The organism is Streptomyces sp. NPDC001663, assembly GCF_042893105.1.
In the GTDB taxonomy this organism is placed as follows: Bacteria; Actinomycetota; Actinomycetes; order Streptomycetales; family Streptomycetaceae; genus Streptomyces.
The window spans coordinates 510992-624051 of sequence record NZ_JBIAUR010000003.1; the positions used below are offsets into that span (position 1 = coordinate 510992).

106 protein-coding genes (2 of these 106 running past the window's edge) are annotated in these 113060 nt (G+C 70.3%); 50 read left to right on the top strand and 56 right to left on the bottom strand.

The features are described from left to right. The 4 genes from ACFY1L_RS12865 to ACFY1L_RS12880 form a co-directional block, all read left to right on the top strand. Positions 1-463, top strand: the final stretch of a protein-coding gene (locus tag ACFY1L_RS12865) for an anti-sigma factor RsbA family regulatory protein (RefSeq protein WP_388822421.1). The gene continues 494 nt to the left of window position 1, outside the view; only the last 463 of its 957 coding nucleotides appear in the window; the start codon falls outside the window, past its left edge; the stop codon is at positions 461-463. Between the two features lie 84 nt (positions 464-547). Further along, positions 548-1225 carry a response regulator transcription factor gene (locus ACFY1L_RS12870; protein WP_388822424.1) on the top strand — a complete coding sequence of 226 codons (678 nt, stop codon included), beginning with the start codon at positions 548-550 and terminating at the stop codon, positions 1223-1225. Further along, positions 1215-2447, top strand: a complete 1233-nt coding sequence (locus ACFY1L_RS12875; RefSeq protein ID WP_388822427.1) for a sensor histidine kinase — start codon at positions 1215-1217, stop codon at positions 2445-2447. The genes ACFY1L_RS12870 and ACFY1L_RS12875 overlap by 11 nt, the downstream gene beginning before the upstream one ends. 132 nt (positions 2448-2579) lie before the next feature. Continuing rightward, the gene (locus ACFY1L_RS12880; protein WP_388822429.1) at positions 2580-3908 is read left to right on the top strand and encodes a hypothetical protein; all 1329 of its coding nucleotides are present in this window, start codon (positions 2580-2582) and stop codon (positions 3906-3908) included. 22 nt (positions 3909-3930) lie between these two features. Here the strand turns inward: ACFY1L_RS12880 and ACFY1L_RS12885 are convergent, their stop codons facing one another. Next, positions 3931-4968, bottom strand: a complete 1038-nt coding sequence (locus ACFY1L_RS12885) for a rod shape-determining protein (RefSeq protein WP_388822432.1) — start codon at positions 4966-4968, stop codon at positions 3931-3933. 348 nt (positions 4969-5316) lie between these two features. On the opposite strand from ACFY1L_RS12885, the gene ACFY1L_RS12890 reads away from it, so the two are divergent. Continuing rightward, positions 5317-8928: a S8 family serine peptidase gene (locus ACFY1L_RS12890; protein WP_388822434.1), complete on the top strand. Its 3612-nt coding sequence runs from the start codon at positions 5317-5319 to the stop codon at positions 8926-8928. On the opposite strand, the gene ACFY1L_RS12895 is transcribed toward ACFY1L_RS12890, so the two are convergent. Together ACFY1L_RS12895 and ACFY1L_RS12900 are read right to left on the bottom strand one after the other, a co-directional pair. Beyond that, the gene (locus tag ACFY1L_RS12895; RefSeq protein ID WP_388822437.1) at positions 8929-10377 is read right to left on the bottom strand and encodes a carboxyl transferase domain-containing protein; all 1449 of its coding nucleotides are present in this window, start codon (positions 10375-10377) and stop codon (positions 8929-8931) included. After that, positions 10370-11821: an acyl-CoA synthetase gene (locus ACFY1L_RS12900; protein ID WP_388822440.1), complete on the bottom strand. Its 1452-nt coding sequence runs from the start codon at positions 11819-11821 to the stop codon at positions 10370-10372. Before ACFY1L_RS12900 ends, ACFY1L_RS12895 begins: the two co-directional genes overlap by 8 nt. 157 nt (positions 11822-11978) lie before the next feature. On the opposite strand from ACFY1L_RS12900, the gene ACFY1L_RS12905 reads away from it, so the two are divergent. After that, a complete protein-coding gene (locus tag ACFY1L_RS12905; protein ID WP_388822443.1) occupies positions 11979-14342 on the top strand; it encodes a glycosyltransferase in 2364 nt (787 codons plus the stop codon). Then, positions 14339-15556, top strand: a complete 1218-nt coding sequence (locus ACFY1L_RS12910) for an acyltransferase family protein (RefSeq protein ID WP_388822446.1) — start codon at positions 14339-14341, stop codon at positions 15554-15556. Before ACFY1L_RS12905 ends, ACFY1L_RS12910 begins: the two co-directional genes overlap by 4 nt. A 15-nt stretch (positions 15557-15571) precedes the next feature. On the opposite strand, the gene ACFY1L_RS12915 is transcribed toward ACFY1L_RS12910, so the two are convergent. Further along, complete coding sequence (locus tag ACFY1L_RS12915) at positions 15572-16618, bottom strand: MerR family transcriptional regulator (RefSeq protein WP_388822916.1); 1047 nt, start codon at positions 16616-16618, stop codon at positions 15572-15574. 147 nt (positions 16619-16765) lie between these two features. Between ACFY1L_RS12915 and ACFY1L_RS12920 the strand changes: the two genes are divergently transcribed. Then, complete coding sequence (locus tag ACFY1L_RS12920) at positions 16766-17635, top strand: RimK family alpha-L-glutamate ligase (RefSeq protein ID WP_388822448.1); 870 nt, start codon at positions 16766-16768, stop codon at positions 17633-17635. Here the strand turns inward: ACFY1L_RS12920 and ACFY1L_RS12925 are convergent. Next, on the bottom strand, positions 17619-18272 hold the full coding sequence (locus ACFY1L_RS12925; protein ID WP_388822451.1) for a TetR/AcrR family transcriptional regulator C-terminal domain-containing protein: 654 nt from the start codon (positions 18270-18272) through the stop codon (positions 17619-17621). The genes ACFY1L_RS12920 and ACFY1L_RS12925 overlap by 17 nt on opposite strands. Positions 18273-18382: 110 nt before the next feature. On the opposite strand from ACFY1L_RS12925, the gene ACFY1L_RS12930 reads away from it, so the two are divergent. Beyond that, positions 18383-19852, top strand: a complete 1470-nt coding sequence (locus ACFY1L_RS12930; RefSeq protein ID WP_388822454.1) for an FAD-dependent monooxygenase — start codon at positions 18383-18385, stop codon at positions 19850-19852. Here the strand turns inward: ACFY1L_RS12930 and ACFY1L_RS12935 are convergent. From ACFY1L_RS12935 to ACFY1L_RS12980, 10 genes are all read right to left on the bottom strand, one after another. Beyond that, positions 19842-20477, bottom strand: coding sequence for a hypothetical protein (locus ACFY1L_RS12935; protein WP_388822457.1), 636 nt, complete (start codon positions 20475-20477; stop codon positions 19842-19844). The two genes, ACFY1L_RS12930 and ACFY1L_RS12935, sit on opposite strands and share 11 nt — an antisense overlap. Beyond that, entirely contained in the window at positions 20443-21273 is an 831-nt protein-coding gene (locus tag ACFY1L_RS12940; protein ID WP_388822459.1) for an FkbM family methyltransferase, read from the bottom strand. Before ACFY1L_RS12940 ends, ACFY1L_RS12935 begins: the two co-directional genes overlap by 35 nt. Continuing rightward, complete coding sequence (locus ACFY1L_RS12945; protein WP_388822462.1) at positions 21270-21494, bottom strand: Trm112 family protein; 225 nt, start codon at positions 21492-21494, stop codon at positions 21270-21272. The genes ACFY1L_RS12940 and ACFY1L_RS12945 overlap by 4 nt, the downstream gene beginning before the upstream one ends. Further along, on the bottom strand, positions 21491-22399 hold the full coding sequence (locus ACFY1L_RS12950; RefSeq protein WP_388822918.1) for a hypothetical protein: 909 nt from the start codon (positions 22397-22399) through the stop codon (positions 21491-21493). The genes ACFY1L_RS12945 and ACFY1L_RS12950 overlap by 4 nt, the downstream gene beginning before the upstream one ends. Positions 22400-22424: 25 nt before the next feature. Next, positions 22425-23159 carry a methyltransferase domain-containing protein gene (locus ACFY1L_RS12955; RefSeq protein WP_388822465.1) on the bottom strand — a complete coding sequence of 245 codons (735 nt, stop codon included), beginning with the start codon at positions 23157-23159 and terminating at the stop codon, positions 22425-22427. Then, on the bottom strand, positions 23156-24556 hold the full coding sequence (locus ACFY1L_RS12960; protein ID WP_388822468.1) for a condensation protein: 1401 nt from the start codon (positions 24554-24556) through the stop codon (positions 23156-23158). Before ACFY1L_RS12960 ends, ACFY1L_RS12955 begins: the two co-directional genes overlap by 4 nt. Positions 24557-24561: 5 nt before the next feature. Beyond that, positions 24562-28986, bottom strand: coding sequence for an alpha-(1->3)-arabinofuranosyltransferase family protein (locus tag ACFY1L_RS12965; protein WP_388822471.1), 4425 nt, complete (start codon positions 28984-28986; stop codon positions 24562-24564). Next, positions 28983-29717, bottom strand: a complete 735-nt coding sequence (locus tag ACFY1L_RS12970) for a class I SAM-dependent methyltransferase (protein WP_388822473.1) — start codon at positions 29715-29717, stop codon at positions 28983-28985. The genes ACFY1L_RS12965 and ACFY1L_RS12970 overlap by 4 nt, the downstream gene beginning before the upstream one ends. Beyond that, positions 29714-30868 (bottom strand): glycosyltransferase family 4 protein, encoded by a 1155-nt coding sequence (locus ACFY1L_RS12975; RefSeq protein ID WP_388822476.1) that lies wholly within the window; start codon positions 30866-30868, stop codon positions 29714-29716. The genes ACFY1L_RS12970 and ACFY1L_RS12975 overlap by 4 nt, the downstream gene beginning before the upstream one ends. Positions 30869-31062: 194 nt before the next feature. After that, the gene (locus ACFY1L_RS12980; protein WP_388822479.1) at positions 31063-32040 is read right to left on the bottom strand and encodes a DUF3068 domain-containing protein; all 978 of its coding nucleotides are present in this window, start codon (positions 32038-32040) and stop codon (positions 31063-31065) included. Positions 32041-32390: 350 nt separating this feature from the next. On the opposite strand from ACFY1L_RS12980, the gene ACFY1L_RS12985 reads away from it, so the two are divergent. Together ACFY1L_RS12985 and ACFY1L_RS12990 are read left to right on the top strand one after the other, a co-directional pair. Continuing rightward, a complete protein-coding gene (locus ACFY1L_RS12985; protein ID WP_361262392.1) occupies positions 32391-32543 on the top strand; it encodes a hypothetical protein in 153 nt (50 codons plus the stop codon). A gap of 2 nt (positions 32544-32545) precedes the next feature. Beyond that, a complete protein-coding gene (locus tag ACFY1L_RS12990) occupies positions 32546-33793 on the top strand; it encodes a PucR family transcriptional regulator (RefSeq protein WP_388822482.1) in 1248 nt (415 codons plus the stop codon). On the opposite strand, the gene ACFY1L_RS12995 is transcribed toward ACFY1L_RS12990, so the two are convergent. The 3 genes from ACFY1L_RS12995 to ACFY1L_RS13005 form a co-directional block, all read right to left on the bottom strand. Next, entirely contained in the window at positions 33781-34632 is an 852-nt protein-coding gene (locus tag ACFY1L_RS12995; protein ID WP_388822485.1) for a hypothetical protein, read from the bottom strand. The genes ACFY1L_RS12990 and ACFY1L_RS12995 overlap by 13 nt on opposite strands. Positions 34633-34705: 73 nt before the next feature. Further along, a complete protein-coding gene (locus tag ACFY1L_RS13000) occupies positions 34706-35743 on the bottom strand; it encodes an NAD-dependent epimerase/dehydratase family protein (RefSeq protein WP_388822488.1) in 1038 nt (345 codons plus the stop codon). A gap of 36 nt (positions 35744-35779) precedes the next feature. After that, positions 35780-37831, bottom strand: coding sequence for a TerD family protein (locus ACFY1L_RS13005; protein ID WP_388822920.1), 2052 nt, complete (start codon positions 37829-37831; stop codon positions 35780-35782). A gap of 246 nt (positions 37832-38077) precedes the next feature. Between ACFY1L_RS13005 and ACFY1L_RS13010 the strand changes: the two genes are divergently transcribed. Together ACFY1L_RS13010 and ACFY1L_RS13015 are read left to right on the top strand one after the other, a co-directional pair. Continuing rightward, a complete protein-coding gene (locus ACFY1L_RS13010; RefSeq protein WP_388822491.1) occupies positions 38078-38851 on the top strand; it encodes an IclR family transcriptional regulator in 774 nt (257 codons plus the stop codon). Then, positions 38848-39693, top strand: a complete 846-nt coding sequence (locus tag ACFY1L_RS13015; RefSeq protein ID WP_388822494.1) for an SMP-30/gluconolactonase/LRE family protein — start codon at positions 38848-38850, stop codon at positions 39691-39693. The genes ACFY1L_RS13010 and ACFY1L_RS13015 overlap by 4 nt, the downstream gene beginning before the upstream one ends. Here ACFY1L_RS13015 and ACFY1L_RS13020 read toward each other — a convergent pair. Further along, entirely contained in the window at positions 39587-40930 is a 1344-nt protein-coding gene (locus ACFY1L_RS13020; protein ID WP_388822497.1) for a DUF6545 domain-containing protein, read from the bottom strand. The genes ACFY1L_RS13015 and ACFY1L_RS13020 overlap by 107 nt on opposite strands. Next, a complete protein-coding gene (locus ACFY1L_RS13025) occupies positions 40927-41523 on the bottom strand; it encodes a toxin-antitoxin system, toxin component family protein (protein ID WP_388822500.1) in 597 nt (198 codons plus the stop codon). Before ACFY1L_RS13025 ends, ACFY1L_RS13020 begins: the two co-directional genes overlap by 4 nt. A gap of 219 nt (positions 41524-41742) precedes the next feature. Between ACFY1L_RS13025 and ACFY1L_RS13030 the strand changes: the two genes are divergently transcribed. Genes ACFY1L_RS13030 through ACFY1L_RS13050 form a run of 5 tightly spaced genes read left to right on the top strand, consistent with a single transcriptional unit; the run spans position 41743 to position 47408 of the window. After that, on the top strand, positions 41743-43092 hold the full coding sequence (locus tag ACFY1L_RS13030; RefSeq protein ID WP_388822502.1) for an extracellular solute-binding protein: 1350 nt from the start codon (positions 41743-41745) through the stop codon (positions 43090-43092). Then, a complete protein-coding gene (locus ACFY1L_RS13035) occupies positions 43089-44027 on the top strand; it encodes a carbohydrate ABC transporter permease (RefSeq protein WP_388822505.1) in 939 nt (312 codons plus the stop codon). Before ACFY1L_RS13030 ends, ACFY1L_RS13035 begins: the two co-directional genes overlap by 4 nt. After that, positions 44024-44896 carry a carbohydrate ABC transporter permease gene (locus ACFY1L_RS13040; RefSeq protein WP_388822508.1) on the top strand — a complete coding sequence of 291 codons (873 nt, stop codon included), beginning with the start codon at positions 44024-44026 and terminating at the stop codon, positions 44894-44896. The genes ACFY1L_RS13035 and ACFY1L_RS13040 overlap by 4 nt, the downstream gene beginning before the upstream one ends. Before the next feature lie 23 nt (positions 44897-44919). Continuing rightward, a complete protein-coding gene (locus ACFY1L_RS13045) occupies positions 44920-45864 on the top strand; it encodes an arabinan endo-1,5-alpha-L-arabinosidase (protein ID WP_388822922.1) in 945 nt (314 codons plus the stop codon). A gap of 23 nt (positions 45865-45887) precedes the next feature. Next, positions 45888-47408, top strand: coding sequence for an alpha-N-arabinofuranosidase (locus ACFY1L_RS13050; protein WP_388822511.1), 1521 nt, complete (start codon positions 45888-45890; stop codon positions 47406-47408). Between the two features lie 6 nt (positions 47409-47414). On the opposite strand, the gene ACFY1L_RS13055 is transcribed toward ACFY1L_RS13050, so the two are convergent. Together ACFY1L_RS13055 and ACFY1L_RS13060 are read right to left on the bottom strand one after the other, a co-directional pair. Then, the gene (locus ACFY1L_RS13055) at positions 47415-48401 is read right to left on the bottom strand and encodes a hypothetical protein (RefSeq protein ID WP_388822514.1); all 987 of its coding nucleotides are present in this window, start codon (positions 48399-48401) and stop codon (positions 47415-47417) included. 212 nt (positions 48402-48613) lie between these two features. Next, the gene (locus ACFY1L_RS13060; RefSeq protein WP_388822517.1) at positions 48614-51556 is read right to left on the bottom strand and encodes a beta-galactosidase; all 2943 of its coding nucleotides are present in this window, start codon (positions 51554-51556) and stop codon (positions 48614-48616) included. A 78-nt stretch (positions 51557-51634) separates the two neighbouring features. Between ACFY1L_RS13060 and ACFY1L_RS13065 the strand changes: the two genes are divergently transcribed. Beyond that, positions 51635-52093 (top strand): RrF2 family transcriptional regulator, encoded by a 459-nt coding sequence (locus ACFY1L_RS13065; protein ID WP_388822520.1) that lies wholly within the window; start codon positions 51635-51637, stop codon positions 52091-52093. Positions 52094-52096: 3 nt separating this feature from the next. Here the strand turns inward: ACFY1L_RS13065 and ACFY1L_RS13070 are convergent, their stop codons facing one another. Further along, positions 52097-52585: a DUF3515 family protein gene (locus ACFY1L_RS13070; RefSeq protein WP_388822522.1), complete on the bottom strand. Its 489-nt coding sequence runs from the start codon at positions 52583-52585 to the stop codon at positions 52097-52099. Positions 52586-52782: 197 nt separating this feature from the next. Between ACFY1L_RS13070 and ACFY1L_RS13075 the strand changes: the two genes are divergently transcribed. The 3 genes from ACFY1L_RS13075 (at position 52783) to ACFY1L_RS13085 (ending at position 54839) form a co-directional block, all read left to right on the top strand. After that, the gene (locus tag ACFY1L_RS13075; protein WP_388822525.1) at positions 52783-53247 is read left to right on the top strand and encodes a hypothetical protein; all 465 of its coding nucleotides are present in this window, start codon (positions 52783-52785) and stop codon (positions 53245-53247) included. Next, positions 53244-53801, top strand: a complete 558-nt coding sequence (locus tag ACFY1L_RS13080) for a TlpA family protein disulfide reductase (protein WP_388822527.1) — start codon at positions 53244-53246, stop codon at positions 53799-53801. The genes ACFY1L_RS13075 and ACFY1L_RS13080 overlap by 4 nt, the downstream gene beginning before the upstream one ends. Positions 53802-53927: 126 nt before the next feature. Continuing rightward, the gene (locus tag ACFY1L_RS13085; RefSeq protein ID WP_388822529.1) at positions 53928-54839 is read left to right on the top strand and encodes a sulfite exporter TauE/SafE family protein; all 912 of its coding nucleotides are present in this window, start codon (positions 53928-53930) and stop codon (positions 54837-54839) included. Here ACFY1L_RS13085 and ACFY1L_RS13090 read toward each other — a convergent pair whose 3' ends face one another. Beyond that, entirely contained in the window at positions 54840-55667 is an 828-nt protein-coding gene (locus ACFY1L_RS13090) for an intradiol ring-cleavage dioxygenase (protein WP_388822533.1), read from the bottom strand. A gap of 281 nt (positions 55668-55948) precedes the next feature. On the opposite strand from ACFY1L_RS13090, the gene ACFY1L_RS13095 reads away from it, so the two are divergent. Then, complete coding sequence (locus ACFY1L_RS13095; RefSeq protein WP_388822536.1) at positions 55949-56599, top strand: DUF4360 domain-containing protein; 651 nt, start codon at positions 55949-55951, stop codon at positions 56597-56599. Positions 56600-56650: 51 nt separating this feature from the next. Here ACFY1L_RS13095 and ACFY1L_RS13100 read toward each other — a convergent pair whose 3' ends face one another. Further along, the gene (locus ACFY1L_RS13100) at positions 56651-57421 is read right to left on the bottom strand and encodes an intradiol ring-cleavage dioxygenase (protein WP_388822539.1); all 771 of its coding nucleotides are present in this window, start codon (positions 57419-57421) and stop codon (positions 56651-56653) included. A 288-nt stretch (positions 57422-57709) separates the two neighbouring features. On the opposite strand from ACFY1L_RS13100, the gene ACFY1L_RS13105 reads away from it, so the two are divergent. Further along, positions 57710-58201: a hypothetical protein gene (locus ACFY1L_RS13105; protein WP_388822542.1), complete on the top strand. Its 492-nt coding sequence runs from the start codon at positions 57710-57712 to the stop codon at positions 58199-58201. Then, the gene (locus ACFY1L_RS13110) at positions 58180-58392 is read left to right on the top strand and encodes a hypothetical protein (RefSeq protein WP_388822545.1); all 213 of its coding nucleotides are present in this window, start codon (positions 58180-58182) and stop codon (positions 58390-58392) included. The genes ACFY1L_RS13105 and ACFY1L_RS13110 overlap by 22 nt, the downstream gene beginning before the upstream one ends. Positions 58393-58436: 44 nt before the next feature. Here the strand turns inward: ACFY1L_RS13110 and ACFY1L_RS13115 are convergent, their stop codons facing one another. Together ACFY1L_RS13115 and ACFY1L_RS13120 are read right to left on the bottom strand one after the other, a co-directional pair. Further along, positions 58437-58634 carry a DUF397 domain-containing protein gene (locus tag ACFY1L_RS13115; protein ID WP_388822548.1) on the bottom strand — a complete coding sequence of 66 codons (198 nt, stop codon included), beginning with the start codon at positions 58632-58634 and terminating at the stop codon, positions 58437-58439. After that, positions 58631-59470: a Scr1 family TA system antitoxin-like transcriptional regulator gene (locus ACFY1L_RS13120; protein ID WP_388822551.1), complete on the bottom strand. Its 840-nt coding sequence runs from the start codon at positions 59468-59470 to the stop codon at positions 58631-58633. Before ACFY1L_RS13120 ends, ACFY1L_RS13115 begins: the two co-directional genes overlap by 4 nt. A 127-nt stretch (positions 59471-59597) precedes the next feature. Between ACFY1L_RS13120 and ACFY1L_RS13125 the strand changes: the two genes are divergently transcribed. From ACFY1L_RS13125 to ACFY1L_RS13135, 3 genes are all read left to right on the top strand, one after another. Continuing rightward, entirely contained in the window at positions 59598-60071 is a 474-nt protein-coding gene (locus ACFY1L_RS13125; protein ID WP_388822555.1) for an ATP-binding protein, read from the top strand. Positions 60072-60140: 69 nt separating this feature from the next. Then, the gene (locus tag ACFY1L_RS13130; protein ID WP_388822558.1) at positions 60141-61442 is read left to right on the top strand and encodes a DUF3500 domain-containing protein; all 1302 of its coding nucleotides are present in this window, start codon (positions 60141-60143) and stop codon (positions 61440-61442) included. Between the two features lie 121 nt (positions 61443-61563). Continuing rightward, the gene (locus tag ACFY1L_RS13135) at positions 61564-62532 is read left to right on the top strand and encodes an arabinan endo-1,5-alpha-L-arabinosidase (protein WP_388822561.1); all 969 of its coding nucleotides are present in this window, start codon (positions 61564-61566) and stop codon (positions 62530-62532) included. 97 nt (positions 62533-62629) lie between these two features. Here ACFY1L_RS13135 and ACFY1L_RS13140 read toward each other — a convergent pair whose 3' ends face one another. From ACFY1L_RS13140 to ACFY1L_RS13175, 8 genes are all read right to left on the bottom strand, one after another. After that, positions 62630-64228 carry a pyridoxal phosphate-dependent aminotransferase gene (locus tag ACFY1L_RS13140; protein ID WP_388822564.1) on the bottom strand — a complete coding sequence of 533 codons (1599 nt, stop codon included), beginning with the start codon at positions 64226-64228 and terminating at the stop codon, positions 62630-62632. A 208-nt stretch (positions 64229-64436) separates the two neighbouring features. Then, the gene (locus ACFY1L_RS13145) at positions 64437-65591 is read right to left on the bottom strand and encodes an aldose epimerase family protein (RefSeq protein WP_388822567.1); all 1155 of its coding nucleotides are present in this window, start codon (positions 65589-65591) and stop codon (positions 64437-64439) included. 58 nt (positions 65592-65649) lie between these two features. Then, positions 65650-66894 carry a multiple monosaccharide ABC transporter permease gene (gene mmsB / locus ACFY1L_RS13150; protein WP_388822569.1) on the bottom strand — a complete coding sequence of 415 codons (1245 nt, stop codon included), beginning with the start codon at positions 66892-66894 and terminating at the stop codon, positions 65650-65652. After that, entirely contained in the window at positions 66891-68441 is a 1551-nt protein-coding gene (gene mmsA / locus ACFY1L_RS13155; protein WP_388822572.1) for a multiple monosaccharide ABC transporter ATP-binding protein, read from the bottom strand. Before mmsA ends, mmsB begins: the two co-directional genes overlap by 4 nt. A gap of 52 nt (positions 68442-68493) precedes the next feature. Next, positions 68494-69600, bottom strand: a complete 1107-nt coding sequence (gene chvE / locus ACFY1L_RS13160) for a multiple monosaccharide ABC transporter substrate-binding protein (protein ID WP_388822575.1) — start codon at positions 69598-69600, stop codon at positions 68494-68496. Between the two features lie 117 nt (positions 69601-69717). Then, a complete protein-coding gene (locus ACFY1L_RS13165) occupies positions 69718-70698 on the bottom strand; it encodes a hypothetical protein (protein WP_388822578.1) in 981 nt (326 codons plus the stop codon). Positions 70699-70809: 111 nt separating this feature from the next. After that, complete coding sequence (locus ACFY1L_RS13170) at positions 70810-71814, bottom strand: zinc-binding dehydrogenase (RefSeq protein WP_388822581.1); 1005 nt, start codon at positions 71812-71814, stop codon at positions 70810-70812. Beyond that, positions 71811-72968, bottom strand: coding sequence for a mandelate racemase/muconate lactonizing enzyme family protein (locus ACFY1L_RS13175; protein ID WP_361262291.1), 1158 nt, complete (start codon positions 72966-72968; stop codon positions 71811-71813). The genes ACFY1L_RS13170 and ACFY1L_RS13175 overlap by 4 nt, the downstream gene beginning before the upstream one ends. 313 nt (positions 72969-73281) lie before the next feature. Here ACFY1L_RS13175 and ACFY1L_RS13180 point away from each other — a divergent pair, with 313 nt between their 5' ends. After that, positions 73282-74103, top strand: a complete 822-nt coding sequence (locus ACFY1L_RS13180; protein WP_388822584.1) for a hypothetical protein — start codon at positions 73282-73284, stop codon at positions 74101-74103. A 32-nt stretch (positions 74104-74135) separates the two neighbouring features. Here ACFY1L_RS13180 and ACFY1L_RS13185 read toward each other — a convergent pair whose 3' ends face one another. Continuing rightward, entirely contained in the window at positions 74136-74573 is a 438-nt protein-coding gene (locus ACFY1L_RS13185) for a MarR family winged helix-turn-helix transcriptional regulator (protein ID WP_388822587.1), read from the bottom strand. A 99-nt stretch (positions 74574-74672) separates the two neighbouring features. Here ACFY1L_RS13185 and ACFY1L_RS13190 point away from each other — a divergent pair, with 99 nt between their 5' ends. Continuing rightward, entirely contained in the window at positions 74673-75671 is a 999-nt protein-coding gene (locus ACFY1L_RS13190) for an NADP-dependent oxidoreductase (protein WP_388822590.1), read from the top strand. A 108-nt stretch (positions 75672-75779) separates the two neighbouring features. Further along, positions 75780-76199 (top strand): organic hydroperoxide resistance protein, encoded by a 420-nt coding sequence (locus tag ACFY1L_RS13195; RefSeq protein WP_388822593.1) that lies wholly within the window; start codon positions 75780-75782, stop codon positions 76197-76199. 267 nt (positions 76200-76466) lie between these two features. On the opposite strand, the gene ACFY1L_RS13200 is transcribed toward ACFY1L_RS13195, so the two are convergent. Then, positions 76467-77633: a serine hydrolase domain-containing protein gene (locus ACFY1L_RS13200; protein WP_388822595.1), complete on the bottom strand. Its 1167-nt coding sequence runs from the start codon at positions 77631-77633 to the stop codon at positions 76467-76469. Between the two features lie 230 nt (positions 77634-77863). Between ACFY1L_RS13200 and ACFY1L_RS13205 the strand changes: the two genes are divergently transcribed. After that, complete coding sequence (locus ACFY1L_RS13205) at positions 77864-78727, top strand: hypothetical protein (RefSeq protein ID WP_388822598.1); 864 nt, start codon at positions 77864-77866, stop codon at positions 78725-78727. Positions 78728-78774: 47 nt separating this feature from the next. After that, entirely contained in the window at positions 78775-79572 is a 798-nt protein-coding gene (locus ACFY1L_RS13210) for an EI24 domain-containing protein (RefSeq protein ID WP_388822601.1), read from the top strand. Here the strand turns inward: ACFY1L_RS13210 and ACFY1L_RS13215 are convergent. The 3 genes from ACFY1L_RS13215 to ACFY1L_RS13225 all read right to left on the bottom strand — a co-directional run bounded on the left by ACFY1L_RS13215 (position 79562) and on the right by ACFY1L_RS13225 (position 82146). After that, positions 79562-80815: a pyroglutamyl peptidase gene (locus ACFY1L_RS13215; RefSeq protein WP_388822604.1), complete on the bottom strand. Its 1254-nt coding sequence runs from the start codon at positions 80813-80815 to the stop codon at positions 79562-79564. The genes ACFY1L_RS13210 and ACFY1L_RS13215 overlap by 11 nt on opposite strands. 95 nt (positions 80816-80910) lie before the next feature. Next, complete coding sequence (locus tag ACFY1L_RS13220; protein WP_388822606.1) at positions 80911-81159, bottom strand: hypothetical protein; 249 nt, start codon at positions 81157-81159, stop codon at positions 80911-80913. Between the two features lie 51 nt (positions 81160-81210). Next, positions 81211-82146, bottom strand: coding sequence for a LysR family transcriptional regulator (locus ACFY1L_RS13225; RefSeq protein ID WP_388822609.1), 936 nt, complete (start codon positions 82144-82146; stop codon positions 81211-81213). Between the two features lie 49 nt (positions 82147-82195). Between ACFY1L_RS13225 and ACFY1L_RS13230 the strand changes: the two genes are divergently transcribed. After that, positions 82196-82585, top strand: a complete 390-nt coding sequence (locus ACFY1L_RS13230) for a RidA family protein (protein WP_388822612.1) — start codon at positions 82196-82198, stop codon at positions 82583-82585. Between the two features lie 11 nt (positions 82586-82596). Further along, positions 82597-82935, top strand: coding sequence for a YrdB family protein (locus tag ACFY1L_RS13235; RefSeq protein ID WP_388822615.1), 339 nt, complete (start codon positions 82597-82599; stop codon positions 82933-82935). A gap of 15 nt (positions 82936-82950) precedes the next feature. On the opposite strand, the gene ACFY1L_RS13240 is transcribed toward ACFY1L_RS13235, so the two are convergent. Beyond that, the gene (locus ACFY1L_RS13240) at positions 82951-83523 is read right to left on the bottom strand and encodes a TetR/AcrR family transcriptional regulator (protein ID WP_388822618.1); all 573 of its coding nucleotides are present in this window, start codon (positions 83521-83523) and stop codon (positions 82951-82953) included. A 126-nt stretch (positions 83524-83649) separates the two neighbouring features. Between ACFY1L_RS13240 and ACFY1L_RS13245 the strand changes: the two genes are divergently transcribed. Further along, positions 83650-86094: a beta-glucosidase gene (locus ACFY1L_RS13245; RefSeq protein ID WP_388822621.1), complete on the top strand. Its 2445-nt coding sequence runs from the start codon at positions 83650-83652 to the stop codon at positions 86092-86094. A gap of 85 nt (positions 86095-86179) precedes the next feature. Here ACFY1L_RS13245 and ACFY1L_RS13250 read toward each other — a convergent pair whose 3' ends face one another. Further along, on the bottom strand, positions 86180-87154 hold the full coding sequence (locus ACFY1L_RS13250; protein ID WP_388822624.1) for an aldose epimerase family protein: 975 nt from the start codon (positions 87152-87154) through the stop codon (positions 86180-86182). A gap of 15 nt (positions 87155-87169) precedes the next feature. Beyond that, entirely contained in the window at positions 87170-88063 is an 894-nt protein-coding gene (locus ACFY1L_RS13255; RefSeq protein ID WP_388822924.1) for an SGNH/GDSL hydrolase family protein, read from the bottom strand. 280 nt (positions 88064-88343) lie between these two features. Here ACFY1L_RS13255 and ACFY1L_RS13260 point away from each other — a divergent pair, with 280 nt between their 5' ends. Beyond that, positions 88344-88838, top strand: coding sequence for a DUF3145 domain-containing protein (locus ACFY1L_RS13260; protein ID WP_361262242.1), 495 nt, complete (start codon positions 88344-88346; stop codon positions 88836-88838). 65 nt (positions 88839-88903) lie between these two features. Here the strand turns inward: ACFY1L_RS13260 and fabF are convergent, their stop codons facing one another. The 5 genes from fabF to ACFY1L_RS13285 form a co-directional block, all read right to left on the bottom strand. Further along, positions 88904-90175, bottom strand: a complete 1272-nt coding sequence (gene fabF, locus ACFY1L_RS13265) for a beta-ketoacyl-ACP synthase II (protein WP_388822627.1) — start codon at positions 90173-90175, stop codon at positions 88904-88906. A 94-nt stretch (positions 90176-90269) separates the two neighbouring features. Further along, the gene (locus ACFY1L_RS13270; protein ID WP_030931809.1) at positions 90270-90518 is read right to left on the bottom strand and encodes an acyl carrier protein; all 249 of its coding nucleotides are present in this window, start codon (positions 90516-90518) and stop codon (positions 90270-90272) included. 106 nt (positions 90519-90624) lie between these two features. Continuing rightward, complete coding sequence (locus ACFY1L_RS13275) at positions 90625-91626, bottom strand: ketoacyl-ACP synthase III (protein ID WP_388822630.1); 1002 nt, start codon at positions 91624-91626, stop codon at positions 90625-90627. A 20-nt stretch (positions 91627-91646) separates the two neighbouring features. Beyond that, positions 91647-92564 carry an ACP S-malonyltransferase gene (locus ACFY1L_RS13280; RefSeq protein WP_388822632.1) on the bottom strand — a complete coding sequence of 306 codons (918 nt, stop codon included), beginning with the start codon at positions 92562-92564 and terminating at the stop codon, positions 91647-91649. A gap of 89 nt (positions 92565-92653) precedes the next feature. Further along, a complete protein-coding gene (locus tag ACFY1L_RS13285; RefSeq protein WP_388822634.1) occupies positions 92654-93859 on the bottom strand; it encodes a PucR family transcriptional regulator in 1206 nt (401 codons plus the stop codon). Positions 93860-93955: 96 nt separating this feature from the next. On the opposite strand from ACFY1L_RS13285, the gene ACFY1L_RS13290 reads away from it, so the two are divergent. Next, entirely contained in the window at positions 93956-94609 is a 654-nt protein-coding gene (locus ACFY1L_RS13290; protein ID WP_388822926.1) for a pirin family protein, read from the top strand. 55 nt (positions 94610-94664) lie between these two features. Next, positions 94665-95498, top strand: coding sequence for a hypothetical protein (locus tag ACFY1L_RS13295; protein ID WP_388822636.1), 834 nt, complete (start codon positions 94665-94667; stop codon positions 95496-95498). Here the strand turns inward: ACFY1L_RS13295 and ACFY1L_RS13300 are convergent. Together ACFY1L_RS13300 and ACFY1L_RS13305 are read right to left on the bottom strand one after the other, a co-directional pair. Further along, entirely contained in the window at positions 95491-96309 is an 819-nt protein-coding gene (locus tag ACFY1L_RS13300) for a serine hydrolase domain-containing protein (RefSeq protein ID WP_388822638.1), read from the bottom strand. The genes ACFY1L_RS13295 and ACFY1L_RS13300 overlap by 8 nt on opposite strands. 19 nt (positions 96310-96328) lie before the next feature. Further along, positions 96329-96799 (bottom strand): GNAT family N-acetyltransferase, encoded by a 471-nt coding sequence (locus ACFY1L_RS13305; RefSeq protein WP_388822640.1) that lies wholly within the window; start codon positions 96797-96799, stop codon positions 96329-96331. A 107-nt stretch (positions 96800-96906) separates the two neighbouring features. Between ACFY1L_RS13305 and ACFY1L_RS13310 the strand changes: the two genes are divergently transcribed. Continuing rightward, positions 96907-97380, top strand: a complete 474-nt coding sequence (locus ACFY1L_RS13310; protein ID WP_388822642.1) for a MerR family transcriptional regulator — start codon at positions 96907-96909, stop codon at positions 97378-97380. After that, positions 97377-98393: an aldo/keto reductase gene (locus ACFY1L_RS13315; RefSeq protein WP_388822644.1), complete on the top strand. Its 1017-nt coding sequence runs from the start codon at positions 97377-97379 to the stop codon at positions 98391-98393. Before ACFY1L_RS13310 ends, ACFY1L_RS13315 begins: the two co-directional genes overlap by 4 nt. A 1-nt stretch (position 98394) precedes the next feature. Here the strand turns inward: ACFY1L_RS13315 and ACFY1L_RS13320 are convergent, their stop codons facing one another. The 3 genes from ACFY1L_RS13320 to ACFY1L_RS13330 form a co-directional block, all read right to left on the bottom strand. Continuing rightward, the gene (locus ACFY1L_RS13320) at positions 98395-99252 is read right to left on the bottom strand and encodes a DUF4429 domain-containing protein (protein ID WP_388822646.1); all 858 of its coding nucleotides are present in this window, start codon (positions 99250-99252) and stop codon (positions 98395-98397) included. Positions 99253-99309: 57 nt separating this feature from the next. Further along, on the bottom strand, positions 99310-100527 hold the full coding sequence (locus tag ACFY1L_RS13325) for an alpha/beta hydrolase (protein ID WP_388822648.1): 1218 nt from the start codon (positions 100525-100527) through the stop codon (positions 99310-99312). A gap of 92 nt (positions 100528-100619) precedes the next feature. Further along, a complete protein-coding gene (locus tag ACFY1L_RS13330; protein WP_388822650.1) occupies positions 100620-101246 on the bottom strand; it encodes a TetR family transcriptional regulator in 627 nt (208 codons plus the stop codon). A 66-nt stretch (positions 101247-101312) separates the two neighbouring features. Here ACFY1L_RS13330 and ACFY1L_RS13335 point away from each other — a divergent pair, with 66 nt between their 5' ends. Together ACFY1L_RS13335 and ACFY1L_RS13340 are read left to right on the top strand one after the other, a co-directional pair. Further along, on the top strand, positions 101313-102929 hold the full coding sequence (locus ACFY1L_RS13335; RefSeq protein WP_388822652.1) for an MFS transporter: 1617 nt from the start codon (positions 101313-101315) through the stop codon (positions 102927-102929). Positions 102930-103206: 277 nt separating this feature from the next. Further along, entirely contained in the window at positions 103207-103515 is a 309-nt protein-coding gene (locus ACFY1L_RS13340; RefSeq protein ID WP_388822654.1) for a small hydrophobic protein, read from the top strand. Between the two features lie 53 nt (positions 103516-103568). Here the strand turns inward: ACFY1L_RS13340 and ACFY1L_RS13345 are convergent, their stop codons facing one another. After that, a complete protein-coding gene (locus ACFY1L_RS13345; protein WP_388822656.1) occupies positions 103569-104306 on the bottom strand; it encodes a potassium channel family protein in 738 nt (245 codons plus the stop codon). Positions 104307-104396: 90 nt separating this feature from the next. Then, the gene (aceE, locus tag ACFY1L_RS13350) at positions 104397-107144 is read right to left on the bottom strand and encodes a pyruvate dehydrogenase (acetyl-transferring), homodimeric type (protein ID WP_388822658.1); all 2748 of its coding nucleotides are present in this window, start codon (positions 107142-107144) and stop codon (positions 104397-104399) included. A 353-nt stretch (positions 107145-107497) separates the two neighbouring features. On the opposite strand from aceE, the gene ACFY1L_RS13355 reads away from it, so the two are divergent. From ACFY1L_RS13355 to ACFY1L_RS13380, 6 genes are all read left to right on the top strand, one after another. After that, the gene (locus ACFY1L_RS13355; protein ID WP_361262184.1) at positions 107498-107929 is read left to right on the top strand and encodes a DUF3052 domain-containing protein; all 432 of its coding nucleotides are present in this window, start codon (positions 107498-107500) and stop codon (positions 107927-107929) included. Between the two features lie 111 nt (positions 107930-108040). Continuing rightward, on the top strand, positions 108041-108499 hold the full coding sequence (locus ACFY1L_RS13360; RefSeq protein ID WP_388822660.1) for a peroxiredoxin: 459 nt from the start codon (positions 108041-108043) through the stop codon (positions 108497-108499). A 114-nt stretch (positions 108500-108613) separates the two neighbouring features. Beyond that, positions 108614-109189, top strand: coding sequence for a calcium homeostasis/redox stress adaptation protein (locus tag ACFY1L_RS13365; protein ID WP_361262178.1), 576 nt, complete (start codon positions 108614-108616; stop codon positions 109187-109189). Positions 109190-109290: 101 nt separating this feature from the next. Next, positions 109291-109866: a TerD family protein gene (locus ACFY1L_RS13370; RefSeq protein ID WP_388822662.1), complete on the top strand. Its 576-nt coding sequence runs from the start codon at positions 109291-109293 to the stop codon at positions 109864-109866. A gap of 75 nt (positions 109867-109941) precedes the next feature. After that, positions 109942-111090 carry a DUF475 domain-containing protein gene (locus tag ACFY1L_RS13375; protein ID WP_388822664.1) on the top strand — a complete coding sequence of 383 codons (1149 nt, stop codon included), beginning with the start codon at positions 109942-109944 and terminating at the stop codon, positions 111088-111090. Positions 111091-111204: 114 nt separating this feature from the next. Continuing rightward, positions 111205-111942, top strand: coding sequence for a Tellurium resistance (locus ACFY1L_RS13380; RefSeq protein WP_388822666.1), 738 nt, complete (start codon positions 111205-111207; stop codon positions 111940-111942). A 47-nt stretch (positions 111943-111989) separates the two neighbouring features. Here the strand turns inward: ACFY1L_RS13380 and ACFY1L_RS13385 are convergent, their stop codons facing one another. Beyond that, a complete protein-coding gene (locus ACFY1L_RS13385; RefSeq protein WP_388822668.1) occupies positions 111990-112775 on the bottom strand; it encodes a TerD family protein in 786 nt (261 codons plus the stop codon). 195 nt (positions 112776-112970) lie between these two features. Here ACFY1L_RS13385 and ACFY1L_RS13390 point away from each other — a divergent pair, with 195 nt between their 5' ends. Continuing rightward, positions 112971-113060 carry the beginning of an HpcH/HpaI aldolase/citrate lyase family protein gene (locus ACFY1L_RS13390; RefSeq protein WP_388822670.1) on the top strand. The gene runs 1077 nt beyond the window's last position, so 90 of the gene's 1167 nt are visible here — the first part of the coding sequence; it begins with the start codon at positions 112971-112973; its stop codon lies beyond the right edge, outside the window.

Sequence of the window (113060 nt, forward strand, 5' to 3'; positions counted from 1 at the left end):
CCAGGGCGGCTCTTGGCAGGAGCGGAACAGCGGCGCCTACGCCCCCTCGGACGTCGTCGCCCGCTACAACGAACCGCTGCCGCCCGTGCCGGACGCGATGGCCTTCCGCTTCGACGCCTGCTCCCTCGCAGTGACCCGTCACCTGGCCACCGACGAGGCCGTACGGCTCGGTCTCGCGCCCGCCCGCGCCGAGGACCTGGCGCTGGTCACCGCCGAGCTGACCACCAACAGCGTGGTGCACGGCGGCGGTTCGGGCGCCCTGCGGGTGTGGGCCGAGAACGGGCACGTGCTGTGCGAGGTGCGGGACAAGGGCCGCCTCACCGACCCGCTGGCCGGCCGCCGGCCCGCCTCCCGCGACCAGCGCGGCGGCCGCGGCCTGCTCGTGGTCAACCTGGTCTCCGACCTCGTCCGCGTGCACACCGGACTCGGCGGCACGACCGTGCGTTGCTGGTTCGCCCGCTGATCGTGGGGCTGAGGGCCTGTCTTTCGGATCAGCTCGGCGTCGAAAGACAGGCCCTGGGCGCGATGACCGTCGTAGCGTGAGTTCATGCGCGTGCTGGTCGTCGAGGACGAGGCGCGGTTCGCGGCCGGGCTCAGGGACGGGCTCGAGGCCGAGGGCTTCGCCGTCGACGTGGCGCCCGACGGGGTGGACGGGCTGTGGCTGGCCCGTGAGAACGCCTACGACGCGATCGTCCTCGACATCATGCTGCCGCGCCTCAACGGCTACCGGGTCTGCCGGGCGCTGCGCGGCGAGGGCGACTGGACGCCGATCCTCATGCTCACCGCCAAGGAGGGCGAGTGGGACGAGATCGAGGGCCTCGACACCGGCGCCGACGACTACCTGACCAAGCCGGTCTCCTACGGCGTCCTGCTCGCCCGGCTGCGGGCGCTGCTGCGGCGCGACGCCCGCGAGCGGCCCGCCGTGCTCGCCGCCGGTGATCTCCGCCTCGACCCCGCGACCCGCACCGTCACCCGGGCCGGACGGGACGTCGAGGTCACCGCGCGGGAGCTGGCGCTGCTGGAGTTCCTGCTGCGCCGGGCCGGCGAGGCGGTGTCCAAGCGGACCATCCTCGACCACGTGTGGGGCGACGACTTCGAGGGCGATCCGAACATCGTCGAGGTGTATGTACGGCGGCTGCGCAACAAGGTCGACCGGCCCTTCGGCCGGCGGTCGCTGCTGACGGTGCGGGGGCACGGGTATCGGCTGGTGCCCGATGACGGGTGAGCGGCGCGGGCGACGCCGTCTGCGGGCCGTGCGGGTGCGGGCCACGCTCATCGCCGTGCTGGCCGTCGCGGTGGCACTGGTGGCGGGCGGCACGGCCCTCGTGCTCGGGCTGCGCACCGAGCTCGGCAATGACGTACGGGACGCGGCGCGCGCCCGGGCGCATGAGGTGGCCCGGGTGATCGAGGCGGGGCGCGGGGTGCCCGCACCGACCGTGGCCGACCCCGACGAGGAGTTCCTGCAGGTCGTGGACTCGGCGGGCAAGGTCGTAGCCGCCAGCAGCAATGTGGAGGGGCTGCCGGCGCTGGCGAGGCTGAAGCCGGGGCAGCGCGCCTCCGTGAAGACCCCTCTCGACGAGGACCGTTTCCTCGTGGCCGCCGTCGGCGCCCGGGACGGCGACCGCAAGCTGGTCGTCCTCGACGGCCGTACGCCCGCCGGGGCCGCCGAGGCCGCCAGGACGGTCACCCGGCTGCTGCTCATCGGCCTGCCCGTGCTGCTGGTGCTCGCGGCCGCCGCGACCTGGGCCGCCGTCGGCCTGGCCCTGCGGCGCGTGGCCCGCGCCGAGGCGGCCCAGCGCCGCTTCGTCTCCGACGCCTCGCACGAGCTGCGCTCACCCGTCGCCACCGTCCGCCAGCACGCCGAGGTCGCCCTCGCCGACCCCGAGCGCGCCGACGCCCGGGCCCTGGCGGACACGGTCTACGACGAGGCCGTACGCATGCAGCGCCTCGTCGACGACCTGCTGCTGCTCGCCCGCGCCGACGAGGGCGGTCCGGCCGCCGCACGCCGGCGCCGGCCCGTGGACCTCGACGACCTGGTCCTGGAGGAGGTACGGCGGCTGCGCTCGGCGGCGCCGGGCCTGCGCATCGACGGCACGGCGGTGGGCGCCGCCCGGGTCTCCGGCGACCAGGAGGCGCTACGACGGCTCGTGCGCAACCTCGGCGAGAACGCCGCCCGGTACGCCCGCACGCGCGTGACGTTCGCGCTGGCGGACACGGGGGACGGGCGGGTGCGGCTGGTCGTCGAGGACGACGGCCCGGGGATTCCGGAAGCCGACCGGCGCCGGGTCTTCGAGCGCTTCGTACGGCTCGACGAGTCCCGTTCGCGAGACGCGGGCGGCGCGGGGCTCGGTCTTGCGATCGTCGCCGAGGTGGCGGCGGCGCACGGCGGGAGGGTGCTGGTGGAGGACGGAGCGCGGTTCGTGGCGACGTTGCCGTCGGGGGAGTGAGCGGGCGGGACATGGGGCGGCGGGGCAAGCGGAACTGAACGCTCCGTCAGCTTCGTTCAGGGTCTGTTCAGCGGGCGCGAGGCACGCTCGGTGCAGCACGTCGAAGGACGTGGGGACGCCGAGGAGGCCGCCATGCGACACAAGGCCCTGCTGCCCGCACTGGGAGCCGCCGTCCTGCTGGCCGGCGCCTGCTCCGGGAACGCGAACAGCGACACGAACGCGAAGAAGAGCACGTGCATCCACGTCGTCGACGAGACCAGCGGACGTACCGGATCCGCCTGTCTGCCGCTCGCCCCCGACAGCGCCCGCGTCGACCTCGCCGCACCGCACTTCACCCACCCGACCCCGATCACCAACCCGACGCACCCCACCTCCCAGGTCACCCAGACCATCTACGGCGGCCAGGAGTCCGGCAAACCCTTCCGCACCGAGGTCACCCTCCTCCCCGGCACCAAGACCATCACCTGGGGCGGCCGCACGATCCACGCGGTGACCTCGCAGTACGTCGCCTTCTCCGGCGGACGGATCCACGAGGTCGCCGACGACTGGTACGCCCAGGCCGACGACGGCTCGGTCTGGTACCTCGGCGAGGACGTCTTCAACTACGACAACGGAGTCGTCGCCGACACCGAGGGCACCTGGCAGGCGGGTCGCGACAAGGCCCCCGGCGCGATGATCATGCCCGCGCACCCGCGCAAGGGCGACGTCTACCGCACCGAGAACCTCCCCGGCGTCGTCTTCGAGCAGGTCACGGTCCGGGCCGTCGGACAGGGCGTCGAGGGGCCGTACGGGAGGATCCAGGGCGCGATCACCGTGCACGAGCTGCACATGGACGGCTCGACCGAGGACAAGATCTTCGCCCCCGGGTACGGGGAGTTCTCCACGGGCTCCGCGAGCGGCGACCTCGAGGCGGTGTCGCTCGCCGTGCCGACGGACGCCAGGCGGGCGCCGGTGCCGGCCGGGCTCGGCGCGCTCACCACGGCGGTCCGTACGGCCCACGCCGATCCGACGCCGGCCACGGTCCGCGCGGTGCGCGGGGCCTGGGACGCCTACCGCGCCTCCGATGCCGTACCGGCGCTGCTGGAGCGGCAGATGACGCGGGACCTGGACGCCTGGCAGAAGGCGCCGCGGGACCGTGCGGCGGCGCTGCGGGTCGAGCAGAACACGACGGATCTGCGGCTTCGGTACGAGTCGGTCAAGACGGTCGACCGGGAGCGACTCGGCATGTGGGCACGGCAGTTGGGGATCGACGCGGGCGCCGGGGACGAGGGCTCGGTCGCCGGGGACGTCACCGGTCTCGAACTCGTCCGGCAGCGGCTGACGGGCACCGACACCGCCAAGTCGGCCGTGATCACCGCCGACTTGAAGAAGGCCCGGGACGCGGCCGACCGCAAGGACACGGCGGAGGCGGGACGGCTGGCAGGGCAACTGGCCCGAGACATCGCCGCGTTGAAGGGATGACGACGGGCTGCCGGGCTGTGCGTCAGGTGGCGGGCGCGCCGAGTGCCAGCGGCTCGATCTTGCCCTCCAGCATGTGGCCGAGGCCCTGTACGGCGCACACGTCCGGCCGTTCGGCGATGTGCACGGGCATGTGGGTGGCGTGCCGCAGCATCTGGTCGAGGCCGGGCAGCAGCGCGCTGCCGCCGACCATCATGATCCCGCGGTCGGCCAGATCGGCCACCAGGTCGGGCGGGCAGTCCCTGAGCACCCTGCCGATGCCGTCGAGCACGGCGGTCAGCGGGGTCTCGATCGCATCGCGCACGGCGGCGGTGTCGACCTGCACGGAACGCGCGCGGCCGGTGACGACGTCCCGCCCGTGGATCTCCGTCGACTTGGGCCCCTGCCTGGTGAGCCCGTTGCCGGACAGGGCGAGCTGCAGCGGTCGTACGGACTGGCTGGGGAGCATCAACTCGTGCTGGTGGCGCAGGTGTTGGACGATCGCATGGTCGACGGCCTCGCCGCCCACGGGAATGCGCTCGGCGGTGACGATCGAGCCCAGGGAGAGGACGGCCACCTGGGTGGCCGCGGACCCGCACACCATGACCATGGTGGCCTCGGGCTGCTCGACGGGCAGCCCGCACCCCACGGCGGCGGCGATCAGCGTGTCGACGAGCTCCACGCGCCGCGCACCGAGCCCGACCAGCGTCTCGATGGTTGCGCGCGTGGCCAGCGGGTCGGAGTCGTGCGGGGTGCAGGCCGCGGCCCGCAGGAAGGGCTTGCGGCGCAGGGAGCGGCGGATCCGGTCGCCGAGCAGCTGCCGGAGCATGCGCTGGGCCATCTCGATGTCGACGACGGTACCGCCGGAGATCGGGCGGACGACACGGATGTAGTCGGGGGTGCGGCCCTGCATCTTCTCCGCGAACTCGCCCACGGCGATCAGGGCGCCGGTACGGGTGTTCACTGCGGCCACGGACGGCTGGTCGACGACGAGGCCGGCGCCCCTGACATAGACGCGGGTCCGGGCCGCCCCCAGGTCGACGGCGAAATGGCAGCGGCGAAGCTGCTCCAGACTTGCGGTCATGCAGATCCTCCCGAGAGCGCAGAAGCGGAGCCGCCTGTGGGGCGGCGGGCCTCGTTCGTTCCATGGGGCCTGGGCCGCCGGGTGGCGGGCCTCTCTCTGGCATCGTGCGGGGGCGAGGGTGCGGGCGCCGCTTGGAGGGGGCCGGGTGGGGTGCCGCTGAATGGGGGTTTTTGCCCCTTGTGTCCGTAGTGGATACCGGTAAATCCCGCATGAGGGTGTATGCGGTGCGGATGTCTGGCGGGAACCCGCCACTGCGCCAACCCGCCACCTCCCGTTCAACTCCCCTGCCCCACACGCCCCCCGACACTCTTCGCAGCACTCGACGGCGCTCGACGAAGAGAGGCGTGGATGAGCAGAGGACCTGTCAGACGTGGGGCGATGGTTCTGTCGGCCGGGCTCGTGCTGGCGTTGTTGCCGGCGGCGCACGTGACAGCACAAGCGGTCGCCCGGTCCGCCACCCCGACCCGCACGGCCGCACCCACCCACACCGTCACCCTCGTCACCGGCGACAAGGTGACCGTCGCCGATCTCGGGCACGGGAAGAAGACGGTCGCCGTCGAGCGGCCGCGGGGGGCCACGGGGGCCGTGCGGACGCAGACCGCCGACGGTGAGGTCACCGTCGTACCGGACGAGGCGCTGCCGTATCTGCGGGCGGGAACCCTCGATCAACGACTGTTCGATGTAAGCGAGTTGATACGGCAGGGGCTCACCGACCGGCAGACCGGCGAGCTGCCGCTCATCGTCACGTACGAGAAGGGGGCGCGTGCCGTCACGCCGCGGGCCGCCGAGCGGACGAGGACGCTCGGCAGTGTGCGCGGGGTCGCCGTCGAGGCGGACAAGGGGCGTGGGTTCTGGCGGGGGTTCACACGGGCGGACGGCGTCAAGGGTGTCTGGCTCGACGGGCGGGTCAGGGCCGACATGGCCGCGAGCAACGCGCAGATCGGGACGTCGGCCGCTTGGGACACCGGGCTGACCGGCAAGGGGGTGACGGTCGCCGTACTGGACACGGGAGTCGACGCCTCGCACCCCGATCTGGCCGGGCGGGTGTCCGTCAGCAGGAGCTTCATCGACGGCGAGGACGTCGCCGACCGCAACGGGCACGGTACGCACGTCGCCTCGACCGTCGGGGGCAGCGGGGCCGCATCCGACGGCAGGGAGAAGGGCGTCGCCCCGGGGGCCACGCTCGCCGTCGGCAAGGTGCTCAGCGACCAGGGCTCGGGGAGCGAGTCGCAGATCATCGCCGGCATGGAGTGGGCCGCGCGGGACGTGCACGCCAAGGTCGTGTCGATGAGCCTGGGGTCCACCGAGCCCAGCGACGGCACCGATCCCATGGCCCAGGCCGTCGACACCCTCTCCAAGGAGACCGGCGCCCTCTTCGTCGTCGCCGCGGGCAACACCGGCGCCCCCTCCTCCATCGGCTCACCCGGCGCCGCCGACGCCGCGCTCACCATCGGTGCCGTCGACGCGGAGGACCTGGCCGCCTACTTCACCAGCGCGGGTCCCAGGTACGGCGACAACGCCCTCAAGCCCGACCTCTCCGCACCCGGCGTCGACATCCTCGCCGCCCGTTCCCAGCTCACGGGCGGCAGTGGCTACTACACCTCCATGAGCGGTACGTCGATGGCGACACCCCATGTCGCGGGCGTGGCCGCCCTGCTCGCCGAGGAGCACCCCGACTGGACCGGAGCTCGGCTCAAGGACGCGTTGATGTCCTCGTCCTCGCAACTCGACACCAGCGCTTACGAGTTGGGAGCGGGGCGGGTGAGCGTGCCCGGTGCGGTCGGGGCGGCCGTCACCGCCACCGGGAGCGCCGATCTCGGTTTCTACAGCTGGCCCTACGATGCCAACAAGCCGGTCACCAAGACCGTCACCTACTCCAACTCCTCGGACAGGGCCGTGGAGTTGAGTCTGTCGGTGCAGGGCGCCCCGGACGGGGTCGCCACGCTCGCCGAGCGAACTCTCACCGTGCCCGCGCACGGTACCGCGTCGACGACCGTGACCGGGGACGGCTCCAAGGCCGCGGTGGGGAACACCAGCGGGCAGATCGTGGCCTCCGACGAGAGTGGGACGCCCCTCGCGCACACCGTGTTCGGGCTGGTCAAGGAGGAGGAGCGGTACACCCTCACCGTCCGTGTGAAGGACCGGGACGGGGGCGCGACCGCCGCCGATCTCGTCGTGCAGAGGCTCGCTGGGGGCTCGGATCCGTACCCGGCACACGTCGGTGACTCCGGCACGCTGAAGCTGCGGTTGCAGCCGGGGGCGTACAGCCTCACCTCCTTCCTCGACGTGCACGGCAGCCACGGCGCCGACTCGCTGGGGCTCGGCTTCCTCGCCGCGCCGGAGATCATGCTCGACCGGGACCGCGAAGTCACCCTTGACGGAAGGCAGTTGAGGGAGATCAGGGCCGAGGTGGATCGGCGTACCGAGACCCGGCAGCTGCTCATGGAGTACGACCGCAACGCGAACGGCTCCGATCTGTTCGGGGCCGTGCAGGTGCCGGTGAAGTACGACAGCATCTTCGCGGCGCCCACGGCGAAGGTCGCGCAGGGCGGCTTCGAGTACCGGACCGTGTGGCGGCTCGCGAAGCCGCTGCTGGAGGTCGGGGGCGTCCGCGAGGCGGTCGTCCAGCCGGGCGGCACGCTGATCGAGGGGCGCAGCAGGCTGCAGCTCGTGGACGTGGGGGACGGGCCGCTCACCGGTGTGCGGGGCAAGGCGGTGCTCGCGCACCTCGCCGACGGGGCCGATCCGCTCGCACTCGCGCAGGCCGCGCAGGACGCCGGTGCGAAGGCGCTGTTCGTGACCGACGATGCCGCCGGGCGGCTCAACGCCTGGTGGGGGAACGACGACAACAGCGACCGGCCGCTGCAGATCGCCACGGTGAACGCAGCCGACGCGGCGCGGTTGCGGGCGGCGGGGCGCGTCGACATGACGGGTACGCGCAACTCGCCGTATGTGTACGACCTTTCGGAGGGGCATCGGGGGGCGATCCCGCGGGGGGATCTGACGTATGAGCCGGGGGTGCGTGAACTCGCCGTACTGGACACGAAGTTCCATGCGGCGAAGGCGGTGAGCGGGGGCGGCGAGTTCCGGTACTCGATCACCGACTCCTTCCCCGTCGGGATCGGCTTCCTCGAGCGGATCGACTACCCGGCCGAGCGGACGGACTACGTGTCGACCGGGGCGGGGCAGTTGTGGCACGAGTCCGTGACGGCCGGGAACGGGGCGTTGGAGGAGCGGAGTGGGCTTGTGCGGTACTCGGGTGGCTCGCACCGGGAGCTGGACTGGTTCCGGCCGGTCTGGCATCCATGGCTCGGAACCGGGCTCGGCTGGGGGCAGCAACGGTCCGGGAACCAGCTGCAGTTCAACACGCCCGGCTGGGGCGACTCAGGGCCCGACCACACCGGGTTCGGGGACGTGTGGAGCGACGAGAGCGGGATGACGCAGACCACGGAGGTCCATCTGGACGGGGAGTTGGTCGATCGGCGTACGGGCTCCGGGGCGTACGCGTGGGACGCGCCCGCCGACGAGCACACGTACAAGGTCGTCACCGACACCGCGCTCGACGCCGGGCGCTGGCAGCCGGCCACCAAGGGGCACGCCGAGTGGACCTTCAGGTCGGCGGCCACGCCCGACGACCGGTGGACCTTTCTGCCGCTGATCAACCTCTCCTTCGACATCGACACCGACCTCGCGGGCGAGGTGCGGGGCGGGGCGCGGGTGCCCGTGGGGATCGGCGCGGAGTATGTGCAGGGGGCGCCGGACACCGGGACCATCGGCGGCCGCAGGCTCGAGGTGTCGTACGACGACGGCACGTCGTGGCGGGCGGTGCGACTGACCGGCGGCGTCGGCACGCTGGACGTGCCGCGCGGCGCCTCCTACATCTCTCTGCGGGCCTCGGCGAGCGACGACCGGGGTGGGTCGGTGTCGCAGGAGGTGATCAGGGCGGTGGGGGTGAGGTAGTCAGGGGCGGGGGTGGTCCACGGCCCGGACGATGCCTCGGATCACCCCCAGCTCCACCAAGTCCTGGGGGCGGATACGGAGTTGGTCGGCCGTCGCCTCGACCTGGTCGGGCCCTCGCTTGAGGATGGCCGCGGCCAGCTCGGGTGCGATGACGGAGAAGTAACTGTCCGGCGTGGCCCAGGTGTTGCCGGCCGCGGCCAGTGCGAGGGCGCCGCCGGAGCCGCCCTCGCCGATGACCAGGGTGGTGACCGGGGTGCGGGCGGCGGCCACCGCGCCGAACAGTTCCGCGATCGCGGCTCCCGCGCCTTGGCGCTCCGCGTCTGCGTCGTTGGCGGCGCCGGGGGTGTCGACCAGCGTCAGTATCGGGATGCCGAGGCGGTCGGCGAGGCGTACCAGGCGGGTGGCTGTGCGGTAGCCCGCCGGGCGGGTGGGGGTGCCGGTCTGGGCGGCGTAGGCGACGGTACGGCCCTCGTGGTCGCCGAAGCCGCAGAGGATGCCGGTTGTGTCGGTGCCACCGCAGCGGTCGCCGCTGATCGCGACGCGGTGGGTGAAGTAGTCGTCCAAGTAGGCGTGGGCTCGGGGGCGTTGGGGGGAGCGGGCGCGTTGGACTGCGTCCCAGCCGGTGGTGGAGGGAGTGACGGTACCGAGGGCGGCGGGGACGGGTGCGGGCTGACCGGCGTCAGGGCTCGGGGGAAGGGGCGCTTGCCCGCGCTGGCCGGGTGCCGCTCTCTTTGGGTCGGGAGCCGCCCCAGCGGCACGACTGCCCGCAGCTGCGGCAGTGAGTAGCCGTAGCCATCGCCCCAGCGTCTCCCGCAGCTCCGTCATGGGCACCACCGCGTCCGCCGCCCCCGCCGCCACCTGCGCCTCCGCCGTGTACGCGGTCGGGTCCGCGTCCGCCGGACGGACCCGCGAACCCGCGAAGCCCACCTGGACCCCCGGTAGCGCGAGGATCACGTCGGCGCCTGCGCCCAGGGTGGCCCAGCCGCCGCCGGTTGTCGGGTCGCGGAGGACGGCGATCTGGGGGAGGCCGGCCTCCCGGGTCAGTGCCGACTGGCGGGCCACGCGCTGGAGTTGGGTCAGGGCGAGCATGCCCTCCTGCATACGGCTGCCGCCCGTGGCGACCAGCGGGACGACCGGGAGGCGGTGGGTGCGGGCGTAGGTGTACGCCGCCTCCAGCCGGTCGCCGGTGCGTTCGCCGAGTGAGCCGCCGAGGAAGCCGAACTCGAAGGCGATCAGCACCGCTTGCGTGCCCGCGACCCGAGCCGTGCCGCACACGACGGACTCCGACTCGCCGGTGCGCTCGGCGGCCCGGGCGCGCGAGGCGTCGTAACCCTGCCAGCCGAGCGGGCCGTCGGGCGCGGACTCCCTTGTGGGGGAGGGGAGTTCGGTGAAGGTCGAGGGGTCGGTCAGCAGGGCCAGGATCTCGCGGGCGGAGAGGCGTTCAGTCACGGTTCAGGGCCCGCTTCATGATCTTCCCCATGTCGTTGCGGGGGAGGGCGGAGAGGTAGTGGACGACGCGGGGGCGCTTGTGCGGGGCCAGGCGGGCGGCCACGTGGTCGGCCAACTCCTCGGCGGTGGGCGGTGATTGGGGGTCCGCCGGAACCACCCACGCCACGATCCGCTCGCCCAGGTCCTCGTCCGGCTCCCCGGTCACCGCCGCCTCCCGCACCCCCGGATGTTCCAGCAGCGCGTTCTCGATCTCGCCCGCCCCGATCTTGTAACCCCCGCTCTTGATCAGGTCGGTGGCCTTGCGGCCGACGATCCGGACGTAACCGTCGGGATCCCGCACCGCCATGTCCCCGGTGCGGAACCACCCGTCGGTCGTGAAGGCGGCCTCCGTCGCGTCGGGGCGGTTGAGGTAGCCGGTGAACAGGTTCGGGCCGCGCACCTGGATCTCGCCCACGGTCTCGGAGTCGTACGACGTGATCGGCGACCCGTCCTCCTCCATCAGCCGGAGCTCGACCCCCGGCAGCGGCACGCCCACCGTCCCGGCCCGCGCCTCACCGTCCGCCCGCACGCTCGTGTTCATGAGCGTCTCCGTCATGCCGTAGCGCTCGATGACCCGCCGCCCGGTCGCCGCCGTGATCCGCTCGTGGTCGTGCACCGGGAGGGCCGCCGAACCGGAGACGAGCAGCCGCGCCCGGCCCAGCGCCTTCGCCAACTCCGGTTCCTCGGTGAGTGCCTGCGCGATCCGGTGGTACATCGTCGGCACCCCGAACAGCATGGTCGCGCCGCCGTTCAGCTCTCGGGCCACGCCCTCGGTGCCGAACCGCCCCAGGTGGCGGACGGATCCGCCGCGCCGCAGCGGGCCGAGGATGCCCAGCACCAGCCCGTGCACATGGAACAGCGGCAGAGCGTGGACCAGTACGTCGTCGCCGGTCCACTGCCAGGCGTCCGCGAGCGCGTCCAGCGTGGTGGCGATCGCGCGGCGCGGGATGACGGCGCCCTTGGGCGGGCCGGTGGTGCCGGAGGTGTAGACGATCAGGGCCGGGTCCTCGGCACCGACGGAGGGGGAGGGGGCGGGGGTTCCCCCGCCGGGCGGCGCTGCGGCGACATCGATGCGCTCCAAGTCCCGTAGCGGAAGGGGAAGTTCGTCACCCGGAGCCGCCAGTACCAGCGACGGCGTGCTGTCGGACAGGATGTGGCCGAGCTCCTTCTCGCCCGACTTCGGGTTGAGCGGCACCGCGGCCACCCCGGCGCGCAGCGCCGCCACCACGGCCACCGCCGTCTCCAGCGCGGGCGTGGCCCAGACGGCGACCCGTCCGGCGCCGGAGATCCGGTCCGCCAACGCGCCCGCCACGGCGCCGAGTTCCGCGTACGTCAGGGATCGGTCGCCGAACTGCAGGGCGACCTGGTCGCTCGGGCTCTCCAGGGCCGGGAACAGAGGGGGCACGCCAGCTCCTTGTCGTGTGCACGTAAACGCAATGAAGGTGTTACACGGCTGCATGTGTGATGTCACAGCGTCCGGTGAGGCTACGGATGCGTACGGACAACATACGTACAGACAACCAGGTCCTCCCCCCACATCCGAACAGGATTGGACCCCATACATGCACACCGAACTGAGGTGCTCACCCGCACCCCGGAACGCTCCGGCCTGCCCTCCGACGGATCCGACGGGGGAGGCGACCGAGAACGCGCCGCCCCAGCGGCACGTCCTGGCCGTCGGCACCCCCGGTCCCAGGCGTGAACGGCTCACCCGGACCCTCGAGTCCACCGGCTACGCGGTCACCCACGCCACGCCCGGCGAGATCGGCCGACGGGTCGAGCAGACCCCGCCGGACGCGATCGTCGCCCTCGACGGCAACGGCGTGGACCAGGCCGTCGACGTCGTACGGGAGATACGCACCGCACCCCAGGGCCAGGCGCTCCCGCTGGTCATGGTCACCGCCGGCCACGAGTCCGCCGGTGTCGCCCGGCTGCTGCGCAGCGGCGCCGACGACTGTCTGTCCGAGGCCGCCGACCCGGTCGAACTGTCGGCCCGGATCGCCGCCAAGCTCCACCGCGTCCCGGTCCCCGTCGACCGGCTGACCCAGGACCCGCGCACCGGCCTGTACTCCGCGCCCCACTTCCGCGCCGAACTCGACCGCGAGCTGCGCCGCCCCGGAAGCCCCGGCCGCCGTGCAGGCGTCCTCGCGGTGGTCGCGGTCGCCGAGGCGGACGCGCTGGAGGAACGTTTCGGGGCGCGCGTGCGCCGCGAGGTCGCCGAACGGCTCGCGGGCGTGGCGGAACGGCTCGGCAGCGGCTGCGACCGGCTCGGCTGGGACGACGAGGGGCGGCTGCTCGTCCTCATGCCCGGCGTCGAGGGGGAGACCGCACGCCGGGCGCTGAAGGACTTCGCGACGACCGTGGCCGGCACGCGGTTCGTGGTCGCCGACGAGAACGTACGGCTGACTCCCGCGGTCGGCTGGCTGCCGCTCGCGGACGCGGACGGACGGGCCGTCGAGCAGGCCGCCGACGCGGTGGCCGAGGCGCTGCGCCACCGCGACCTGCGGCCGGTCCGCTACGAGCCGTGGATGCGGGCGACCTCCCATCGCCGCCGCGCCAAGGCCGTCGTACGCCCGCTGCTGCTGGCGCTGTCCCCGCTGCTCGCGCTGCTGGTCGGCGTGGGCGTGCCGTTCGTGCTGTACGAGCAGGCGTACGAGGTGCTCGGCTGGGACGTGGCGTCGGCGGTGTACTGGGTCGTGGTGGCCGGACTTGTGCTGTCGGCGACGCTGATCCTGCTGGAGTGCCTGTTCGCGCTCGACGCGCCCGCCCGGCCCGCCGGGCCGGCCCAGGCGTATCCGCCGGCGAGCGCGGTCATCGCCGCGTATCTGCCGAACGAGGCGGCGACGATCGTCGACACGGTGGAGTCGTTCCTGCGCGTCGACTACCCGAACGACCTGGAGATCGTCCTCGCCTACAACACGCCCCACCCGCTGCCCGTCGAGGACGCCCTGCGCGAGATCGCCCGCCGCGACCGGCGGTTCGTGCTGCTGCCGGTGCCCGGCTCCACCTCCAAGGCGCAGAACGTCAACGCCGCCGTCTCGCGGGTGCGCGGCGAGTTCGTCGGCATCTTCGACGCGGACCACCATCCGGCGCCGGACGCCTTCCGGCACGCCTGGGACTGGCTCTCCAACGGCTACGACGTCGTCCAGGGGCACTGCGTGATCCGCAACGGCGACAGCTCCTGGGTGGCCCGGCAGGTGGCCGCCGAGTTCGAGGCGATCTACGCCGTCAGCCATCCCGGCCGGTCCCGGCTGTACGGCTTCGGCATCTTCGGCGGGTCCAACGGCTTCTGGCGCACCGATCTGCTGGCCCGTATCCGGATGCACGGCTCGATGCTGACGGAGGACATCGACTCGACGCTACGCGCGTTGACCGAGGGAGCGCGGATCGCCAGTGACCGGACGCTGATCTCCAGGGAGTTGGCGCCCACACGGCTCAAGCCGCTGTGGAACCAGCGGTCGCGCTGGGCGCAGGGCTGGCTGCAGGTGTCGCTGCGCCATCTGCGCCAGGCGCTGCGGAACCCTGCCTTCACATTCCGTCAGAAGACCGGATTCACCGTCCTGTTGGGCTGGCGGGAGATCCAGCCGTGGCTGTCCCTGCAGATCCTCCCGATCCTCCTCCACTCGGCCCTGCGAGCCGGCGGCACGGACCGGATCCACTGGGCGACCCCGGTGTGCCTGCTCGCCTTCGGTTTCACGCTCTCGGCAGGCCTCGTCCAGACGGCCTTCGCGGGCCGCCTGGCCGAGCCCGAACTGCGGCGCAGGCGGGGCTGGTTCTGGCTGCACGCGCTGATCTCGACGGTCTTCTACACCCACTTCAAGAACATGGTCGCCCGGCAGTCCCATCTCAAGGAGGCGCTGGGGGACCGCCGTTGGCGGGTGACACCGCGTGCGGTGGCGGCGGCGAAGGCGGTGGGGCAGCAGTGACGAACCCCGCACCGGCGCGTTCGCGCACCCTCGAACTGCAGGGCTACCGGGGCCTGGCCGCACTCAGCACGGTCGTCTTCCACGTCTGGCAGCAGTACTACGTCTACGACACCGGCGGTGCCCATCCGCCGCTGAACAGCCCCTACTTGGGGGCGCTGATCTCCCTGGAGGTCATCGACCTGTTCTTCGTGATGTCGGCGTACCTGCTGACCCTCTCCTACGCCCGGGCGGCGATCGACGGCGAGGACCGGACCCGGCCGGGCAGGGACTTCCTGTTCCGCCGGGCGACGAGGATCCTGCCGCTGTATCTCCTGGCGGTCCTGCTGGTCTGGGCGCTGCGCAACCCTACGCTCCCCGGCGACTGGCGCGACCTGCTCGAACACCTCACGTTCACGCATGTCTTCGACCGCAAGCGCATCTTCTACACCCTGGGCCCGAGCTGGTCCCTCTCCCTGGAGATCGCCTTCTACCTCACCCTGGTCGCCGTCGGCCCCCTGACGATCCGGGCCTGCCGCCGCCTGCACACGCGCCGCGCCCGGGTGACGCTGTGCGCGACGGGCTGCGCGGTGCTGTATCTGGCGCCGGTGGCGTGGATCGCCGTGGCCCACCACGTCCTCGGCGTCCCGCACACCGACTGGCCGGTGTACTTCGGCCCGCAGGCCCGCTTCGGCGGCTTCGCGGCCGGGATGGGCCTGGCGGTGCTGCTGGTGGCGCTCGGGGAGCGGGGCCGCCTGACCGCCCGATGGGCGAGCGCGCTCGCGGCGGCCGCGGCGGCGGGCCTGTACGCGCTGTCGTACTACTCCGAACCGGAGAACATCTGGCACACGTACTACCACCCACTCGCCGCGCTCTGCTGGTTCGCCCTCCTCTACTGCACCCTTCACGTCCGCAGCTCCGAACGCCCGCGCTGGCACGGGCTGTTGCGCACGGACTGGCTCACCGCCGTCGGCCTGGTCAGCTTCAGCCTGTACATCTGGCACGAGCCCCTGATGCTGCTCCTGTACGACACCGGCGCCCTGCCACGCTCTCAGGCGGGCTTCCCGCTGGCGGTGGTACTGGTGGTGGCGGCCGGGCTGCTGGTGGCGACGGTCAGCTACTGGACGGTGGAGTACCCGGGCAGTCTGCTGGCCGCGCTGCGGGACAGGAAGGGGCGGCCGCGGGAGTTCTATCCGGAGCGGAAGCCGCTGCCGGAGCCGGAACCCGCCGGCGGGTGACGCGCGGCCTCGGAGTCATGCCGCCGCCTCCACCACGTCCGCCACCACACAGCTCACGTTGTCCGGGCCGCCCGCCGTGTTCGCCTCGGTGACCAGGGTGCGGACCGTCTCGTCGGGGCCCGTGCCCGAGGTGAGCAGTTCGCGGATGCGGGGCTCGGGGACGACCGTCGACAGGCCGTCGGAGCACAGGAGGTAGCGGTCGCCGGGGGTGGCGTCGTGCAGGCGCAGGTCCGGGGTGCCGGTGCCGAGGGCCTTGAGGAGGAGGCTGCGTTGCGGATGGGTCGTGGCCTCCTCCTCGGTCAGCCGGCCCTCGTCGATCATCGACTGGACCACCGTGTGGTCGTGGGTGATGCGGAACAGCTCCCCGTTGCGCAGCAGGTAGGCGCGGGAGTCGCCGATGTGCACCAGGGCCAGGCGGGAGCCCGTCCACAGCAGGGCGGTCAGGGTCGTGCCGTTGCCGTCGGTGCCGTCCGTCGCGTCGCGGAGGGCCTCCGTCGCGCCCTGCACCGCCTCCTCCAGGAGGTTCAGGACGTTGCCCGCGGGCAGCTCCTCCGTCTCCAGGAAGCGGAGGGCCGCCACTGCGGCGCTGCTGGCCGGTGCGCCCGCCGGGCCGAAGCCGTCGGCCACCGCCAGCAGCCGGGTGCCCGCGTACGCGGTGTCCTGGTTGGCGGGGCGGACCCGGCCGCGGTCCGAGTGGGCGAAGTAGCGCAGTTCCAGCACGGTGTCGTCCTTCCCCGGGTCTTCCGACAGGTGATCCACGAGGAACGCGGCGAGGTCCCGCCGTACCGCAGTCTCCGCCTCGACCCGCGCCCAGTAGGCCCGGATCTCCCGCGCGGCGGCCGCCGGTTCGAGCGCGCACACGTCGCGGATACGGGCCAGCGGCATCCCGATCCGCCGCAGCCACGCCACCAGACGTGCCCGCTCCAGCTGCCCGACCGCGTAGTAGCGGTAACCCGTGTCCGGGTCGACCCGGGCGGGGCGCAGCAGGTCCAGCTCGTCGTACAGGCGCAGGGCCTTGGGCGACAGCCGGCACGCCTTCGCGAAGGCGCCGATCGTCAGCATGTTCGTGTGCACCTCGGAGTCCTCCCCGTGTTCCCGCCACCGATGCTGGGGCTTCCCCGAAGGGGAAGGTCAATCGGGTTGCAGCGGTTCCGTGCCGTCTGGTTAACCTGCGGTGGTCCGCACCCGCAGCAGAACGGAGCCCCGACCGTGCCTCGCGTCGCACTCGCCACCTACGACCCCGGTACGGCGCCGAGCAAGGACCGTGATCTTCCGGTGCTGGTGCGTGCGTTGCGGGACGCCGGGGCCGAGGCCGTCGCGCTGCCCTGGGACGACGGCGGCACCGACTGGGGCGGGTTCGATCTCGTCGTCATCCGGTCGACCTGGGACTACAGCTGGCGGGCGGAGGAGTTCGTGGCCTGGGCGCAGAAGTGCGCCGCCGTCACCCGGCTCGCCAACCCCGCGGAAGTCGTGCGGTGGAACACCGACAAGCGGTACCTGGGGGACCTGGCGGCGGCCGGGGTGCCCGTCGTGCCGACCCGTTATCTCGCGCCCGGTGACGCGTCGGACCTCCCCGGCGATCACGAGTACGTCGTCAAGCCGACCTCGGGCGCCGGCGCGCGGTACGCCGCCCGCTACACGGCGGAGGACCACGACACCGCCGTACGGCATCTCGCGCGGATGCACCGGGAGGGGCTGACCGCGATGGTGCAGCCGTATCTGGCCGGCATCGACGTCAGCGGGGAGCGGGCGCTGCAGTTCTTCGGCGGGCGGTTCCTGCACGCCAGCCGGAAGGGTGCGGTGCTGGCGCCCGGGACGGCCTACGACGACGACAAGGTGGCCCACCCGGATCTGCAGCCGTGGACCCCGACCCCGGCCGAACTCGCCGTCGCCGAGCGGGCGTTGGCCGCCGTGCCGGATGCGCCCGAGCTGCTGTACGCGCGCGTGGATCTCGTGGACGGGGAGGACGGGGAGCCGCGGGTGATGGAGCTGGAGCTCGTCGAGCCGAATCTGTTCCTCGGTCTGCACCCCGGGTCCCTGGCGGTGGTCAGGGACGCGATCCTCACGGCTGCCGGGTAGGCGTCTCGGCCGCGTTCGTGTGCAGGGTGCGCAGGCCCGCCAGGACGATCGCGAGGGCGTAGTCGAAGTCGTCGTCCGGGGTGGCGGCGGCCGCGTGGCGCTCGCGCAGGGAGCGGGCCAGGAGCGGGAACGGGAACGCCGGGTCGGAGATCATCGCCTGCTCGGTGCCCGCGTCGGCGCGCGACTGCTCCTCGACCACCCGGCCGACCGTGAAGTGCAGCACCGCTCCGGCCGCGCGCGAGGCGTCGGCCAGGGCGAAGCCCGACTCGTACAGGACCTCGGTGATGCGCTCGGCGTGCAGGCCCAGCGCCACGGCCCGGCGCAGGTCGGCGCCGGAGGCCACCGCGGCTCCGTCACGGTGGGCGAGCAGTGCGCGGCGCAGGGCTTCGAGGGTGTCCCCCAGCCATTCCCACCAGGGCCGGCCGGAGCGCGGGCGGCCCAGCCGCGCGGCCGTGGGCGCGAGCATCGCGTCCGTCATGTGGTCCAGCAGGGCGCGCTTGTTGGCGAAGTGCCAGTACAACGCGGGTGCCTGGACGCCGAGTTCGCGGGCCAGCCGGCGCACGGTGAGCTTCTCCAGCCCGTCGGCGTCCAGCAGCCGCAGGGCGGTGCGCGCCGCGTGGTCCTTGTCGATGGCCACCGGGCCCCTTCCCGTCGTGCCCTGTCCTGAATGCGTCGTTCCGCGCTTGACACCTTAACAAGTTAAGGGAAGCGTTGAGGGGGCACTTAACTAGTTAAGGAGGGGTGGCCATGACCGACGAACCCGATGTGATCGTGGTCGGAGCAGGCCCCGTGGGACTGCTGCTCGCGGCCGAACTGCGCCTCGCCGGCGCCGTACCGCTGGTCCTAGAACGGCTCGCGGCCCGCTCACCGCAGCGCAGGGCCCGCGGCGTCGGACCGCTCGCCGCCGAGGCCCTTGCCCGGCGCGGTCTCGGCGGGCGGCTGACCGCGGACCTGGCGGAGCGCACCGCCGAGAAGGCCCGCGACCACGGCAGCGAGAAGGGGCACTTCTCGGCGATCCACAAGATCGACCCCGCCCTCCAGGACGAGCCCGACCGGCAGGGCGTGTGGATCTGGCAGCCGGAGCTGGAGGAGCTGCTCGCCGAGTACGCGACCGGGCTCGGCGTCGAGGTGCGCCGCGCGCACACGGTCGTCGGCGTCGCGCAGGACGCCGGTGGCGTGACGCTGACCGTCGACACGCCGCACGGCGAACGCCGGCTGCGCGCCGCCTACGCGGTCGGCTGCGACGGCGGCCGCAGCACCGTGCGGCGGCTCACGGGCTTCGACTTCCCGGGCACGCCGCCGATGATGACCGCGCGCCGAGCCGAGGCCGAGATCCTCGAGGGCGCCGACCGGCTCCCGCCGCCCGGCCGGCAGCACGGCGGCATCCTGCACCACGGCCACGGCATGCTCGCCACCTTCGACTTCGGCGACACTCCCGAGGACCGCGAAGCGCCGCTCACCGCCGAGGAGTTGGAGAACAGCGTCCGCCGGGTCACCGGCGTGGACGTCACCGTCGCCCTCACCGGCGAGACCCTCCGCTTCACCGACCACGCCCGCCAGGCCACCACCTACCGCCGCGGCCGCGTCCTGCTCGCCGGGGACGCCGCCCACGTGCACTCGCCGATGGGCGGCCAGGGGCTCAACCTCGGCCTGATGGACGCGGTCAACCTCGGCTGGAAACTGGCCGCCGAGCTCCGCGGTGACGCCCCGCCCGGCCTCCTCGACAGCTACACCGCCGAGCGCCACCCGGTCGGCGCCCGCGTCCTGCACAACACCCGCGCCCAGTCCGCCCTGCTGGCCCCCGGCCCGCACACCGACGCCCTGCGCGACGTCTTCGCCGACCTGATGGACATCCCCGAGGTCAACCGCCACCTGGGCCGGATGCTCTCCGGACTCGCCGACGCCTACGACTTCCCGTACCCGAGCGCCCATCCGCTGACCGGCCGGCACTGCCCGGACCTGGCCTTCAAGGCCGGCGCGCGCGCAGACCGCCTGAGCCGCTACACCGTGTACGGGCGGTCCGTCCTCCTCGCGCCGGACGTGCGGGCCGCCGAGCCCTGGCGGGAGCGGGTCGACCTGGTCGAGGTCGAGAGCATCGCCTACGACGGCCTCGACGCCGTACTCGTGCGACCGGACGGGGCGGTCGCGTGGGCGAGCAGCGGGGAGCCGGATGCGGAGGGGCTGGAGACCGCGCTGCGGACCTGGTTCAGCCGTTGACCGCGGTGCGCTGCAGCAGGCCCCAGGTGAACTCGGCGACCACCTCCCGACGTACGCCGTCCGCGTCCGGGGCCGTGAACGCCAGGCCCCAGCGGGTCGGGGCGGTGCCCTCCAGGGGGCGGGCGGGGGCGAAGGCGCGGGCCGCCTCGTCGACCGTGCAGGACCAGGGGGTGAGGTCGTCGAGGGTGTGGAGGGGCGGGGCCGCGGCTCCGGGGGCGCGGACCAGCCACTCGTTCCAGACGGCGCCGTTCGGGGCGAGCAGCACCTCGAAGCGCAGGTCGGGCCAGAGGGGGACGGGCCACAGGAGGGCCTCGCAGTCCAGGTCGCCGATCTTCCGGGTGATCGTCGACTCCGGAGCGCCCAGGATCGAGCGGATGGGGGTCCCCCCGCTCGAGCGAAGTCGAGAGTGGGGGAGGGATGCGGCGGCGCGGGAGCGCGGGGAGTGCAGCATCGCCTGCCAGCGCTTGTTGGCCTCTCTCATGTCGGCGATGGAGACGCCCAGTTCATGGCGGGCGTCCTCCACCAGGTCCGGATTGTGGTCGGCCATGCGGCGCAGCAGGACCAGCTGGAAGTCGAGCGGGGTGAAGGGGCTAGCGGGGCGCTTTCCGGAGGGCATGGGCTCCATGGTCGCCCACGGCACTGACACCCGGGCGGCGGCCGTCGGGGAGGAACAGCACCGAATTGACGTAGCGCGGGTGGCGGCGGAAGGGCAGGACACGGCCCAGCAGGCCCTGGGTGACGACGTGCGAGGCGCTCGCCTGGTGCTCCTCCAGGGGGAACTTCGCCAGCGGCACCCAGGTGGTGCCGGGCAGGACCCAGCCGTCGTAGCGGAGCAGCGACAGGTAGGTGACGACCGGGGCGATCGGTTGGATGCGGGACTCCAGCTCGACGAAGAGGGCGGGGCGGTCGCGGGCCAGGAGCCCCGTCGCGCCGCGCAGGACCGCCAGTTCGTTGCCGTCCACGTCGATCTTGATGAAGTCGACGTCGCGCAGGCCGAGTTCGTCGAGGGTGACGCACGGGACGTCGAGGGCGTGGGCGTGGATGTCGCGGCGGATCAGGGAGGACACACCGCGGTCGCCGGCGTCGTCCGGCGGGAGCCACAGGCGGGCGATGCCCGGTTGGTCGGAGGCGGCGGCCTGGACGACGCGGACGTTGCCAGGGGTGCCGGCGGCGAGCAACCGGGCAAGGTGCGGGACCGGTTCGACGGTCACCACCTGGCGGGCCCGCCCCGCCAGGCGCCGCGTCCAGGGGCCGTACCAGCCGCCGACGTCCACGGCGGTGTGGCAGCCGCGCGGGCACAGGTCGGACAGCCGGGCCAGCTCGGGCTCGAACCGCGGGTAGACCGCCCGTGCGGTGGCGGCGACCAGGCGGGTGGGCAGGAGCGGGGCCAGCCGGGCGGCCAGGGTGGGGCGTGGAGTCACTGGGCCATCCGTTTCAGAAGGGCTTCGTGTTCGTCGTCCGACACCTGCTCCCCGGAGGAGGGCAGCAGCTGCGGGATGCCGTCGACGATCGGGTAACGGCGGTGCAGGCGCGGGTTGTACAGCGCCTCGTCCGCCGTCGGACCGTCCGGCACGAGGAGGTGCAGCGGGCCCTTGTCGAGCGGGCACGCCAGTATCCGCAGCAGCGGGTCGTCGGGGTTCATGGGGGTGTCAACTCCTTGGCACCTATGGGGGGTTGGGGCGCAGGTTTGTCGTGCTTGGGCATGGCCAGCAGCACGGAGACGGCAAGGGCGGTGCCCGCGAGCCGCAGGGCGAGCCGCAGGGGGTCGTGCGGCAGGGCCTCGCCGAACGAGAGGGTGCCGAGTACGGCCGTGTACAGACAGGTCACCGTCGTGCACACCGGCACGATCAGCGAGGCCCGGCAGCGCTGCAGCGCGGCCTGCGACATGACCAGGCCGAACGCACCGGTGAACAGCAGGAGATACGGATACGGCGACTTGAGTACGTCAACCACCGCACGGCTCAGCCCACTTGTGGTCAGGTAGCTCGACACGCCCTTGATCGCCAGTGAACTGACGCCGTAGAGCAGGCCCACCGCCACGCCGTACTCCACGCCCGTGGTCGGCGCGCGGTGCCGGTGGCGGGTGCGGCGCTCGGCGGAGCCGTACAGCCAGACACCGGCCGCCAGCGAGGGCACGCACACCAGCAGGATCAGCTGGTACGGGGCGCTGTGGCTGACCTTGTCCGAGCTCTCCTTGAGCGACATCACCACCATCAGCAGCGCGGCGAGGATCGCGCCCAGCGCGTACCGCTCCCGCCCGGTGGTCTCCTCGCCCAGCAGCCGGGCCGACAGCAGGACGAGCAGCACCAGGCCGGAGACGAAGATGCCCTGGGCCGCGGCGATCGGCAGGGTGCGGTAGACCACGAGCTGCGCGCCGAACCCGGAGGCCAGGGCGATCGAGCCGCCGATCCACAGCGGGCTGCCCAGCACCAGCCGCAGCAGCCGGGCGGGTTGCCGGATCGACACCTCCGGGAGGGCGGTGAGCGCCCGTTTCTCCAGGACGAAACCGAGGCTGTACAGGGTGTTCGCCAACAGGGCCGCGGCCACTCCCCACCACATGGCTGAGCCCCCTCTACGTCTTTCGCGCGTGCAGGAGAAGGATCGAGGCGAGGGAGGGTCTGGAGCAGGCCAGCCGGTCGAGCGGGCGCAGCGGACGCGGTACGCCGTGGAAGGGGGCCCCCGCGAGGCGTACGACCTCGAAGCCGGACGCGGCGACGAACTCCCGTAGCGCACGGGCGGTGTAGAGCCGCAGATGTCCTACGACCTCCGTGCCCGGCCGGCCGTGGATTGCGCGCAGGCTGACCTCGGAGAACACGGGCTGCACTCCGGCCAGCAGCAGAGCGCGGTTGTACCAGGCGGCCAGGTTCGGCGTGGAGAGCATCAGATGGCCTCCCGGGCGCAGGACGCGGCGGATCTCGTCCAGGGCCGCGTCCGGGTCCACGAGATGCTCGACGACCTCGCTGAACAGCACGGCGTCGGCGGAGTCGGACCTGAACGGCAGCCCGCCGCCGGTGAGTTCGCCGCGGACCGTGTACGACAGGTGCGTACGGGCGCGTTTGAGGGCGTCCTGGGACCAGTCGACGCCGACGAGGCGGTGGCCCGGGAGCAGCGGGGCGGCGGTGGCGGCCGCGGTGCCGTCGCCGCAGCCGATGTCGAGGACGGTCTGCGGCCCGGAGGTGCCCAGTGCGGCGGCCAGCATGCGGGCCTGGCGCAGGCTGCGCGGGGTGCCGGAGGCGACGGGGACGGACGGGTCCTCGTAGAAGTCGCGCAGGTCCTTGGGGCGGGGGTGGGGTGCGGTGGTGGTCATGGGGTCACCTCCGTCGTGTGGAGGTAGTGCTCGAACAGGTCCCGCAGATGGGCGCCGTCGCCGTGGCTGAGCAGGGCGCGGGACCAGCGCAGGGCGAGGTGGAGACGGCCCGCGGTGGAGGCCGTGGTGACGGTCAGGCCGCGGGGCATCCGGGCCGGCGCCGAGAACCAGACCGCGTGCGCGCGGCCGGCCTCCTCGCCGAAGTCCAGCGGGTAGGGGATGCGGCCGATGTTGCTCAGGAGCGTGGTCGACGTCCAGGGTGCGGCCGCTCTGCGCAGGCCCCGCGTGAGGGCGGCCCGCCAGGCCACGGGGGTGACCGGAGCGGTCAGGAGTGCGGCTCCGTGGCCGAGTTGGGGGCGGGGGAGGGATTTCAGGGCTCGGGTGCGGGTCGCCGTACGGCGTAGCAGGGCGGGCATCCTGGTCGGGTCGTGGGTGTCCAACTCCTCGGGCGAGAAGGGGACTTCGACCAGGCGGGTGCCGTTGCCGATGGGCATGGTGGCGTCCCGGGGGCGGTCGTCCACGGGCATGGTGATGCGCAGGGGGCGGGGGTGGGCGCCGTGCTCTCTGTTCCAGTGGGCGATGGTCAGGGCCGTGGTGACCATGAGCTGGTCGTTCACGGTGTACGGGGAGCCCTTGGGGCGGTGTGGGAGGGGGAGCTCGGTGACGAGCATGCCGTTGCCGGGGGAGGGTTCGGGGGTGCCGGGGGCGACTCTGGCGGGTGGGGACCAGTTGGAGGGGGTTTCCTCGGGGGGTTGGGGGGTGTCTGGGGTGCGGGTGGGGGGTGCGGCGGGGGAGTTGTCGGTGTCGCCGTAGATTTCGGCGGCGGTTGCGAGGACGCGGAGGCAGGCGGGGCCGTCGAGGGCGGTGTGGTTGATGGTGAGGAAGAGGACGGTTCCCTTTGTGTTCGGGGCGGGAGCAGCCGCCCCGGCGGTGCGACTGCCCGCAGCAAGGCCGACGCAGTCGGTCGCCTCGCTGCCCTCCACCGGCCCCGCCCCCTCCACCACCTCCAGCCGTATCGGCGGCGACAGGCTCAGCGGCGGTGCGGTCGTCAGTGCCCGTGTCCGCGCGTCCCGCAGCGCATCCGGCCCCGGCGGCGGGAAGCTCACCACCTCCACGTCCGGTTCCGCCGTCAGCTCCCACTCGTAGCGGCGCCGGTACCAGTGGCCGGCGGCCTCGCGCATCAGGATGCGGGGATGGCGGCGCAGGGCCTCGGTGAACGCCGAGCGCAGCCGCTCCCGGTCGAGCCGTCCCGGGAGGTGGACCTCGATGTGGACGGTCTCCGGCTCCTCCTCCTGGAGGCAGTGCCGGGCCACCTCGTCCACCACCGGGAACGGGATACGGGCGGGCGGTCGTGCCGGGCCGCCTTCGGCGCGTGCGGGGTGATCGAGCGCGGTCATACGGGTCAGTCCCTCCCGCTGTCGTCGTCCGGCCGCTGTGTCTCCTCGGGCGGTGGAGCGGGCCGGAACCTGGGTTTGCGCAAGGGGATCCGCGTGGTCGGCGCATCCGGTTCGGGCCCGCCGGGCCCGCGTGCCGAGACGGTCGGCCCGGCGTCGGGGCGGGGCGCCGGGGCGGACGCCTCCGTCTGCCCCTCGGCCGTCCCGCTCTCGCCGCGGTGTCGCTGCGGCAGTGGTGCCGTCGGTGCCTCGGAGCCGGGCGGCCACAGCGCGGACGCAGGTCCGGCCACCGGCGGCAGTACCGCCGTGTGCCCCGGCCCCTCGTCCGGCTCCCGCACGCTCACCACCCCCGCGAACAGCCCGATCAGCGCCAGCAGTTGGGCCGCGTGCCCGAACGCCCCCTCGCCCGCGCCCACCGGCTCCCCGGCCCCCGTGGCCGCCGCGATCCCGGCCCCCGCGAGGGCGACGAACGCGATCGGTACGAGCAGCGCATGCCGTCGGGACGCCAGCAGCGCCAGCGCCGGCACCAGCAGCGCGAACCACCCGGCGATCACGATGCCCACCAGCGTCAGCACCACCGTGCCGAGCCACAGCCCGGGCGGCGGCGGGGTCGGCTGCGGCGGGTCGGGGTTCGGTGCGCGGCGGCGCCACACGACCAGGCCGATCAGCACCGCAAGGCCCGCCGCACCGCCGATCAGCCCGCCCTCGTACGTGGTCGCGGGCTCGTACGACAGCTTGACGGTGCCGCCGCTCCCGGCCGGGATGCGCCAGCCCTGCTGCCAGCCGTCGAGACGGACCGGTGTCAGCTCCTTGCCGCCGAGGGTGGCCTTCCAGCCGTCGTTGTAGTTCTCGTACGTCGTCAGGTACATGGCCGCACCCGAGCCGACGGTCACCTCGCGACGGTCGCCCAGCCAGTCCCGGATGGTCAGCTGCCGTGCCGCCGCCGTGGGCTCGGCGACCGTGCCGCGGGTGAGCGTCACGTCCGTCAGCGTGAGCGGTCCGGCATCCCCGGCCTCGACCCGGTGCGAACCCGCCGGCAGCTCCAACGCGGTGTCGGAACGCCCGCGTTGGCACAGCGTCACATCCACCGCCCGGCGCTCGGTGAGGTCCCGTACCGTCCCCTTCACGCTCGTCTGGTACAGCTCGCCGTCCACGGCCACGTCCGGGCCCTGCCCGCACGGCAGCGAGAACGTCCTGCTCTCCTGCGGCTGCGGGGTGCGGTACTGGTCGAGCGCCGGGATGTACGCCTCGCTCAGGCCCACGGGGAGTTGCAGGTCCTCGTCGGCGACCGGGTTGTGCAGGGTCAGCGGGGCCGTCTTGGTGATCGTGATGTCCAGGCGGTCCGTGGTGATCGGGTCGAAGCGGACCACGCCGTTCTCGTCGACACCGGCGATGGTCGAGCCGTCCGGGGAGCTGATGTCGACCTGGGTGGCGCGGGTCGACAGGCCGCCCGCCGGGGCCAACACCACTTCCCCGATGGGCTGTTTGCCGTCCCAGCGCAGATGGATCGTGGGGCGGTCGCCCGCGATCCACGCCGTTGTCAGATCGCCGTCGGTGAGATTGCGCGCCGACAGGCCCGCGCCGAGGCCGGCCGTCGAGTCGGCGGTCGCGACGATGCGGTTCTGCTGGTCCGGGGCGACCTCGTAGAGCAGCTTGTCGGCCTCCTCGCCCGGCACCGGCACCGCGCTCGCCTTCATCTCGTACGTCCCCGCAGTGGCCGTGGAGAAGCGCCGGTGCAGGCCCGCCTCCGTGCCCGTCGCGGAGAGGCCGGTGGGGTCGGGGGTGCGGTGCAGGGAGATCATCGAGGCGGCGGCGTCGGAACTGTCGGCGTCGGTCGGGAGCCGTAGGAGCCGGGTCACCTGGATGTGCGGGAGGTCGACCTCGGAGAATCCGGCACCCGTCAGACCCGAGCGGCGTTCCACCGAGTCGACGATGGTCAGCTTCATCCAACTCGTCTCGCCCGCAGGCGCTTTGATGCTCTGCGTCTGCCCATTGGGGCGCAGGAAGCTGGTCCTCGACCCCTTCTCCGTCTCCACCCGCACCTTGGTCGCCGCCGACCGCACGCTCTCCTGCGGCAGCGGCGTCACCTTGAACGACGAGGGCATGTCGTACGAGTCCGTGAAGCCGATCCGCAGCCACTGGCCGTCCGCCGACTCCGGCGCGCCCTCCGCCCACGCGGTGTCCGGGTTGCCGTCGAAGGCGTTCACCGGGTCGTACTGGGGGAGGTAGAACAGCCAGTTGCCGCTGGAGGAGGCCGTCACCGAGCCGGCTCCGCGCAGCTGGGCCACCGTCTGGTGGTCGAGGCCCTTGGTCGGCAGGATCTGGTGCGGCTTCTTCCCGGCGTCCTGCACGGCGTCCGGCGCGTTCCGCTCCGAACTCGTATAGGTATAGGAGGTGTTGGCGCTCACCAGCCCGAACCGGGTGTCCGCACGGCGCAGTCCGTCGCCGACGATCTGCAGCGGCGGCGATCCGAGCCCGGGATGGTTGTCGCCGGTCAGGACGGTCGCCCGGCCGCGCAGCTCGGAGGCCAGCGGGAGCAGGGACTCGGGGCCGCCGGAGACCACGGCGGTGTCGGCCACGGGGTACAGATGGGCCTGGCCCGGGCGGGTCACGTCCTGGTCGGAGGGCTCGTAGATCTCCACCGCCCGCTGCCGCGGATACAACCCCTCCACCTGCAGCGGAGCGTCGTGCGCGATCGTGCCGCCGGTCATCACCGGCCCGAGTCCCGTCACCCGCTCGTACCCGGACTGCTCCAGCGTCCGCTTCACGGTCGAGGTGGGCACCGAGCCGATCTGGTCGGGGTCCAGGTCGTTGCGTACGACGACGTAGTAGATGCCGGCCCGGCTCAAGTAGTCGGCGAGACCGGGGACTTCACTGCCGGAGGTCAGGGCGTTCTCCACGGCGTCCATCGCGCGGCGGTTGCCGGGGGTGCCGAAGGGGACGTAGTCCCGTTGTGCCCAGCGGGACTTGGCGAGGACGTCGAGGGGCTGGTCGATGGGCGAGCCCCAGGTGTAGAGGCCGTGCGCGGTCGCCGGGACGACCAGGGCGCGCGAGTCGGGTGAGTACTTCTCCAGCCAACTGGCCGTGGTCTTCCAGTACTTGGGCAGTTCCTGGAAGGAGCCCGGATTGAGGATCGAGCCGTTCAGGTACGGCCACAGCAGGCCCGGGAGGATGAGGATCGCCGCGATCAGCGGGGCGAACCGGCGGCCGCGCACCCGGCGGACCCCGCGCGTCTCGGCGGCCACACCGACCAGATGGGCCAGCCCCAGCACCAACGCCAGAGCGAGCCCGGTCTGGAACTTGTAGATGTTGCGGAAGGGGACGAGACCGCCGTTCAGCCAGTCCTGCACGACCCCGTGGAAGGGCGCGCCGAACGCGCCGCCGTACCCGGCGAGCAGCACCAGCACGCACGACACCACGGTCAGCACCAGCCAGCGGCGCTCCGGCATGTCACGTCTGGCCAGGCCCGCGAGGCCCAGTCCGGCCGCGAGCGCCGAGCAGACGATCACGACCACCGAGGCCGCGACCGTCCAGCCGGCCGGCAGCCAGGCCTGGCCGAAGTGCAGATACGCGACCCAGTTCCCGGCCCCGCGCAGCGCCTCCGTCGCCGACATGGTGGCCGTCGTGGTCTGCGAAGTCTCCACGTACGGAAGGAAGTTCTCGCCGTAGACACCGAGCATGACCAGCGGTATCCACCACCAGGCGGTCGCCACGATCACACCCGGCACCCACCAGGCGAGCAGTTTGCGCTGCCGGGGTCCGGGCGGACGGGACAGCAGATACAGCCCGACCGGGAGCAGCGAGGCGAGCGTGGAGGCGCCGTTGACGCCGCCCATGAACGGCACGACCAGCGCCGAGCGCAGGGCCGCGACCCGGGCGGTGTAGCGCTCGTTGGTCAGCGGCAGCAGCACCCACGGCAGAAACGCGCCGGGCAGCACGGCGGCCGACGTGGAGCCGACGACGATGGTGAAGACCGGCCACAGCGCGTACGCGATCCCCGCGAGCAGCCGCGATCCGCCACTGCCGACCCGCAGCCGCTCGGCCAGCCGCAGCGCACCCCAGAAGGCGACGGACACGATCAGCGACATCCACAGCCGCTCGGCCAGCCACACCGGCAGGTGCAGGACATGGGCCAGCCAGTAGAACGGCAGCATCGGCCACAGATAACCGGCGTACTGGTCCTGGATCCCGCCGAAGGATCCCTGGTCGTGCCACAGCTGCCCGAGATCCGAGAAGAACGCACCCGGGTCGACCGTCACACCCAGCTTGGTGTCGAAGGTCTGCCGCCCCGGGTGCACCACCAGGAACAGCAGGAACGCCACGGCCCAGAACCCCACCAGCCAGCGCCGCGACCGCGGGCCCTCCGGCGGGCCCGAGGTGCCTGCGGTGGTGGGGACGGCAGCCGGAGGAGGGGCCTGGACCGTGGTCGTCATGGGGGACACCGCCGGAGGATGAGGAGAAGGTTCCAGGTGGCGACCTCACGTATCCCCGGCGCTTTCACGACGGTCTCCGCGAGGAACGGCCAGTAGCGGGAGCGCGCCGAGACGACCGTCACGTCGTCGCGGGCGCGCACCTGCCGCAGAGTGGCGCCGATGTGCACGGCGAAGAGGTTCTCGCCGAGGGTGTGCTTGGCCGGTCTTCCGGTACGGCGCCGGTAGCGGGCGCGGGCCCGCTCGGCACCGAAGTAGTGCCACGGCGCCCACTCGTGACCGCCCCACGGGGACAGCCAGTTGGTGAACGACACGTAGATCAGCCCGCCGGGCCGGGTCACCCGGGCGAGCTCGCTCAGGAACGTCTGCGGATCGGCCACGTGCTCCAGCACGTTGGAGGAGAAGGTCACGTCCGCGGCCCCGTCGCACAGGGGCAGCAGATAGCCGTCCGCGATCACGGACCCTTCGCGCGGCTTCTCGCCGAGCTCCGTGACGTCGGGCTCGAAGAGATAGGCCTGAGCGCCGCGCCGGCGGAACTCCTCGGTGAAGTACCCGCCACCGCCGCCGACGTCCACGACCGTACGACCGGCGACGGGCCCGTCGTAGGCCTCGACCTGGTCGGCGGCGTCGCGGGCGAGCAGCTGGTAGCAGGACTCGGGGTCGTCCTGCTCGTGCCGGAAGGCACGGAAGAGGGCGAGGGAGCGGCGTATCGAAGGGTCCTTGAGGCCGGTCATGGAGACCAGCTCCTCACCGCCTCGGCGGCCACCGCACGGAACTGTCTGACCGTACGGTGCCAGCGGTAGCGGGCTGCGCGGTCGCGGGCCGCCTTGCCCATCAGCTCACGCCGATGCCCCGACAGGGCAAGCGTGCACCAGGCGGCCGCGAACGAGGACTCCCCGTGCGCGAGCACCCCGGTCTCCCCGTCCACGACGGAATCCCGCAGCCCGGGCACGTCGAACGCAATGGTCGGCGTCTCACGGGTGGCGGCCTCGGTGACGACCAGCCCCCACCCCTCCACCGCGGACGGATGCAGCAACAGCCACGCCGCACACAGCAGCCGGTGCTTCTCCGCCTCGGAAACGTGGCCCGCGAACTCCACTCCAGGACCGGCGAGTTGCTCCAGCCGCTCACGTTCGGGACCGTCGCCGACGATCACCAGTCGCCCGCCGGTGACCGGCCGCACCCGCTCCCAGAGTCTCAGCAGCAGATCGATCCGCTTGTACTCGACGAGTCTGCCCACCGCCACGAACAGCGGCTCGGCCGACCGGTCGGCACGCGGACCGGGCTCCTCGACCCCGTTGTGCACGACTCTGATGCGGTCCCGCTCGACACCGATCGCCCGCAGGGCATGGGCCGTCGAGGGCGAGACGGCGACCAGCAGACTCCGGTGCTGGGCACCGGTCAGCGCCCACTGCTCGAGTCTTCGTCCGATCCGCGCGGCCGGCGTCAGGGGCCCGCCGAACCGCATCTTCCACAGGTCGGAGTGGACGTGGTTGACCAGGCACAGGGTGGGGCCGTGGTGCCAGAGGGGCGCGAGGTACGGCATGCCGTTGCAGACCTCGACCAGCAGATCGGTCTCGCCGACCTGCCGGGCGAAGGCCGAGCGGGCGCGCAGATAGTGGGCGAACTCGCCGCCCGCCGACACGACGCGGTAGTCCCGGAAGGCCGCGGGTCCGCCGCACAGCAGCGTCACCTGGTGGCCGAGTCCGGTCAGGCCGTCGGCGAGCCGGTCGACCAGCAGCTCGGAGCCGCCGGCGGCCGGATTGCCGAGGTCTCGATGGGCAAGGAAAACGATTCGGCGCGGTTGTGGGGGGAGCGCCGGAGGGTGGTGCTGCGGCGCCTGGGGGTACGAGGCGCGCAGCGAGGACGGCACGTGCTGGGGCATGGGTGCTCCAACTCGTCTCAGGGTGCGGAACTCAGTGGTGGCTTTCTGGACTTGCTGTGGGGGGACTGAGCTCTTCATGGGCGGGGGGTGTGGAAGGGTTGTGCTCGGGTGGGGATGGACAGTTTTCGCCCACCCGTTCGCCACGGCTACTCACCAAGGTGACAAATTCCCGGCTTATTAGAACTGACGTCATGTCACATCGTGAGCTGACTCTGGGATTCTTCGGGCGAATCGGGGCGCTTACGCCCTCGTAGCACCAAAACCCCACCAACCACCGCCAGTGCAAATCCGGCCACGGCGGCACCGATCGGCAACGTCTGCCCCACCATGCGCAGTTGGCCACTCTCCTTCTTGGCCAGTTTCACCTGGGACTTCTGCGTCTCAGTGGTGAACCCCAGTTTCCGGCTGTCCAGCAGGACCACCGCGTCCTTCTTCGCACCGGGTGCGCGCAGGGTGCGGCGCGGGCCGACCTGGGCATAGAACACCCGCCCGGTGCGCTGGTCGACTACCAGCTCGATGCCGTGGTTGGAGTACCACTCCTCGGCCAGGACCTGCGGTTTGTTCTTCTGCCCGACGATCGTGCCGGGCACCAGCCGCGTCCCGATCTTCACCGGTGAGACGGTCCCGGTGAACCGGTAACCCTGGTATCCCTGCACCTTCTTGGTGCCCGAGTAGTGCAGAGTGACGGTCGAGCCGAGGGAGTTGTCCCACCACTGGTACGAGCGTCGGTGCACGTCGAAGGGGAATTTCAGGTAGGCGTCGCCCTCGAAGTAGGGGTTCTCCTTGCAGCAGTGCACCGGCTGGTTGGTGTGACGGTTGGTGACCCACCGGTTCAGGAAGAACTCCAGCGCATCGTGCGGATCGGCGGCCGGAAGCGACTTGTCCGTGTCGACCGTCGTCGTCACGTCCCACACCGCCCGCCCGCTCTTCTCGCTGTCCGCGACGTTGCCGCGCACCTGCTGGGTGACCGTGATCCGCTTGTCGTGCACCGTCTCGATCTCGTCGGTGTCGAAGTAACTGCCGGTGCCGCGGTAGACGGCTGTGGTGTCGATGTCGATCGGGTTCACGGCGGCCCGCGGCTCGACGTACCAGGCCAGCATCGGCGCCAGGACCAGCAGAAACGTGCCGAGTCCCAGCAGAATCAGAGAGAGGGGTGAGGCTGTACGGCGCATCCGGGCACTCCAGGGGCGTCAGGTGACGGAGTTCGGGCCGCTCTGGTCCTGTCTTTCGGGTCAGGCCGGCTGCGAGGAACAGCACTTTTCGGCCGACCCGAGCGGGGTCTGGTGCGTGCAGCTGCAAGGCGGAGGAGGGCGTCGACGCGGAGCGTCGGCAACCGACGACAACGCCGCAGATGCGCGTGCCGGACCCCGCGACGCCGGACTGATCCGAAAGACAGGGCCTTTGTGGCCGGAGACCGTAGGCTGCTCTTGACGGGGTGTCAATGCTTGTCGAGACTGGGCCGACGGGCAGGGGTGGTGCACCGGGGTGGGGACGACCTCCGGACAGAGAGGCTGACCCTGCGATGTCCAGACTGCTTGCCGCCGCGCTCACCGTCGTGGCCGCCGCGGCCCTCGCCGTCGGCGCCGCCTTCGGCATCGTCGCGCTGCTCGACGCGACGCCCGACCAGCCCAACACCCCCTTGATCACCTACGAGCAAGCCGGGCAAGGGAGTTGACGGTGGCGCCCGCCCGCTCGCCGGCCGTCACCACCCGCTCGGCCTGGCACGACGTCCCCCGTCTCCAGGTCCGCCGCTTCGCCGCCCTCGCCATGGCCGAGGCGCCCGTGCTCGCCGAGGAGATCCTGAGCGAGATCCGCCGCGAGTACCCGCACCTGCCCGTCGTCCTCGACGAGTCGGGCGAGCCGATGGCCCTGGTCGGCATCCGCCGCGCCATCGAGGTCTTCGTCCAACACCTGGAGCAGTCGGAGGGCCGCCCGTCGGTTCCGCCGGGCGTCTTCCAGGAGTTCGGCCGCGGCGAGGGCCTGCACGGCCGCTCCCTCGACTCGCTGCAGGCGATCTACCGCATGGGCGTACGCCTGGCCTGGCGGCGCTTCGCCGAGATCGGCCAGCGCGTCGAGATCCCGCCGCCGGCGATGTACGAACTCGTCGACGCGGGCTACGAGTACCTCGACGGCCTGGTCGACCAGTCCGTACGCGGCTACGCGGAGGCGGCGGCCCGCCAGGCCGGGGAACGGCTGCGGCTCCAACGCCGCCTGATGGAGCTGCTGCTGGCCGAGTACCACCGCGGCGATCCGGCCGACGCGCTCACCGAACGCGCTGCCCGCGTCGGCTGGCCGCTCCCGCACAAGGTCGCGGTGGGCGTGCTGCTGCGCCCGGCGCGGGAGGCGGTGGCGCCCGCGGTGGGACAGGGGGTGCTGCTCGACATGGAGTACGAGCAGCCCCGCATGGTCGTGCCCGAACCGGATGCCGCCGGGCGCCCCGAACTGCTGCACCGGGCGCTGACCGGCTGGTCCGGCGCGATCGGACCGCCCGTGCCGCTGGCCGACGCGGCGAAGTCGCTGCGCTGGGCCGAGGCGGCCGTACGCCTGATGGAACGGGGACTGCTGCCCGCCGGGGACGTCCTGTACTGCACGGAACACACCGAGGCCCTCGTCCTCCTGCAGCCCGAGGAACTGATCGACGACCTCGCCCTGCGCTGCCTCGCACCGCTCGCCCACTCCGGGCCGACGCACGGGCGCCGGCTTGCCGAAACGCTACTGGCGTGGCTGGAGACACGGGGCGGGGCGCCGGAGGTCGCCGCACGGCTCGGGGTCCATCCGCAGACGGTCCGCTACCGCCTGCGGCAGATCCGGGAGCTGTGGGGCGACGAGATCGACGACCCCGACCGCCGCTTCGAGCTGGAACTGGTGCTCAGGGCACAGAGGTTGCGGGGGGTGCTGGGGGAGACGGGCCGTCAGAGGCCGTAGCGGCTCTTCATGTGCCGCCAGAAGTCACGGAGCATCCACTTGTCGAACTCCGTGATCTGCGTGGCGCTGCCCGCGTTCATGAGGAAGCAGCACTGGCCGGTCGGGGTCCAGTCGTAGAAGTCGTCGAGGCCGAAGGTGTGCCCGACCTCATGAAGATAGATATGGATGTTCTCCTGGCTGAGCGCGCCGGTGAAGTACTCCTGTCCGACCCGCTGTCCCCAGTCGCCGCCGGCACCGCCCTGGAACCCCTTGGTCAGCCACAGTGACTGGTCGTAGTGACGGGTCGCGCCGCCCGGGCACTTGGAGTAGTTACCGTCCTGGTGGAAGAAGCGCCCGCAGTCGGGGGCGCACTGCGGGGAGCCTTCACTGTCCAGGTTCCCGGCGTAGACGTCGACGGGGTTGTCGCTCCACTGCAGTGTGGACCGGTTCTTGACCGCCCAGCCGACGATGTTGACGGGCACGGTGGTGTACGGCCAGGCGTTGGTGCCGGTGCCGTTGTCGAGCATGGCGGTCATCCACTTCCCGAACTGCTTCTTCAGCGAGGTGTGGATCTGGTCGCGGAGTGCGGTGCTGACGGGGGCGTCGGAGTCCCAGCGGACGCAGTAGTTGACGCTTCCCTTGTTGGCCATGATCTGGTCCCAGCCGTAGTTGCGGAAGCCGTAGAGGTCGGGGTACGTCGACTCGACGTGACTCCAGACCTCGTTCAGCGGCTGCACCAGATTGGCGGGCGGATTCCAGTTGTCGGCGGCCTGGGCGGGCGCCGCGGTCGTCCCGGCGGCGCCGATGAGGGCGACGAGGGCGGCGAGCAGGGTGACGAGACGCGCGATGCGGGTGCGCAAGGTGAACTCCCTTCGTGGAGGCGGGATTTCACCTGGGGGTTGCCGCCGGGGCGGAGGAGGTTGCCGGGCGGTGTCACTTTCTGCGCTGCGCGCGCCACGCTTCGTAATGGTCCAGGACTGTCTCCTCGATCGGGCGGTAGGTGAGCCCCAGCTCCCGCACGCTGCGGCTGTTGTCGACGCGGAACCTGATGCCGAGGTGCTTGCGGATGTAGTCCTGGGTGAGTCCGAAGGCGGGGCCGAGTATGCGAACGGGCCAGTGGGGAAGGGGAATTCGGGGGAGTCGCAGGTCTCTCGGATACCGGGTCCGGATGATGCGCGCCATGTCGTGGAAGGACGACATCGTCTCGGCGGCGAGGATGTAACGCCCGTGCGCGTCCGGCTCCTCGGCCGCGGCGATGTGCGCGTCGGCCACGTCTCTCACGTCGACCGTGGTGAAGCTGAAGTCGGGGGCGCCGTAGAAGAAATACCCCTTGAAGAGCTCTTCGAGAAGGAACAGGCTGCCGGACTCGGAGGCGGGCGTGAGCGAAGGCCCGAGCACGAGCCCCGGATTGACGGAAACCATGCGCCAGCGGTCCTGGGAGCGTTCGGCCTCCCAAGCAGCCTGCTCCGCAACGGTCTTGGCGTAGTGGTACGGATTGTTCTCGACGGTGCTGGTGGTGTTGAAGTACTTCTCGCTCAACACCCGCCCCTCCATCTCCAGCACGTCGACGTAGTCCCCGAAGATCGCACCGACGGTGGAGGTGAACACGAGCCTCCGTACGGTCGGCGTCCGCTCCACACTCCCGACCACATTCCGCGTCCCGACGAGCGCGGGCTCGACCATGTCCCGCTGCCCGTCCTTGATCTTCTCGGGCATGAAGAAGGGCGAGGCAACATGAAAGACGACCTCGCACCCCTTCATGGCCTCGTCGAAGGCCCCGTCGAAGAGCAGATCGGCCTCGAAGAGCTCGAGCCGCCCGGGGTGCGCGTCCTGCATGGCCCGCAGGGGCGCCACCTTCGCGGAGTTGGCGGCACTGCGGACGGTGGTGCGCACGTGATATCCGCGCTCCAGCAGCCGCAGCACCAGATGACTGCCCACGAATCCACTGCCGCCGGTCACCAGCACGTCCACGCCATCTCCGATCTCGTCTGCCGAGTCGTAACTCCCTTACCCCGTACGTTCCTTCGACGAAGCCCGTCGCGGCGTCGTGCTGTCGAGACACGCCACCACCGTCGTATAGAAACGCTGTACGGCATCGTCCACGCTGCGGATGAAGCCGGTCTCGGCGTTGCCGCGGCCACTGCCCATGCCCTTCAGCAACGACAGGCGGAAACCGGTGATCCGCGTGGCGGTGTTCTTGGGAAGCATGTCGGCCGGCTCGGGGCGCAGGCGCTCCAGCGTCCCCCGGGGCCCGCTCGCCTCGCCCTCGATCAGAGTCTCGACATGGAGATCTGCCGGCGCTTCCTCCAACCGTCGGATCAAGCGCTTGGCCCAGGTCAGCGGATAGCCCTGATCCGGTGCCGGGATCTCGACGGACGTGCGTAGTCGGCCGGTTCGCAGGTCGGCGGTGACGGCGAGCAGACCCGGCGCACCCTCGACGCGCAGCTCCGCCTCGAGCCGCCCGTCGACGCAGAGTCGGTCCGCCAGCAGTGCCCGACGGGCCCCGGGATCAGCCCCGCGTTTGGCCCGCTGGACGGGAAGGACCTTCTGCCCGAGTTCGCCGCCGAGCCCGAGGCACACCTGGCGGATGAGCCGCTCCCAGCTCTCGACCACCTCCAGGGACCGCGAGTCGCCCTGGCACAGGGTCTCGTCGTCGATTCCCTTGCGCACGGGCACCCAGGCCGATCCCATGTTCTGGAAGCCGTGGCACCCCGAGTTCTCGTGCTGCAGATAGTGCAGCAGCTCCTGGAGCAGCCAGGCATGCGCCGCGTTCCCGACGCCCTCGTGCCGGATCAACAGCTGTGCCTGGTGGGCGACTTCGGCCCAGGAAAGGTGCCGTAGAGCCACCTTGTGCTTGCGCCGTCCGTCGATCTTGACGTCGACGAGGGGACTGCCCTCCAGGGCGACGTCGTTCGACAGCGTGATGACCGCCTCGTAGCCTCGGCGCGCGGCGATGTCCATGTAGGCCTGCACCTGTTCGGACTTGAGGGCGTTGCCGTTGGTCTTGGTCTCCACCAGCGCCGTCCACAGCTTCCCGGCCCGTTCGACGCGGATCACTCCGTCGGGCCGCCGGGGCGTGTCGCCGTGTGGCAGGGAGACCTCGGTGAACGTCTCCATACGGCCGGCCGGTGCCCCGAACGCCGCGGTGAGCCCCCTGCCGAACTCCGGCACCTGCGCCATCACCGACAGCAGTACCGAGGTGGCGCGCATCTCGCGGTCCCGGTCGCTCTTGAGCATGGAGACCGGGAAGAGCCGGGCTTCCCGCCACGACTCGTTCTCCGCGAGCGACTTCTTGGTCACCTTGGGCAGGGTGACCTTCTTCTTGGCCGTACGAGGGCGTGCGGCCGGCTTCTGAGGCGCGGCGGCCGCGGCGTCAAGGTCGGGCCGCCGCGGAGCGGGGATGGCCTCGAGCGCCGCCTGCGGAAGGGGCTCCACGGGCGGGGGCGCTGCAGAGGCGGCGAGGTCGGGCTGCTCGCCGCTCTCGGCACCGCTCAGCGTTTCCGCTTCGGTTGCCTCTGCCGCATCGTCGTCGATGTCGACGCCGAAGTCCGTTGCCAGCCCGGCCAGTCCGGTGTCGTAGCCCTGGCCGACGGCGCGGAACTTCCACTCCTGCCCGCGCCGGTACAGCTCACCGAAAATGATCGCGCTCACCGCTCCGGCGTCGTCGATCGCGAACCGGAGCAGATGCTCGCCCGCCGCGTCGGCCAGCGTCACCTGCAGGTCGTCGAGTTCCCCGAAGCGTGCGCTCTCGTACCGGCTCGCGGCCACGACGATCCGGTCGATGTCGGCCGCCACCGCGGTGAGATCGAAGCTGATCCGGTCCTCGTTGCCGTCCTCCGTGGGTGTCTTGCCCAGCAGCTGCACGCTTCCGTCGGCGGCCACCGGGTTGTTGTAGAAGTGGAAGTCGGTGTCACTGCGGACCTTGCCGTTCGCGTCCAGCAGCAGAACGGACACGTCCGCGTCGCCCTCCCCGCTCGGACTGGTCCAGCCCAGGCCGACGATCACGGAACCGATGTTCTCACTCAGGCTCGTCAGAGACACGTTCGAGCCCTTGACCATTTCGTGCACGGAACCCCCCAATCACATACTCAGGGCGCCGCGGACCCCTCCCGTCCCGGCCGCCCAACGTGCGACATGATGTGACGTGTCGCACTTGGGAGACAGTAATACCCCAGCGGGCACGAGGCGGTCTGCGCAGAACCATTGCCCGGGCAAACATGCTGTCGCTAGCCTGTGTTCGTCATGCCGATCGTCTGTTGAAATTTCGAACACAGACGCCTAGGAAAATAAGGGAGGGGGCCGGTCGTGGGACGCCTCGTACCTGCCGTGACCCGGGCTCTCGACATTCTCGAGCTCTTCCTCGACGGGGACGGGACGCTCTCCGCCCCCGACATAGTGCGCAAGCTGCAGCTGCCGCGCACCACCGTGCACGAGCTGGTCACCACGCTCGCCGCCCGGTCGTACATCGTCCAGGTGCCGGGGCAGCCCGGACGCTACCGGCTGGGTGTGCGGCCGTACCAGCTCGGGAGTCGGTACGCCGAGCAGCTGGACCTCGCCGCCGAGGGGCAGCAGGTCGCCCGGTCCGTCGCCGAGACCTGCGACGAGACCGTGCACGTGGCGATCCTCGAGGGCACCGATGTCATCTACATCGCCAAGGTGGATTCGACGCACGCGGTGCGGATGGTGTCCGCCGCCGGGCGTCGGCTGCCCGCGCACTGCACATCCGTCGGGAAGATGCTGCTGGCCTCCCTTCCGGAGCAGGAACTCACCGCGCGCATCCCGGACGACGCCGAGCTCGTCGCGATGACTCCCAACAGCATCACCGAGCCGGCCGCCCTGCGCGAGGCCCTCGCACAGATCCGGCAGCGGGGGCTCGCGGTCGAGAGCCGGGAGTCCAACCCGGATGTGAGCTGCGTCGCCGCGCCCGTGCGGGATCGTACGGGGCAGGTCGTCGCCGCCCTCTCCATCTCCGTCCCGATGATCCGCTGGAGCGACGACCGCCGCGTCGAGCTGGAGCAGCTCGCCGCCAAGGGCGCCGTCGAGCTCTCGGAGCGCCTCGGCCACCGGACCGTCGGATGACGGCGTACGAGGTGGCGGTGCGCGCCGAGGCGACCCTGGGCGAGGGCCCGACCTGGGACGCGGACGCCGGCCGGCTGATCTGGATCGACATCCTCGGTGCACGTGTGTACACGTACGACCCCGTGTCGGGCCGTCGCACGGTCCGGGTGACCGACCAGCACGTGGGCGCGGCGAAGCCGAGGGCCGGGGGCGGGCTGGTCCTGAACCTCCGGGACGGTGTCGGACTCGTCGACCCGGATGGCGGCTTCCGCTGGCTGCACCACGAGGTCGTGCCCGGCCGGCGTGCCAACGACGCCGCCGTCGCCCCGGACGGCTCGCTGTGGGCCGGCACCATGCGCTACGACGAGGCCGCAGGCGGCGGCACGCTCTCCCGGATCACGGGGGAGGGGAATGTCGAGACGGTTCTCGACGACGTCGCCGTCAGCAACGGCACCGGGTGGAGTCCCGACGGGCGGCTCATCTACTACATCGACTCGCCGACGCGGCAGGTCGACGTCTTCCACCACGAGGGCGGCCGGGTCGCGGACCGGCGCCGGTTCGCGCAGATCGAGGAGGGCGACGGCTTCCCCGACGGACTGACGGTGGATGCCGACGGCTGTGTGTGGGTGGCCCTGTGGGACGGCGGTGCGGTACGCCGCTACACACCCGACGGCGAACTGGACCGCGTGATCGAACTGCCCACGCCCCGGGTGACCGCCTGCGCCTTCGGCGGCCCGGACCTGACCGACCTGTACATCACGACGGCCCGCGTCGGCCTCGCGGCACCCCACCCGGTGGCGGGCTCCCTGCTGGTCGTCCCCGGCGCCGGAAAGGGCCTGCCGCAGCCGGCGTTCGCGGGCTGAATGTTGGTGCGGGCCCCGCCGCGCGGGCCCGCACCGCCAGCAGGTCGTCGGGGCGGCGCAGGGCCTGGGAGACCGTGCCGATCTCGCGGAGCAGGTCCGTGGTGTCGGGGTCGTGCCCGCCCTCGCCGTCCGCCGACCGGCGCCGTGTCTCGACGGCGTCCTGGATCGCCACGGCGGAGGCGAGGGCCCTCGCCCGGTCCGGCTCGAAGCCGAGGGCGAGCGCCCCCTCGTACGCCCTCCGTCGCCCGTCCTCGTCGATGTGCCGGGCCAGCGGCAGCAGCACGTCGCGGATGAACGTCTCCCGGCGGATCAGCCGCAGCTCCGGCGTGGCGCGCAGGACGAAGGAGACGCCGCCGCCGTTCACGGTGCGCATCAGCAGGTACAGCGGCCGCAGCCGGTGGTGCGCGAGCCGGACCCGCCAGCGCTCGTGCAGGTACTGGCCGGCGTGCGGCAGGATGAACCCGACCGCGATCAGAAGGGCGGAGAGGCAGGCCAGCGGGGGTGCCACCGCCGTGCTCAGCCAGTCCAGGTCATGGCCGGTCCAGCGGGCCACCACCGCCGGCAACTTGACGGCGTAGAAGGAGAGTTGGGTCGCGTAACCGACGCCGAGGAACTTCAGGCCCCAGCGCAGCCAGGCGTCGAGCCCGTCGGTGCGCACCCAGTTCCAGATCAGGCCCGAGGTGATCACGGTGGCCACGGCCTGCGCGAGCAGGTAGAGCAGGATCATCTCGCGCATGTACGGGGTGTTGGCGTAGTACGTGTCCAGGTCGCGCAGCCGCTCCACGGGCGCGTCGGCCAGCGCGAACAGCACCCACAGGGCGACGATCACCCCGAGGGAGCCCGCGACGACCCAGCGCACGGCGCGGACCGTCGACGCCGAGCGGTCGCCCAGGCCGTTGCGCCAGGCGATGATCAGCAGCAGACAGGAGCCGCAGAACGCGGTCAGCAGCGAGTACACCCAGGGTGCCGAGATGTTCGGCACGCCGGTGATCCGGTTGACCCGGGCGATCGTCGACGGCGCCACGAACACGAACACCGCGCAGGCGACGAGCAGTACGCCGCCGACGGCACGCAGCAGCGGGTCGCTCCACAGCCGGATGATGGTGGGCAGTTTGATCGCGAGAGCGGCGGTCAGGACGCCGGCCGGGATCCACCAGAACGACGGGTAGAACTCGTTGACGAACCCGGCGGGCGACCAGGCCAGTCGGTCCAGGGCCGCGGTCACCGCCCCGTTCACCGGCGCCCGCGGTAGCCGAGGGACCGCCGCAGCGGGTCGAGCGGGGCCTCGGCGTCCCGCCCCGTCAGCAGTGGCCTGAGCTCCGCGGCGAGCCGGTGCCCGAATTCGTCCGCCTCCCCCTCGTCATCCGCACGGGAACCGTCACGGGCCGCCACCGACAGCGCGTCGCTCTCGAGGTCCGTCCACTCGCGCCGGTCGGCCAGCGCCGCTCCCACCAGGTGATGATGACTGTGGCCGGCGTGCAGATGCCACAACTCGTGCCCCAGGATGACCAGTTGCTGCATCGCCTCGGCGCGTTCCTCGACGATGACCAGGTCGAAGTCCTGGAAGCCCACCCAGAGCCCGGTCACCTCGATCTCGTCCGGGAAGCGCTCGAAGCGCAGCTCGACCGGTCGCCCGCCGCGCCGTGCGCTCATCTCCTCGCACAGTGCCCGGCACAGCTCCCGGGCGTCGGCCGGCGGGCGTGGTCTCGCCCGCACCGCGGCGGCCAGGCCGGCGGTGAGCTCCCGCATCCCGGAAGCTCTTCGCGAGCGCCACAGCCGTAGACCGGCAGCGAACCCGGCAACCCTCTGCCGCGCGCCCGCGAAATCCATCGCTCGGTTCCCCTCTCGCCGCCGCACAGCAGGCGGTCCGAGACTACGCCGTCGTACCGGTCGTTCAACCGGTAACGACTGCCCCTGGCTGGAAAGTCCTGCCCAAACCATTGACTGGCAAGCGCTTCCTATTTACGGTCCCGTTCGAAGTTACGAGCGCATTTCGATATATCGAACAGGACTTCTCGAACACGATTTCTCGAACAGTAAGGGCAGGGCATGGGACGACCTGACCTGAACCGCAGGCAACTTCTGGCGGCCGCCGGCGGACTGGCCGTCGCCGGCAGCTTCGGCTTCGCCGCCCTCGGTACGGGCGCCGACGCGCTGGCCTCCGGCGCGGACACGAGGGTGCGGTACTGGAACCTTTTCAGCGGCGGCGACGGCGCCAACATGATCGCGATGCTGGATGCCTTCCGCAAGGAGCACCCCGACATCGCGGTGAAGGACTCCACGCTGCAGTGGGGCAACCCCTTCTACACCAAGCTGGCCATGGCCGCCGCCGGCAACCGCGCCCCCGAGCTCGGAGTCATGCACATGGGCCGGGTCGCCGGCTTCTCGCCGGGCCGGCTCCTCGACCCGTGGGACGTCGACCTGCTCGCCGAGTACGGGGTGCGGGAGCAGGACTACAACCCCGCGCTGTGGAGCCGCGGCGTCATCGACGGCAAGCTCTACGCCCTGCCGCTCGACATCCACGTCCAGCTCTGCTTCTACCGCCGGGATGTGCTGAAGAAGGCGGACCTGCTCGGCGAGGACGGCCTGATGATCCCGGTCACCTCCACCGACGAGTGGTTCGAGGTCCTGAAGAAGGCCAGAAAGGTCCAGAAGAAGGGCCTGCAGACCATCGGCCTGTGGACCAACGACCAGAACTTCCAGTGGTGGTTCTTCGTCGCCTTCTACACCCAGCTGGGCGGCGAGTGGTTCAACGACGCCCGCACCGAGGTCCTCTTCGACGCCGACAAGGCCACCCAGGTCCTGGAGTTCTTCCGGCAGCACGTCACCGACGGCTATGTCATCCCCGGTGCGCCCACCGGCGAGCAGTTCATCAACGGTGCCCCCTTCACCTGGGAGGGCAACTGGTCCGTGCCGGTCTTCTCCGGCGCCGAGCTGGACTACGGCGCGACCCCGCTGCCGCCCGTCTTCGGCAAGCAGGCCACCCACGCCGAGTCACACTCCTTCGTGCTGCCGCACCAGGCGGGCCGCGGCGGTGCCACCAACCAGGCCGCACACGAGCTGGCCGCGTACGTCGTCCGGCATGCCCTGCAGTGGGCGGCCGGCGGACACATCCCCGCGTACCGGCCGACGCTCTCCACGGCGGCGTACAAGAAGCTCACCCCGCAGAACGAGTACGTGAGCGCCATGAACCACCAGGCCACCGAGCCGAAGGTGTGGTTCGCGGGCTCCACCGGCGTCCTCGCCCAGGACCTCGGCCCGATGGTCGTCTCCTCCACGATGGGCTCCGCAAAGCCGGCCACGGTCGCCCAGCGGATGAAGAAAGAGCTCGTCAAGCTTCTGGCCTCGAAGAACCCGATGGACGGCAGGACCGCCGCGCAGGGAGGTGCGGTCGCATGACGACCAGCGCTCAGACCGTTCTCGCGCCGGCGCGCGCAAGGACCGCCGCCGCGACCGCGACGGTACGCCGCAAGCAGGGCTTCCAGCATGGGGGCTGGTTCATCGCCCCGTTCCTGGCGCTCTTCGCGCTGTTCGTGATCTGGCCGCTGCTGCGCGGTCTCTACCTCAGCTTCACCGACGCCAACATCTCCGGCGAAGGCGCGAGCTTCATCGGTCTCGACAACTACCGCGAGGCCCTGCACGACCAGCTGATGTGGGACGCGCTCGGCCACAGCGCGTACTTCACCTTGCTCGTCGTGCCCTGCATCACGGTCCTCGCCTGCCTGCTCGCTCTGCTCGCGCACAACATCGAGCGCGGCAAGTGGCTGTGGCGGCTGTGTTTCTTCGTACCGTTCCTGCTGCCGTCGACCGTCGCGGGCAACCTGTTCCAGTGGCTGTTCACCCAGGGCATCGGCATGTTCAACCACACCCTCGGGATCGACACGCCCTGGCTGACCGACAAGTCGTACGCCATGCTCGCCATCGTCATCGAGACCCTGTGGTGGACGGTCGGCTTCTCGTTCCTGCTCTACCTCGCGGCGCTCCAGGGCATCCCCGACCACCTGTACGAGGCCGCCAAGCTGGACGGGGCCAATGCCTGGCACCGCATGGTCCACATCACGCTGCCGATGCTGCGCAACATCACCGGCCTGGTGATCGCGCTCCAGGTCCTCGCCTCGCTCCAGCTCTTCGACCAGGCCGTCGTGATGATGGATTTCGGCCCGGGACCGGAGCTCAGCACCCGCTCCTTCGTCCAGTACACCCTCGAACAGGGCTTCACCAGCTACCGCGTGGGCTATGCCTCCGCGATGTCCATCATCTTCTTCGTGATCATCGCAGTCGTCGCCCTGGCGCGGATGTGGCTGCTGCGCAACCGTGAGGAGGGCGGCCGATGACCACCGCCGAGACGACCGTACGCACCGTACGCACCAAGTCCCGCAAGCCCTGGACCCCCGGCCAGATCGTCCTCACGCTGATCGGTGTCGCCGTCTCCGCCGTGTTCGTGGCGCCCATCGCGGCGGCCCTGCTCACCTCGCTCAAGTCCGAGGCCGAAGCCGCCGAGATCCCGCCGCACTGGCTGCCGAAGATCTGGACGGGCCAGGCGTGGAAAGCCCTCTACGAGACCGGCAACATCACCAACTGGTTCGTCAACTCGCTGGTCGTCTCGGTGTGTGTGACGACCGTCGTGGTGGTCGTCAGCGCACTCGCCGGATACGGCTTCGCCCGCACCGAGTTCCGCGGCAAGGGCGTCCTCATGGGCATCGTGATGTCGGGCCTGATGATCTCCCCCGCCGTCCTCGGTGTCCCCCTCTTCACCACCGTCCAGCAGATGGGCATGGTCGACACCTACTGGGGCATGATCCTGCCGCAGTGCGCGCCCGCCGCGATGGTCTACATCCTCTACAAGTTCTTCCAGGGCATCCCGCGCGAACTCGAGGAGGCGGCCTTCATCGACGGCGCCGGCCGCTGGCGGGTCTTCTTCACCATCGTCGTCCCGCTCTCGCGCCCCTCCCTCGCCGCGGTCGGCATCTTCACCTTCATCGCCTCGTGGAACAACTTCCTGTGGCCCTACATGGTGACCAACAACCCCGACCTGATGACCATGCCGAACGGCATCGCGACCGTCATGAACTCCTACGGCATCCAGTGGGCCCAGCTCATGGCCGGCGGCCTGATGGCGGGCCTGCCGCTGATCGTCGTCTTCGTCTTCTTCCAGCGGCAGATCGTGGCGGGTGTCGCGCACACGGGATTGGCGGGACAGTGAGCGTACGCAGAGCACTGACGGCCATGGCGGTCGCGGCACTCCTGGCTTTCCTCCCCAACGCGGCGCAGGCAGCCGAGAGTTACCCCGACCCCCTCCCCCTCACCGGCCAGCAGATCATCCACGACCCCACCGTCATCCACCTCAAGTCCGGCGGCTACGCGGCCTATTCGACGGGCGGCGTGATCGGGGCCCGCCTCTCGAAGGACCTGAAGCACTGGGACGACGCGAGCAACGCCTTCGCCCAGCCGCCGAGTTGGTGGTACGAGTACAACGACACCGGTGATCCCTGGGCACCGGACATCTCCTACCGGTCCGGCAGGTACTGGCTCTACTACGCCGTCTCGTCCTGGGGCACCAACCACTCCGCGATCGGCGTCGCGACCTCCCCGTCCGGCCTGCCCGGCACCTGGACCGACCACGGCAAGGTCTTCACCTCCGAGACGACTGACACCTGGAACGCCATCGACCCGGCGGTGATCCGCGCCGACGGCAGGCTGTGGATGGCGTTCGGCTCGTACTGGACGGGCATCCGGATGGTCGAACTGGACCCGCGGACCGGCAAGGCGGTACCGGGAGCGACGGTCGCCCACCTGGCGACCCGCCCGGACGCCCCGTACGCGGTCGAGGGCCCGTACGTGGTGAAGCACGGCCGCTACTACTACCTCTTCGCCTCCTACGACCAGTGTTGTGCGGGCGTGAACTCGACGTACAAGATCCGCGTGGGCCGCTCCGCGAACGTCACCGGCCCGTACGCCGACAGCACGGGCAAGCCCATGCTGGAGGGCGGCGGTGACCTGCTGCTGGCCGGTCACGGCCGGTACATCGGCCCGGGCGGAGAATCGGTCTTCCGAGACCACGGCCGGGACTGGCTGGCCTACCACTACTACGACGCAGAGGACAACGGCACGCCGAAACTGGGCCTGAACAGGCTGGGTTGGACGCGTGACGGTTGGCCTGTTCTCAAGTAACGCCCTGTATCCGGAAGGACCTCATGAGCAAGACCACCGCCCGCTTCACCCTCGACCCCGCCTTCACCGTCGGTGAGGTCAACCCCCGTCTCTTCGGATCCTTCGTCGAACACCTCGGCCGCTGCGTCTACACCGGCATCTTCGAACCGGACCACCCCACGGCCGACGACAAGGGCCTGCGCCAGGACGTCCTGGACCTCGTCCGCGTACTCGGCGTCACCGCCATCCGCTACCCCGGCGGCAACTTCGTCTCCGGCTACAAGTGGGAGGACTCCGTCGGCCCCGTCGAGGACCGCCCCCGCCGCCTCGACCTCGCCTGGCACTCGACGGAGTCCAACCGCTTCGGCCTCTCCGAGTACATCGACTTCCTCCGCAAGGTCGGCCCCCAGGCCGAACCCATGATGGCCGTCAACCTCGGCACCCGCGGTGTCGCCGAGGCCCTCGAGCTCCAGGAGTACGCCAACCACACCGAGGGCACCGCCCTGTCCGACCTCCGTGCGGCCCACGGCGACAAGGACCCCTTCGGTATCAGACTCTGGTGCCTCGGCAACGAAATGGACGGCCCCTGGCAGACCGGCCACAAGACGGCCGAGGAGTACGGCCGGGTCGCCGCCGAGACGGCCCGCGCGATGCGCCAGATCGACCCGAAGGTCGAACTCGTCGCCTGCGGCTCCTCCAGCCAGTCCATGCCGACCTTCGCCGAGTGGGAGGCGACGGTCCTCAAGGAGACGTACGACCTCGTCGACTACATCTCCCTGCACGCCTACTACTGGCCGGAGAACGGCGACATCGACTCCTTCCTCGCCTCCGCCGTCGACATGGAGTCCTTCATCGACAACGTCGTCGCGACCGCCGACCACGTGGGCGCACGGCTGAAGTCCAAGAAGCGGATCAACCTCTCCTTCGACGAGTGGAACGTCTGGTACCTGCCCGAGTGGGAGGAGCACGCGAAGACGTTCGAGCAGGACGACTGGCCCGAGGCGCCCCGCCTCCTGGAGGACAACTACAGCGTCACCGACGCCGTCGTCTTCGGCTCGCTCCTCATCGCCCTGCTGCGGCACGCGGACCGCGTCACCGTCGCCTGTCTCGCCCAGCTCGTCAACGTCATCGCCCCGATCATGACCGAGCCCGGCGGCCCGGCCTGGCGCCAGACCACCTTCTTCCCCTTCGCCCAGGCCGCGCAGTACGGCCGCGGCCAGGTCCTCGACGTCCGCGTGGACTCACCGACGTACGAGACGAAGAAGTACGGCGAGGCCGACCTGCTGCACGCCACCGCGGTGCGCGGCGAGGACGGCAGCCTCACCGTCTTCGCCGTGAACCGCAGCCGCACCGAGGCGCTGCCGCTCGAAGTCGCCCTGAACGGACTGGACCTGACGTCGGTCGTCGAGCACAGCGCCCTCGCCGACGCTGACCCGGACGCGCGCAACACCCTCGACGACCCCGAGCGGGTCGCTCCGCACGCCGTCGAGGGCACCGTGCTGCAGGACGGCACGCTCAGCGCCGTACTCGAACCGCTGTCCTGGAACGTGATCCGGCTGGCGTAGCCGCGGTCACTGCTCGATGTGCACCTGCGCGGGCGGGTACGGCGACGAGGACGTCGTGCCGACGGACCAGTAGCCGCCCGCGCCGGGCACGGAAGCAAGTCCGATGGGCAGCACGGGAGTTGTGGATGTCGGGCCGCGCTCGCTCACCCAGCTCCCGTTCTCCCAGCGGAGGTAGTGCGCGCGCGTCTGGTCCCAGAAGTCCCAGCCGGCGATACGGTCCGGCCCGCCCTGGCCGTCGTCGACGATGCCGCTCAGCATGCCGGCGGTGAACGGGGCGGCGACGCTGGTCCAGGCGCTGCCGTCCCAGTGCTTGAGGGTGACGCCCGGGGGTTTGCCGGGCGGGCCGCCCACTCCGTAGTCGTAGCCGGTGAGCCAGATGTCGTCGGCGGTGACCGGCAGCAGTCCGGTGACGGCGGGGCGGATGCCGCCGGGCGCGGTCAGTTCGGTCCACGACTCGCCGTCCCAGCGGGCGACGAGCGCGCTGTCGTAGACCCAGACGTCACCGGAGAGCGTGATGCGGACGCCCGACGGGGTGGCGGTGGTCGCGCTCGGGGGCGGTGGCGTCCACGCCAACTCCCCGCCGTCGCCGTGCAGCAGCACTGAGCCGTCGCTGTTCCGGCCCGAGATCCGTACGCCGCCGTCGGTGCCGACCGCGATACCCGTGAGGGAGATGGCGGACGCACCCCGGCCCGGGAAGTCGGCCTCCTGCCAGGTGCTGCCGTCCCAGGTGAGGAGGTGTGCGGTGCCGCCCGCGTCGGCGCCGACGGCCCAGGCCGAGCCGTCGGGGGCGGCGGCGACGGAGCGCAGATAGCCGCCGTATCCGAGGTGGGAGAGGTCGAGCCGGGTCCACGCCTCGCCGTCCCGGACGAGGGCGAGCGGGACGCCGCGGGTGCTGCCGTTGCGGCCCTCCTCGCCGACGGCCCAGGCGAGGTCGGCACGGGCGGCCGCGACAGCGATGAGCTGGGCGGCGGGCGCGCACTCCGGAGCCGGCACTGCCTGCCACTCATGGGGTCCCTGGGCGACCGCACGTGGTTCCGTCGCCCTCGCACTTGCCGAAGTCAGCCCGAGCGCGACCCCGGAGCCGACTAATCCGCTGATGAAACGCCGTCTTCGCATGTCTTCCCCCTTCATCGCAGCAGTCTGCGGAGGCAACACGGTCAACCAGCGTGCCGAAGAAGGCAATGCGCAGGTACGGCTCTTTCAGGTCACACCGCCGCCACCGGCACCCCACCCGCCGCCGCCCCCAACAACGTCAGCCGCACCTCCGACGGCCCCGACGGTGTGGTCCCGTCGGACAGAACCGCCAGGGCGAGTGTGTTGGAACCACGGGTGCGCAGAATCCCGTTGGGGAGGGCGAAGGTGTGCTGCGGCCCTACGTCGTTGATGTACTGGCCCATGTTCCAGCCGTTCAGGAAGATCTGGACGCGGTAGGCACGGGCCGGGTCGTCGTCGAGGACCAGCCCGACGGAGGCGTCGACACCGGCGTCCACGGCCAGCCGGAACCTCGTCCGGTACCAGGTCACCCCCTGCCCCTGGTCGGCCCGCGGCAGCCGCACCGCCTCCCAGCCGCCGTCGGCGAACGTCGGCAGATGCCAGCCGTGCCGCTCCCCGTGCAGCCCGCCGTTGTTCTGCGGCCCCCGCACCGGGTCGGGCACCGCCTCGCCCTGCAGCCGCCAACTCACCTGCGGCGCCGCCCCCGTGAAGGTGACCGCCGTCAGCCCGCGCGCCACCTTGTGCGTGTCCTGCGCCTTGCCGTCCTGGTCGTGCTGCATCCGGCGCACCAGGACGGACAGGACGTGGGCGCCGGCCGTCCGCAGCTCCTCCGGTACGGCGAAGACAGCCGTGTCCGCCCAACTCCCTTGCCGGACGCTGCTGTTGTCCGGCACCGGCATCCGGTGCGTCCCCAGCGGCCGCCCGTCCAGCCAGGCCATCAGCAGCCCCTGGGTGCCCGTGCTGTAGGCGAGGGACACCGACTCCGCGCCGCGGGCGTCGACGAAGTGCCCGCGATACCAGACGTCGCCGTAGTGGAAGCCGTAGTCGTCGGCGAAGAGGACGGGCTGTCCGGCGGGTACCGGTGTGGTGCTGTAGGAGGTGGTCCTGGTGGCGGGCTTCCAGGCGGAGTCGTCGTAGCCGGGTGCGGACTCCGGGTTCTCCGTCTTGCGGCGCCAGCCGTCGCGCAGCGCGGGCAGGTCGACCTTCCCGACGCCGGGCAGCGGTTCCGCGCTCCGCAGACTGCCGCCGGACGTGGCGTGGACCTTCAAGTCCCCGCCGTTCCAGGTGATTCGACGGGTCCCTCGCGGCCCCCACACCTCCACCTCGGTGGCCCGGACGGTGTCCCCGGTGAGCCGGACCGTCTCCCCGCTCACGCTCGCGGTCCGCACCAGCGCGGGGCCGTACACGAGCACCTGGCCGGACGGGGTCTCGCGCGGCCACAGTCGTACGGAGGTCTCGTCGTCGGCGAGGAGCAGGAGGAGCGGTGTGGAGGTCCCGCCGCCGGTCACCAACACCCGTGTCAGACCGTCGAGTTCGGCCTCGATCCGCAGCAGGCCGTCCGCGTACGAGTGCTCGGCCTCCCCCTCCACCACCGTGACCTTCGGCAGGCTCGCGCACTCCAGCGCGGTCACCGTCGCCTCGCCCGACTGCCCGGTGAGCACGGCGATCTCCTGCCGCCCGGCGGTGAGGGCCAGCATGGGCCGGGCGTTGGAGTAGCGCAGCTTCCGGCGGCCCAGTGCGATGCCGGCGGCCAGCAGTCGTGCGTCCCGCGCCGGGACGGTGACCGGGAGGTCGGTGCCGGGGACCGGAAGCGTGGCGTCGACCGGTTCCGTGCCGTCGTTGCGCAGGACGTACACATGCGCGTGGGTGTCGGGGTTGGTCAGGTGGTACACCTTCAGCCCGTCCACCGTGACGTCCGCCGCGCGGTCCAGCTTGGCGAAGTCCGGTACGTGCCGCAGCAGTTGGCCCAGCTGGTGCATGGGGATCAGCTTGGCCGTGGGCTGCCGTCCCTCGTCGATGGCCGCCCCGTAGTCGTACGAGGTGTAGACGACCGGCGCGGGCAGCCAGCCCCAGGAGGTGCCGCCGAAGGTCATGTAGACGCTGTGCAGCGTGATGCCGTTGGCGAGGTTGGTGAGGTAGAAGCGCCGCTCGTACGCCGCGTCCCGCTGCCGCCGCGACTCCGCGTACCCCTTCCCGTCGAACCAGGCCCCGCCCCACGGATCGAACCACCCGCCCCCGAACTCGGGCACGAAACCCGGCGTCCGCGGGCTGGCCGTGGCCCCGCCCTTGATCCCTCCGGTCCCGAAGTGCCCCCAGTCGGGCGGGAGTTTGTCGGGCGACGGATAACCGTCGAAGCCGTACAGCCAACCCCCCTGCTCCCCGCCGGTGTCGAAGGAGCTGGGGACCCAATAGCCGTTGCGGCCCTTGTCGTTGTGGAAGAGGGGGACGTCGATGCCGTCGGAGCGCACCTTCTTGTACAGGTGGGCCATGTAGTCGCGGCCGGTCGGCTCGGTGACGTGGGAGTCGTACTCGTTCTCGATCTGGTAGAGCAGGACGGTCCCACCGCCCTTGGTGTACAGGTGCCGGGCGACGATGGCGTTCACCTGGGTCAGCCACTCGTCGACGTACGACAGATAGGTCGGGTCGGCCGTCCGCGCCGCCCCCTTCGTCGCCGTCAGCCAGCCGGGGAAGCCGCCGCCGTCGATCTCGGCGTTGATGTAGGGGCCGGGGCGCAGGATGACGTAGAGGCCGGTCTCGGCGGCCGTGCGCAGGAACAGGTCGAGGTCGCGGATGCCGGTGAAGTCGTACTGTTCCGGGGCGGGGGAGTGGTAGTTCCAGGAGACGTAGATGCTGACCGTGTTGTAGCCGTGGGCGCGCATCTTCTGCAGGACGTCCCGCCACAGGGACGGGCTCGGCAGCCGGAAGGGGTGCATCTCGCCCGACCAGACCACCAGGCGTCGGCCGTCGACGAGCAGCGAGTAGCGGTCGAAGCCGATCGTGTGCCGCCGCCCGTCCGCGGCCGGCGGCGCGGGCGCCGGCCCCGTCGGCGCGGTGGGAGCGGCGTAGGCGCAGGTCACCGCCGCGCTGCCACCGAGGGCCAGGCCCAGTGCGGTGGTGCAGGCGAGGGCGTTGAAGGTACGTCTGCTGAGCCCCAAGGGAGCCTCCCGTCGTGCCGGTCGGTCGGCGGCGCGTGCGGGGTCATTGTGTACGGGCCGACACAGCACAATGGTGCTATGAGGATCTCGGCACGGGCGGATTACGCGGTACGGGCGGTTCTTGAGCTCGCGGTGCGGCAGGAGGGCGGGCCGGTGAAGGCGGAGGCCATCGCCGCCGCTCAGGAGATCCCGCACAAGTTCCTGGAGGGGATCCTCGGCGACCTGCGGCGCGGCGGCGTCGTCGACAGCCGGCGTGGCGGGGGTGGCGGCTACCGGCTGGCGCGCGAGGCCGGGAAGATCACGGTCGCGGACGTGATCCGCACCGTCGACGGCCCGATCGTCTCCGTACGCGGCGAGCGGCCCACCGGCCTCGAGTACACCGGCTCCGCACAGCCTCTGCTGCCCCTGTGGATCGCCCTGCGCGCCAATGTGCGCCGCATCCTGGAGGGCGTCACGATCGCGGACATCGCGGCGGACGCGCTGCCGGATCCGGTACGGGAGTTGGCGGCGGAGCCTGCGGCCTGGGAGAACCCGTAGAGGTCAGTTCTTCGACAGACAGCCGGCCGTCTGCTTGACGGGGGCGACGAGCCGGGAGAGGTCGATCAGGGCCTCGTCGGTCCGGCCCGGGCCGTCGAAGACGACCTGGGTGGCCGGGCTGCGGCCGTAGGTGACGACGACCTTTCTGCCGTGGGTGGACTGGGCCTCGTCGTAGACCCAGTCCACGCCGTCGACCGCGAAGCAGGGGTCGCCGGTGGGTCCGGGCGGTGTCACTCCGCAGCGCAGCACGATGTCCTGGTCGCCCCAGACGGCGACCCCGGGCAGGCTGCTGTCCCGGCGGGAGTGGCCGCCGAGGGAGGCGGGGGCGCGGTCGGCGATGCGGTGGCAGTGCGGTGTGCCGGAGGCCTTGGCGGGGGTGATGCCGGCGTCGGCGTCGTTGGCGACGAGGACGTAGGCGGTGAGCGCGGCGCCGGCTGCGAGGCCGCACACTCCCACGGCCACGGCGAGTCGGGTGCGGCGGATCGGGGGCATGGTCGGCGGCGGTCTTCCCGGGGTGAGGGCGGTCGGTTCCGACAGCGCGTTGGGCGGCGCCGTCGTGCAGCACGTTAGACACCGTCGGAGTGGCGGCGGTCACCGGCCCCTGCCCCCGGCCGCCGAGCGCACGCAGAGCACAATGATCGTGTGGCGCACGGCTGTTGGGTGGTGCGCCGGCGAAAAGGGGGAGTGACGTGACTGTCACCTGGCGCGGCGCGGTTTCCTACGCGCTCACCGTCGTCGTTGTGTCCTGGCTGGTCGGGGCGGCCGTGGACCTGGCCTGGTCGGCCGCTTCGGGAGATCTCGGGATCTGGGCCTCGTTCTGGGTGAGGGACCCGTGGCACGCGGTCTTCGTGGCCGCCGCCACCGTGTCCCTGACCCTGGCCCGGCGCCTGCTGGCGCCCCTGCCGCGCTGGCGCGTGATGCTGGTCGACGGGTCCGTCTACCTGGTGGCGCTGCTGTTGTGCTGGGGGATCGCGGCGGTGGTCGCGGGTGACGAGGCACCGGCGGACGCGGCGTTCGTGATGGCGATCCTCGCGCTGTTCACGCTGCAGCTGCCCGCGGCGTGGCTGCTGTGCGTGTGGCGGTCGGGGAGCCTGGAGGTCGTGCTCGGCCGGGCCGCGACGGAGGAGCTGCACGGGGAGCAGAGCGCGCGATGACGACGACTCGACACACGTACGCGGTCGTGGTGGCGGCGGCCTGTGCGCTCCTGGCCGGCTGCTCGTCGAAGGAACCGATCGGCGACACCACCTCCGGGGACCCGCTCAGCAGGACCTTCGAGGAAGGCGAGCGTCCCGCCGCTCCGGATCTCGCCGGGGCCTCGCTGGACGGGCACGCGGTCCGGCTGTCCGACTACCGGGGCAAGGTCGTCGTACTCAACGCATGGGCCTCCTGGTGCCCGCCCTGCCGGGCGGAGGCGCCCGAGCTGCAGCACGTCCAGAAGAAGTGGGGCGGGCGCGGACTGCAGGTCCTGGGCCTCGACAACGACGGCAGCCGCGCCGACGGACTCGCCTTCCAGAAACAGCACCGGCTGGGCTACCCGTCCCTGCACGACCCCTCGGGCAAGCAGATCCTGAGGCTGCCGCGCGGCCTGGTGAACACCAAGGGGCTGCCGTTCACGATCGTCGTCGACCGGTCGGGGAAGGTGGCGGCGACGCGGATGGGAGAGGTGACGGAAGCGCAGGTGACGAAGATGGTCACGCCGCTGCTGTGAGGTGCTGTGAGGGATCCTCATCCTCGTCTCAGGCTCCCCTCAGCTTCAGGTCCTAGCGTCGCCTCCCGTTCATCCCTACCCCACCGGTGGGAAAGCTCGGAAACGGCAACACGGACGGGACCCCACATGCGCACGCTGATCCTGCTCGCCCTCGCGGGCCTCGGTGCCCAGCTCGTGGACGGCAGCCTCGGCATGGCCTACGGCGTGACCTCGACGACCCTGCTCCTGGCGCTGGGCACCAATCCGGCCGCCGCCTCGGCCACGGTGCACCTCTCCGAGATCGGTACGACCCTGATGTCCGGCGCCTCGCACTGGCGCTTCGGGAACGTCGACTGGAAGGTCGTCGCGAAGATCGGTGTACCGGGAGCGGTCGGGTCCTTCCTCGGCGCGACCGTCCTGTCCAGGCTCTCCACCGAGCTCGCCGAGCCGGTGATGTCCCTGATCCTGCTGGGCCTCGGCGTGTACGTCATGTCCCGCTTCACCCTGCGCGGCCTGCCCAAGGGGCAGTTGGGCAAGCCGCTGCGGAAGCGGTTCCTGGCGCCGCTGGGCCTGCTCGCCGGGTTCCTGGATGCGACGGGCGGGGGCGGCTGGGGTCCGGTCGGGACGCCGGCGCTGCTGGCCAGCGGCCGTATGGAGCCCCGTAAGGTCATCGGCTCGATCGACACCAGCGAGTTCCTGGTGGCGGTCGCCGCGAGCCTCGGCTTCCTCTTCTCGCTCGGCTCGCAGGGCCTGAAGTGGACCTGGGTGCTCGCCTTCCTGCTCGGCGGGCTGGTCGCCGCGCCGATCGCGGCCTGGCTGGTCCGCCTCGTCCCGCCGCGGGTGCTGGGCTCCGCGGTCGGCGGGATCATCGTCGTCACCAACGTCCGTACGCTGCTGAAGAGCGACTGGGTCGCCGCGTCCGGCGGACTCGGCACTTCTGTCTACGTCTTCCTCTACGCGCTGTGGGCCGCCGCCCTGGCGTACTCGATCCGCGCCCACCGTCAGGAGAGGGCGGCGGAGGCCGAGCCCGCCGCGGAGCGGCAGCCCGTCACCGCCTGATCAGGCGGTGCTGACGCCCATCGTGAGGGTGGCCTTGTAGCCGTCGGACACGCTCGAGCCGAGCGCGGTGAGGGTCAGCAGCCCGGAGGAGGCGCCGCCGTCGTCGTAGATGGTGTCGTCGGCCAGCGACGTCTCCTTGGTGGTGTTGTCGGAGTACGGCGAGATCGCCTGGATCTCCTCGTTGATGTCCGGGTCGAAGAACAACTGCCCGGTGTGAACGAGGTCGCCGCCGGTGTACGAGTCGTCGGTGAGCGTCACATCCGTGTGCACTCGCAGATGGACGTGCACGGCGCGGGAGACGTAGTGCCCCGGCCAGATGGACGTGATGCTTGCCCGACCGTTCTCGTCGGTCATCTGACCGCCGCGCAGGAACGTGCCGTCGTCCTCCTCGGTGTGGCCGTTGCCGCCGACGAAGCCGGAGTACTCGCCGAGGGAGTCGCAGTGCCAGATCTCGACGAGCGCGTCGGCGAGCGGCGCGCAGTCGTTGTCCTGGTCGAGGACCGTGAAGGTGTACCGCACCTCCACGCCTTCCTTGTCCTCCCTGATGTCCTCCCGGACCAGGGCGCCGTCCAGGGAGTACGGGCCCTCGGTGACCTCGGCGGTCAGCGTGCAGACACTGCTGGAGGCGGACGCCTCCGTGGCCGCGGTGGTCGACGTCGCCGAGTCGGTGGTCGAGGTGGTGCCCGTGTCGGCCGAGGCGAAGCCGGCGACCGCGAGGCCGCCCACCACGGCCGCGGTGCCGCCGCCGATCAGGACGCGGCGGCGCTGGACGCCCTTGTCCCGGCGGTGCCGGGCGGGCTGCTGGTTGTGCTCTGTGTTTCCCGTCATGGGCAGGGAAGTTAGGGGCGTACCTGAAGGATTCCTTGATGTGCGGCTGTGAACGACCTGGGGACGGATTCGTCAACGGCCCCTTATTTCAACAGAGTTCGGATACGTGTTCTCCATGTGAAATCCACATCTGTGAATGGCTTGAGTTCGCCCTGACTACGGGCTGTGTGTCTTCCTACGATGCGGATCGCCTCCGGCCTTCACAGAAACCCCACTGTTTCTCCAAAGGTTTCCCGCCGGGCCGGGGTGTGCCACCCCCCACTCACAGAACCGGAGAAACCATGACTGGTGGACTCCTGCTGAGCGGCGCCGCAGCCGCTCTGCTCGCGACCGCGCTCCCCGCGCAGACCTCGTCCCCCGTGGTCGACAACCCGCCCCCGGACAAGATCGTCATCGATGTGGCGACGGTGAACGGCTCCGGCTGTCCGCAGGGCACGGCGGCCGTCGCCGTCTCCCCGGACAACACGGCCTTCACGGTCACCTACAGCCAGTACCTCGCCCAGGCCGGCGGCAACTCCGACCCGACGGCCTTCCGCAAGAACTGCCAGCTCAACCTGATCGTGCACGTCCCGCAGGGCTTCACCTACGCCATCGCCAGCGCCGACTACCGGGGCTTCCTCTCGCTCCAGCCGGGAGCGTCCGCCACGCAGAAGGCCTCGTACTACTTCCAGGGCTCCTCGAGCACCGTGCCCAAGACCCACCCGTTCAACGGCACGTACAACGACGACTGGCAGGCCACCGACAGCACGGACGTGGCCCAACTGGTCTGGGCTCCCTGCGGAGTTCTCCGCAACTTCAACATCAACACCGAGTTGAGAGTGAACGCGGGGACCGCGAACCCGGGCAAGGTCAGCTTCATGACCATGGACTCGACCGACGGGAACATCAGCACCACGTACCACATGGCGTGGAAGGAGTGCCCGGCGTCCTGACGCGCATGACAGGGGTGGCCCGCACCACGGGCCACCCCTGTCCGTACGGGCTCAGCCCTGCTCGACGCCGAGCGTCAGCGTGCCGGTGTAGCCCGAGGAGGTCGAACTGCCCAGCGCCGTAAGGGTCAGGAGGCCGGACGCGGCGCCCCCGCCGTCGTAGATGGAGTCCTGGGAGAGCGTGGTGCGGGTGACCGTGTTGGTCGAGTACGGCGAGACCGCCGCGACCTTGGCCGTGATGGACTCGTCGAAGAAGAGCTGTCCGGTGTGCAGTTCCTGACCGCCGGTGAACGAGCCGTCGGAGGTCAGCGTGACGCCGGTGTGCACCTTGATGTGGATGTGGATGCACCGGCCGCGGTACCAACCGGGGTAGATCGTGGTGATGTTGGCGACGCCGGAGGAGTTGGTCAGTACGCCGCCGCGCAGGAAGGTGCCGTCGTCCGGTTCGCTGTGACCGTTGCTGCCGACGAAGCCGGAGTACTCGCCGAGCGCGTCGGCGTGCCAGATCTCGACGAGGGCGTTGCTGATCGTGGCGCAGGTGTCGTCGTCGACGACGGTGAGGGCGAGCTTGAGCGGGATGCCCGCCTTGCTCTCGGTGATGTCGGAGCGCACGAGCGCTCCGTCGAGGTAGTAGGGACCTTCGGTCATCTCCTTCGTGAGGGTGCAGACGGCCGCGGCGGCGACGGGTTCGGTGTCACCGGTGTCCACGGCTGTGGGGGCTCCGGGCGCGGCCGCGCCCACGGCGACGGCGGCCGCCGTCGCGCCCGTGGCGATCAGCACGGTGCGGCGCCCGATCGGGCTTGCTGCTTCTGGCGTGTCTGTCATGGACACGGCACGGTAGGAGCGGATTCTGTTGATGGGCTGTCAGTTGGGCAAAGTGACGGAACGTCAAGTTCCGTGCAGGACAAGTCGCGCCGCCTCGGCGTGGTCGGCAGCCCCGTCGTCGCCCGCGGCGCTTTTCAGGACGTATGGACTGAATCCGACTCGGCAGAGTTAATCTCCCGGTAAAAGCCGTCGCCCGAGCAAAGTTCGCCGTTGCGCACAGATGATCTCGTTGCTAGCGTCATATTCGCTCTGACCAAGCAGCAATTTGAATAATGGGGGAATGGCTTCGTGAACGTGCGAAGTAAAGGGATTTCCGTCGTCCTTGCCTGCGCTATGACCGGCGTAGTAGGTGGCATCGGCGCGAATACGGCATCCGCGGCTCCGGCGGTAACCAACGTGCAAACCCGTGCCGGAGCAGACGAGATCTGCGCAGTCATCGGCATCGGCAGTGGTGCCGCCGGCCTCACCAAGGCGCTGGCCAAGGGCGCGTCGTGGGTAGGAATCGGCGCCAGCATCGGCTGCTATCTGTACACCAAGGCCAAGGAACAAACGCCTGCGGCGAAGCGGGCGGCCATGATCAAGGCGTACAACGAGTACCAGAGTAAGACCGACCTCAAGAAGCTTGATGCGCTCGGTTACTACTGCCGGAAAAAGAGCAGCGGTGGTGGCGGCGGCGGTGATTTCGCGAATGTCACCGCGAACACCGTCACCCCGAAGGCCGGGTGGCGGGATATCAAGATGAAAGGCGTGGTGTACGAGTGCACAGCCGAAGGGGACTGACCGGCCGCGACCTGGGCTACGGAGAGCGGTTCCTGTTCGCCATAGCGCTGGCCGCAGTGAGCCTGCTGTGGATCACTCAGGACATGGCCGCATGGGCGACGGCGCTGTGTGGCGCCGGTGCCGTCGTGGGAGTGTCGGGGATGCTCTACTTCGGCTGGCACTACATCCGCTCGCGCGGGGCGTCGCACTGAGGCGCTGAGGTACTTGACGGCTGCCGCCCTGGAGGCGGCAGCCGTCAGGGTTGTCCTGGACGGGCGGCGACGAATGTGAGGAAGTCGGTCCAGACGGTGGGGGAGAGAGCGAGTTCGGGGCCCTGTGTGTCCTTCGAGTCGCGGAGGTGGATGGTGGCGGGGGTGAGGGCCACCTCGACGCAGTCGCCGTCGCCGCTGCTGCTGTAGCTGCTCTTGAACCAGGCCAGTTCGGACGTGCTCATAGCGCTCCTCGCATCCGCTCCAACAGGCTCACGGAGTCTTCGAGGGTGAGAGCCTGCGAACGCATCCTGGCATACCGCCTCTGGAGCACGCTGATCTCTTTTGAGTCGGCGACGAACATGCCCCCGCGCTGTCCCTCGCAGTAGGCGAACCACTTGTTGTCCGGAGTCTCCAGCAACTGCATGGGGCCCGCCAGGCCTGCATGGGACTCCTGCACCAACGGCATGATCTGGACCTCGACGTTCCGCAGCGCGGCGATCTCCAGCACGTGATCGATGAGTTCCCGCGTGACCTCCACGCCGCCGGTGCGCCGCAGGAACAGTTGCTCTTCGAGGATGAAGCCGAACGACGTGTTCGGCTGTTCCCGCAGCAGCCGTTGCCGCTCCGCCCGTGCCACCCACTGTGCCTCGATCTGCTCGTCGCTCAGAGGCGGCAGCTGGTCGGTGAACAGCGTCCGCGCGTACGCCTCCGTCTGCAACAGCCCCGGAATCAACCGGCATTCGTACGTGTACAGCGTGATCGCGGCCGCCTCCAACCGCGCCCACCGTCGAAACCACGCCGCCAACCCCGACTGCCGAGTCAGGCAAGGCGCAGCCTTCCGTAGCGCCCCCGTGTTCCCCAGCACCGTCTCCGCCCGTTCCGCGAAGTCCGGATCCGGCATGCGCCGCCCCAACTCGACCGAAGCCACGGTGTGCTTCGAGAGCCCCACGAGGTCCCCGAACTCCTCCCGGCTCAACCCCTTGTACTCCCGCAACGCCTGGACGACCGCCCCGAACGTCCGCAGGCTGTCCGAAGACTCCGGCTCGCCGCCCGTCCCCACCGCACCCTCGACCACCATCGGTCACCTCCCGCGCCCATGGTTACGGTCGGTCACGCGTACTGTCCAGCCTGTCACCGCGTACGCTCCCGCAGCGTACGCGCCGCTGAGCTGGTGAACTGCCCACCCCTCCCGCCAGATTGGGGCCATGGCAGCTCCCCCCACCCCCCAACCCCCGGTCACCGTACGTCCGTTCGCGCAGCGGCTGACCGCCACCCCGCGTGCCGCCCGCCTCGCCCGGCACCTCGCCGTGAACCAGCTGCACGCCTGGGGCGTCCCGTACGGCACGGACCCCTCGGACGCCGTCGCCCTGATCGTCGCCGAACTCGCCGCCAACGCCGTCACCCACGGCCGCGTCCCCGGGCGGGACTTCGAGCTGCGGCTCTCCCTCGTCGCGGGCAGCGTGCGTATCGAGGTCACCGACACACGGGCCGACCGCCACCCGCACGTGCTCCCACCCGCAAAGCCCCTCGACGAGAGCGGCCGCGGTCTCCTCCTGGTCGACGCGCTCGCCGACCGCTGGGAGGTGCTGGACCGCGACCCACCGCCCGGCAAGACCGTCCGCGCCGAGGTCGACCTGCCGGGGTGGCTGTCTCTGGCCAGACGGGCGAAGCGAGCCTGAACCCTCTGAGCCTCGCATCCACAGGTTTCGCCCAGGAGCGCTTCAGGTCCGTCATGGAGTTTGGTGCGCATGCACGGACACCGACCACGTACCCCCGAAGCCGAACGCAGCCGCCGCTGGTTCATGAACAAGGCGCTGCTCGCCGGCGGTGTCGCCGCGGCGGCGACCATGACCGGCTGTTCCTCGAAGTCCTCGAACTCCTCTGACGCAGCGGGTGGTTCGAGCTCCTACGGCGGCCCGGGCGGCATGCCGTCCGGTGGTCCGTCCGGTGGTCCCGGCGGGGGAGCGGGCGGTATGGGGCCCGGCGCCGGCGAGGTGAAGTACGCCGACTTCAAGGGCGTAACCACCGACGGCAAACTCGTCGACGACCTGTACTCGATCCACTCCACCGACGTTTCCACCGACGGCATCGTCAAGGCCGCGCAGGCCTTCCTGGACGGGCTGTCCGCCAAGGAGCGCAAATCGGCCACCTTCGACGTGGACGACGACGAGTGGCTGGCCTGGAGCAACGTCGACGGGTACCAGCGCAAGGGTGTCCGGATGGGCGACATCACCGAGAAGCAGCGCGACCTCGGGTACGCACTTCTCGGTGCCGCGCTCTCCGCCGACGGCCTCGCCCAGACCCGCAACATCATGAAGCTCAACGCGTTCCTGGGCGACTACAGCGGCGGCGGCCGGGCCACCCTCACCGAGGGCGCGTACTTCTTCACCTTCATGGGCACCCCCTCGACCACCAAGCCCTGGGGTTTCCAGTACGAGGGCCATCACGTCGCCATCAACTACTTCGTGCTCGGCGACCAGGTCGTCATGACGCCCACCTTCATGGGCTCCGAGCCGACCTCGGCGACCTACAAGGGGGAGAGGATCACCCTCTTCAGGAAGGAGACCAAGGCGGGCCTGACGCTCCTGCGTTCACTGACCTCCGCCCAGCAGAAGAAGGTCATCTCCTCGGAGAGCAAGGCCGGCGACAACTTCAAGGCCGGCGCCGGGCAGGACAACGCCCGGATCGCCTACCAGGGCCTGGCCGCGACGGGCTGGACCGAGACCCAGCGCACCCACCTCCTCGACCTGGTCCGCGTGTACGTCGGCAACATGGACGACGGCCACGCCGAGGTGAAGATGACGGAGGTCGAGGAGCACCTCGACGAGACGTACTTCTACTGGATCGGCGAGACCAAGGACAGCTCGGCCTTCTACTACCGCGTGCACAGCCCGGTCGTGCTGATCGAGTACGACGCCCAGTCCCCGATCGCCTACGAGACCGACAACCGCAACCCCTCCCAGCAGCACATCCACACCATCATCCGCACCCCCAACGGCGGCGACTACGGCGTGGACCTGCTCAAGCTGCACCTGGAGAACGACCACTGACGGTAGGGACTGCGCGGACCATTGACTCGCAAGGGGTTCGATTCTACGGTCCGTCCGAGGTTCTGACCGACGATCGATATACCGAACGGACCGTATCCCCCCACCCGTTGGGAGCGTCAGCGTGAGCCGCACCTCTCGCAGAACCACTCTCCTCGCGATCCCCGCCGCCGTCGTCCTCGCCCTGATCCCGAGCACGGCGTCGGCATACCCCAACCCCGGAAAGGTCACCGGCGACGTCGTCGTCCACGACCCGACGATGATCCGCACCTCGGCTGGCCGCTACCTGCTGTACTCCACGGGCGGCGGCCTGGCGTACAAGACGTCCACCGACCGGACCGCCTTCAGCGCAGGTGGCGACGCCTTCTCCACCAAACCGAGTTGGTGGTCGTCGTACGCCACCGAGGCCTGGGCACCCGACATCTCGTACCACGGCGGCAAGTACCTGATGTACTACGCCGTTTCGACCTTCGGCTCCAACAAGTCCGCGATAGGGCTGGCCGGTTCGAGCACCGGGCTGTCGGGCTCCTGGACCGACTACGGGGTCGTCTACACCTCCACGACCTCCAGCGACTACAACGCCATCGACCCGAACCTGTTCGTGGACGACGACGGCAAGTGGTGGCTGTCGTTCGGCAGTTGGTGGACCGGGATCAAGATGATCCAGATCGACCCCTCCAGCGGGAAGCAGTCGGCCTCCAACACCACCCGCTACTCGATCGCCTCCCGCCCGACCGGAACCAAGGCCGTCGAGGCGCCGTACATCGTCAAGCGCAACGGCTACTACTACCTCTTCGCCTCATACGACGTCTGCTGCCAGGGCACCAGCTCGACGTACAAGGTCAAGGTCGGCCGAGCCACGAGCATCACCGGCCCGTACTACGACAAGAGCGGCGTAGCCATGACGAACAACGGCGGCACCCCGGTCCTGGAGTCCCACGGCAGCATCATCGGCCCCGGCGGCCAGTCCATCCTGAACGACTCCGACGGCGACCTGATCGTCTACCACTACTACGACTCCAACGACAACGGCACACCAAAGCTCGGCATCAACTTGCTGAGCTGGAGCACAGGTTGGCCGGTCGCATACTGACCGCCGGTGCCTTGCTTGTGGCTTTTAGGGGCGCGGGGAACTGCGCGACCAGCCACAACGAGCCTGCACCCGGCCACGCACAACACCCCGATGGCGCTCAGCCGGCCTGTCCCATCCCTGCCGCATTGGGCCAGCTCTGAGCGTTGGGCCACCCAGTCGCGGGCGCCGGAGCCAGCCCCGGCCCGGTGGTCCCCCGCACCTGAGCCGCCGTAAGCCCCCCACGAGCCGGCACACCAGGCGGCGTAGGCCCGGTCTGCGCAGCAGGAGCCATGGGTGTAGGAGCCATCGGCGCAGGCGCAGGCATAGGCATCTGCGCAGGCACCTGCATAGGAGCCGGCATAGGCGCCGCAGGCACAGGCACAGGCTGCGGACCCGCCGAAGCCGCCGCAGGCATAGGCATGGGCATGCCGGTGCCGGCGGCCGGGGCGGCTGCAAGCCCCGGATATCCGCCGGCACCGACGGCCTGAGCGGCAAGGCCCTGCATGCCCGCCCCGTTGGTCGCGCCGACCAGCCGGTCCACGGCCGCCGTACCCGAGCTGTAGCTGGTCCCGGTGCTCAGCTCGGGTACGGCGGCTCCCCTCCTGGTCCCGTAGAGCACCTGTTCCAGGCCGGACACCAGGCGACGCACGTCCACCTGGGGGCGCACCACGAGCCTCAGGAAGCGGCTGGACGAACCGATCTTGTTGCCGCATTCGCGGACCAGGATCCGGTGCTCGGTGAGCATCCGGTCCCGGACCACCGTGCCTTCGGCGCCCACGGGGAGGCGCACGAAGAGGAAGTTGCCCTGGGAGGGGTAGACCGTCAGACCGGGGAGCGCGGAGAGCTGGCTGGCCATGTCGAGGCGGTCGCGGCGGACCTGCTGGAGGCTCTGCGCGTACTCGGCGCCGTGCTCCTTGAGCATGAACACGACGTGTTCGGCGAAGGAGTTGAGGTTCCACTTGGGGAGCATCGAGCGGATGCGGCCCGCGAGGGACGGGTTGGCGACGAGGTAGCCGAACCGTATGCCGTGCAGACCGAAGTTCTTGCCGAGGCTGCGCAGCACCACCACGTTGGGGCGGAGCATGGCCTCCTGGACGACCGACGGCTCGACCTCCGCGTCCGCGAACTCCAGGAACGACTCGTCGATCACGACCAGGTCCAGGTCCGCCATCGCGTCCATGAACTGCACGAGCGCGTGCTTGTGGAGAAAACCGCCGTCGGGGTTGTTCGGGTTGCAGATCACCGCGACCCGGGTGCCCCGGGCGCGGATGAACTCGGCGTACTGGGCCAGGTCCAGAGCGAAGCCGCTGGACTCCTGCAGCGGGAACATGTCGACCCGCTTGCCGGTCTCCATCGGCTGGTCGGTCCAGCGGCCGAAGGTGGGGACGGGGATGGCGAGGGACTCGCGGACCATCAAGTGGTCGATCCAGGTGATCAGTTCGGTCGAGCCGTTGCCCATGGCCACGCACTGCGGCGGCAGCTGGAGCAGGTTGCACAGCTCGGCGGTGATCGTGTCGGCGCTGCTCGGGTAGTACGTGATGATGTCGCGGAGGCGGGCCGCCATGTCCTCGAACATCGCCGGGGTGGGGAAGTAGGGGTTGCAGGGGATGCAGAAGTCCACCGGGCCGACGCCTTCGCCGCCCTCTCGCGTCAACGCCGCCATCGACGGGCTGTGAGCCGCAGTATTGCGGAACAGCGAGGAGACGTTGTCGGCCATGGAACCTCCGTATGGGGCGGGCCCGCGGGGACGGCCGGGCCCGTCGTCTTTGGGTGGCCCGCGCGGGGGAGCACGGGCCGCCCTTACATACGGAGGCAGGGGTGGCGCTGTTCAACGGATGTGAAACTAGTGTGACTTCGGGAACCGGAAGGCCTTGCTCAGCGTCCCCGTCCGAGCGCCCGCCGTCACACGCCCTACGAGTGCACGGTCACGCGCTGAAGGTGTGCACCGTGGTCGTCTTGTAGGTCTGTCCGGGCCGCAGCAGCGTCGACGCGAAGTTCGGGTGGTTCGGCGCGTCCGGGAAGTGCTGCGTCTCCAGGCAGAGGGCGTCGCCCTGGCGGTAGGTGCGGCCGCCGGTGCCGGTGAGGGTGCCGTCGAGGAAGTTGCCGGAGTAGAACTGCAGGCCCGGCTGGTCGGTGGCGATCTTCAGGGTGCGGCCGGAGCGCGGGTCGCGCAGGGTGGCCACGTGCTGGGGCTTGGCGGTGATGCCCTTGTCGAGGACCCAGTTGTGGTCGTAGCCCTTGGCCTGCACCTGCTGGATGTGGCCGTCGCGGATGTCGCGGCCGATCGTCTTGGTCTTGCGGAAGTCGAACGGGGTGCCGTGCACCGTCGCCAGTTCACCCGTGGGGATCAGGCCCGAGTCGGTGGGCGTGTAGCGGCCGGCGGCGATCGTGAGCTCGTGGTCCTCGATCGTGCCGCTGCCCTCGCCGGCGAGGTTCCAGTAGACGTGGCTGGTGAGGTTGACGACGGTGGCCTTGGTGGTCGTGGCCTCGTAGTCGATGCGCCAGTCGCCGTGCTTGGTGAGGGTGTAGGTGACCTTCACCTTGAGCGTGCCGGGGTAGCCCATCTCGCCGTCGACGCTGGTGTAGTACAGGTACAGGCCGACGTCGGAGCCCTTGGTGAACGGCTCGACGTCCCACACGCGCTTGTCGAAGCCCTTGGCGCCGCCGTGCAGGCTGTTCACGCCGTCGTTGACGTCGACCTGGTAGGCCTTGCCGTCGATGGTGAACTGGCCCTTGGCTATGCGGTTGCCGTAGCGCCCGATCAGAGCGCCGAAGTACGGCGTCTTGGCGACGTAGTCCTCGATGTTGTCGAAGCCGAGGGAGACGTTGGTGTAGCGGCCGTGCCGGTCCGGGATCTCCAGGGACTGGACGATGCCGCCCCAGGTGAGGACCTTCAGCCGGGTCCCGCCGTTCTCCAGGGCCCAGCTGTAGATCTTGGTGCCGTCGGCGAGCTTGCCGAAGAGCGACTTCACGGGCTTCTTGCCTCCCGAGGCAGCCTCGGCACTGCCGGTGCCGAGGGTGGTCGCGGCGATGCCGGCGGCTGCTGCTCCTGCGATCACTGTGCGTCTGTTCAGTTCCATGTGTGCGGCTCCCGTAAAGGGTGGGGCCCCGCCGTTTCTGACGGGGCCCGAGCTGGACTTACGAACCTGACTTGCGCTTGTTCCACACGTCGAAGCCGACCGCGGCCAGCAGGGCGAGGCCCTTGATGACCTGTTGCCAGTCGGTGCCGACACTGAGGAGATTCATGCCGTTGTTCAGCACGCCGAGGACGAGACCACCGATGATCGCACCCAGGACGGTACCCACACCGCCGCTCATGGACGCGCCACCGATGAACGACGAGGCGATGGCCTCGAGTTCGAAGTTGAGGCCCGCCTTCGGCGAGGCCGCGTTGAGGCGGGCGGCGACCACCAGACCCGCCAGGGCCGCGAGCACGCCCATGTTCAGGAAGACAAGGAAGGTGACCTTCTTGTCCTTGACGCCGGACAGCTTCGCCGCCGGCAGGTTGCCGCCGATCGCGTAGATGTGACGGCCGAAGACGGCGTTGCGCATCACGTAGCCGTAACCCACGACCAGCACCCCGAGGACGATCAGGATGATCGGCGCGCCCTGGTAGCTGGCGAGCAGCATCGTGACCGCGAGGACCGCGGCGGCGATGGCGACCAGCTTGAGCAGGAAGGCGTTGCGCGGCAGCACGTCCAGCGAGAACTCCTGCTCGCGCTTGCGGTCGCGGACCTCCTGGTAGATCACGAAGGCCAGCAGCACGAAGCCCAGCAGCAGGGTGAGGTTGTGGTAGTTGGTGTTCGGGCCGACCTCGGGCAGGAAGCCGTTGCCGAGCTTCTGCAGACCGTCCGGGAACGGGCCGAGGGTCTGGCCCTGGAGGAAGATCTCCGTCAGACCGCGGAACAGCAGCATGCCGGCCAGGGTCACGATGAACGACGGTATGCCGAGATACGCGATCAGGAACCCTTGGACCGATCCCGCCACGGCGCCCACCACCAGGCACAGCACCAGCGCAACCGGCCACGCCACACCGTGCTGCACCGTCAGCACGGCCGCGAACGCGCCCACGAACGCCGTCAGTGAACCCACCGACAGGTCGATGTGGCCGGCGATGATCACCAGCATCATGCCGATCGCGAGGATCAGGATGTAGCTGTTCTGCAGCACCAGGTTGGAGACGTTGCGCGGCAGCAGCAGGTCGCCGTTGGTCCAGACCGCGAAGAGGGCGACGATCAGGCCGAGGGCGATCAGCATGCCGTACTGGCGCATGTTGCGGCGCAGGCCGTTCAGCATCAGCTGCAGCAGGCTGCCGTCGGCCGTTCCCCCGCTCTTGCCGGGCGGCGCCGAGGCCGGGACCTTGTCCGTCACATCCGTGCTCATCGAGTTACCTCTTTGTCCTTCGTCATCTGGCGCATCAGCACTTCCTGCGTGGCCTCGGCCCGCGGGACCTCGCCCGTGAGCCGCCCGGCGGCCATGGTGTAGATGCGGTCGCACATACCGAGCAGTTCCGGCAGCTCGGAGGAGATGAAGACGACCGCCTTGCCCTCGGCGGCCAGCTGGTCGATGACCGTGTAGATCTCGTACTTGGCGCCCACGTCGATGCCGCGGGTCGGCTCGTCCAGGATCAGCACCTCGGGACCCGCGAAGATCCACTTGCTGAGGACGACCTTCTGCTGGTTGCCGCCGGACAGCCTGCCCACCGTCTCGAAGACGGTCGGCGCCTTGATGTTCATGGACTTGCGGAAGCGCTCGGAGACCCTCCGCTCCTCGTGCTCGTCGACCACACCGCGCTTGGCGACCTTGCCCAGGGCGGTCAGCGAGATGTTCCGGTTGATGTTGTCGATGAGGTTGAGGCCGTAGTGCTTGCGGTCCTCGGTGACGTACGCGATGCCGTGCTCGACCGCCTCCGCGACGGTCTTCGTACGGATCTCCTTGCCGTCCTTGAGGACCGTGCCGCCCGCGTGCCGGCCGTAGGTGCGCCCGAACACGCTCATCGCGAGCTCGGTGCGGCCGGCGCCCATCAGACCCGCGATGCCGACGATCTCCCCGCGCCGTACGTTGATCGACACGTCGTCGACCACCTTTCGCGACTGGTCGATCGGGTGGTGCACCGTCCAGTTGCGGATCTCCAGCGCGGGAGCCGCGCCGACCTCGCCCTCGAAGGGCGTGCGGTCGGGGAAGCGGTGGTCGAGGTCGCGGCCGACCATGCCCGTGATGATCCGGTCCTCGGTGGTCTCCGGGGCCTTCACGTCGAGGGTCTCGATGGACTTCCCGTCGCGGATGATCGTCACCGAGTCGGCGACCCGGCGGATCTCGTTCAGCTTGTGGGAGATGATGATCGAGGTGATGCCCTGCTTCTTCAACTCCAGGATGAGATCCAGGAGTTTGCCGCTGTCCTCGTCGTTCAGCGCCGCGGTCGGCTCGTCGAGGATCAGCAGCTTCACCTTCTTCGACAGCGCCTTGGCGATCTCCACCAGCTGCTGCTTGCCCACGCCGATGTCGGCGATCCGGGTCTCCGGGTGGTCGCTCAGACCGACCCGGCGCAGCAGCTCGGTGGCGTGCTTGAGCGTCTCGTTCCAGTTGATGAACCCGCCCGAGGCGTGTTCGTTGCCGAGGAAGATGTTCTCCGCGATCGACAGGAACGGCACCAGGGCCAGCTCCTGATGGATGATCACGATGCCGTGCTGCTCGCTCGCCCGGATGTCCTTGAACGAGCAGACCTCCCCCTCGAAGAGGATGTCGCCCTCGTAGGTGCCGTGAGGATGGACTCCGGAGAGCACCTTCATCAAGGTGGACTTTCCGGCGCCGTTCTCACCGCAGATGGCATGGACCTCGCCCTGACGGACGGTCAGCGTGACGTCCGACAGCGCTTTGACGCCGGGAAAGGTCTTGACGATCGAGCGCATTTCCAGGACGGGTCCCGCCATGGTGTGCCCTTTCAATCCGTAGGAATGGCCGGCTGGGTCACCGGCAGGGGGACTACTTCAGCTCGCTGGCCTTGTAGTAGCCGGTGTCGACCAGTTCCTTCGTGTAGTTGGTCTTGTCGACGCTCACCGGCTGCAGCAGCATGGCGGGGACGACCTTGGTGCCGTTGTCGTACGTCTTGGTGTCGTTGGTCTCCGGCTTCTTGCCGTTGAGGACGTCGTCGACCATGGCCGCGGCGACGTCGGCGAGCTTGCGGGTGTCCTTGTAGACGGTCTGCGTCTGCTGGCCCGCGATGATCGACTTCACCGAGGCGAGCTCGGCGTCCTGGCCGGTGATGACCGGAAGCGGCTTGCTGGAGGAGCCGTAGCCGTCCGACTTCAGCGCGGCGAGGATGCCGATGGAGATGCCGTCGTACGGCGACAGGACCGCGTCGACCTTGGCGCTGCCGTACGTGGAGGTGAGGATGTCCTCCATGCGCTTCTGCGCGGTGGCACCGTCCCAGCGCAGGGTGGTGACCTGGGTGAGCTTGGTCTGGCCGGACTTGACGACGAGCTTCTTCTTGTCGATGTACGGCTGCAGCACGCTCATCGCGCCGTTGAAGAAGTACTTGGTGTTGTTGTCGTCGTTGGAGCCGGCGAACAGCTCGATGTTGAACGGGCCCTTGCCGTCCTTCAGGCCCAGCTTGTCGACGATGTAGCTGGCCTGCAGCTCGCCGACCTTGGTGTTGTCGAAGGACGCGTAGTAGTCCACGTTCTTCGTGCCGAGGATCAGGCGGTCGTAGGCGATCACCGGGATCTTGGCGTCCGCGGCCTGCTGCAGCACGTTGTTCAGCGACTTGTTGTCGATGGCCGCGACGATCAGGCCCTTGACGCCCTGCGTGATCAGGTTCTCGATCTGCGAGACCTGCTGGTCGGGGTCGTCCTCGCCGTAGACCAGCTTGGTCTTGTAGCCCTTGGCCTGCAGGTCCTTGACGACGTTGTTGCCGTCGGCGATCCAGCGCTCGGAGGACTTGGTGGGCATCGCGATTCCGATGGTGCCGCCCTTGGCACTACCCGAGCTCTCCTTGCTGCCGCCCTCACTGTCCTGACCGCAGGCGGACAGCGTGAGAGCGAGGGAGGCGGCTCCGGCTATGAGGGTGAGGGCGCTTCTACGAGTGCGCATAGTGATCGTCCCTTGTTCTTCTCGACGTTGAGATGTTTGAGCGAGGTCGGTTGAAGCGCCCCAAAGGGGCGCGGGGAACTGCGCGACCGGCCACGATGGACCCGCAGCCCCCATGGGTCATGCAGTGGCACCTTCGACGGGGAACCGGTTCAAAGACCCCGGCAGCCGGGAGCCGAGCGGCGCCATGTCGCCGTCCGCACCGTGCCGGGCGAGCAGGTCGAGAGCGAGACGGCCGCGCCGCACCCGCTCCCGGGCGGTGTCCAGGGTCACGTCCCGCATGTGGGTGCCCCACGGGTAGATGCCGGGAGCCTTGGACAGACCGAACTTCAGGTAGAGCGGTGCGCCGCGCCGGATCAGCTCGGCGACCTCGTACATCCGGATGTAGCCGCCGAGGTCGTCGGGGGCCTCGATGTACATGTCCATGGGGGCGGCGGAGACCCGCCGGATCTCGGTGAGGTGATCGAGCGTCAGGTCGCTGGGCACGTTGAGCGAGTCGGCGCCCAGCCGCTCGTAGACCGCATAACTGGCCGGGTTGACCGGCCCGATGAGCGCGGAGACCTTCAGCGTGGTGTCGGCCGGGATGATGCCGGCCTCGCGGGCCTGGTGCAGCGTCCACAGCACGCCCTCGTCGGCGACGAGGAGGCACTTGACGCCCAACTCCGTTGCGCGGACGGCGTCTTCGACACAGCCGGCCAGGGCGTCGTGACCGCGGGCCCGAAGGCCCCCGCCCCGCGAGTCGGAGCGCGTCGAGCCGCCGATGTCCCACGTGCCGCGCGGACCCGTGAACAGGCAGAGCTCGATGTCGCGTTCGGCGGTGGCCTCGACCATCTCGGTGATCTCGGCATCGGTCAGCATCCACACGCCGCTGCCCTGGCTGATCCGGTGGATCGGCACATCGAGGCGCGAGGACTCCTTGAGGACGACGGCCAGCGCTTCGGGACCCTCGCACGAGGGGATCTCGGTGCGCCAGCGGCCGCCGCCGGGGAAGGTGTGCGGCGAGGCGTCGGCGGGGTCGAGGGCGGGCGCACCCAGACCGAGCGCGGTGAGCACCTGTTCACCGGGTCGGCGGGCCGCCGTAGCGGAAGCGTCGGTCGTCACAAGCTGTCCTTCGTGTTCGATATTTCGGACGAGGTTCGCGGCTCAAGTCATGGGGGGCTTGGGTGTACGCCGGTACGGGGGCCGTCAGGTCGCCCCCGTACCGGCGTACGTCTAGGGGCGGAGCAGCACCTTGCCCACCTTCGGATCACCCGACCCGACCAGCTCGATGGCCTCCGGGAACTCGCCGAGCGGCAGCTCGTGCGTGACCAGCGGCAGCGGATCGAGCAGACCGGCCCCGAACACCCGCACCGTGTGCGCCCAGGCGTCCGGCGGCGCCCCGAAGACGGTGTGCACCTCCAGCTGCCGTACGACCAGGTCGGTCGGGTCGAGGCCCTCGGCGCCCGGCGCCGGGATGCCCGTCAGGACCAGGCGTCCGCCGCGCCTGAGCAGGGAGGCGGCGGTGCGGGCGGCGGACGCGGACCCGGCGGTCTCGATGACGACGTCGAAGTCGTCGGGGAGCTCCTGGTCCTTCGTGCGGAAGTCGGTGGCGCCGAAAGTTCTCGAAAGCTCCGCCCGGTCGGGCCGCGTCCCCACGACGAGCAGCTCCGCCGGAGAGCCCGCCTTCAAGAACTGCACGGCGAACATCCCGAGCGTCCCGGTGCCGACGACCGCGACCCGCTCACCCGGCAGTGCGTTCGCCTTGATCGCGGCGGCCGCGATACAGGCGGCCGGCTCCAGCAGGGCGGCGGCCGTCAGGTCGGCGTCGTCCGGCAGAACGTGCAGGAGACGGGCCGGAAGGGTCAGCGTGGCGGCCATCGCGCCCGGCTGGGTGAACCCGGTCTCCTCGTACCCGGCGGTGCACAGCGTGGTCTCGCCCGCGTGGCAGCGGTCGCACACCTGGCAGTTGCGGAAGCCCTCGCCGACGACCTTGCGGCCTACGAGAGTTGAAGGCACCCCGGTGCCCACGGCCTCGACCGTGCCGGACCACTCGTGGCCCGGCGTGAGCGGATAACGGACGTATCCCTCCGGCCGGTTGCCCTGGTACACCTCGCGGTCGCTGCCGCAGATGCCCACCGCGTGGACGCGCACCAGCGCCTCGCCGGCCTCCGGCTGCCGCGGCTCGTGCGAGGTCACCCGGTGCTCGCCCGGCGCCTCGATGACGACTTGGGTGGTCACTTCGTGCCCTTCGGCTTGCGCTGCTCCCAGCCCTCGGCCCACAGGTCGAACCGTGCCTGCTGCTGCGGGAACTCGGCGGCCGCGTCGACGTCCAGCTCGACGCCGAGACCGGGGGCGTCGGAGAGGTGGAAGTACCCGTCGACGACCTGCGGCGCGCCCTTCACGACCTTCTTGATCTCCGCGTCAGCGAAGTCGTTGAAGTGCTCAAGGATCTTGAAGTTGGGGGAGGTGAAGCCGACCTGGAGGGAGGCCGCGGTGAGCACGGGCCCGCCGACGTTGTGCGGAGCGACCAGCACGTAGTGGGTCTCGGCGGTGGCGGCCAGCTTCCTGGTCTCCCAGATACCACCGATATGGCCGACGTCCGGCTGGATGATGTCGACGGCCTGGCTCTCGAACAGCTCGCGGAACTCGATCCGGTCGTGGATGCGCTCACCGGTGGCGACCGGGATGTCGACCTTGGCGGCGACCTTCTCCAGCGCCTTCAGGTTCTCCGGCGGGCAGGGCTCCTCCAGCCACGCGGGCTTGAAGGGCGCGAGCTCGTGGGCGAGACGGACGGCGGTGGCGGGCGAGAACCGACCGTGCATCTCCAGCATCAGCTCGGAGTCCGGCCCGATGGCGTCCCGCACGGCCTCGATCAGGGAGACGGCGTACAGGGTCTGCTCGTGGTCCAGCTCGAAGTGCCCGGTCCCGAAGGGGTCGATCTTCAGCGCCTTGTACCCGCGCTCCATGACCCCCTGGGCGGCCTTGTGGTACGCCTCCGGGGTCCGCTCCGTCGTGTACCAGCCATTGGCGTACGCCTTGACCTTGTCGGTGACCTTGCCGCCCAGCAGCTGCCAGACGGGCACGCCCAGGGCCTTGCCCTTGATGTCCCAGCAGGCCATCTCGATCACCGCGATGCCGGACATCACGATCTCGCCGGCCCGGCCGTAGTCGCCGTACTTCATCCGACGTACGAGGTCTTCCACGGCGAACGGGTCGGAGCCCAGAATATGGTTGGCCTCCGCCTCCCGCAGATAGCCGACCAGCGCGTCGGTGTGGCCCAGCATCCGGGTCTCGCCGACGCCCGTGATCCCTTCGTCGGTGTGCACCTGGACGTATGTCAGGTTCCGCCACGGGGTCCCGACCACGTGTGTGCTGATTCCGGTGATGCGCACGGCAGTTGCCCCTCGCGTTTCGTCGGCTCAGTTCTGTGTGTTCGAAATTTCGTCACACGTTCGAAATGCTGGCGTGACAGTAAGGACGGGGCGACGGGAGTGTCAATGGGTCGAACACATAACGGTTTCGACACTGCTTTCGGTACGGCTTTCGGCGGCGGTTTCGGCGTGATCGGGAGGGGATGCCCGGGAGGTCCCTGGCGCATACGCCGCCATCTCCTCAACTCGCCACGCCGGAAGCGGTAGTTCCGCACACAACTTTCACAGGCGTGACTATGAACGTTGCCTGTGAGGAACTTAGTCTTCCCGCGTCATGGACTTCTGCCACCCGTGCCGACGGCACCTCAATGGCGCCCTCGCCTGCCCCGGGTGCGGCGCGCCCGTCGAAGAACTCCGCGCGTACGCGGAGCACGGTGGCACGCCCGCGTACGGGTCCGAGGGCGGGCGCGGAGTCGCCTACGACGGCCATGAGGGCGACGCGGAGGGCTCCTACGACGACGAGGGCGACGCGGACGACGACGAGGACGCCGAGGATGCCGGTGAGCCCGTCGGACGGGCCGCACGGCGCGCGCAGAGCCGCGGCCGTGGGCGCGGTCGCGGGCGCGAGAACGGCGGCCGGGACGCCGAGGGTCCCGTAGGCGCTGCCAGTCGACGCGATCGCAAAGCCGCCGCGCACCGCCGGCGCCGCCGCCGGGTGCTGCTGATCACCGCGGCCTGCGTGCTCGCGGCCGGCGGCCTCAGCCTCGCGGAACTCGGCATCGACGCCCCCTTCTCCACCCCCAAGCCGGCCGCCGCCGGGGACGATGCGGCGGAGGGTGGGGCGGCGTCCGAGGTGACGGCCAAGCCGACCGGGGACAAGGCGGGCGCGGGGGCGGACTCCCCGTCGCCGGGAGCTTCCGGGTCCCCTTCACCCTCGAAGTCCTCGAAGGACAAGCCGAAGAAGGACAAGGACAAGACCGACAAGGACACCGAGTCGGCCACGGCGGGCAGCAACCCCGGCACCTCGACCACGGCCCCGACGGCCACGGCGCCGGCGTCCTCGCCCACGCCGACGTCCGAGCCGACGAAGTCCGATCCGACGCCGGACCCGTCGCCGTCGGAGACGTGCAATCGGTTCCTGTGGTGGTGCACCTAGCCGGACCCCGGTCCCCGGGGACTAGGTGCAGCTCAGGCGTCCAGCATTCGTCGTAGCAAATCGCGCAAAGACTGCCGCTCCTCGTCGGACAGCCCGGCGAGCGGCTCGCGTGCGAAGCGCAGGCCGTCGCGCAGCTCTCCGGCGACCCGTCGGCCCTCGTCCGTCGCGGCCGCCAGCTTCACCCGCCGGTCCGCCGGGTCGGGGCGCCGCTCGACCAGCCCCCGCGACTCCAGCCGGTCCACGATCCCGGTGACATTGGACGGCTCGCACTTCAGCTTCTGCGCCAGCTTCCGCATCGGCAGCGGCTCCAGCGACAGCAGGCTCAGCAGCCGCGCCTGCGCCCCGGTCAGTGTGTGCTCGCCGGCCGCCTCCTCGTAGTCCGCGTAGAACCGGGCCACGACATCGCCGATGAGTTCGACGACCTCCATGGTCAGCGGGTCGGGGCGGCGGGTCTTCTGTGGAGTGGGCATGGTCTCAGCGTACCCCGTTACTTGACATCATGAAATATTCAGGAGCATGGTTGTTTCAGGTACTGAAGTATTTTCTCCACGCTCGGAAAGGCGCGTCTCATGATCAACCGCGAATGGCACCTGCTCAGCCGTCCCGTCGGCTGGCCGAAGCCCGAGGACTTCGCCCTGGTCGAGGCGGAGGTCCAGCAGCCCGGTGCGGGGCAGGTCCTCGTGCGGAACAAGTACCTCTCGGTCGACCCGTACATGCGCGGCCGCATGAGCGACGCCAAGTCCTACGTCGCCCCCTTCGAGCTCGGCAAGGTCATGCAGGGCGGTGCGGTCGGGGAGGTCGTCGCCTCGAACGCCGAGGGCATCGCCGTAGGCGACCATGTCCTGCACTTCGGCGGCTGGCGCGAGTACGCCACCTTCGACGCCGGGCAGGCCGTCAAGGTCGACCCCGAGGCCGCGCCGCTGTCGACGTACCTCGGCGTGCTCGGCATGACCGGTCTGACGGCGTACGCGGGCCTGCTGCGGGTCGGCGCCTTCAAGGAGGGTGACGCGGTGTTCGTGTCGGGCGCCGCGGGTGCCGTCGGCAGCCAGGTCGGGCAGATCGCCAAGCTCAAGGGCGCCTCGCGGGTCATCGGCTCCGCCGGGTCCGACGAGAAGGTCAAGCTGCTGGTGGAGGAGTACGGCTTCGACGCCGCCTTCAACTACAAGAACGGCCCGGTCCGGGAGCAGCTCAAGGAGGCCGCCCCGGACGGCATCGACGTCTACTTCGACAACGTCGGCGGCGAGCACCTCGAGGCCGCCATCGGCGCGCTCAACCTGAGGGGCCGCGCGGTGATCTGCGGCATGATCTCGCAGTACAACTCGACCGAGCCGACCCCCGGCCCGCGCAACATGGTCAAGATCCTGCAGAACCGGCTGCGCGTCGAGGGCGTCCTCGTCGGCGACCACTACGACCTGCAGCAGCAGTTCGTCCAGGAGGTCGGGCCCTGGGTCGCCTCGGGTCAGCTGAAGTACCGCGAGACCGTCGTCGAGGGCATCGAGAACAACCTGGAGGCGTTCCTCGGGGTGCTGCGCGGTGACAACACCGGGAAGATGATCGTCAAGCTCTGACGTCTTCCGCGGGCCTTCACTGGATTTCCGGCATGCGGTAACTTCTTTCCGAAATCCGTCGTCGATCGTGGGCGCGAGTCGCGGCGGACCGAGGAGGAAGACAACCGCATGTCCATCCAGCAGACCGACGTCCTCTACACCGCCGTCGCCACCGCCGAGAACGGTCGCGACGGCCGCGTCGCCACCGACGACGGCAAACTCGACGTCGTCGTGAACCCGCCCAAGGAAATGGGCGGCAGCGGCGCGGGCACCAACCCCGAGCAGCTCTTCGCCGCCGGATACAGCGCCTGCTTCCAGGGCGCCCTCGGCGTCGTCGCCCGCCAGGAGAAGGCCGACGTCTCCGACTCCACCGTCACTGCCAAGGTCGGCATCGGCAAGAACGACGACGGGTTCGGGATCATCGTCGAGATCTCGGCCGCGATCCCCAACGTCGACGCGGAAACCGCCAAGGGTCTCCTCGAGAAGGCCCACCAGGTCTGCCCGTACTCGAAGGCGACCCACGGCAACATCACCGTGACGCTGGTCTGACGACGCTCGTTCTGCACGGGGGAGGGCCGCACCCTTGGACGTGGGGTGCGGTCCGCCCCCTTTTGTGGCTTCATTCGCCTGCGGGGGCGCTTTAGTCGGTGTCGAGAGCCCGATCGTGCTCAGCGCTTCGCGCCTCCGCGCGTTCGGGCTCTCGACACCGACGCGCCCCCTACGGCTCTCTTCGCGGCCGGTGTCGTTGGACCAGTGGCTGTTGGAGGGCGCGCGCCGGAAGTGGTGTGTGGCGAGGGCGGTTTGTGCCCCCGGTCGTCAGTGCTGTCTTGTGGTTGTCGCGAGGGCGGCTGTGTGCACCGCCTTGACCAGCTGGTTGTTCTCGGGGGCCGCTCCGCCCGGGAAGGCCATGCGGCGGCGGGTGTAGCCGTAGGCCAGGCCGCTGCGGGGGTCGGCGAAGGCCTGGGAGCCGCCTGCTCCGCTGTGGCCGAAGGCGCCGGCGCCCAGGAAGGGGTGCCACGTGTCGGCGGTGGCCTGGAAGCCGAGGCCGTAGGAGCGGTGGGCGCGGGCCACCAGGTCGTAGCCGACGGAGTGGATCTGGCCCACCTCGGCGATGGTGTCCGGCTTCAGCAGCGGTGCCTTCTCGTCGACCTCGCTGATCGCCGCCGCATACATCCGGGCGAGGCCGCGCGCCGCCGCGACACCGCCCGCCGACGCCGGGCCCTTGGCGCGCACGGTGCGGGAGTTGGCGTAGTCGACGAGGGTTCCGGGGCCCTCCACATGCGCGTTGAACGCGATCGAGGCCAGGGTGTGCGGGCCGGTCGGTGCCGCGTCCAGGATGGCTTGCTGCTTCGGCGTCGGGGCCATCGGCTGCACGGAGCGGAAGCGGGGCTCGAGGGCCGCGGGGAGCCCGAGGTGGAAGTCCAGGCCGTACGGTGCCCGGATGCGCTCCTGGTAGATCTCCTGGAGCGAGCGGCCCGTCGCCCGTCGGACCACCTCACCCGTCAGCGCACCGATCACCAGCGCGTGATAGCCGAAGGCCGTGCCCGGGCGCCAGAACGGCTTCTGGTCCGCGAGGCGTTCGGCCATCGCACGGTCGTCGGAGAGCTCGTCCGGGGTGAATCCGGCGTCCGTGCCGACCAGGCCCGCCCGGTGGGAGATCAGCTCGCGCAGCGTCAGCGTGCCCTTGCCCTCGGCTGCGAACTCCGGCCAGTAGTACGTCACCTTGCGGTCCAGCTCAAGCGTGCCGTCCTGTACGAGCAGGGCCACCACGAGGTGGGCGGCGCCCTTGGTGGACGAGTACACGCCGTAGAGGGAGTCGGCCCCGGCGCCGTCACCGGCCCACAGGTCGACGACCCTGCGGCCGTGCACGTACGCGCACAACTGGCCCTCGTAGTCCGGCAGTTCCCCCGCCACGAACGCGGCGAACTCCTCGCGCACCGCCTCGAAGCCGGCGGCGACGGTGCCGTGGATCTCCTGAGTCATCCGCTCTCCTCACCTGAACCGATGTCCGGCCCGCACACGAAACCGTAGCCCGGGGCACTGACAGTCACCGCAGATCGGTACGGCGAGATGTGCCTGTTCGACTCAAAGGCACCTCAACCGCGACAGGAGGTGGCCGATGTCACGGATGCCCCGGAGCGCGCATTCCGAGGGGGCCGGAGGGGGCATGCTGAGGACGACCGCTGGTAGCGCCTGTGAGGCGAGGAGAGCTCATGGCCACGATCCCTTCGCTCCCCAGCAGGGACGACGTGCTGCGCATGGCACGCAACACCACCGACATCACCGGCCAACTCCTCGACACGGCCGGGAACATCACCAGAATCGCGATCAACACGTTCGACCCACGGGACGGTTCGGGCGCGGAGGTGCTGCGCGTGCTGCGCGAGACCACCGCGGAACTGGCGGAGGCGAGCGCCTCGCCCCAGGCCCAGGAAGCGTTCTACCGGATCGTCGACACCCTGACCCGCCTGGGAACGAGCGGGGCCCCGCTGGCCGTTCATCCCGTGAGCGAACCCGCGCAGGCGCTGCTGACCGCGCTCGGCGACAGCCTGCTCCCCGTGCTGGACGCGGTGGAGCCGGCCGTCGAGGAGTTCGCGGACGCGATGGGTGACCTGGTCGAGGCGACGTCTCCGCTGCTGCCGGCGACGGCGGGTGTGGCGGCCGGCGCGCTCCTGGCCGTGACACCGGTCCTGCGTGCCGCGGCGGACGTCCTCCGCGACTCCTCGCCGGAACTCCGCCGCATAGCCGACGCCTTGACCGCCGCGCTGGCTCCCCTGATGCCGCTCCAGGTCGCGCTGGCGGAACGCGCCGCGGCCGCCGGAGCGGGCGTGGTCCGCGCGACGCTCCCACCCCTGGCGGACCTCACGGAGGCAGCAGCGGCGACCGCGAAGGCGACCCGTCCCGTGCTGATCGCCGGCGAGGAACTGCTGGTGTCGAGCCTGGAGCAGATCCAGCCCCTGCTGCTGGCGGCGGCTTCGAGGGCGGGCCGGTTGGCGCGCGCGGCGGCGATACGAGTGCAAGCGGCAGTATCACCGGCAGGCGACCAGGGAATCGTCGTAGCAGTGTCACCAGCGTGACTGCACCGCCCTTCAGGGGCACGGGGCATGGCCGATAAAGTTCCCCCATGCGCGATCTTGGCACAGGCTTTACCTACCTCCTGAAGGGCCAGCGCTGGGTGGCCCGGCACGGCAAGCAGTACGGTTTCGGCCTGCTCCCGGGCGTGATAACCCTCGTCCTGTATGTGGCCGCCCTCGTCGCGCTGGCCCTGTGGGGCGAGGACTTCGTGGGCTGGGCCACCCCTTTCGCCGACGACTGGTCCAGCCCCTGGCAGGGAGTCTTCCGCGGCTTCCTCACGGCCGTGCTCGTCGCCCTCGGCCTCCTCCTCGCCGTAGTCACCTTCACCGCCGTCACGCTCCTGATCGGCCAGCCCTTCTACGAGAACCTCTCCGAGAAGGTCGACCGCGACGTCGACCCGGACGGCACCGCCCCCGAGTCCGGCCTCCCGCTCTGGCGCGAACTGTGGATCTCGGCCCGCGACAGCCTCCGGATCGTGGCCCGGGCGCTGGTCTGGGGCGTACTCCTCTTCGCCTGCGGCTTCATCCCCTTCGTCGGCCAGACCGTGGTCCCGGCGATCGGCTTCGTCGTCACCGGGTTCTTCCTGACGGAGGAGCTCACCGCCGTGGCCCTCCAGCGCCGCGGCGTCGAACTCCGCGCCCGTCTCACCCTCCTGCGCTCCCGCAGGACCCTGGTCTGGGGCTTCGGCACCCCACTGGCCCTGGCCTTCCTGGTCCCGTTCGTCGCCGTCTTCCTGATGCCGGGCGCGGTCGCGGGCGCGACGCTCATGGCGCGGGACCTGCTGGGCGAGGAGATCGAGGAGGGTGACGGCGAGACCGCCGACGAGCCCGAGGACGTCACCCGGTGACCGAGGCGTTGAACGCCACGGTCACGATCGCCCGCACCTGAGCGATGATGTCCACCCGGTTCCGCACGAACTCGGGGTCGGTGATCGTCCCGGTCGCCGGATCGGTGTTGCCCGCTCCGAACTGCAGCACCGGCGTGTGCACATGCCCGCCCGGCAGCGTGTCGTGCAGCCCGAGCCGGTCCCGCAGCAGGGTGGCCCGGTAGGCGATCTCGTTCGAGAGGTAGTTGCCGCCGCCACCGGCTCGCGCGGTCGACCCGTCCGTCGGCCCGTCCGGCCGTACGACCGCCGTCGTACCGCCCGCCGGGATCTCGGTCACCTCCGTGTGGTCGTACACGGGGAACCGTCCGGTGTTCGCGGCCACAATCTCCTTGTACGGCAGGGTCGTCGACGTCCACTGCGGCTGCGAGGCGGGGTCGGTGACCGGGATGGTCTCCGTCCTGCTGATGTTGTCGTTGTCGGGGAAGCCACCCCGCCAGGCCCCGTTGGTCCGCTCCACGTCGAACCGCCCGACCCGCCCCTGGCTCACGGTCGTGAACAGGTCCACCGACTTCAGATACGGCCGCAGCGTCCGCTCCACCGTGCCGTCCGCGAAGTCCTGCCACCGCACCGGGAAGACGACGGTCTCGATGCGCGCCGGTCCGTGCTCCGTCTCGATCACCGTGCCGTCGAGGGCGAGTGCGGTGGCCCCGGAGGGGTTGGAGATCCGGATGTCCCGGTCGAGCGTGAACGGGTCGAACCCGGTGACGAGGATCCGCGGGATCTTCCGGCCGTGCGGGTAACGGACGTCGGTCTGCCCGCGGGACGTCCGCTCCAACTGATCGAGCAGAGCGGCCCGTCGACTGTCGCTCAGTCCGAACTCCGGCTCCCAGGTCCGCACTTCCCGCGTCAGCCCGAGCCGCGCCCAGTACAAGGGCCGGTCGTCGTCCCGGCTGAGATCACCGCCCGCCGGCCCTCGCCCCTGAGCCCGCTCGACCGCCCGCCGCCACAGCGCCGACCCTTCGCGTACGACGACCCGCCGCGCCTCGGCATAGGAGTGCGCACGGCCCAACTCCCGGGCGAACCGCGGCGCCACGTCGTCGAACCCGGACCGCTCGAGGATCTCCTGCGGCACCGCCTTGTCGAGCCGCTGTTCCTCCACGGTGGGGGAGGGAGCGGTACCGGCCGCCGTCGCCGTCGCGGGGGACGAGAGCCCCGCCATCAGTGCCAGCCCGAGGATGCCCATCCGAACACGTATGGAATTCAAGGGGGTTCAGGTCCTTCCGTCGCCGTCGTGGGGGAGCGTGGTGCGGACGGCCGCAGTATCGCGTGACGGAAGTGGTCTACGCCATGGGGTGGGGCTCAGGAGGACGACAGCAGCAGCGTCGCGAGCATGAGGACGGGGAGGAACTGGAACACGGCGGCGCCTCGCAGCCGGGCCGGCCACAGCACGGCGCCGACGGCCGCCACCACCCCGCAGAGCACGCCCAGTTGGGCGAGCGGCGCCTCGTGCGGCTCATCGGTCCAGATCACCGCCATCCAGCCGTAGCCCACGGCCAGCGCGTCGAGCGGCAGCAGCACGAGGACGGCGACGGTGTTCCTCCACCTCATGGGCTCATCGTCGTCCCGGGGGAGGGCGGGCGCCTGAGTACGGGTACTCAGCTAGTCCGGGATGCGGGCCGCCGCCTCCCGCAGTGCCCCGATGAACGCCTCCGTGGCCGGTGTCGCCGAGCGGCCCCGTGCCGTTGCCGCGTAGACCGCCCGCGCCGGGGCGTCCTCGTCCAGTACCGGCAGCAGGGCGATGTCGGGGCGTACGGACTCCGCGGCCAGGGCCGGGACCAGGGTCACGCCGAGGCCTGCGGCGACGTACCCCTGCTTGGCGGTCCACTCGCCGACGACGTGTGCCACGCGCGGGCGGAAACCCTGGCGCAGGGCCGCGTCCAGGAGGGTGCCCTCGGGGCGGGAGCTGCCGGAGATCCAGTCGGCGTCGGCGAGTTGGCCGAGGCGGACGGGGTCCGTGCCGGCCGCCAGGGGGTGGCCGGCGGGGACGGCGACGTACAGCGACTCGTCGAGGAGGTGGTGGAGTTCGTACGACTCCAGGGGTGAGCCGCCCGTCGTCGAGACCACCGCCAGGTCGAGGTGGCCCGCCGTGAGCCGGTCCAGGAGCCTGGCAGTGAGGCCCTCTTCCCGCGAGAGGTGGACGCGGGGGTGGCGGGCGCGGAACGCGGCCAGGGCGTGCGGCACCAGCGCCGCGTCGGCCGTGGGGAACGCCCCGAACCGCAGCCGTCCGCCCGCCACTTGACGCAGCGCGGACAGTTCCCGCCCGGCGCCGTGCAGGGCTTCGACGACGGCCTCCGCATGCGGCACGAGGACGCGTCCGGCCTCCGTCAGTCGCACACCACGCGGCAGCCGGTCGAAGAGCGGTCCGCCGCCCAACGCCCCTTCCAGCGCGGCGATCTGCCGCGACACCGCGGACTGCGTCCACCCGAGCGACTTCGCGGCCACCGTGAACGACCCGTGCCCGGCCACTTCCAGAAAAACCCGCAGCCACACGGTGGAAAGCTCGGGTTCGCGATGCGTGTTCGGCATGGCAGTCATGCTAGACATTCGCTTGTCGCATCCCGAGGCCGTGCCTAGCGTCGAGGGCATGCAGGTCACCATCGAAAACCCCGCCTCCGCACCCCAGCCGCTGAGCCCCTACTACTCCCAGGTCGCCCGCGTCGAACACGCCGACGGCAGCGCCCTGTTGTTCCTCTCCGGGCAGATCGCCGAGGGCGCCACCCTCGCCGAGCAGACCCGGGGCGTCTTCGAGACGCTCGACGCCCTGCTCAAGGCCCACGGCGCGGCCCTGACCGACGTCATCAACATCCGTACGTACCTGACGGACATCGGCAGGCTCGAGGAATACGGCTCCGTCCGGCGCGAGTTCCTCACCGGGACGCCGCCCACCAGCATGACGTTCGAGGTGCCCCGGCTGTTCCGGCCGGAGGCCCTGGTCGAGATCGAAATCGTGGCGGCGGTGCCGGCCGGCAGGTGATACTGCCGCGCGTGAAGACAGCGAAGGCAGCGAACCTCGGCGTCCTCTTCCTCATCGAACTCGGCGCCCTCGCGGCGGCCGGCTACTGGGGGTTCACACGAGACGTGGCGACCCCGCTCGCCTGGCTCCTCGGCCTCGGCGCCCCGGCCGTACTGATCGTGCTGTGGGCGCTGTTCGGCTCCCAGAAGGCGTCGTACAAGACCCGCGGCGCGGTCCGTGTCGCCTTCGAACTCCTCTGGTTCGGAGCGGGAGTTGCCGCGCTGTGCGCCGCCGGGGCGTATGCCTGGGCGATCGCCTTCGCCCTCGTCTGCGCCGTCAGCAAGACCCTCGCCGTCATCTGGCGCCAGTAGCGGGCGAGTTCACGCCTACTCGCCCAGCAGCGCCAGAAAGTCCCGGAACGCCGCCGGCATGTCCACCGACTCCGGATCCAGGAGCCACTGGTACTGCAGGCCGTCCATCACCGCGACGAGGAGCGGGGCCGTCCGCTCGGGCGTCAGACCGTTCGGCAGGCGGTCGCCGTACTCCGCGCGCAGCACCGCCGCCATGCTCGACCGCACCTGCCGGTACCGCTCCGTGAAGTACTCCCGCGCCGGGTGCCCCTCCGTCACGCTCTCGCCCAGCAGCGCCGAGAAGGTCTGGATGATGCCGGGCCGCATCGCGTTGTACTCGACCAGCGAGGCCAGCAGATCCACCCGCCACTGCGTGGCCGGCACCGCGTCCCACTGATCCCGCTCTTCGAGTACGGCGACCAGCAGCGCCTCCTTGGTCGGGAAGTGGTGCAGCAGCCCCTGCTGGGTGAGCCCCACGCGCTCCGCGACCGCGGCCAGGCTCGCACCCCGGTAACCGCGCTCGGCGATCACGTCGAGCGCCGCCCGGACGATCTCCGCGCGCCGCTCCTCACTCCTGACCCTGGGGTTCATGGCGTCACCGTACGGCATCGACGTACGGTCAATATTACGGCAGGATAACGAAACCTACCGGTCTACAGGTAACCGGTGCACGATGGGCGCAGGACGACACCGCACGCATTCGACATCGCACGGACTCAACGAGGAGGCACCCCGATGGCGGGAACCCCTGGAACCTCACCGGCCGACCGGGCGCGCGAGGCCGCCGTCGAGGCGGCCCTCGGCAAGCTGGACCTGGACGCCAAGGCCCGGCTGCTGTCCGGCCAGGACACGTGGTCCCTGCCCGCCCTGCCGGAGATCGGCCTGCAGTCCCTCGTGATGTCCGACGGCCCGATCGGCGTCCGGGGTGTGCGCTGGACCGCCGACGATCCCTCCATCGCCCTGCCCTCCCCGACCGCCCTCGCCGCCACCTGGGACCCCGAGCTCGCCCGCCGCGCCGGCACACTGCTCGCCCAGGAGGCCCGGCGCAAGGGCGTGCACGTGCTCCTCGCCCCGACCGTCAATCTTCACCGCTCCCCGCTCGGCGGGCGGCACTTCGAGGCGTACAGCGAGGACCCGTACCTGACCGGGCTGATCGGCGCCGGGTATGTGAACGGGGTCCAGTCGGGCGGCGTCGGCACCACCGTCAAGCACTTCGTCGCCAACGACGCCGAGACCGACCGCTTCACCGTCAACAACCTGGTCTCCCAACGCGCCCTGCGCGAGCTGTACTTGACCCCCTTCGAGATCATCGTCGAGAACGCCCACCCCTGGGGCATCATGACCGCCTACAACACGGTCAACGGCACGACGATGACCGAACACCGCTATCTCGTGAACGAAGTCCTGCGCGGCGAATGGGGCTTCGACGGCTACAACGTCTCCGACTGGATGGCCGCCCGGTCCACGGTCGACGCCATCGAGGGCGGCCTGGATGTCGCCATGCCCGGGCCGCAGACCGTGTACGGCCCGCCCCTCGCCCAGGCCGTCCGGGACGGCAAGGTCGAGGAGGCCGTCGTCGACGAGGCCGTCCGCAACGTCCTGCGGCTCGCCGCCCGCGTCGGCGCCCTGGAGAGCGCCGAGCCGGCCGTCACGGAACTGCCCGAGACCGTCGACGGCGGCGCACTGGCCCGCGAGATCGCCCGCCGCGCCTTCGTCCTCGTACGGAACGAGAACAGCGCGCTGCCTCTCAAGCCCGGGACCGTGGCGTTGATCGGCGCCGCCGCCCGCGACGCCCGCGTCCTCGGCGGCGGTTCCGCCACCGTCTTCCCCGCCCGCGTCGTCTCCCCGCTCGACGGCCTCACCGCCGCCCTCCCCGAGGGCACCGTCAGCTACTGCGTCGGCGCCGACATCAACACCGAACTCGCCGTCGCCGACAAGGGATTCGAGCTGCGCGCCGTGTGCCGGGACGCCGACGGGAACGTCCTCGGCACGGGCTCGGCGCTCAACGGACAGCTCCAGTGGATGGGTTCGGACCTCCCCGAGGGCGTCACCCACGACCGCCTGCACACCGTGGAGTTGACCGGCACCTTCACCCCGCGCGACACCGGCCCGCACACCTTCGGCATCAAGGGCACCGGCCACTTCACCCTCACCGTCGCCGGCACGACGTACTACGAGGACGTCCAGCGACCCGCCGACGACAGCGACCCCTTCGAGGCCTTCTTCGGCGCCCCGGTGCCCCGCGCCCAGGCCGAACTCACCGCCGGCGAACCGGTCGAGGTCTCCCTCACCTACGTCTTCGCGCTCCCCGAGGAGATCCCCTTCAAGGTCGTCGCCTTCGCGCTCGCCCACCAGGAGCCACAGCGCGACGGCGACGAGCTGATCGCCGAGGCCGTCGAGGCCGCGCGGAACGCCGACACGGCCGTCGTCGTGGTCGCCACCACCGAGCGCGTCGAGTCCGAGGGCTTCGACCGCAAGGACCTCGAACTCCCGGGCCGTCAGGATGAGTTGGTCCGTGCCGTCGCCGCCGCCAACCCGAACACGGTCGTGGTCGTCAACTCCGGCTCCCCGGTGGAGCTCCCGTGGCGCGAGGACGTCGCCGCCGTCCTGCTCAGCTGGTTTCCCGGCCAGGAGGGCGGCGCGGCCCTCGCGGACGTGCTGACCGGCGCGCACGAACCGGGCGGCCGGCTGCCGACGACCTGGGGCTCGCTGCCCGACGCCCCGGTCACCCGGGTGGTCCCCAAGGACGGCGAACTCCCTTACGACGAGGGCGTGTTCATCGGCTACCGGGCCTGGGAGAAGCAGGGCCGCACCCCGTCGTACCCCTTCGGCCACGGCCTCGGCTACACCGACTGGACGTACGAGTCCGTCGAGGTCGACGGCACCACCGCCAGGATCCGCGTCCGCAACTCCGGCGAGCGCCCGGGACACGAGGTCGTCCAGGTCTACCTGGCGCCGAGCGGCACCGACCCCGACCGCCCGGCGCGCCTGCTGGCCGGGTTCGCGGGCGTGCAGGCGGGCCCGGGCGAGACGGCCGAGGCGGTCGTCGAGATCCCCCGCCGCGCCTTCGAGGTCTGGGACGAGGCGGCCAACTCGTGGTCGTTTGTGAAGGGTTCGTACGAGATCCAGGTGAGCCGCTCGATCACGGACCGCCGCCTCACCGCGACGATTAACGTCTGATCCGGGAAAGCCCTCCCACGAACAGCCCCGGTCCGGGACCTGACCCCTGGACCGGGGCTTGTGTGTTCTGCGTGGACCGTGCGGCCTACCGTACGCCGAAGCCGTACACCGTCTCCGAGCGGAAGACCTCTCCCGGGCGCAGCACCGTGCTCGGGAAGTCCGGCCGGTTCGGGGAGTCGGGGAAGTGCTGGGTCTCCAGCGCGATGCCGTCGCCCGGCGCGAAGGGGTCGGACAGGTGGTCCGCGGTGTACAGCTGGAGCCCGGGCTCGCTGGTCGCCACGGTCAGCACCCGGCCGGACGCGGGGTCGTACAGCTCGGCAACCTCTCGGGCGTCCTCGGTCACCCCGCCGTCGAGCACGAAGTTGTGGTCGTACCCGGCACCCACCTTCCGCGCCTCCCGGAAGTCGAAGCGCGTGCCCGACACGTCCTCCAGCACACCGGTCGGGATCAGGTCGTCCTCGACGGGCGTGAAGCGGGAGGCGGCGAGCCGCAGTTCCTGACCGCCCGCGTTCCCGGAACCGGCCAGGTTCCAGTACGAGTGGTTCGTCAGGTTCACGATGGTCGGCGCGTCCGTCACCGCCTCGTACGCGATCCGCAGCGCACCGGAGGCGTCGAGCGTGTACGTCGCGGAGACCTCGAGCCGGCCCGGGAAACCCTCCTCCCCGTGCGTGCTCACCCGGCTCAGGCGCACCCCGTGGTCCCCGGCCGGCGTCAGGTCCCACACCCGCTTGTCGAAGCCGCGCTCGCCGCCGTGCAGGGAGTTGGGCGCGTTGTTCGGCTCCAGGGCGTACGTCACCCCGTCCAGCGGGAAGCGGCCGCCCGCGATCCGGTTGGCGTACCGGCCGATCAGGGCGCCGAGAAACGGCTCCGGGTGGTCGAGATAGCCCTCCAGGTCCGCGAACCCCAGCACCACGTTCCCGGTACGCCCGTCCCGGTCCGGGATCTCCACCGACTGCACGATCCCGCCGTACGACAGGATCCGTACCCGTACGCCCGCCCGCTCCAGGGTCCACCGGTGAACCGGGGTGTCGTCGGAAAGTGTGCCGAAGAGTTCGTTCATGTGCGGAACACTAGGTCACGTCTTCTTCGCGGTGACGGCGCGGTAGGCGATCTCCGCCAGCCGGGCCTGGCCGTTCACACTCGGGTGGAACCAGTCCCAGTGGCTCAACTGGTCCGTACCGAAGCGGTATTCGTACACCGCGCCCCCGTCGAACCGGCACCGCCGGTCCTTCCCGCACACCTCCTTGAGCACCTTGTTGTACGCCTCCACCCGCTTCTGCACCGTGTCCCGCCGCAGCGTCGCCGCCGAGTCCAGCGCGTCCGCGTCGCCCAGCATGGAGGGGCAGATGCCGAGCTTCCACACCTGCTTGCCCAGCGGGTTCGTACGCCCCTGGGACCACAGCCGCTTGAGGTTCGGCACGCTCGCCACGTACACCTGCGTCTTGGGCAGCGACTCGCGCAGGGTGCTCAGCGCGTCCTCGAAGTCGGCGCGGAAGCTCGCCACCGAGGTCATCGCGGAGGTGCTGGCCCGGCAGGCGTCGTTCGCCCCCGCCATCACCGTCACCAACTGCGGTCGGCGCGTCGCCGCCTGGGCCATCTGGCCGGGCAGATCCGCCATCCGTGCACCGGTCACCGCGTAGTTCCAGCTGCGCGCGGCCGCCTGCGACTTCCCCAGCAGCCGTACGGCGAGACTGTCGACGCCGGCGCTGCTACCGGTCGCCCAGGACACCTCGGGGCAGTCCGACAGGACCGTACAGGCGTCGAAGCCACGGGTGATGGAGTCACCGACGGCGGCGATCGAACTCGGGCTCACGTCCCACGTCGGCGTGGGGGACGGCTTCGCCTTCTGCGCCTTGGTGCCGCTCGGCCCGGCGGAGTTACCACCGACGGCGTCGCAGCCGGCGACGCCCAGGACGGCCGCCACGACCGTGGCGAGAACGGCCCTTGAGCGGTGGCTCTGCTTCCGCATCCGCTGCTGATCCCCTCGGTCGACGTACAGGACATGAAGACGAGACATGAAGAGATGTCCCCCTCCATAACAACGCTCGAGGGTTCCCGATCCGCGCACCATGCAACGCTTCACACCCGTACAAGCGTCCTGCCGGGTGAATGGGGGGCGTTTCGGCGCATCGGGACCGACGGTACGTCACACTCCTTGCGCCGCCGCACGGTAGCCTCGCCATCAACGTGGCTGCCCGGCCACACCGTCCGCCAGTTCGCAAGATGTCCTGCTCTGCCCGGAGGTCCCGGTGACGACACGTGGAGTTCTGTACGTGCACTCCGCGCCGCGCGCGCTGTGCCCGCACGTCGAGTGGGCCGTCGCCGGCGTGCTCGGCACGCGCGTCAACCTCGACTGGATCCGGCAGCCCGCCGCGCCGGGCACCTGGCGCTCGGAGTTCTCCTGGCAGGGCGAGGTGGGCACGGCCTCCAAACTGGCCTCCGCACTGCGCGGCTGGCACCTGCTCCGCTTCGAGGTGACCGCCGAGCCCTGCCCCACGGCCGAGGGCGAACGCTACAGCTGCACCCCCGACCTCGGCATCTTCCACGCGGTCACCGGCATCCACGGCGACATCCTGATCCCCGAGGACCGGTTGCGGGCCGCCCTGGTCCGCTCGCAGCGCGGCGAGACCGACCTGGAGGCAGAACTCGCAAAGCTCCTGGGCAAGCCGTGGGACGACGAGTTGGAGCCGTTCCGGTACGCCGGGGAAGGCGCCCCGGTGCGCTGGCTGCACCAGGTGGTGTAGGCATCCGACACGCCGAAGGGCCCCCACCAGGCGGTGGGGGCCCTTCAGTTGCGTACGAGCGCTTCTCAGACCGTGCGGAACGCCAGCACCACGTTGTGGCCGCCGAACCCGAACGAGTCGTTCAGCGCGGCGATACGGCCCTCGACGGGCAGCTTGCGCGCCTCGCCGCGGACGATGTCCGCGTTCGCCTCGGCCTCGGGGTCGAGGTTCTCGACGTTGATGGTCGGCGGAGCGACGCGGTTGTACAGCGCGAGGACCGTCGCGACCGACTCCACGCCACCGGCACCGCCCAGCAGGTGACCGGTCATCGACTTCGTCGCGGAGACCGCCATGTGGTCCGCGTCGTCGCCGAACACCTTGCGCAGCGCCTTGAGCTCGGCCACGTCACCGGCCGGCGTCGACGTCGCGTGCGCGTTGACGTGCACGATCTCCGCCGGGTTCAGGTCGGTGCGCTCCAGCAGGTTCTGCAGGGCGTGCGAGATGCCGCGGCCCTCCGGCTCCGGCTGGACGATGTCGTGGCTGTCGGCGGAGATGCCCTGCCCGACCGCCTCGGCGTACACCCGGGCACCGCGCTTCGCGGCGTGCTCGGCGGACTCCAGGACGAGGACACCCGCGCCCTCGCCGAGGACGAAGCCGTCACGGGCGACGTCGTAGGGACGCGAGGCGCCCTCGGGGTCGTCGTTGTTCTTGGACATCGCCATCATGTTGCCGAACGCGGCGATGGGCAGCGGGTGGATGGCCGCCTCCGTGCCGCCCGCGACGACGACGTCGGCGCGGCCCGTGCGGATCATCTCGATGGCGTAGCCGATGGCCTCGGCGCCCGACGCACAGGCGGAGACCGGCGTGTGCACGCCCGCGCGGGCGCCCACGAGCAGGCCCACGTTGGCCGAGGGGCTGTTCGGCATCAGCATGGGGACGGTGTGCGGGGAGACGCGGCGTACGCCCTTCTCCTTCAGCACGTCGTACTGGTCGAGGAGCGTCGTCACACCGCCGATGCCGGAGGCGATGACGGCGCCGAGCCGGTCGGGGTCGACCTTGTCGTCCTCACCGGCCTTGTCGGTGAAACCGGCGTCCGCCCAGGCCTCCTTGGCCGCGATCAGCGCGAACTGCGCCGAGCGGTCCAGACGGCGGGCCTGCGGCCGCGGGATGACCTCGGTGGGCTCCACGGCGACGGGCGCGGCGATGCGGACCGCCTGGTCGGCGGCCCACTCCTGCTCCAGGGGCTTCACGCCGGACTTGCCGGCGATCAGACCCTCCCAGGTAGAGGCTGCGTCGCCACCCAGCGGTGTGGTTGCGCCGATACCGGTGACGACCACGGTGCGATTGGTCGGGCTCACGGGAATTCTTTCTCCAACGATTACGAGGATTCAGCGGCGCCACCGCCGGGTGGCGGGGCAAGGCAGCCGGAGCTGAGACCCCTAAGGGGTCAACTCAGGCCTGGTGCTTGAGGATGTAGTTCGTCGCGTCGCCGACCGTCTTGAGGTTCTTGACGTCCTCGTCCGGGATCTTGACGTCGAAGCGCTCTTCGGCGGCGACGACGACCTCGACCATGGACAGCGAGTCGACGTCCAGGTCGTCGGTGAAGGACTTGTCCAGCTGGACGTCCTCAACCGGGATGCCGGCGATCTCGTTCACGATGTCGGCGAGACCGGCGACGATCTCTTCCTGAGTGGCGGCCATGTCAGGCGCTCCTTCGTTGTGATCCAGAGGGTTTGGCACCCGCCGCGGCAGCGGCAGATTGTTGCTGCTCCCGCACCGGACCCGTTGATGATCCGGCACGGAGTGCCTAGGGGAGGGTAACGACCGTCGCGGCGTACACGAGACCCGCCCCGAAGCCGATGACGAGCGCGGTGTCGCCGCTCTTCGCCTCGCCGGTCGCCAGAAGCCGCTCCATCGCGAGCGGAATCGAGGCGGCCGAGGTGTTGCCGGTGGTGCGTACGTCACGCGCGACCGTGACGTGCTCCGGCAGTTTCAGCGTCTTCACCATCGAGTCGATGATCCGCTCGTTGGCCTGGTGGGGAATGAAGACGTCCAGGTCGTCCGCGGTGATTCCGGCCGCGTCCAGCGCCTGCTGGGCGACCTTCGCCATCTCGAACACGGCCCAGCGGAACACCGCCTGGCCCTCCTGCGTGATCGCAGGGAACTTGGCGACCGGGCCCTCGCGGTAGTCCGTCCACGGCACGGTCTGCTTGATGGTCTCCGACTTGTCGCCCTCGGAGCCCCACACGGTCGGGCCGATCGCCGGTTCCTGGGCGGGGCCGACCACGACCGCGCCCGCGCCGTCGCCGAACAGGAAGGCCGTCGCGCGGTCCTCGAGGTCGGTGAGGTCGGACAGCCGCTCGACGCCGATGACGAGGACGTACTCCGCGCTGCCCTCGACGATCATGCCCTTGGCGAGCGTGAGGCCGTAGCCGAAGCCGGCGCAGCCCGCGGAGATGTCGAAGGCGGCGGCCTTGTTCGTGCCGAGCTTGTCCGCGATCTCCGTGGCGACGGCCGGGGTCTGCTTGAAGTGCGAGACGGTCGAGACGATCACGCCGCCGATCTGCTCGGCGGAGATCCCGGCGTCGGCGATCGCCTTGCCGGACGCCTCGATCGACATCGCGGCGACGGTCTCCTCGTCGGAGGCCCAGTGCCGGGTCTCGATGCCGGAGCGCGAACGGATCCACTCGTCGGACGAGTCGATCGTCTCGAGGATCACCTCGTTCGGCACCACCCGGGTCGGACGGTAGCCGCCCACGCCGAGGATGCGCGCGTACGGGGCGCCCTTGCTGGGCTTGATCTTCGACATGTTCGTACGGCTCCTTGGGGTCAGGCGTTGGCGTGCTCGGCGATGAGCTCGCGGGCCGCGTCGAGGTCGTCGGGGGTCTTCAGCGCGAGGGTCTTCACACCCGGCAGCGCGCGCTTGGCGAGGCCGACCAGCGTGCCGCCGGGGGACACCTCGATGATCGCAGTCGCGCCGAGTTCCTTGAAGGTCTCCATGCACAGGTCCCAGCGGACCGGGTTGGCGACCTGGCCGACCAGGCGCTCCAGCACCTCGGCGCCGGAGGCGACCGTCTGCCCGTCCTTGTTCGAGACGTACGTGAACTTCGGCTCGGCGGGGGCCAGTTCGGCGGCGGCCTTGGCCAGCGCGTCGACGGCGGGCGCCATGTGGTGCGTGTGGAAGGCGCCGGCGACCTTCAGCGGGACGACCTTGCGGACGCCCTCGGGCTTGTCCTCGTTCAGCGCGGCGAGCTGCTCCAGCGTGCCCGCGGCGACGATCTGGCCCGCGCCGTTGACGTTCGCCGGGGTCAGGCCCAGCTTCTCCAGGTGCGCCACGGACACCTCGGGGTCGCCGCCGAGCAGCGCCGACATGCCGGTCTCGGTGATCGCGGCGGCGTCGGCCATCGCCAGACCCCGCTTGCGCACGAGGGTCAGCGCGGCGGTGTCGTCGAGGATGCCCGCGAAGGAGGCGGCGGTGATCTCACCGACGGAGTGGCCCGCGACGGCGCCCGGGGCGATGTCACCCAGTGCCGCGGCGGACAGGATTCCGGCCGCGACCAGCAGCGGCTGGGCCACGGCGGTGTCGCGGATGGCATCGGCGTCGGCCTGGGTGCCGTAGTGGGCGAGGTCGAGGCCGATGGCGTCCGACCACGCGGCGACGCGGTCGGCGGCACCGGGCAGTTCGAGCCAGGGAGTCAGGAAGCCGGGCGTCTGGGCGCCCTGGCCGGGAGCGACGAGTACGAGCACTCTCACACTCTCTCTTGTGGACGGGCACGGCCGCCCGTGGGGACAGGGACGAAGAACACGAGGGGGTTTTGTATAGCCCCGACAAAAGCCTAGGCGGGGAGATCTCCATCGGCCAGACGCCCCAGGATCAGCGCGATTCGCAGCGTGAAGGCCGAACGTACATCAGAGGGCGACCAGCCGGTGACGTCAGTCACACGTCGGAGCCGGTAGCGCACGGTGTTGGGATGGACGAAGAGCATCCGGGCCGCGCCTTCCAGACTGCTCGCCTGTTCGAGATAGACGGAGAGCGTCTCCAGAAGCGCGGACCCGGCCTCCTCGAGCGGTCTGTAGATCTCCTCCACCAACTGCTCGCGCGCGCTCGGATCCCCTGCGATGGCACGTTCCGGAAGCAGATCGTCCGCCAGAACCGGCCGCGGGGCGTCCTGCCAGGCGGAACACGCCTTGAGCCCGGCGGCCGCGGCCTGCGCGGACCGGGTCGCGGCCAGCAGATCGGGTACGACGGGCCCGGCGACCACGGGTCCCGCGGCATAAGGCCCGATCAGCGACTTGGCGACGCCGATCGGGTTGTCGCTGCCGCCGGCGATGACGACGAGCCGGTCGCCGAGCACACCGGTGAGCACCTGCAGCTTGGCGTGCCGGGCGGCCCGCCGAATCGCCTCCACGGTCAGCTCGGAGTCCCCGTCGGGCGCGGTCCCCAGCACCACACACACATGCTCGGGAGCGTTCCACCCGAGGGCGGCGGCCCGGCTGACGGCCCCCTCGTCGGCCTCCCCGCTCAGCACGGCGTTGACGACCAGGGACTCCAGCCGGGCGTCCCAGGCACCGCGTGCCTCCGCGGCCTGGGCGTAGACCTGGGCGGTGGCGAAGGCGATCTCACGGGCGTACACGAGAAGGGCCTCGCGCAGCACGCTCTCGTCCCCGGGCGCCGCCACCTCGTCGATGGCGGACTCCATGACCTCGATGGTCGTCCGCACCATCTCCACGGTCTGGCGCAGCGTGATGGCCCGGGTCAGCTCACGAGGAGCGGTCCCGAAGACATCGGTGGAGATGGCCTGAGGGGCGTCCGGATGCCGGAACCACTCGGTGAAGGCCGCGATACCGGCCTGGGCGACCAACCCGATCCAGGAACGGTTCTCCGGGGGCATCGCCCGGTACCACGGCAGCGTCTCGTCCATGCGCGCGATGGCCTGTGCGGCGAGCGAACCGGACGACTTCTCCAGCCGCTTCAGCGTCGCAACATGCGCATGGACGTCGGGCGAGGCGGCTTCGGGCTTGCGGGATACGGGTTCGGGCACGGGGACAAGACTGCCTTATCCGGACGGGAGTGTGCGTTGCCGGGTCACGGGTGACCGCCACGCAGGCGTGCCCGCGCCGCTACCGTGGGGTTCGTGATGGACGTACGGCGCGCTGCGGAGCGCTACCCGGGGGGCGATGCGGCGGCCGGCATCGAGTCGTGGCACGCCTTCTCCTTCGGCCCGCACTACGACCCCGACAACCTCCGCTTCGGCGCGGTGATCGCCTGCAACGAGGAGCGCCTCGCCCCCGGCGCCGGCTTCGACGAGCATCCGCACAGCCACACCGAGATCGTGACGTGGGTGGTCGAGGGCGAGCTCACCCACCGCGACTCCACCGGCCACGAGACCCGGGTCCGCCCCGGCGACGTGCAGCGTTTGAGCGCGGCGGCGGGCGTCCGCCACGTCGAGCGCAACGACGGCGACGCCCCGCTGACCTTCGTCCAGATGTGGCTGGCGCCCCTGGAGCCGGGCGGCGACCCCTCCTACGAGATCGTCCACGGCATCGCGGACTCGACCCCGTACGCGGTCCCGGAAGCGGCCGCGATGCTCCACGTACGCCGCCTGACCGCGGGGGAGCGGACGGCGGTGCCGGACGGGGCGTATGTGTACGTGCATGTGGTGCGCGGTGAAGTGCGGCTGGACGGCGAGGAGTTGGGGGCGGGGGACGCGGCGCGGATCACGGACGCCAAGGAACTGGAGGCGGTCGGGGTGACGGACGCCGAGGTGTTGGTGTGGGAGATGGGCCGGTGATGTCTCGTCGGCTCAAGTCCCTTGCGCACCATGGTTGCTGACTTACCATCGGCACATGTCCGAGGGGGAGTCGCGGCAAGTCGAGGCTGATTCGAGTGAGCACACCGAACCGGTTCCGCTGACCAAGAGGCAGCAACAGGCCGCGGGCGCCATCGGCGGAGTGCTGGCCGTCAGCGGTGTGGTCGCTGTGTTCACCGGCGGAAACCAGGCGGGGAGCGTGGCGATGCTGGTCGTCGGCGCGCTGTTCCTGCTGGTCGCGGTGAGCGGGATGCCCGTGGTGGGCGCGAGGATCCGGGACTTCGAACTGCGCCTGGCCGAGCGGCGCGTCAGGGCGCTGACGCGCGCGGCGGGCCGGCTCCCCGACGCGGAGGCGAACCGGCTCAAGGGGATCATCGACGCGGTGCACGGCGACCCGTTCACGGGCGACGACGCCCTGCTGGCCCTGATCGAGTCGCTGCTTTTCGAGGCCCGGGTGAGGGACGGGGTCGTGGCCGACGCCCTGGCGGGCGAGCGGGTCGAACCGCACCCCGAGGCGGAGGTCGGTGAACCTCTCGTCGTCCTTGAGTCGCCCGATCGCGCCGTACGGATCGGGGTCTTCGCGCTGTACGCGCGCAGCGTGCCCAGGGAGTTTCCCGCCGAGCTCGTGGACGAGTTCATGGGGCGCCTCGCAGGGACGGACTGCCACGCCGTCATCCTGGTCACGGCCATGCGGGACAACGGCGGCTTCGGTGCGCTCGCGGCCGGGATCAGGGCGGCGGGCCTGCCCGTCAGTGTCGAGGACTGGAGGCCGGTCGGTGAACCCCGCCCCCTGCGCTCCGCCATCGAACGCCTCACCTCGGAGGTGCTCGCGCACCGTGCGGCGTTGCCCCCGCAGACGTCCGCTAGCTGAGCTCCCCGAGCACCGCGTCCGTGAACGCCGGCCACACCTCGACCGCCCACGGCCCGAACGCCCGGTCCGTCAGGGCGACCGTCGCCGCGCCCGCGACCGGGTCGATCCACAGGAACGTACCCGACTGTCCGAAGTGACCGAAGGTGCGGGCGGAGGAGGAACTCCCCGTCCAGTGCGGCGACTTGGAGTCGCGGATCTCGAAGCCGAGGCCCCAGTCGTTGGGGTTCTGGTGGCCGTAGCCCGGCAGGACGCCCTTCGTGCCCGGGTACTGGACCGTCATCGCCTCGGCGACCGTACGGGGGTCCAGCAGCCGCGGCGCCTGCACCTCGGCGGCGAAGCGGAGCAGGTCGTCGACGGTGGAGACGCCGTCCTTGGCCGGGGAGCCTTCCAGGGACGTGGACGTCATCCCGAGCGGCTCCAGCACCGCCTGGCGCAGATACTCCCGGAACGGGATGTCCGCGGCCTTGGCGATGTGGTCGCCGAGCTGCTCGAAGCCGGCGTTGGAGTACAGGCGGCGCTCCCCGGGCGGCGCGGTCACCCGGTGCTCGTCGAAGGCGAGCCCCGAGGTGTGGGCCAGCAGATGGCGCACCGTCGAGCCGGGCGGACCGGCCGGTTCGTCGAGCTCGATCGCCCCCTCCTCGTACGCGACGAGGGCGGCGTAAGCGGCGAGCGGCTTGGTGACCGAGGCCAGCGGGAAACGCCGGTCGACCGGCCCGTGCGTACCCAGGACCGTCCCGTCGGCCCGGACGACACCTGCCGCGGCGGTGGGAACCGGCCAGTTTTCGATCAACGCAAGGCTCTGCAAGGACATGCCGACGAGCCTAAGCGGCTCAGAGCCTGCGCATCATCGTGGGGTCCGGCTTGTGGACGAAGCCGAGGGAGGCGTAGAGCGGCTCGGCCTCCGGGGACGCGGTCAGCATCACCTGTCCGGCGCCCCGCTCGCGGAACCACTCCATGAGCTCCTCCATGCACGCGCGCGCGTACCCGCGACGGCGCGCCTGATGGTCGGTGGCGACGCTGAAGACGTACCCGGCCCGCCCGTGCGGGTTGCCCGCCTTCCCGATGCGGTAGTCGACGGTCCCGACGACCAGCGCCGCCAGCGCCCCCGGCCGCTCCGGGTGGTCGACGACGAACGCCGCGAAGTCCCCGTCCGCCTCGCCCAGCCGCTCCCGCAGGACCGGCAGCGACTGCTCGTGCCATTCCACGGACTTGTCCCCGCCGGGCAGATCGTCGATCATCACCTGGCGCAGCCGCAGCACTTCCGGCGCGTCCTCGGGCACAGCACGGCGTACGAGACTCATGAACCGCACGGTAGCCAGGGCCGCCACGCCATGTCCTGCCGATTTCTTACGGGTTCTTACGGGTTCCGCTTGCTTGGAGTGCACTCGAAGGTCATAGCGTTGAGGCCATGACGGTGATGGAGACCACGCCCACCAGGACCGACAGTTGCGCCGCCCCGCCCCACCCGCACCGGCGCCCCGAAGGCCAGGACAGCTACACGATCAGCGAGGTCGTCGCCTTCACCGGGCTGACCGCGCACACTCTCCGCTGGTACGAGCGCATCGGCCTGATGCCGCACGTCGACCGCTCCCACACCGGCCAGCGCCGCTACAGCAACCGCGACCTCGACTGGCTCGACCTCGTCGGCAAGCTCCGGCTCACCGGCATGCCGGTCGCCGACATGGTGCGGTACGCCGAGCTGGTGCGCGAGGGCGACCACACCTTCGGCGAGCGGTTCGAACTCCTCGAGGCGACCCGCCGGGACGTACTGGCCCGGATCGCCGAGCTGCAGGACACCCTCGCCGTGCTCGACCGGAAGATCAGCTTCTACGCGGACGCCGGTCGCCCCTCGGCCCACGAAGCGGAGAAGGTTGCCCGATGACCGACAGCAGGATGACGTCCGCACGACTCGGCGAGGCCGGCCCCGAGGTCGGCGTACAGGGCCTCGGCTGCATGGGCATGAGCTTCGCCTACGGCCCCTCCGACGCCAAGGAGTCACGGGCCACGCTGGAGCGCGCGCTGGAGCTGGGCGTCACGCTGTTCGACACGGCGGACGCCTACGGGGCGGGCGAGAACGAGAAGTTCCTGTCCCCGTTCTTCAAGGCCAACCGGGACGAGGTCGTCATCGCGACCAAGTTCGCCCTGTCGATCCCGCCGGACGACCCCACCCGTCGGGTCATCCGCAACGACCCGCCGTACATCCGCCAGGCCGTCGAGGCCAGCCTGCGGCGGCTGGACGTCGACGTGATCGACCTCTACTACATGCACCGGCGTGATGTGAACGTGCCGATCGAGGAGACCGTCGGCGCCATGGCCGAGCTGGTGCGCGAGGGCAAGGTCAAGCACCTGGGCCTGAGCGAGGTCACGGCCGGCGAGCTGCGCGCGGCCCAGGGCGTCCACCCCATCGCCGCCGTGCAGTCGGAGTGGTCGCTGTTCAGCCGGGACATCGAGGCCCACGTGGTGCCGGCCGCCCGCGAACTGGGCGTGGCCCTGGTGCCGTACTCGCCGCTCGGCCGCGGCTTCCTCACCGGCTCCTTCACCAACGCCGACAAGGACCTCACCGCCGACGACTTCCGCCGCCAGCACCCCCGCTTCACCGGCGAGAACGCGGCCGCGAACGTGGCCCTGCTGGAACCGATCCGCACGATCGCCGAGGCCCACGACGCCTCACCGGCCCAGATCGCCCTGGCCTGGGTCCAGCAACAGACGAGAGTGCACGACCTCCCGGTCATCCCGATCCCGGGCACCCGCAAGCCGGGCCGGGTGGAGGAGAACGTGACGGCGACGACGATCAACCTGACGGCGGACGAGCTGGCGCTGCTGGAGCCGATCGCGGCGAAGGTGGCGGGAGACCGGTACGCGGACATGACGTTCGCGTCGGCAGGCAGGGAGTGACTCAGAGCTCTGCGAGCAGCTCCGCCTTCTTCACCGAGAACTCCTCATCCGTCACCAGCCCCGCCTGGTGCAGTTCCCCCAGGTGACGGATCCTCTCGGCGATATCGGCAGGGTCCCGCCGCACCGGCCCGGAGGCCACCGCGGCGGGCCCGCAGTCCCGCACCGCCGCCAACACGGCCGCGGCGAACGGCAGTGACTCGTGCACCGGCCCGTACCCCAGCCCGAACACCACGGCCGCCGGATCCTGGTCGGCCTGCGCGGGCGCCGCGGCCCCGTCGCGCCGTACCAGCCGCAGATGCCCCTCGAAGACCTCGGGCGAGCGCCACTCGACCCCGCTCAGCTCAGCGACCGGAAAGCTCTGGTCGCCCGCCTTCCACTTCGCCGAGGACGCCCCGGTCCAGAACCAGCGGAAGTTGACCGTCTTGCCGTCGAAGGACGCCTTCGCGTCGTACGCCTTGAACTGCCGGGGTGCCTCGGGCGCGGCCACCAGATACCGCTCGGCCGGCTCGCCGTCCGCCTTGAGCTCGGCCCGCAGCTCGTCGGCGTAGTACTCCGCGAGCGTCTCGCGCTCGGCAGGCAGCACCAGCCGATACGGATCGCACACTTCCTTCAGCTGCCCGGCCGCCGCCTCCAGCAACGGGTCCGCACCCGGCCGCACCTCTACCCGCAGGACGACGGTGCCGCGCTTGCCGTGGGAGAGCGTCACCCCGGAGATCGCCTCCAGCGGAACACGACGCTCCCCCAGCGCCTGGAAGAGCTTGGGTGTTCGAATCCCCCGTTCGTAACGGATGACCACGGAGTCGGACTCGAACTCCCAGGCAGCATGAAATCCGGCCAGTACGTCACCCATGCGGCTCATCGTATGCGGGACCTGCTCCTTCGTCGCCACCCTGCGCACACCGCAGTTTCTGCGCTTCTACGCGCGTCCGGCCGCGGCCGCGCCGGACAAACCGGCCCGGCACACGGCGTCCTCGTGCGCACAGTGCACCGACTGGTACGCGCCAATGCCGATCTCGGCGAAGTTCAGCAGGCTCTCCGTGTCCGGCTCGAAGTAGCCCGCGTGCCCCTTCGCACCCTCCGCCGAAAGCACCCGCGCCCCGAACGCGGTCGACACCGGGTCCGCTCCGTGGCCCAGCCCGCCGACCTCCATGTACGGCACGTCCTGGATCCAGTCGGTCGCGTCCCGCATCGCCCACACCCGGGCGGCGGTGTGCAGGTTCGCGGCCTTCTCGACCCGCATGCCGGGGCTGCCGGCCACCGCTATGTCGGCCACCCGGCCCGGCAGCGAGCGCGCGGCGACACCGCACACCACGGAGCCGTAGCTGTGGCAGAACAGGGAGACCGGCGCACTGCCGGGCAGGGCGCGCACCAGCGCGTTCAGCCGGACCGCGCCGTCCTCCGCGCGCATCGCCGTCGCCGAGTCGATGCCGAGACCGGCGGGCGCCGTGTAGTCGGCCCAGGCGATCACGGCCGTCCGCGTCGTCGGGCTCGCCGCCTTCTCGGCCGCGTACAGCGATTTCGCCATGCCGACGGGCGCCGAGTACTGGCGGTTCGTCCGCTGGAAGGTGAGCAGGTCGGTGTCGACACCGGGGACGACGACCGACACGCGGTCGGCCTTCTCCAGGTTCCCGAACACCTCCGCGACCCGCCCCGAGCCCTCGGGGTCGAAGGCGAGGATGTGCCGGCCCTTGCTCATCAGGGCCTCGTAGCGGTGCATACGGCGGCCCGCGTCGTGCTGCCCGGCGGGGGAGAGCCGGCTGTCGTGCATGCGTTTCCGCTCCACCGTGCGCTGCTGCTGGAGCGCGAGGCGGTTGGCGCTGTAGCGCAGTGCGACGGGGGCGCCGTTCATGTTGCCGACCGCGAGGGGATAGCGGCGGGCGAGGTCGGCTCGCTCCTGAGCGGTGAGCGAGGCGAAGAAACGGGACAGGCGCGCGGGGGTCGCGTCCGCGTCCGGCACGTGGTGTCCGTGGAGGCGGCCGTGGTCCCAGGCGGAGACCGAGGCCTGCAGCGGAGTGGCACTCCGGTGGCTGCGCAGGGCCGTCCATCCGGTGGTGGCCAGCATCACGAACACGACGGCCAGAGCGAGCAGCGCGCGCCAGACGTTCAGTTGCGGGGAGGTGTCGAAGGAAGTCACTGGGAGGACACACTAGGAGAACGAGAGGGTCTCGCGTGAGCCGAGTGACGACTATCACGTTTCGATAAACGCGGCGATGACCTCGCCGTGTCTCAGTGTGTCCGCCAGTTCTCGGTGAGTGCGGGCCCCACTTGTTCGAGGTAGGCGATCGTCAGCCCGCGCATCGCCTCGAGGCTGAAGTCCTCGCCCGTGCTCCACTGCCGTTCGGTCACCCGCATCACCCCGCTGAAGACCGCCACGGCCAGACGCGGGCGCGGATCGGCGTCCACGTCCAGGCCCTCGCGGTCGGCGAGCACGCGCGCGAGGGCGTCCTCGGTCTCGAGGTTGCGCCGCAGATGCGCGGCAAGCAGCACCGGCGTCGACTCGATCACCCGGTACATGCGCAAGTACAGCTCGACGGGTACGACGGACTCGATGACGTCGTGCAGGCTGTCCCAGCCCTCCAGCACGGCCTGGCGCAGCGCCTCCATCGGCGCCTCGTGGGCCGGCCGCTCGCGCACCGCCTCGACGAACCGCGCCACCGCCAGCTCCTGCAGGGCGAGGGCGGCCTCCTCCTTGCCGGCGAAGTAGCGGAAGAAGGTGCGCTGCGAGACGTCGACGGCCTCGGTGATGTCGTCGACGGTCGTGCGCTCGTAGCCGCGCGTGGTGAACAGCTCGACGGCGGCTCTGAGCAGCGAGTCCCGGGTGCGCTGTTTCTTGCGTTCGCGCAGCGTTTCCATATGCGTCAGTTACTGACTTGTGAATTGGTTTGTCAACTGTCAGTGGCTGTCACTAGCCTCGAACGCATGACTAGTCAGACCATCGACACGACGGGGTCGGGGGACAAGGCGCCGGTAACCCCGTCGGACCGGTCGCCGTCCTCCGGACTGCGCGGCCACCCCTGGTTCACCCTCATCACCGTGGCCGTCGGCGTCATGATGGTGGCCCTCGACGGCACCATCGTGGCCATCGCCAACCCGGCCATCCAGAAGGACCTGAAGGCGAGCTTCGCCGACGTCCAGTGGATCACCAACGGCTACTTCCTCGCCCTCGCGGTCTCCCTGATCACCGCCGGCAAGCTCGGCGACCGCTTCGGGCACCGCCAGACCTTCCTGATAGGCGTGACGGGCTTCGCGGCGGCCTCGGGCGCCATCGGTCTGTCCAGCAGCATCGCCGCGGTCGTCACCTTCCGTGTCTTCCAGGGCCTGTTCGGCGCGCTGCTGATGCCGGCCGCGCTCGGCCTGCTGCGGGCGACCTTCCCGGCCGAGAAGCTCAACATGGCCATCGGCATCTGGGGCATGGTCATCGGCGCCTCCACCGCGGGCGGCCCGATCCTCGGCGGTGTGCTCGTCGAGCACGTCAACTGGCAGTCGGTGTTCTTCATCAACGTGCCGGTCGGCGCCCTCGCCCTGGTCCTGGGCCTGCTGATCCTGCGCGACCACCGCGCCGAGAACGCCCCGCGCTCCTTCGACATCCTCGGCATCGCCCTGCTGTCGGGCGCGATGTTCTGCCTGGTCTGGGCCCTGATCAAGGCCCCGACGTGGGGCTGGGGCGACGGCAAGACGTGGACGTTCATCGCCGCCTCCCTCATCGGCTTCGTCCTCTTCTCCTTCTGGGAGACGAAGGTCAGGGAACCGCTGATCCCCCTGAACCTCTTCCGCTCGATCCCGCTGTCGGCGGGTGTCGTACTGATGGTGCTGATGGCCATCGCGTTCATGGGCGGCCTGTTCTTCGTGACGTTCTACCTGCAGAACGTGCACGGCATGAGCCCGATCGACGCGGGCCTGCACCTGCTGCCGCTCACCGGCATGATGATCGTCGGCTCCCCGCTCGCGGGCGCGATGATCACCAAGCTGGGCCCGCGCATCCCGCTGGCCGGCGGCATGGCGGCCACCGCGATCGCCATGTACGGCATGTCGACGCTGAAGGTGGACACCGGCAGCGGCCTGATGGCCGTCTGGTTCGCCCTGCTCGGCCTCGGCCTCGCGCCGGTCATGGTCGGCGCCACGGAGGTCATCGTCGGCAACGCGCCCATGGAGCTGTCCGGTGTCGCCGGCGGTCTCCAGCAGGCCGCGATGCAGATCGGCGGCAGCCTCGGTACGGCCGTGCTGGGGGCCGTGATGGCGTCCAAGGTGGACAGCGACCTCCCGGCCAACTGGAAGGACGCGGGGCTCCCGCAGCTGACCCCGGCCCAGCTCGACCAGGCCTCCGAGGCCGTCCAGGTCGGCGTGGCACCGGTGGCCAAGGGCACCCCGGAGGCGATCGCCGCGAAGATCGCGGACGTCGCGCACGACTCGTTCATCTCCGGCATGAGCCTCGCCTCCCTCGTCGCCTGCGGGGTGGCGGTCGTGGCCGTCTTCGTCGCCCTGCTCACCAAGCGCGGCGAGAACGCGGAGGCGGGCGCGGGCGCGGCCCACATCTGACGCGGGGAATCGCACCGAACCTGACGGCGTTTCAACGGACTTCGCCTATCAGGGTGAAGAGGCTAAAGATTCCTCGCACCCGGTGCGCACCGCAGGCCACAGTGGGTCCAGCCCTCCACGCGGCATGTTCCACGGGCACGTTCGTACGGCGTGGAGGGCGCCCGGGCTGCGGCGCGCTGCCGGAGGGGGACAGCGCGCCGGCAGCACGGGGATTAGGAACCGCATCGGGGGTACCCGCTCCCTGAACCCCGAACAGACCCCGGGGTTCAGGGAGTTGATGATGGCGGGCTTCGGACACGGAACGCGCAGGTACCCCCGCTCGCGTGGCCGTACGGGGTCACGGACCGGGCCGGATCGCGCGACGCTCGGAATCATCGGAGTCATCTGCGCGGTCGCGGGATTCTTTGTGCTGGGGATCATCCTCGGCCCCGTGGCGATCGTCTGCGGCTGGCTCGGCATGGGCCGCAGCTGGGCGGGCAGCCGCTCGGTCCCGGCCTTGGTCGCCTTCGTACTGGGCGCCATCGACACGCTCCTGGCGATCGTGTGGCTCGCCGGAGCGGCAACCCCGGGCTACGGACTGTTCTGACCCGGGGCGAGTGAGGGAAGGGCCCCCGGCGGATGGACCGGGGGCCCGCCTCTTCATGGTCTTCCCGACGGCTCCCGCAAGGCCGCGACCTCGGCCCGCAGCGCCCGTACCTCCTCCGTCAACGCCTCGATCGCCTCCGTCTGCCGTCGTTCCTCCACGTCGTCCATCTCGAACCGTGAGATGAACCAGGCGGCGATGTTCGCGGTGACCACACCGAGCAGTGCGATCCCGGACAGCATCAGTCCGACCGCGATCATCCGTCCCAGCCCGGTGGTCGGCGCATGGTCGCCGTACCCCACGGTCGTCATGGTCGTGAACGACCACCACACCGCGTCACCCAACGTGCGGATGTTCCCGTCCGGCGACTCCCGTTCGACCGACAGCACGGCCAGCGACCCGAACATCAGCAGCCCGACCACGGCTCCCGCGACATACGTCGTCAGCTGGATCTGCGAGGCCATCCGCGCCCGCCGCCCGACGAGTATCAGCGTCGACACCATCCGCAGCAGCCGCAGCGGCTGCAGGATCGGCAGCACCACCGCGCACAGGTCCAGCCAGTGCGTCCGGACGAACTCCCGGCGATTGCGGGCCAGTCCGACCCGCATCAGATAGTCGATGGCGAACGCTCCCCACACCACCCACTCGATCGTCGTGCACACGACCGTGAGCGATCGCCCCGCCGAGGTGTCCACGATCGGCACGGCATACGCGACGGCGAACACCACGGCGAGCGCCAGCAGAGGCCGCTGGGTGAGGTGTTCCCAGCGCGCTTGCGCCGAATGTTGCTCCATGACCGCATCGTAAAGAAGAAGTAAGGGTGAGAAACGCCAAAGGCGGCGAGGCCCTCAGGCCCCGCCGCCCTCATACCGCGATCACAGGCGTTACGCGTCGCCCCCGGCGGCCCCCGGATCGGCCGCCGACACGTCGAGCAGCTGGTAGCGGTCGATGGCCTGCTTCAGCACCGACCGGTCGACCTTGCCCTCCTTCGCCAGCTCCGTCAGCACCCCCACCACGATCGACTGCGCGTCGATGTGGAAGAAGCGCCGGGCGGCACCCCTGGTGTCCGCGAAGCCGAACCCGTCGGCGCCCAGCGACTGGTACGTCCCCGGCACCCACCGCGCGATCTGGTCCGGCACCGCCCGCATCCAGTCGGACACGGCCACGAACGGCCCCTGCGCTCCCGACAGCTTCTGAGTCACGTACGGCACCCGCTGCTCCTCCTCGGGGTGCAGCAGGTTGTGCCGCTCGACCTCGACGGCGTCGCGCCGCAGCTCGTTCCAGGAGGTCGCCGACCAGACGTCCGCCTTGACGTTCCACTCCTCGGCGAGGATCTTCTGCGCCTCGATCGCCCACGGCACGGCCACACCGGACGCGATGATCTGCGCCGGGATCGACCCCGAAGTGCCCTCGCCCAGCTTGTGGATGCCCTTGACGATGCCCTCGACGTCCACGTTCGCCGGCTCGGCCGGGTGCTGGATGGGCTCGTTGTAGACGGTCAGGTAGTAGAAGACGTCCTCGCCGTGCGGGTGCTCGGCGTCACCGCCGTACATCCGCCGCAGACCGTCCTGCACGATGTGCGCGATCTCGTACGAGTACGCCGGGTCGTAGGCGACACAGCCCGGGTTGGTCGAGGCGAGCAGCTGCGAGTGGCCGTCCGCGTGCTGCAGACCCTCACCGGTCAGGGTCGTACGGCCGGCGGTCGCACCCAGCACGAAACCGCGCGCCAGCTGGTCGGACATCTGCCAGAACTGGTCGCCGGTGCGCTGGAAACCGAACATCGAGTAGAAGACGTAGACCGGGATGAGCGGTTCGCCGTGCGTCGCGTACGCCGAACCCGCCGCGATCAGCGAGGCCGTGCAGCCCGCCTCCGAGATGCCGTCGTGCAGCATCTGCCCGGTCGGCGACTCCTTGTATGCGAGCAGCAGATCGCGGTCGACCGCCTCGTACTGCTGGCCGAGCGGGTTGTAGATCTTCGCGCTCGGGAAGAAGGAGTCCATGCCGAACGTGCGGTACTCGTCCGGCGCGATCAGCACGAACCGCCTGCCGATCTCCTTGTCCCGCATGAGGTCCTTAAGCAGTCGTACGAAGGCCATGGTGGTGGCGATCGACTGCTGGCCGGAGCCCTTCTTCACGGTCGCGTACGTCTTGTCTTCCGGCAGCGTGAGCGGCTTGGAGCGCACGACGCGCGTCGGGACGTACCCGCCGAGCGACTTGCGCCGGTCGTGCATGTACTGGATCTCCTCGGAGTTGCGCCCCGGGTGGTAGTACGGCGGTGCCCCGGACTCCAGGTCCTTGTCGGCGATCGGCAGGTGCAAGCGGTCGCGGAAGCGCTTGAGGTCGTCGACCGTCAGCTTCTTCATCTGGTGCGTGGCGTTGCGGCCCTCGAAGTTCGGGCCCAGCGTCCAGCCCTTGACGGTCTTCGCGAGGATCACCGTCGGCTGGCCCTTGTGCGCCGTGGCGGCCGAGAACGCCGCGAAGATCTTCTTGTGGTCGTGACCGCCGCGGCCCAGGTGCAGGATCTGGTCGTCGGTCATGCCCTCGACCATGGCGCGCAGCCGCTGGTCGTCGCCGAAGAAGTGCTCGCGGATGTACGCGCCCGACTCGGTGGCGTACGTCTGGAACTGGCCGTCCGGCGTCGTGTTCATCCGGTTGACGAGGAGGCCGTCGCGGTCCTGCGCGAGCAGCGGGTCCCAGGAGCGGTCCCAGATCAGCTTGATCACGTTCCAGCCGGCGCCGCGGAAGACCGACTCCAGCTCCTGGATGACCTTGCCGTTGCCGCGCACCGGGCCGTCGAGGCGCTGCAGGTTGCAGTTGACGACGAAGGTCAGGTTGTCCAGGCCCTCACGCGCGGCGATGGTCAGCTGGCCGAGCGACTCGGGCTCGTCCATCTCGCCGTCGCCGAGGAAGGCCCACACGTGCGACTTCGAGGTGTCGGCGATCCCGCGCGCGTGCATGTAGCGGTTCATCCGTGCCTGGTAGATCGCACCGATCGGGCCGAGGCCCATCGACACGGTCGGGAACTCCCAGAAGTCCGGCATCAGCCGCGGGTGCGGGTACGACGAAAGCCCGTACGGCGCCTTCGACTTCTCCTGGCGGAAGGCGTCGAGGTTGTCCTCGCTGAGTCGGTCGAGCAGGAACGCGCGCGCGTAGATGCCCGGAGAGGCGTGGCCCTGGAAGAAGACCTGGTCGCCGCCGTCGCCCTCGTCCTTGCCACGGAAGAAGTGGTTGAAGCCGACGTCGTACAGCGACGCGGAGGAGGCGAACGTGGCGATGTGGCCGCCGACGCCGATACCGGGGCGCTGGGCGCGCGAGACCATGACCGCGGCGTTCCAGCGGGTCGCGTTGAGGACCTTGCGCTCGATCTCCTCGTTGCCCGGGAAGAACGGCTCGCTCTTGGTCGGGATGGTGTTGACGTAGTCCGTGCTGCGCATCTCGGGCACGGCCACGCGCTTCTCGCGGGCCCGCTCGATCAGCCGCAGCATCAGATAGCGGGCCCGCTCACGGCCGCGCTCGTCGACGGCGGCGTCGAGGGAGTCGAGCCACTCCTGGGTCTCCTCGGGATCGAAGTCAGGAACCTGACTCGGAAGGCCGCCAATGATGATCGGGTTGCGATCGGATCCGGAAGCCACGCTGTTCCTTACCTGTCAGAGGGCTGTCTTGAGCTGCAATTCGGTATGCCTGCACCGTTCCCCATCGTGTACCTCGGGGAAGCAAACGTCATCTCTACTGAGAGGTAACCGAGACCTCTGACGGCTTCCCCGGGTTCCCAAAGCCACAAAGGGGGCAGAAAGGTGTGGTGTAGGTCACTTGCGACGGCAACCGCGTGCCTGGAGTTGCGGTGACACGGCCAGGATCGTCACCGTTTCGGCGGTCTGAACGGCCGGGTACTTGCGCGATCCGCCCGGCCCGTGTGGACTACGGCCAATGCTTCGCGCACGCGCGTGGCTGAGATACTCAACAAGACATGATCAGGAGGCAACCCGTGAGCGCGACCGCGGACCACGCGGAGACGAGCCCTGCCGTGAGGCTGGGGTTCCAGCCCGAGCAGGTGGTCCAGGAGATCGGCTACGACGACGACGTAGACCAGGAGCTCCGCGAGGCCATTGAGGAAGTCATCGGCAGCGACCTGGTGGATGAGGACTACGACGACGTCGCCGATGCCGTGGTGCTGTGGTTCCGCGACGAGGACGGCGACCTGACGGATGCGCTGGTGGACGCCACCACGTACATCGAAGAAGGCGGTTCGATCCTGCTCCTCACGCCGAAGACCGGCCGTGACGGCTACGTGGAGCCGAGCGACATCTCCGAAGCCGCGACGACGGCGGGGCTGTCCGCCTCCAAGAGCGTCAGCGTGGGCAAGGACTGGAGCGGCAGCCGGCTGGTGACGCCGAAGGCGGCCAAGTCCAAGAAGTGACCGCACCGGACGGGCCGAGCATCGTGCTCGGCCCGTCCGTCTGCTTTCGGTGATCGCTGCGTAGGGTTGGTCCCACCACCCGAACAGCCCCATCGAAAGGGACGTACTGCGATGGCGATCCAGGTCGGCGACAAGGCCCCCGACTTCGAGCTCAAGGACAACCACGGCGCCACCGTGAAGCTCTCCGACTTCCGAGGCAGCAAGAACGTCGTCCTGCTCTTCTACCCCTTCGCCTTCACCGGTGTGTGCACCGGCGAGCTGTGCGAGGTGCGGGACAACCTGCCGAAGTTCTCCGACCGCGACACCCAGGTGCTCGCCGTCTCCAACGACTCCATCCACACCCTGCGCGTCTTCGCCGAGCAGGAGGGCCTCGAGTACCCGCTGCTGAGCGACTTCTGGCCGCACGGCGAGGCCTCCCGCGCCTACGGCGTCTTCGCCGAGGACAAGGGCTGCGCGGTGCGCGGCACCTTCGTCATCGACAAGGAGGGCGTGGTGCGCTGGACCGTCGTCAACGCGCTTCCGGACGCCCGCGACCTGAACGAGTACGTGACGGCGCTCGACACCCTGTGATTGTTAGGTCCCAAGGCCTGCGTGGGGCGGGAACCCGTCACTAGGATCGATTCGTTGATCCGATGTCAAAACGCACGGCGGGGCGCCCCGCCCCTGGACACCAATGGAGGACTCGTGGGAGTCAGCCTCAGCAAGGGCGGCAACGTATCGCTGACCAAGGAGGCCCCGGGCCTGACCGCGGTCATCGTCGGTCTGGGGTGGGACGTCCGCACCACGACCGGTACCGACTTCGACCTGGACGCCAGCGCACTGCTGCTGAACGCCTCGGGCAAGGTCGGCAGTGACGCCAACTTCGTCTTCTTCAACAACCTCAAGAGCCCCGACGGCTCGGTCGAGCACACCGGTGACAACATCACCGGTGAGGGCGAGGGTGACGACGAGCAGATCAAGATCAATCTCGCCGGCGTGCCGGCCGAGATCGAGAAGATCGTGTTCCCGGTCTCGATCTACGACGCCGAGAACCGCCAACAGTCGTTCGGCCAGGTGCGCAACGCGTTCATCCGCGTGGTGAACCAGGCGGGCGAGGCGGAGATCGCGCGCTACGACCTCTCCGAGGACGCCTCGACGGAGACCGCCATGGTCTTCGGCGAGCTGTACCGGCACGGCGCGGAGTGGAAGTTCCGTGCCATCGGTCAGGGCTACGCCTCGGGCCTGCGCGGCATCGCGCAGGACTTCGGCGTGAACGTCTGAGACACGTCACAAGGTCTCACCGTCCGGCGCCGCACCGTTTGCGTGCGGCGCCGGACGCGCAGGACAACCAAAAAAGCACCATCTCGGGGAGGACCAGCATCATGGGCGTCACGCTCGCCAAGGGGGGCAACGTCTCCCTGTCCAAGGCCGCACCCAACCTCACGCAGGTGATGGTCGGGCTCGGCTGGGACGCGCGTTCCACCACCGGAGCCGACTTCGACCTGGACGCCAGCGCGCTGCTGTGCAACAGCGGGCGGGTGCTCGGGGACGAGTGGTTCGTCTTCTACAACCAGCTCAAGAGCCCGGACGGCTCGGTGGAACACACCGGCGACAACCTCACCGGTGAGGGCGAGGGCGACGACGAGTCGATCCTGATCGACCTCTCCAAGGTGCCCGCACACTGCGACAAGATCGTCTTTCCGGTCTCGATCCACATGGCCGACGAGCGCGGCCAGACCTTCGGGCAGGTGAGCAACGCCTTCATCCGTGTCGTCAACCAGGCCGACGGACAGGAGCTCGCGCGCTACGACCTCAGCGAGGACGCCTCCACCGAAACCGCGATGATCTTCGGCGAGGTGTACCGCTACCAGGGCGAGTGGAAGTTCCGTGCAGTAGGACAGGGGTACGCGTCAGGGCTGCGGGGCATCGCTCTAGACTTTGGGGTCAACGTTTCGTAAAGCCGAGTACGGCGCGGGGGAGAGCCTCCCCCAAGCTTCGCTTGGGGGGACCCCCAGATACGGATTGGGTAGCCAGTGCTTCTGAAAACCTTCGGCTGGTCGTTCGCGATTACCGCGCTCGGCCTGGTCGCTGCGGTCTTCTACGGGGGGTGGGAGGCCTTCGGCATCGTAGCTATCCTCTCCATCCTCGAGATCTCGCTGTCGTTCGACAACGCGGTGGTCAACGCCGGAATCCTGAAGAAGATGAATGCCTTCTGGCAGAAGATCTTCCTCACCGTCGGCGTGCTCATCGCCGTCTTCGGCATGCGGCTGGTCTTCCCCGTCGTCATCGTCGCGATCAGCGCCAAGATGGGCCCCATCGAGGCCGTCGACCTCGCCCTCAACAACAAGGACCGCTACCAGCAGCTGGTCACCGACGCGCACCCGTCGATCGCCGCCTTCGGTGGCATGTTCCTGCTGATGATCTTCCTCGACTTCATCTTCGAGGACCGGGACATCCAGTGGCTGCGCTGGATCGAGCGCCCGCTGGCCAAGCTCGGCAAGGTCGACATGCTGTCGGTCTGCATCGCCCTGGTCGTCCTGCTGATCACGTCGTTCACCTTCGCGACCCACGCCCACCAGCACGGCGGCGCGCATGTCGACAAGGCGCAGACGGTGCTGATCTCCGGCATCGCCGGCCTGATCACGTACATGGTCGTCGGCGGTCTCTCCGGCTACTTCGAGGACAAGCTCGAGGAAGAGGAGGAACGGGAGCACGAGGAGGAGGAAGAGGCCAAGCGCAGCGGCAAGCAGCGCTCGGCGGTCACCCTTGCCGGTAAGGCCGCGTTCTTCATGTTCCTGTACCTCGAGGTCCTGGACGCGTCCTTCTCCTTCGACGGTGTGATCGGCGCGTTCGCCATCACCAACGACATCGTGCTGATGGCGCTGGGCCTCGGTATCGGTGCCATGTACGTCCGGTCGCTGACCGTGTACCTGGTCCGACAGGGCACCCTCGACGACTACGTCTACCTGGAGCACGGCGCGCACTACGCGATCGGTGCGCTGGCGGTGCTCCTCATGATCACGATCCAGTACCAGATCAACGAGGTCATCACCGGCCTCGTCGGCGTCATCCTGATCGCCTGGTCCTTCTGGTCCTCCGTTCGCCGCAACAAGGCGATCGCGGAAGCCGAGGGAAAAGCGGCGGGCTCGGACGAGAAGACTGAGGTCTCGTCCGGGGTGTGATGCACCTGCGGGTGAGGGAACGCTCTGAGCGGGGCGGCCGGCCTCCGGCCGCCCCGCTGGTTTTTCGACTGAGGCCGGGTTCGGGTGAATCCGGGTGCATCTGGGGGCGGGAAAATGGGCTTCTTGGACGGGCTTTGGCGTGGACGCGAGGCCGACTTCGACTCGGGCAGCGCGGCGACCAACGCCATCGAGCTGACCAAACGGCACCACCAGGTATCGCTCACCAAACAGGGCGCGGCCACCGGGCATCTGCGGGTCAACCTGACCTGGCGGATGCGGACGTCCGACATCGGCGGGGCACAGCGGGAGTCCCTGCTGCGCCACCCCTTCAAGGCACTGAAGCCGCCGGAGGTCATGGGGCACAGCCAGAGCATGGTCAACGTCGACCTCGACCTGGGGTGCCTGTACGAGCTGATGGACGGCACGAAGGGGGTCGTGCAGCCGCTCGGGGGCTACTTCGGGGACGTCAACGCGGCGCCGTACGTCAAGCTCAGCGGGGACGACCGGTTCGGGTCCGCGTCCGGCGAGACGATGTACGTCAACCTCGATCACCGGGATCAGATCAAGCGGCTGCTGGTGTTCGTGTACATCTACGACCAGACGCCGGCGTTCGACCGTACGCACGCGATTGTGACGCTGTATCCGAGCAATGGGCCGCGGATCGAGATTGGTCTCGATGAGCGGCATCCTCAGGCTCGGTCGTGTGCGGTGGTGATGATCGAGAACGTGAAGGGGGAGCTGGTCGTTCGGCGTGAGGTGAAGTTCGTCTACGGGTTCCAGGCGGAGCTTGATCGGTTGTACGGGTGGGGGTTGCAGTGGGGGCGTGGCTACAAGACCAAGGTGGAGCGGTAGTCGCCTGAGAGCTCGGGGCTCTGTGTTGGCCCCTGAAAGCCTTGCAGCTAGCGGCCGATGAATTGTGGGCCCTGGGGCGGCAGCCGGAAGTCCGGGTTCGGGAGCGTCGTCACCGGGGGCGGGTAGCCGTAGCCGGACTGGTTGGTCGCCGCGGAGGCCGCGGCGGGCTGGGGGTAGCCGTAGGCGGGCTGGGTCGCCGGGGGTTGTTGGGGGTAGCCGTAGTCCGGTTGGGCGGGGACTGCTGTCGGCTGTTCCGGGGGGAGGGGCTGGGAGACCTCGGGGGTGGTCTCCGACTCGTCCACCGTGATGCCGAACTCCACGGCCAGGCCCTTCAGGCCGTTGGAGTAGCCCTCGCCCAGGGCGCGGAACTTCCAGCCCTCGCCCCGGCGGTACAGCTCGCCGCAGATCAGGACGGTCTCCTGGCCGGTCTGCGGCTTGATGTCGAACGTGATCAGCGGTTCGCCGTCGGTGACCGCAGCGTCGTACAGCAGGATGCTGAGGCCCTGTACGTGGTCGAAGGTGACGTCCTCCGCCGATGCGACCAGGAGAATCCGGCCGACGTTGGCCTCGACGCCGGCCAGATCTGTCTGGATCGTGTCGGTGAGGCCTTCGGTGACGCGCTTCTTGCCGAGCCACCTGGCCTTCCCGGAGGGATGCCGGGGCTGGTTGTAGAAGACGAAGTCCTCGTCGGAGCGCACGCGCCCGTCGGGGCCGAGGAGCAGCGCCGAGGCGTCGACGTCCGGGACTCCCTGCCCGGGCGTCCAGCGCAGCACGGCGCGCACCGTGGTGGCCTTCAGCGGGACGTTGGACCCCTTCAGCATCGCGTGCGTCATGCGGTCATCCTGCCCTCTCGGTCCTGATCACGACAACGCGGGGTGCGGTAGCCCAACACGGTTGTGCCCACGGGCGTTACCAGAAATTCATGCCTGGCGGGAACCCCTGACATGGATCGGTACGTACTATTACCGGCCACCTGTTATCAGAGTCCACAGCATCCACAGCATTACATTGCGTCACGGGGGAGTTTTATGCGTCATTTCGGGCACATCGCCCCAGAGGTGCGGCAGCGCCTCTTCCACCAGGAGCCGTGCGAGTTCACCACGGACTCCCCGGCCCGG

Coding starts and splice junctions, on each gene's coding strand:
- ACFY1L_RS13065 (WP_388822520.1), top strand. CDS start 51,635: ATGAGGATCTCGGCACGGGCGGATTACGCGGTACGGGCGGTTCTTGAG.
- ACFY1L_RS13380 (WP_388822666.1), top strand. CDS start 111,205: ATGGGCTTCTTGGACGGGCTTTGGCGTGGACGCGAGGCCGACTTCGAC.
- ACFY1L_RS13115 (WP_388822548.1), bottom strand. CDS start 58,634: ATGAGCACGTCCGAACTGGCCTGGTTCAAGAGCAGCTACAGCAGCAGC.
- ACFY1L_RS13370 (WP_388822662.1), top strand. CDS start 109,291: ATGGGCGTCACGCTCGCCAAGGGGGGCAACGTCTCCCTGTCCAAGGCC.
- ACFY1L_RS13070 (WP_388822522.1), bottom strand. CDS start 52,585: ATGCCCCCGATCCGCCGCACCCGACTCGCCGTGGCCGTGGGAGTGTGC.
- ACFY1L_RS12970 (WP_388822473.1), bottom strand. CDS start 29,717: ATGACCGGCCTCAAGGACCCTTCGATACGCCGCTCCCTCGCCCTCTTC.
- ACFY1L_RS12890 (WP_388822434.1), top strand. CDS start 5,317: ATGAGCAGAGGACCTGTCAGACGTGGGGCGATGGTTCTGTCGGCCGGG.
- ACFY1L_RS13185 (WP_388822587.1), bottom strand. CDS start 74,573: ATGCCCACTCCACAGAAGACCCGCCGCCCCGACCCGCTGACCATGGAG.
- ACFY1L_RS13300 (WP_388822638.1), bottom strand. CDS start 96,309: ATGTCCTTGCAGAGCCTTGCGTTGATCGAAAACTGGCCGGTTCCCACC.
- ACFY1L_RS13385 (WP_388822668.1), bottom strand. CDS start 112,775: ATGACGCACGCGATGCTGAAGGGGTCCAACGTCCCGCTGAAGGCCACC.
- mmsA (WP_388822572.1), bottom strand. CDS start 68,441: ATGGCGGGACCCGTCCTGGAAATGCGCTCGATCGTCAAGACCTTTCCC.
- ACFY1L_RS13095 (WP_388822536.1), top strand. CDS start 55,949: ATGACTGGTGGACTCCTGCTGAGCGGCGCCGCAGCCGCTCTGCTCGCG.
- ACFY1L_RS13045 (WP_388822922.1), top strand. CDS start 44,920: ATGGCGGTCGCGGCACTCCTGGCTTTCCTCCCCAACGCGGCGCAGGCA.
- ACFY1L_RS13025 (WP_388822500.1), bottom strand. CDS start 41,523: ATGGATTTCGCGGGCGCGCGGCAGAGGGTTGCCGGGTTCGCTGCCGGT.
- ACFY1L_RS13140 (WP_388822564.1), bottom strand. CDS start 64,228: ATGGCCGACAACGTCTCCTCGCTGTTCCGCAATACTGCGGCTCACAGC.
- ACFY1L_RS13255 (WP_388822924.1), bottom strand. CDS start 88,063: ATGCGGAAGCAGAGCCACCGCTCAAGGGCCGTTCTCGCCACGGTCGTG.
- ACFY1L_RS13275 (WP_388822630.1), bottom strand. CDS start 91,626: ATGTCGAAGATCAAGCCCAGCAAGGGCGCCCCGTACGCGCGCATCCTC.
- ACFY1L_RS13345 (WP_388822656.1), bottom strand. CDS start 104,306: ATGGAGCAACATTCGGCGCAAGCGCGCTGGGAACACCTCACCCAGCGG.
- ACFY1L_RS13320 (WP_388822646.1), bottom strand. CDS start 99,252: ATGAGCCGCATGGGTGACGTACTGGCCGGATTTCATGCTGCCTGGGAG.
- ACFY1L_RS12985 (WP_361262392.1), top strand. CDS start 32,391: ATGTCCAGACTGCTTGCCGCCGCGCTCACCGTCGTGGCCGCCGCGGCC.
- ACFY1L_RS12915 (WP_388822916.1), bottom strand. CDS start 16,618: ATGCTGACGATCGGCGCCTTCGCGAAGGCGTGCCGGCTGTCGCCCAAG.
- ACFY1L_RS13130 (WP_388822558.1), top strand. CDS start 60,141: ATGCACGGACACCGACCACGTACCCCCGAAGCCGAACGCAGCCGCCGC.
- ACFY1L_RS12880 (WP_388822429.1), top strand. CDS start 2,580: ATGCGACACAAGGCCCTGCTGCCCGCACTGGGAGCCGCCGTCCTGCTG.
- ACFY1L_RS13080 (WP_388822527.1), top strand. CDS start 53,244: ATGACGACGACTCGACACACGTACGCGGTCGTGGTGGCGGCGGCCTGT.
- ACFY1L_RS13295 (WP_388822636.1), top strand. CDS start 94,665: ATGTCCGAGGGGGAGTCGCGGCAAGTCGAGGCTGATTCGAGTGAGCAC.
- ACFY1L_RS12980 (WP_388822479.1), bottom strand. CDS start 32,040: ATGCGCCGTACAGCCTCACCCCTCTCTCTGATTCTGCTGGGACTCGGC.
- ACFY1L_RS13270 (WP_030931809.1), bottom strand. CDS start 90,518: ATGGCCGCCACTCAGGAAGAGATCGTCGCCGGTCTCGCCGACATCGTG.
- ACFY1L_RS13090 (WP_388822533.1), bottom strand. CDS start 55,667: ATGACGGGAAACACAGAGCACAACCAGCAGCCCGCCCGGCACCGCCGG.
- ACFY1L_RS13290 (WP_388822926.1), top strand. CDS start 93,956: ATGGACGTACGGCGCGCTGCGGAGCGCTACCCGGGGGGCGATGCGGCG.
- ACFY1L_RS13200 (WP_388822595.1), bottom strand. CDS start 77,633: ATGACTCAGGAGATCCACGGCACCGTCGCCGCCGGCTTCGAGGCGGTG.
- ACFY1L_RS13205 (WP_388822598.1), top strand. CDS start 77,864: ATGGCCACGATCCCTTCGCTCCCCAGCAGGGACGACGTGCTGCGCATG.
- ACFY1L_RS13050 (WP_388822511.1), top strand. CDS start 45,888: ATGAGCAAGACCACCGCCCGCTTCACCCTCGACCCCGCCTTCACCGTC.
- ACFY1L_RS13085 (WP_388822529.1), top strand. CDS start 53,928: ATGCGCACGCTGATCCTGCTCGCCCTCGCGGGCCTCGGTGCCCAGCTC.
- ACFY1L_RS12905 (WP_388822443.1), top strand. CDS start 11,979: ATGCACACCGAACTGAGGTGCTCACCCGCACCCCGGAACGCTCCGGCC.
- ACFY1L_RS13125 (WP_388822555.1), top strand. CDS start 59,598: ATGGCAGCTCCCCCCACCCCCCAACCCCCGGTCACCGTACGTCCGTTC.
- ACFY1L_RS13225 (WP_388822609.1), bottom strand. CDS start 82,146: ATGACTGCCATGCCGAACACGCATCGCGAACCCGAGCTTTCCACCGTG.
- ACFY1L_RS13015 (WP_388822494.1), top strand. CDS start 38,848: ATGACGGCGTACGAGGTGGCGGTGCGCGCCGAGGCGACCCTGGGCGAG.
- ACFY1L_RS13145 (WP_388822567.1), bottom strand. CDS start 65,591: ATGGAACTGAACAGACGCACAGTGATCGCAGGAGCAGCAGCCGCCGGC.
- ACFY1L_RS13230 (WP_388822612.1), top strand. CDS start 82,196: ATGCAGGTCACCATCGAAAACCCCGCCTCCGCACCCCAGCCGCTGAGC.
- ACFY1L_RS13310 (WP_388822642.1), top strand. CDS start 96,907: ATGACGGTGATGGAGACCACGCCCACCAGGACCGACAGTTGCGCCGCC.
- ACFY1L_RS12955 (WP_388822465.1), bottom strand. CDS start 23,159: ATGACCACCACCGCACCCCACCCCCGCCCCAAGGACCTGCGCGACTTC.
- ACFY1L_RS12870 (WP_388822424.1), top strand. CDS start 548: ATGCGCGTGCTGGTCGTCGAGGACGAGGCGCGGTTCGCGGCCGGGCTC.
- ACFY1L_RS13100 (WP_388822539.1), bottom strand. CDS start 57,421: ATGACAGACACGCCAGAAGCAGCAAGCCCGATCGGGCGCCGCACCGTG.
- ACFY1L_RS12885 (WP_388822432.1), bottom strand. CDS start 4,968: ATGACCGCAAGTCTGGAGCAGCTTCGCCGCTGCCATTTCGCCGTCGAC.
- ACFY1L_RS13195 (WP_388822593.1), top strand. CDS start 75,780: ATGTCCATCCAGCAGACCGACGTCCTCTACACCGCCGTCGCCACCGCC.
- mmsB (WP_388822569.1), bottom strand. CDS start 66,894: ATGAGCACGGATGTGACGGACAAGGTCCCGGCCTCGGCGCCGCCCGGC.
- ACFY1L_RS13040 (WP_388822508.1), top strand. CDS start 44,024: ATGACCACCGCCGAGACGACCGTACGCACCGTACGCACCAAGTCCCGC.
- ACFY1L_RS13340 (WP_388822654.1), top strand. CDS start 103,207: ATGATGGCGGGCTTCGGACACGGAACGCGCAGGTACCCCCGCTCGCGT.
- ACFY1L_RS12935 (WP_388822457.1), bottom strand. CDS start 20,477: ATGGAGCCCATGCCCTCCGGAAAGCGCCCCGCTAGCCCCTTCACCCCG.
- ACFY1L_RS12960 (WP_388822468.1), bottom strand. CDS start 24,556: ATGACCGCGCTCGATCACCCCGCACGCGCCGAAGGCGGCCCGGCACGA.
- chvE (WP_388822575.1), bottom strand. CDS start 69,600: ATGCGCACTCGTAGAAGCGCCCTCACCCTCATAGCCGGAGCCGCCTCC.
- ACFY1L_RS13360 (WP_388822660.1), top strand. CDS start 108,041: ATGGCGATCCAGGTCGGCGACAAGGCCCCCGACTTCGAGCTCAAGGAC.
- ACFY1L_RS13245 (WP_388822621.1), top strand. CDS start 83,650: ATGGCGGGAACCCCTGGAACCTCACCGGCCGACCGGGCGCGCGAGGCC.
- ACFY1L_RS12930 (WP_388822454.1), top strand. CDS start 18,383: ATGACCGACGAACCCGATGTGATCGTGGTCGGAGCAGGCCCCGTGGGA.
- ACFY1L_RS13190 (WP_388822590.1), top strand. CDS start 74,673: ATGATCAACCGCGAATGGCACCTGCTCAGCCGTCCCGTCGGCTGGCCG.
- ACFY1L_RS12975 (WP_388822476.1), bottom strand. CDS start 30,868: ATGCCCCAGCACGTGCCGTCCTCGCTGCGCGCCTCGTACCCCCAGGCG.
- ACFY1L_RS13210 (WP_388822601.1), top strand. CDS start 78,775: ATGCGCGATCTTGGCACAGGCTTTACCTACCTCCTGAAGGGCCAGCGC.
- ACFY1L_RS12945 (WP_388822462.1), bottom strand. CDS start 21,494: ATGAACCCCGACGACCCGCTGCTGCGGATACTGGCGTGCCCGCTCGAC.
- ACFY1L_RS13240 (WP_388822618.1), bottom strand. CDS start 83,523: ATGCCGTACGGTGACGCCATGAACCCCAGGGTCAGGAGTGAGGAGCGG.
- ACFY1L_RS13030 (WP_388822502.1), top strand. CDS start 41,743: ATGGGACGACCTGACCTGAACCGCAGGCAACTTCTGGCGGCCGCCGGC.
- ACFY1L_RS13330 (WP_388822650.1), bottom strand. CDS start 101,246: ATGGAAACGCTGCGCGAACGCAAGAAACAGCGCACCCGGGACTCGCTG.
- ACFY1L_RS12965 (WP_388822471.1), bottom strand. CDS start 28,986: ATGACGACCACGGTCCAGGCCCCTCCTCCGGCTGCCGTCCCCACCACC.
- ACFY1L_RS13250 (WP_388822624.1), bottom strand. CDS start 87,154: ATGAACGAACTCTTCGGCACACTTTCCGACGACACCCCGGTTCACCGG.
- ACFY1L_RS13035 (WP_388822505.1), top strand. CDS start 43,089: ATGACGACCAGCGCTCAGACCGTTCTCGCGCCGGCGCGCGCAAGGACC.
- ACFY1L_RS13335 (WP_388822652.1), top strand. CDS start 101,313: ATGACTAGTCAGACCATCGACACGACGGGGTCGGGGGACAAGGCGCCG.
- ACFY1L_RS13005 (WP_388822920.1), bottom strand. CDS start 37,831: ATGGTCAAGGGCTCGAACGTGTCTCTGACGAGCCTGAGTGAGAACATC.
- ACFY1L_RS13220 (WP_388822606.1), bottom strand. CDS start 81,159: ATGAGGTGGAGGAACACCGTCGCCGTCCTCGTGCTGCTGCCGCTCGAC.
- ACFY1L_RS13305 (WP_388822640.1), bottom strand. CDS start 96,799: ATGAGTCTCGTACGCCGTGCTGTGCCCGAGGACGCGCCGGAAGTGCTG.
- ACFY1L_RS13315 (WP_388822644.1), top strand. CDS start 97,377: ATGACCGACAGCAGGATGACGTCCGCACGACTCGGCGAGGCCGGCCCC.
- ACFY1L_RS13120 (WP_388822551.1), bottom strand. CDS start 59,470: ATGGTGGTCGAGGGTGCGGTGGGGACGGGCGGCGAGCCGGAGTCTTCG.
- ACFY1L_RS13180 (WP_388822584.1), top strand. CDS start 73,282: ATGGACTTCTGCCACCCGTGCCGACGGCACCTCAATGGCGCCCTCGCC.
- ACFY1L_RS12875 (WP_388822427.1), top strand. CDS start 1,215: ATGACGGGTGAGCGGCGCGGGCGACGCCGTCTGCGGGCCGTGCGGGTG.